Source organism: Peribacillus sp. NPDC097295 (assembly GCF_044761665.1).
Taxonomy (GTDB): domain Bacteria; phylum Bacillota; class Bacilli; order Bacillales; family DSM-1321; genus Peribacillus.
Genome location: NZ_JBIWCW010000005.1, coordinates 1 through 115,343 on the forward strand (window position 1 = coordinate 1; position 115,343 = coordinate 115,343).

Annotated in this window: 113 protein-coding genes, 2 pseudogenes and 2 riboswitches; of the genes and pseudogenes, 40 read left to right on the top strand and 75 right to left on the bottom strand. The window is 41.4% G+C overall.

What is annotated here, in order from left to right; translation table 11 throughout:
- Positions 1-292: 292 nt before the first annotated feature.
- Positions 293-1,156, bottom strand: a complete 864-nt coding sequence (locus tag ACIQXN_RS10750; protein WP_402966121.1) for a nucleotidyltransferase-like protein — start codon at positions 1,154-1,156, stop codon at positions 293-295.
- Positions 1,157-1,344: 188 nt separating this feature from the next.
- Here ACIQXN_RS10750 and ACIQXN_RS10755 point away from each other — a divergent pair, with 188 nt between their 5' ends.
- Positions 1,345-1,707: a YgzB family protein gene (locus tag ACIQXN_RS10755; protein WP_402966123.1), complete on the top strand. Its 363-nt coding sequence runs from the start codon at positions 1,345-1,347 to the stop codon at positions 1,705-1,707.
- A 56-nt stretch (positions 1,708-1,763) separates the two neighbouring features.
- Here ACIQXN_RS10755 and perR read toward each other — a convergent pair whose 3' ends face one another.
- The 5 genes from perR to ACIQXN_RS10780 all read right to left on the bottom strand — a co-directional run bounded on the left by perR (position 1,764) and on the right by ACIQXN_RS10780 (position 5,519).
- Positions 1,764-2,207, bottom strand: a complete 444-nt coding sequence (perR, locus tag ACIQXN_RS10760) for a peroxide-responsive transcriptional repressor PerR (protein ID WP_402966125.1) — start codon at positions 2,205-2,207, stop codon at positions 1,764-1,766.
- A gap of 144 nt (positions 2,208-2,351) precedes the next feature.
- The gene (locus ACIQXN_RS10765; RefSeq protein ID WP_402966127.1) at positions 2,352-3,296 is read right to left on the bottom strand and encodes a D-2-hydroxyacid dehydrogenase; all 945 of its coding nucleotides are present in this window, start codon (positions 3,294-3,296) and stop codon (positions 2,352-2,354) included.
- A gap of 146 nt (positions 3,297-3,442) precedes the next feature.
- Positions 3,443-4,552 carry an aminopeptidase gene (locus ACIQXN_RS10770; RefSeq protein ID WP_402966129.1) on the bottom strand — a complete coding sequence of 370 codons (1,110 nt, stop codon included), beginning with the start codon at positions 4,550-4,552 and terminating at the stop codon, positions 3,443-3,445.
- Positions 4,553-4,563: 11 nt separating this feature from the next.
- On the bottom strand, positions 4,564-5,034 hold the full coding sequence (gene bcp / locus ACIQXN_RS10775; protein ID WP_402966131.1) for a thioredoxin-dependent thiol peroxidase: 471 nt from the start codon (positions 5,032-5,034) through the stop codon (positions 4,564-4,566).
- Between the two features lie 62 nt (positions 5,035-5,096).
- Entirely contained in the window at positions 5,097-5,519 is a 423-nt protein-coding gene (locus ACIQXN_RS10780; RefSeq protein ID WP_402966133.1) for a potassium channel family protein, read from the bottom strand.
- A 286-nt stretch (positions 5,520-5,805) separates the two neighbouring features.
- A riboswitch (cobalamin riboswitch) is annotated at positions 5,806-5,999 on the top strand.
- A gap of 140 nt (positions 6,000-6,139) precedes the next feature.
- On the opposite strand from ACIQXN_RS10780, the gene metE reads away from it, so the two are divergent.
- Both metE and ACIQXN_RS10790 read left to right on the top strand, forming a co-directional pair.
- Positions 6,140-8,434: a 5-methyltetrahydropteroyltriglutamate--homocysteine S-methyltransferase gene (gene metE / locus ACIQXN_RS10785; RefSeq protein ID WP_402966135.1), complete on the top strand. Its 2,295-nt coding sequence runs from the start codon at positions 6,140-6,142 to the stop codon at positions 8,432-8,434.
- A 4-nt stretch (positions 8,435-8,438) separates the two neighbouring features.
- Positions 8,439-8,915 carry an acyl-CoA thioesterase gene (locus tag ACIQXN_RS10790; RefSeq protein ID WP_402966137.1) on the top strand — a complete coding sequence of 159 codons (477 nt, stop codon included), beginning with the start codon at positions 8,439-8,441 and terminating at the stop codon, positions 8,913-8,915.
- 39 nt (positions 8,916-8,954) lie between these two features.
- Here ACIQXN_RS10790 and ACIQXN_RS10795 read toward each other — a convergent pair whose 3' ends face one another.
- The 3 genes from ACIQXN_RS10795 to ACIQXN_RS10805 are packed head-to-tail and all read right to left on the bottom strand — an operon-like array spanning position 8,955 to position 11,585.
- Positions 8,955-9,740: an ABC transporter permease gene (locus tag ACIQXN_RS10795; protein WP_402966139.1), complete on the bottom strand. Its 786-nt coding sequence runs from the start codon at positions 9,738-9,740 to the stop codon at positions 8,955-8,957.
- Positions 9,741-9,744: 4 nt separating this feature from the next.
- On the bottom strand, positions 9,745-10,536 hold the full coding sequence (locus ACIQXN_RS10800; RefSeq protein ID WP_402966141.1) for an ABC transporter permease: 792 nt from the start codon (positions 10,534-10,536) through the stop codon (positions 9,745-9,747).
- Positions 10,537-10,577: 41 nt separating this feature from the next.
- The gene (locus tag ACIQXN_RS10805) at positions 10,578-11,585 is read right to left on the bottom strand and encodes an ABC transporter ATP-binding protein (RefSeq protein WP_402966143.1); all 1,008 of its coding nucleotides are present in this window, start codon (positions 11,583-11,585) and stop codon (positions 10,578-10,580) included.
- A 154-nt stretch (positions 11,586-11,739) separates the two neighbouring features.
- Between ACIQXN_RS10805 and ACIQXN_RS10810 the strand changes: the two genes are divergently transcribed.
- Positions 11,740-12,060 carry a hypothetical protein gene (locus tag ACIQXN_RS10810; protein ID WP_402966145.1) on the top strand — a complete coding sequence of 107 codons (321 nt, stop codon included), beginning with the start codon at positions 11,740-11,742 and terminating at the stop codon, positions 12,058-12,060.
- Positions 12,061-12,110: 50 nt separating this feature from the next.
- On the opposite strand, the gene chbG (ACIQXN_RS10815) is transcribed toward ACIQXN_RS10810, so the two are convergent.
- Entirely contained in the window at positions 12,111-12,857 is a 747-nt protein-coding gene (chbG, locus tag ACIQXN_RS10815) for a chitin disaccharide deacetylase (protein ID WP_402966147.1), read from the bottom strand.
- Between the two features lie 218 nt (positions 12,858-13,075).
- On the opposite strand from chbG (ACIQXN_RS10815), the gene ACIQXN_RS10820 reads away from it, so the two are divergent.
- The 4 genes from ACIQXN_RS10820 (at position 13,076) to ACIQXN_RS10835 (ending at position 21,786) form a co-directional block, all read left to right on the top strand.
- On the top strand, positions 13,076-14,365 hold the full coding sequence (locus ACIQXN_RS10820) for a glutamate-1-semialdehyde 2,1-aminomutase (protein WP_402966149.1): 1,290 nt from the start codon (positions 13,076-13,078) through the stop codon (positions 14,363-14,365).
- Positions 14,366-14,706: 341 nt separating this feature from the next.
- Entirely contained in the window at positions 14,707-19,179 is a 4,473-nt protein-coding gene (locus ACIQXN_RS10825) for a glutamate synthase-related protein (protein ID WP_402966151.1), read from the top strand.
- 292 nt (positions 19,180-19,471) lie between these two features.
- The gene (locus ACIQXN_RS10830; protein WP_402966153.1) at positions 19,472-20,563 is read left to right on the top strand and encodes an FUSC family protein; all 1,092 of its coding nucleotides are present in this window, start codon (positions 19,472-19,474) and stop codon (positions 20,561-20,563) included.
- A gap of 302 nt (positions 20,564-20,865) precedes the next feature.
- Positions 20,866-21,786 (top strand): EamA family transporter, encoded by a 921-nt coding sequence (locus ACIQXN_RS10835; protein WP_402966155.1) that lies wholly within the window; start codon positions 20,866-20,868, stop codon positions 21,784-21,786.
- 435 nt (positions 21,787-22,221) lie between these two features.
- Here the strand turns inward: ACIQXN_RS10835 and ACIQXN_RS10840 are convergent, their stop codons facing one another.
- The 3 genes from ACIQXN_RS10840 to ACIQXN_RS10850 form a co-directional block, all read right to left on the bottom strand.
- Entirely contained in the window at positions 22,222-23,967 is a 1,746-nt protein-coding gene (locus ACIQXN_RS10840; protein WP_402966157.1) for an ABC transporter ATP-binding protein, read from the bottom strand.
- A 115-nt stretch (positions 23,968-24,082) separates the two neighbouring features.
- A complete protein-coding gene (ntdP, locus tag ACIQXN_RS10845) occupies positions 24,083-24,613 on the bottom strand; it encodes a nucleoside tri-diphosphate phosphatase (protein WP_402966159.1) in 531 nt (176 codons plus the stop codon).
- 231 nt (positions 24,614-24,844) lie between these two features.
- Positions 24,845-25,099 (bottom strand): YgaB family protein, encoded by a 255-nt coding sequence (locus tag ACIQXN_RS10850; RefSeq protein WP_402966161.1) that lies wholly within the window; start codon positions 25,097-25,099, stop codon positions 24,845-24,847.
- A gap of 188 nt (positions 25,100-25,287) precedes the next feature.
- On the opposite strand from ACIQXN_RS10850, the pseudogene ACIQXN_RS10855 reads away from it, so the two are divergent.
- Positions 25,288-25,406 (top strand): annotated as a pseudogene (locus ACIQXN_RS10855) (serine hydrolase domain-containing protein); the annotation flags it as partial.
- A gap of 61 nt (positions 25,407-25,467) precedes the next feature.
- Here ACIQXN_RS10855 and ACIQXN_RS10860 read toward each other — a convergent pair.
- Both ACIQXN_RS10860 and fabL read right to left on the bottom strand, forming a co-directional pair.
- Positions 25,468-25,638: a gamma-type small acid-soluble spore protein gene (locus tag ACIQXN_RS10860; protein WP_402966163.1), complete on the bottom strand. Its 171-nt coding sequence runs from the start codon at positions 25,636-25,638 to the stop codon at positions 25,468-25,470.
- A 71-nt stretch (positions 25,639-25,709) separates the two neighbouring features.
- Positions 25,710-26,459, bottom strand: a complete 750-nt coding sequence (gene fabL / locus ACIQXN_RS10865) for an enoyl-[acyl-carrier-protein] reductase FabL (protein WP_402966165.1) — start codon at positions 26,457-26,459, stop codon at positions 25,710-25,712.
- A gap of 64 nt (positions 26,460-26,523) precedes the next feature.
- On the opposite strand from fabL, the gene ACIQXN_RS10870 reads away from it, so the two are divergent.
- Positions 26,524-26,748 (top strand): hypothetical protein, encoded by a 225-nt coding sequence (locus ACIQXN_RS10870; protein WP_402966167.1) that lies wholly within the window; start codon positions 26,524-26,526, stop codon positions 26,746-26,748.
- A gap of 112 nt (positions 26,749-26,860) precedes the next feature.
- Here the strand turns inward: ACIQXN_RS10870 and mutY are convergent, their stop codons facing one another.
- The gene (gene mutY / locus ACIQXN_RS10875; RefSeq protein ID WP_402966652.1) at positions 26,861-27,958 is read right to left on the bottom strand and encodes an A/G-specific adenine glycosylase; all 1,098 of its coding nucleotides are present in this window, start codon (positions 27,956-27,958) and stop codon (positions 26,861-26,863) included.
- A 212-nt stretch (positions 27,959-28,170) separates the two neighbouring features.
- Here mutY and ACIQXN_RS10880 point away from each other — a divergent pair, with 212 nt between their 5' ends.
- On the top strand, positions 28,171-29,148 hold the full coding sequence (locus ACIQXN_RS10880) for a metal-dependent hydrolase (protein ID WP_402966169.1): 978 nt from the start codon (positions 28,171-28,173) through the stop codon (positions 29,146-29,148).
- 58 nt (positions 29,149-29,206) lie between these two features.
- Here the strand turns inward: ACIQXN_RS10880 and ACIQXN_RS10885 are convergent, their stop codons facing one another.
- Positions 29,207-29,473: a YfhJ family protein gene (locus ACIQXN_RS10885; protein ID WP_402966171.1), complete on the bottom strand. Its 267-nt coding sequence runs from the start codon at positions 29,471-29,473 to the stop codon at positions 29,207-29,209.
- 114 nt (positions 29,474-29,587) lie between these two features.
- Here ACIQXN_RS10885 and ACIQXN_RS10890 point away from each other — a divergent pair, with 114 nt between their 5' ends.
- A complete protein-coding gene (locus tag ACIQXN_RS10890) occupies positions 29,588-29,743 on the top strand; it encodes a small, acid-soluble spore protein K (RefSeq protein ID WP_402966173.1) in 156 nt (51 codons plus the stop codon).
- 38 nt (positions 29,744-29,781) lie between these two features.
- Here ACIQXN_RS10890 and ACIQXN_RS10895 read toward each other — a convergent pair whose 3' ends face one another.
- Complete coding sequence (locus ACIQXN_RS10895) at positions 29,782-30,093, bottom strand: YfhH family protein (RefSeq protein ID WP_402966175.1); 312 nt, start codon at positions 30,091-30,093, stop codon at positions 29,782-29,784.
- Between the two features lie 74 nt (positions 30,094-30,167).
- Positions 30,168-30,965, bottom strand: coding sequence for a recombination regulator RecX (gene recX, locus ACIQXN_RS10900; protein WP_402966177.1), 798 nt, complete (start codon positions 30,963-30,965; stop codon positions 30,168-30,170).
- Positions 30,966-31,090: 125 nt separating this feature from the next.
- Here recX and ACIQXN_RS10905 point away from each other — a divergent pair, with 125 nt between their 5' ends.
- The 3 genes from ACIQXN_RS10905 to ACIQXN_RS10915 all read left to right on the top strand — a co-directional run bounded on the left by ACIQXN_RS10905 (position 31,091) and on the right by ACIQXN_RS10915 (position 32,470).
- Positions 31,091-31,999: a TIGR01777 family oxidoreductase gene (locus tag ACIQXN_RS10905; RefSeq protein WP_402966654.1), complete on the top strand. Its 909-nt coding sequence runs from the start codon at positions 31,091-31,093 to the stop codon at positions 31,997-31,999.
- 53 nt (positions 32,000-32,052) lie between these two features.
- Positions 32,053-32,175 carry a YfhE family protein gene (locus ACIQXN_RS10910; protein WP_402966179.1) on the top strand — a complete coding sequence of 41 codons (123 nt, stop codon included), beginning with the start codon at positions 32,053-32,055 and terminating at the stop codon, positions 32,173-32,175.
- A 112-nt stretch (positions 32,176-32,287) separates the two neighbouring features.
- Positions 32,288-32,470 (top strand): YfhD family protein, encoded by a 183-nt coding sequence (locus ACIQXN_RS10915; protein ID WP_402966181.1) that lies wholly within the window; start codon positions 32,288-32,290, stop codon positions 32,468-32,470.
- 270 nt (positions 32,471-32,740) lie between these two features.
- Here the strand turns inward: ACIQXN_RS10915 and ACIQXN_RS10920 are convergent, their stop codons facing one another.
- From ACIQXN_RS10920 to ACIQXN_RS10945, 6 genes are all read right to left on the bottom strand, one after another.
- Positions 32,741-32,932, bottom strand: a complete 192-nt coding sequence (locus ACIQXN_RS10920) for a hypothetical protein (RefSeq protein ID WP_402966183.1) — start codon at positions 32,930-32,932, stop codon at positions 32,741-32,743.
- Positions 32,933-33,015: 83 nt separating this feature from the next.
- Positions 33,016-34,581, bottom strand: a complete 1,566-nt coding sequence (locus tag ACIQXN_RS10925) for a fatty acid--CoA ligase (protein ID WP_402966185.1) — start codon at positions 34,579-34,581, stop codon at positions 33,016-33,018.
- Positions 34,582-34,678: 97 nt separating this feature from the next.
- Positions 34,679-35,830, bottom strand: coding sequence for a thiolase family protein (locus ACIQXN_RS10930; protein WP_402966187.1), 1,152 nt, complete (start codon positions 35,828-35,830; stop codon positions 34,679-34,681).
- A gap of 29 nt (positions 35,831-35,859) precedes the next feature.
- The gene (locus ACIQXN_RS10935) at positions 35,860-37,005 is read right to left on the bottom strand and encodes an acyl-CoA dehydrogenase family protein (RefSeq protein ID WP_402966189.1); all 1,146 of its coding nucleotides are present in this window, start codon (positions 37,003-37,005) and stop codon (positions 35,860-35,862) included.
- A 47-nt stretch (positions 37,006-37,052) separates the two neighbouring features.
- Positions 37,053-37,820: a 3-hydroxyacyl-CoA dehydrogenase gene (locus tag ACIQXN_RS10940; RefSeq protein WP_402966191.1), complete on the bottom strand. Its 768-nt coding sequence runs from the start codon at positions 37,818-37,820 to the stop codon at positions 37,053-37,055.
- Between the two features lie 37 nt (positions 37,821-37,857).
- Positions 37,858-38,238 (bottom strand): MerR family transcriptional regulator, encoded by a 381-nt coding sequence (locus ACIQXN_RS10945; protein WP_402966193.1) that lies wholly within the window; start codon positions 38,236-38,238, stop codon positions 37,858-37,860.
- Positions 38,239-38,399: 161 nt separating this feature from the next.
- Between ACIQXN_RS10945 and ACIQXN_RS10950 the strand changes: the two genes are divergently transcribed.
- The 3 genes from ACIQXN_RS10950 to ACIQXN_RS10960 all read left to right on the top strand — a co-directional run bounded on the left by ACIQXN_RS10950 (position 38,400) and on the right by ACIQXN_RS10960 (position 40,413).
- Complete coding sequence (locus ACIQXN_RS10950) at positions 38,400-38,825, top strand: universal stress protein (RefSeq protein WP_402966195.1); 426 nt, start codon at positions 38,400-38,402, stop codon at positions 38,823-38,825.
- Between the two features lie 168 nt (positions 38,826-38,993).
- On the top strand, positions 38,994-39,878 hold the full coding sequence (gene cidR, locus ACIQXN_RS10955; protein ID WP_402966197.1) for a cidABC operon transcriptional activator CidR: 885 nt from the start codon (positions 38,994-38,996) through the stop codon (positions 39,876-39,878).
- Positions 39,879-40,041: 163 nt separating this feature from the next.
- Positions 40,042-40,413 carry a hypothetical protein gene (locus ACIQXN_RS10960; protein WP_402966199.1) on the top strand — a complete coding sequence of 124 codons (372 nt, stop codon included), beginning with the start codon at positions 40,042-40,044 and terminating at the stop codon, positions 40,411-40,413.
- 67 nt (positions 40,414-40,480) lie between these two features.
- Here the strand turns inward: ACIQXN_RS10960 and ACIQXN_RS10965 are convergent, their stop codons facing one another.
- From ACIQXN_RS10965 to ACIQXN_RS10990, 6 genes are all read right to left on the bottom strand, one after another.
- Positions 40,481-41,203 (bottom strand): amino acid ABC transporter ATP-binding protein, encoded by a 723-nt coding sequence (locus ACIQXN_RS10965; RefSeq protein ID WP_402966201.1) that lies wholly within the window; start codon positions 41,201-41,203, stop codon positions 40,481-40,483.
- Entirely contained in the window at positions 41,200-41,856 is a 657-nt protein-coding gene (locus tag ACIQXN_RS10970; RefSeq protein ID WP_402966203.1) for an amino acid ABC transporter permease, read from the bottom strand. Before ACIQXN_RS10970 ends, ACIQXN_RS10965 begins: the two co-directional genes overlap by 4 nt.
- A 76-nt stretch (positions 41,857-41,932) precedes the next feature.
- On the bottom strand, positions 41,933-42,751 hold the full coding sequence (locus ACIQXN_RS10975) for a basic amino acid ABC transporter substrate-binding protein (protein ID WP_402966205.1): 819 nt from the start codon (positions 42,749-42,751) through the stop codon (positions 41,933-41,935).
- Positions 42,752-43,057: 306 nt separating this feature from the next.
- Positions 43,058-44,086, bottom strand: coding sequence for an AI-2E family transporter (locus tag ACIQXN_RS10980; protein ID WP_402966207.1), 1,029 nt, complete (start codon positions 44,084-44,086; stop codon positions 43,058-43,060).
- Between the two features lie 200 nt (positions 44,087-44,286).
- A complete protein-coding gene (locus ACIQXN_RS10985) occupies positions 44,287-44,520 on the bottom strand; it encodes an excisionase family DNA-binding protein (protein WP_402966209.1) in 234 nt (77 codons plus the stop codon).
- Between the two features lie 137 nt (positions 44,521-44,657).
- Positions 44,658-45,662, bottom strand: coding sequence for an Ig-like domain-containing protein (locus tag ACIQXN_RS10990; protein ID WP_402966211.1), 1,005 nt, complete (start codon positions 45,660-45,662; stop codon positions 44,658-44,660).
- 296 nt (positions 45,663-45,958) lie between these two features.
- Here ACIQXN_RS10990 and ACIQXN_RS10995 point away from each other — a divergent pair, with 296 nt between their 5' ends.
- A complete protein-coding gene (locus ACIQXN_RS10995; RefSeq protein WP_402966213.1) occupies positions 45,959-46,885 on the top strand; it encodes a glycine-rich domain-containing protein in 927 nt (308 codons plus the stop codon).
- 369 nt (positions 46,886-47,254) lie between these two features.
- On the opposite strand, the gene ACIQXN_RS11000 is transcribed toward ACIQXN_RS10995, so the two are convergent.
- Positions 47,255-51,976 (bottom strand): hypothetical protein, encoded by a 4,722-nt coding sequence (locus ACIQXN_RS11000; protein WP_402966215.1) that lies wholly within the window; start codon positions 51,974-51,976, stop codon positions 47,255-47,257.
- A gap of 273 nt (positions 51,977-52,249) precedes the next feature.
- Between ACIQXN_RS11000 and ACIQXN_RS11005 the strand changes: the two genes are divergently transcribed.
- The gene (locus ACIQXN_RS11005; RefSeq protein WP_402966217.1) at positions 52,250-52,705 is read left to right on the top strand and encodes a GNAT family N-acetyltransferase; all 456 of its coding nucleotides are present in this window, start codon (positions 52,250-52,252) and stop codon (positions 52,703-52,705) included.
- Between the two features lie 291 nt (positions 52,706-52,996).
- Positions 52,997-54,346, top strand: coding sequence for a hypothetical protein (locus tag ACIQXN_RS11010; RefSeq protein ID WP_402966219.1), 1,350 nt, complete (start codon positions 52,997-52,999; stop codon positions 54,344-54,346).
- Positions 54,347-55,335: 989 nt separating this feature from the next.
- Here ACIQXN_RS11010 and ACIQXN_RS11015 read toward each other — a convergent pair.
- The 4 genes from ACIQXN_RS11015 to ACIQXN_RS11030 form a co-directional block, all read right to left on the bottom strand.
- Entirely contained in the window at positions 55,336-56,124 is a 789-nt protein-coding gene (locus ACIQXN_RS11015; protein WP_402966221.1) for a DUF4097 family beta strand repeat-containing protein, read from the bottom strand.
- Complete coding sequence (locus ACIQXN_RS11020; protein ID WP_402966223.1) at positions 56,117-56,671, bottom strand: DUF1700 domain-containing protein; 555 nt, start codon at positions 56,669-56,671, stop codon at positions 56,117-56,119. The genes ACIQXN_RS11015 and ACIQXN_RS11020 overlap by 8 nt, the downstream gene beginning before the upstream one ends.
- Complete coding sequence (locus tag ACIQXN_RS11025; RefSeq protein WP_402966225.1) at positions 56,668-56,988, bottom strand: PadR family transcriptional regulator; 321 nt, start codon at positions 56,986-56,988, stop codon at positions 56,668-56,670. The genes ACIQXN_RS11020 and ACIQXN_RS11025 overlap by 4 nt, the downstream gene beginning before the upstream one ends.
- 199 nt (positions 56,989-57,187) lie before the next feature.
- Positions 57,188-58,900 (bottom strand): NPCBM/NEW2 domain-containing protein, encoded by a 1,713-nt coding sequence (locus ACIQXN_RS11030; protein ID WP_402966227.1) that lies wholly within the window; start codon positions 58,898-58,900, stop codon positions 57,188-57,190.
- 332 nt (positions 58,901-59,232) lie between these two features.
- Here ACIQXN_RS11030 and ACIQXN_RS11035 point away from each other — a divergent pair, with 332 nt between their 5' ends.
- Together ACIQXN_RS11035 and ACIQXN_RS11040 are read left to right on the top strand one after the other, a co-directional pair.
- Positions 59,233-60,294: a DUF2157 domain-containing protein gene (locus tag ACIQXN_RS11035; RefSeq protein ID WP_402966229.1), complete on the top strand. Its 1,062-nt coding sequence runs from the start codon at positions 59,233-59,235 to the stop codon at positions 60,292-60,294.
- Positions 60,284-60,832, top strand: a complete 549-nt coding sequence (locus ACIQXN_RS11040) for a GDYXXLXY domain-containing protein (RefSeq protein WP_402966231.1) — start codon at positions 60,284-60,286, stop codon at positions 60,830-60,832. The genes ACIQXN_RS11035 and ACIQXN_RS11040 overlap by 11 nt, the downstream gene beginning before the upstream one ends.
- A gap of 61 nt (positions 60,833-60,893) precedes the next feature.
- Here the strand turns inward: ACIQXN_RS11040 and ACIQXN_RS11045 are convergent, their stop codons facing one another.
- On the bottom strand, positions 60,894-61,376 hold the full coding sequence (locus ACIQXN_RS11045) for a C40 family peptidase (RefSeq protein ID WP_402966233.1): 483 nt from the start codon (positions 61,374-61,376) through the stop codon (positions 60,894-60,896).
- Between the two features lie 187 nt (positions 61,377-61,563).
- Between ACIQXN_RS11045 and ACIQXN_RS11050 the strand changes: the two genes are divergently transcribed.
- Entirely contained in the window at positions 61,564-62,001 is a 438-nt protein-coding gene (locus ACIQXN_RS11050; protein ID WP_402966235.1) for a DUF5391 family protein, read from the top strand.
- Positions 62,002-62,082: 81 nt separating this feature from the next.
- Here ACIQXN_RS11050 and ACIQXN_RS11055 read toward each other — a convergent pair whose 3' ends face one another.
- From ACIQXN_RS11055 to ACIQXN_RS11070, 4 genes are all read right to left on the bottom strand, one after another.
- Positions 62,083-62,355, bottom strand: coding sequence for a phage holin (locus tag ACIQXN_RS11055; protein ID WP_402966237.1), 273 nt, complete (start codon positions 62,353-62,355; stop codon positions 62,083-62,085).
- 194 nt (positions 62,356-62,549) lie between these two features.
- A complete protein-coding gene (locus tag ACIQXN_RS11060; RefSeq protein ID WP_402966239.1) occupies positions 62,550-63,215 on the bottom strand; it encodes an ATP-binding cassette domain-containing protein in 666 nt (221 codons plus the stop codon).
- 60 nt (positions 63,216-63,275) lie between these two features.
- Entirely contained in the window at positions 63,276-63,683 is a 408-nt protein-coding gene (locus tag ACIQXN_RS11065) for a GntR family transcriptional regulator (protein ID WP_402966241.1), read from the bottom strand.
- Between the two features lie 24 nt (positions 63,684-63,707).
- On the bottom strand, positions 63,708-64,424 hold the full coding sequence (locus ACIQXN_RS11070) for a hypothetical protein (protein ID WP_402966243.1): 717 nt from the start codon (positions 64,422-64,424) through the stop codon (positions 63,708-63,710).
- 177 nt (positions 64,425-64,601) lie between these two features.
- On the opposite strand from ACIQXN_RS11070, the gene ACIQXN_RS11075 reads away from it, so the two are divergent.
- Entirely contained in the window at positions 64,602-64,841 is a 240-nt protein-coding gene (locus ACIQXN_RS11075; RefSeq protein WP_402966245.1) for a hypothetical protein, read from the top strand.
- A 274-nt stretch (positions 64,842-65,115) separates the two neighbouring features.
- Here the strand turns inward: ACIQXN_RS11075 and ACIQXN_RS11080 are convergent, their stop codons facing one another.
- From ACIQXN_RS11080 to ACIQXN_RS11110, 7 genes and pseudogenes are all read right to left on the bottom strand, one after another.
- Positions 65,116-65,526, bottom strand: a complete 411-nt coding sequence (locus ACIQXN_RS11080; protein WP_402966247.1) for a DoxX family protein — start codon at positions 65,524-65,526, stop codon at positions 65,116-65,118.
- Positions 65,527-65,622: 96 nt separating this feature from the next.
- Positions 65,623-66,060: a MarR family winged helix-turn-helix transcriptional regulator gene (locus ACIQXN_RS11085; RefSeq protein ID WP_402966249.1), complete on the bottom strand. Its 438-nt coding sequence runs from the start codon at positions 66,058-66,060 to the stop codon at positions 65,623-65,625.
- A 163-nt stretch (positions 66,061-66,223) separates the two neighbouring features.
- Positions 66,224-66,871, bottom strand: coding sequence for a uridine kinase family protein (locus ACIQXN_RS11090; protein ID WP_402966251.1), 648 nt, complete (start codon positions 66,869-66,871; stop codon positions 66,224-66,226).
- Positions 66,872-66,885: 14 nt separating this feature from the next.
- Positions 66,886-67,154 (bottom strand): annotated as a pseudogene (locus tag ACIQXN_RS11095) (hypothetical protein); the annotation flags it as partial.
- 48 nt (positions 67,155-67,202) lie between these two features.
- Entirely contained in the window at positions 67,203-67,604 is a 402-nt protein-coding gene (locus ACIQXN_RS11100; RefSeq protein WP_402966253.1) for a DUF2332 family protein, read from the bottom strand.
- Entirely contained in the window at positions 67,571-67,708 is a 138-nt protein-coding gene (locus ACIQXN_RS11105) for a hypothetical protein (RefSeq protein WP_402966656.1), read from the bottom strand. Before ACIQXN_RS11105 ends, ACIQXN_RS11100 begins: the two co-directional genes overlap by 34 nt.
- Before the next feature lie 43 nt (positions 67,709-67,751).
- Positions 67,752-68,921 carry an LL-diaminopimelate aminotransferase gene (locus ACIQXN_RS11110; protein ID WP_402966255.1) on the bottom strand — a complete coding sequence of 390 codons (1,170 nt, stop codon included), beginning with the start codon at positions 68,919-68,921 and terminating at the stop codon, positions 67,752-67,754.
- Between the two features lie 319 nt (positions 68,922-69,240).
- Between ACIQXN_RS11110 and ACIQXN_RS11115 the strand changes: the two genes are divergently transcribed.
- A complete protein-coding gene (locus ACIQXN_RS11115; RefSeq protein WP_402966257.1) occupies positions 69,241-69,999 on the top strand; it encodes a CPBP family intramembrane glutamic endopeptidase in 759 nt (252 codons plus the stop codon).
- Positions 70,000-70,052: 53 nt separating this feature from the next.
- Here the strand turns inward: ACIQXN_RS11115 and ACIQXN_RS11120 are convergent, their stop codons facing one another.
- The 6 genes from ACIQXN_RS11120 to ACIQXN_RS11145 all read right to left on the bottom strand — a co-directional run bounded on the left by ACIQXN_RS11120 (position 70,053) and on the right by ACIQXN_RS11145 (position 77,584).
- A complete protein-coding gene (locus ACIQXN_RS11120; protein WP_402966259.1) occupies positions 70,053-71,222 on the bottom strand; it encodes an MFS transporter in 1,170 nt (389 codons plus the stop codon).
- 253 nt (positions 71,223-71,475) lie between these two features.
- On the bottom strand, positions 71,476-72,540 hold the full coding sequence (locus tag ACIQXN_RS11125; RefSeq protein WP_402966261.1) for a C45 family autoproteolytic acyltransferase/hydrolase: 1,065 nt from the start codon (positions 72,538-72,540) through the stop codon (positions 71,476-71,478).
- 716 nt (positions 72,541-73,256) lie between these two features.
- The gene (locus ACIQXN_RS11130; RefSeq protein ID WP_402966263.1) at positions 73,257-73,601 is read right to left on the bottom strand and encodes a tRNA-Val4; all 345 of its coding nucleotides are present in this window, start codon (positions 73,599-73,601) and stop codon (positions 73,257-73,259) included.
- A 20-nt stretch (positions 73,602-73,621) separates the two neighbouring features.
- A complete protein-coding gene (locus ACIQXN_RS11135) occupies positions 73,622-73,768 on the bottom strand; it encodes a hypothetical protein (RefSeq protein WP_402966265.1) in 147 nt (48 codons plus the stop codon).
- Complete coding sequence (locus tag ACIQXN_RS11140) at positions 73,761-74,192, bottom strand: T7SS effector LXG polymorphic toxin (protein WP_402966267.1); 432 nt, start codon at positions 74,190-74,192, stop codon at positions 73,761-73,763. The genes ACIQXN_RS11135 and ACIQXN_RS11140 overlap by 8 nt, the downstream gene beginning before the upstream one ends.
- A gap of 308 nt (positions 74,193-74,500) precedes the next feature.
- A complete protein-coding gene (locus tag ACIQXN_RS11145; protein ID WP_402966269.1) occupies positions 74,501-77,584 on the bottom strand; it encodes an efflux RND transporter permease subunit in 3,084 nt (1,027 codons plus the stop codon).
- 95 nt (positions 77,585-77,679) lie between these two features.
- On the opposite strand from ACIQXN_RS11145, the gene ACIQXN_RS11150 reads away from it, so the two are divergent.
- From ACIQXN_RS11150 to ACIQXN_RS11165, 4 genes are all read left to right on the top strand, one after another.
- A complete protein-coding gene (locus tag ACIQXN_RS11150; protein ID WP_402966271.1) occupies positions 77,680-78,510 on the top strand; it encodes a TetR/AcrR family transcriptional regulator in 831 nt (276 codons plus the stop codon).
- Positions 78,511-78,772: 262 nt separating this feature from the next.
- On the top strand, positions 78,773-80,182 hold the full coding sequence (locus ACIQXN_RS11155; protein ID WP_402966273.1) for a hypothetical protein: 1,410 nt from the start codon (positions 78,773-78,775) through the stop codon (positions 80,180-80,182).
- Positions 80,183-80,340: 158 nt separating this feature from the next.
- Positions 80,341-80,931, top strand: coding sequence for a TetR/AcrR family transcriptional regulator (locus ACIQXN_RS11160; protein WP_402966275.1), 591 nt, complete (start codon positions 80,341-80,343; stop codon positions 80,929-80,931).
- A gap of 151 nt (positions 80,932-81,082) precedes the next feature.
- Positions 81,083-82,303, top strand: a complete 1,221-nt coding sequence (locus tag ACIQXN_RS11165; RefSeq protein WP_402966277.1) for an MFS transporter — start codon at positions 81,083-81,085, stop codon at positions 82,301-82,303.
- Positions 82,304-82,346: 43 nt separating this feature from the next.
- On the opposite strand, the gene ACIQXN_RS11170 is transcribed toward ACIQXN_RS11165, so the two are convergent.
- Positions 82,347-82,907, bottom strand: a complete 561-nt coding sequence (locus ACIQXN_RS11170; RefSeq protein WP_402966279.1) for a thioredoxin family protein — start codon at positions 82,905-82,907, stop codon at positions 82,347-82,349.
- Positions 82,908-83,106: 199 nt separating this feature from the next.
- Between ACIQXN_RS11170 and ACIQXN_RS11175 the strand changes: the two genes are divergently transcribed.
- Both ACIQXN_RS11175 and ACIQXN_RS11180 read left to right on the top strand, forming a co-directional pair.
- Complete coding sequence (locus ACIQXN_RS11175) at positions 83,107-83,967, top strand: GRP family sugar transporter (RefSeq protein WP_402966281.1); 861 nt, start codon at positions 83,107-83,109, stop codon at positions 83,965-83,967.
- 18 nt (positions 83,968-83,985) lie between these two features.
- A complete protein-coding gene (locus ACIQXN_RS11180) occupies positions 83,986-84,771 on the top strand; it encodes a glucose-1-dehydrogenase (RefSeq protein WP_402966283.1) in 786 nt (261 codons plus the stop codon).
- Between the two features lie 233 nt (positions 84,772-85,004).
- Here the strand turns inward: ACIQXN_RS11180 and ACIQXN_RS11185 are convergent, their stop codons facing one another.
- The 8 genes from ACIQXN_RS11185 to ACIQXN_RS11220 form a co-directional block, all read right to left on the bottom strand.
- Entirely contained in the window at positions 85,005-87,599 is a 2,595-nt protein-coding gene (locus tag ACIQXN_RS11185; RefSeq protein ID WP_402966285.1) for an ABC transporter permease, read from the bottom strand.
- Entirely contained in the window at positions 87,596-88,279 is a 684-nt protein-coding gene (locus ACIQXN_RS11190; protein ID WP_402966287.1) for an ABC transporter ATP-binding protein, read from the bottom strand. The genes ACIQXN_RS11185 and ACIQXN_RS11190 overlap by 4 nt, the downstream gene beginning before the upstream one ends.
- 103 nt (positions 88,280-88,382) lie before the next feature.
- A complete protein-coding gene (locus ACIQXN_RS11195) occupies positions 88,383-89,375 on the bottom strand; it encodes a sensor histidine kinase (protein ID WP_402966289.1) in 993 nt (330 codons plus the stop codon).
- Position 89,376: 1 nt separating this feature from the next.
- Entirely contained in the window at positions 89,377-90,060 is a 684-nt protein-coding gene (locus ACIQXN_RS11200; protein ID WP_402966291.1) for a response regulator transcription factor, read from the bottom strand.
- Between the two features lie 548 nt (positions 90,061-90,608).
- A complete protein-coding gene (locus ACIQXN_RS11205) occupies positions 90,609-91,544 on the bottom strand; it encodes an SDR family NAD(P)-dependent oxidoreductase (protein ID WP_402966293.1) in 936 nt (311 codons plus the stop codon).
- Positions 91,545-91,595: 51 nt separating this feature from the next.
- Entirely contained in the window at positions 91,596-92,165 is a 570-nt protein-coding gene (locus ACIQXN_RS11210) for a TetR/AcrR family transcriptional regulator (protein WP_402966295.1), read from the bottom strand.
- Positions 92,166-92,271: 106 nt separating this feature from the next.
- Positions 92,272-93,231 (bottom strand): hypothetical protein, encoded by a 960-nt coding sequence (locus tag ACIQXN_RS11215; RefSeq protein ID WP_402966297.1) that lies wholly within the window; start codon positions 93,229-93,231, stop codon positions 92,272-92,274.
- A gap of 203 nt (positions 93,232-93,434) precedes the next feature.
- Entirely contained in the window at positions 93,435-94,499 is a 1,065-nt protein-coding gene (locus ACIQXN_RS11220) for a TolB-like translocation protein (protein ID WP_402966299.1), read from the bottom strand.
- Between the two features lie 68 nt (positions 94,500-94,567).
- On the opposite strand from ACIQXN_RS11220, the gene ACIQXN_RS11225 reads away from it, so the two are divergent.
- A complete protein-coding gene (locus ACIQXN_RS11225) occupies positions 94,568-94,699 on the top strand; it encodes a hypothetical protein (RefSeq protein WP_402966301.1) in 132 nt (43 codons plus the stop codon).
- Between the two features lie 12 nt (positions 94,700-94,711).
- Here ACIQXN_RS11225 and ACIQXN_RS11230 read toward each other — a convergent pair whose 3' ends face one another.
- Positions 94,712-96,094 carry an amino acid permease gene (locus ACIQXN_RS11230; RefSeq protein ID WP_402966303.1) on the bottom strand — a complete coding sequence of 461 codons (1,383 nt, stop codon included), beginning with the start codon at positions 96,092-96,094 and terminating at the stop codon, positions 94,712-94,714.
- Between the two features lie 469 nt (positions 96,095-96,563).
- Positions 96,564-96,643, top strand: a riboswitch (glycine riboswitch).
- A gap of 190 nt (positions 96,644-96,833) precedes the next feature.
- On the opposite strand from ACIQXN_RS11230, the gene ACIQXN_RS11235 reads away from it, so the two are divergent.
- The 3 genes from ACIQXN_RS11235 (at position 96,834) to ACIQXN_RS11245 (ending at position 100,034) form a co-directional block, all read left to right on the top strand.
- Positions 96,834-98,177, top strand: coding sequence for an amino acid permease (locus tag ACIQXN_RS11235; RefSeq protein ID WP_402966305.1), 1,344 nt, complete (start codon positions 96,834-96,836; stop codon positions 98,175-98,177).
- 178 nt (positions 98,178-98,355) lie between these two features.
- A complete protein-coding gene (locus ACIQXN_RS11240) occupies positions 98,356-98,556 on the top strand; it encodes a DUF3311 domain-containing protein (protein ID WP_402966307.1) in 201 nt (66 codons plus the stop codon).
- Complete coding sequence (locus ACIQXN_RS11245; RefSeq protein ID WP_402966309.1) at positions 98,553-100,034, top strand: sodium:solute symporter family protein; 1,482 nt, start codon at positions 98,553-98,555, stop codon at positions 100,032-100,034. The genes ACIQXN_RS11240 and ACIQXN_RS11245 overlap by 4 nt, the downstream gene beginning before the upstream one ends.
- A gap of 72 nt (positions 100,035-100,106) precedes the next feature.
- Here the strand turns inward: ACIQXN_RS11245 and chbG (ACIQXN_RS11250) are convergent, their stop codons facing one another.
- Genes chbG (ACIQXN_RS11250) through ACIQXN_RS11270 form a run of 5 tightly spaced genes read right to left on the bottom strand, consistent with a single transcriptional unit; the run spans position 100,107 to position 104,189 of the window.
- Entirely contained in the window at positions 100,107-100,814 is a 708-nt protein-coding gene (gene chbG / locus ACIQXN_RS11250; protein ID WP_402966311.1) for a chitin disaccharide deacetylase, read from the bottom strand.
- Positions 100,807-102,153: a 6-phospho-beta-glucosidase gene (locus ACIQXN_RS11255; protein WP_402966313.1), complete on the bottom strand. Its 1,347-nt coding sequence runs from the start codon at positions 102,151-102,153 to the stop codon at positions 100,807-100,809. Before ACIQXN_RS11255 ends, chbG (ACIQXN_RS11250) begins: the two co-directional genes overlap by 8 nt.
- Complete coding sequence (locus ACIQXN_RS11260; protein ID WP_402966315.1) at positions 102,150-102,497, bottom strand: PTS sugar transporter subunit IIA; 348 nt, start codon at positions 102,495-102,497, stop codon at positions 102,150-102,152. The genes ACIQXN_RS11255 and ACIQXN_RS11260 overlap by 4 nt, the downstream gene beginning before the upstream one ends.
- A 16-nt stretch (positions 102,498-102,513) precedes the next feature.
- Positions 102,514-103,875, bottom strand: a complete 1,362-nt coding sequence (locus ACIQXN_RS11265; protein WP_402966318.1) for a PTS sugar transporter subunit IIC — start codon at positions 103,873-103,875, stop codon at positions 102,514-102,516.
- 5 nt (positions 103,876-103,880) lie between these two features.
- Positions 103,881-104,189, bottom strand: a complete 309-nt coding sequence (locus ACIQXN_RS11270) for a PTS sugar transporter subunit IIB (RefSeq protein ID WP_402966320.1) — start codon at positions 104,187-104,189, stop codon at positions 103,881-103,883.
- 257 nt (positions 104,190-104,446) lie between these two features.
- Between ACIQXN_RS11270 and ACIQXN_RS11275 the strand changes: the two genes are divergently transcribed.
- Entirely contained in the window at positions 104,447-105,181 is a 735-nt protein-coding gene (locus ACIQXN_RS11275) for a GntR family transcriptional regulator (protein WP_402966322.1), read from the top strand.
- Positions 105,182-105,246: 65 nt separating this feature from the next.
- On the opposite strand, the gene ACIQXN_RS11280 is transcribed toward ACIQXN_RS11275, so the two are convergent.
- Complete coding sequence (locus ACIQXN_RS11280) at positions 105,247-105,933, bottom strand: nuclease-related domain-containing protein (protein WP_402966324.1); 687 nt, start codon at positions 105,931-105,933, stop codon at positions 105,247-105,249.
- 315 nt (positions 105,934-106,248) lie between these two features.
- Between ACIQXN_RS11280 and exaC the strand changes: the two genes are divergently transcribed.
- Both exaC and ACIQXN_RS11290 read left to right on the top strand, forming a co-directional pair.
- On the top strand, positions 106,249-107,769 hold the full coding sequence (gene exaC, locus ACIQXN_RS11285; RefSeq protein ID WP_402966326.1) for an acetaldehyde dehydrogenase ExaC: 1,521 nt from the start codon (positions 106,249-106,251) through the stop codon (positions 107,767-107,769).
- 21 nt (positions 107,770-107,790) lie between these two features.
- Positions 107,791-108,153 carry a DUF779 domain-containing protein gene (locus tag ACIQXN_RS11290; protein WP_402966328.1) on the top strand — a complete coding sequence of 121 codons (363 nt, stop codon included), beginning with the start codon at positions 107,791-107,793 and terminating at the stop codon, positions 108,151-108,153.
- 58 nt (positions 108,154-108,211) lie between these two features.
- Here the strand turns inward: ACIQXN_RS11290 and ACIQXN_RS11295 are convergent, their stop codons facing one another.
- The 3 genes from ACIQXN_RS11295 to ACIQXN_RS11305 all read right to left on the bottom strand — a co-directional run bounded on the left by ACIQXN_RS11295 (position 108,212) and on the right by ACIQXN_RS11305 (position 111,010).
- Positions 108,212-108,586, bottom strand: a complete 375-nt coding sequence (locus tag ACIQXN_RS11295; protein WP_402966330.1) for a rhodanese-like domain-containing protein — start codon at positions 108,584-108,586, stop codon at positions 108,212-108,214.
- On the bottom strand, positions 108,579-109,016 hold the full coding sequence (locus tag ACIQXN_RS11300; protein WP_402966332.1) for a MarR family winged helix-turn-helix transcriptional regulator: 438 nt from the start codon (positions 109,014-109,016) through the stop codon (positions 108,579-108,581). Before ACIQXN_RS11300 ends, ACIQXN_RS11295 begins: the two co-directional genes overlap by 8 nt.
- A gap of 530 nt (positions 109,017-109,546) precedes the next feature.
- Entirely contained in the window at positions 109,547-111,010 is a 1,464-nt protein-coding gene (locus ACIQXN_RS11305) for a protein adenylyltransferase SelO (RefSeq protein ID WP_402966334.1), read from the bottom strand.
- Between the two features lie 249 nt (positions 111,011-111,259).
- Between ACIQXN_RS11305 and ACIQXN_RS11310 the strand changes: the two genes are divergently transcribed.
- Positions 111,260-112,681 carry a glycoside hydrolase family 18 protein gene (locus ACIQXN_RS11310; RefSeq protein ID WP_402966336.1) on the top strand — a complete coding sequence of 474 codons (1,422 nt, stop codon included), beginning with the start codon at positions 111,260-111,262 and terminating at the stop codon, positions 112,679-112,681.
- Positions 112,682-112,726: 45 nt separating this feature from the next.
- Here the strand turns inward: ACIQXN_RS11310 and ACIQXN_RS11315 are convergent, their stop codons facing one another.
- Both ACIQXN_RS11315 and ACIQXN_RS11320 read right to left on the bottom strand, forming a co-directional pair.
- Positions 112,727-113,236, bottom strand: coding sequence for a YfiT family bacillithiol transferase (locus ACIQXN_RS11315; protein ID WP_402966338.1), 510 nt, complete (start codon positions 113,234-113,236; stop codon positions 112,727-112,729).
- Between the two features lie 164 nt (positions 113,237-113,400).
- Positions 113,401-115,062: a catalase gene (locus ACIQXN_RS11320; RefSeq protein WP_402966339.1), complete on the bottom strand. Its 1,662-nt coding sequence runs from the start codon at positions 115,060-115,062 to the stop codon at positions 113,401-113,403.
- Between the last annotated feature and the right edge of the window lie 281 nt (positions 115,063-115,343).

The window sequence follows — 115,343 nt, forward strand, 5'->3', positions numbered from 1 at the left end:
AATGTTTGACTTGCTCATTTTGCTTTTTTAATAGTGTGTGCTCACTCAAAATTTACGTTGGCGCTTTGTTTTGTTCAGTTTTCAAAGAGCAATTTGTTTTGTCGTTTACTCTGTAAGCGACTTTTACATCTTATCATGTTTCAGTTTGTGTTGTCAACATGTTTTTTGATGTTTTTTTATTTCGTTAAAGTTTTGTTGAAGCTGCGAAAGCTGATGTCCCGCAGCGACATGTATTAATATAACACCTATATTATTATAGGTCAATACTAAAAATGATTTTTTAAGATATTTTTTATACTTTATAAAATCGGTGATAAACCTCGTGTCCTTTTGTCTCCGTTCTAATGGTATCGACTACTTTCTTTTCTATTAAGTATTCTAAAAGAACACCTATGTCCAATGAATAATAACTTAGTTCGGGATGTTCCATCAACTCTGCAATGCTCCAAGAACCTTCCCTTGTATTCATTATTTCAATTAAATGCTGAGAGCCGACATTTGTGCGGGAGTATATAAGAAACTCGCTAGCTAGAAAAAGAAGTTCCAATCTTTTCTCCAAGGTTTCTTCACTGCTTATTAGTTCTTCATATAGCTTATATATTTCCGGCTCCATATGTTTCACTTGGTTCCATACCGTGACCTCGGGGTGAAAACCTTGTTCTATTATTTCCAAACGGGCCAGATGATGTAACGAATGAACAATGTGGTTATAGGCATCCAAGTAATGGCCATTTTCGAAAAAGTCTTTACCATCTTTATATCTACGAATTAATTTCGCGAATTCCATGCCCATCTTCAGCTTTCTTCCATAGAAGGGAAACTCATGGATTTCGGTTTTCAACTGTTCCAAGTATTCATTGCGATCGAACAAGATCTTCCCATTATAAATCCAATCCACTACTTTTCGGTTTGATCCTAGCAAAATCCATTCTTTCACTTGTTTTTCTTTCACAACGTGTAAAGCAGCCTTCTTATCTTGATAGGTGTAATGTTTTAAATAAACGGGTTCCTCTGCATCATCGACAATGACAAAAAGAATATAGTCAAACGTATCGGTTATCGGACTGTTATGCTCTCTCTTTTCTATCAATAAAATTCCTAGTGTAGACTTTAAACTTGCTCGCTCTTGATAAATCGGGCGAAGGATATCTTCCATTATAAATTCCTCCAAAACCTTTTTTCTTTTTACATTCGACAATTCTCTTCAAAAATCCTGTTTTTCAACCTAGATGAGATATCCAATTTTCCATTCATCATTCAACAGACATTTGTATCCTCTATTTCTTTTTTGTTCCAGACCTAGTTTATGTTATAGTTAAAGTTATATTTTAGGAGGGTCTGACCATGGCTAAATATTCTAGCAAAATCAATAAAATCCGTACGTTTGCTTTAAGTTTGATCTTCGTCGGCTTCATCGTGATGTATATTGGTCTATTCTTCAAATCGCATCCTATCGTCATGACGCTATTCATGGGCCTGGGACTTTTATTCATTATCGCAAGCACTGGCGTATACTTTTGGATTGGAATGCTTTCCACAAAATCGATCCAGGTTATCTGCCCGAACTGCGGTAAACCTACGAAAATATTGGGAAGGGTCGATATATGTATGCATTGTAATGAATCATTGACCCTTGATAAAAAGTTAGAGGGCGAAGAATTCGATGAAAAATATAACCGCAAAAGCCTGAACGATTCATTGAAGTGAATGTAGTTATAGGCTATTGCAACAAAAAAAGTTCCAACCAAGTGGCGGAACTTTTTTTAATGCGCTTCTTTCTTTGCACAATCTGTGCAGTCTCCGTAGATTTCCATCCGATGGTGACTTACGTTGAATCCGGTGACCTGTGCTGCAAAGTGCTCGACTTCATCCAATGCTGGATAATCGAAGTCAACGATCTTACCGCAATTTTGACAGATTACATGATAATGATTCGTTGTTACGAAATCGAATCTCGCTGACGAATCACCATAGGTTAGTTCTTTAACCAATCCCACTTCACGGAACACACGCAGGTTGTTATAAACCGTAGCCACACTCATATTTGGAAACTTACCTTCTAACGCTTTATAGATATCATCAGCGGTAGGATGGGACATGGAGTTTATCAAATATTCAAGGATTGCATGGCGTTGTGGAGTTATTCTTACACCGGTATCTTTAAGGGAATCCAACGCTTCTTTCAACTGAACTTCAGACACCGTCATCCACCTCTTTTTCTAATCAAGTATGAATTATTACATTATAATGTTTATAAATAGTGTACTCCCCATCAGTTAGGTTTGTCAATCTTTCTACATCCTTAGTTTATTCACCATTCATTTATATATTTCTTATTTTTAAAGTTGATTCTAGTATCCCTTTTTAGGGTCGATGACATTAATGAAATCATTTCCCTTTTGAAGAAATTCTTTCATGTTTTCTTCGAAAATCGCAAAGGTCCTTGGTAAATATTCACTGCTTTTACTTGATAGATGCGGTGTTACCGTTACATTATCCATGCTCCAGAAAGGATGACCTTTTTCTAATGGTTCTGGTTCGAATACATCCAAGATTGCATGAGCCAGTTCATGGTTTTCCATGGCATCCACCAGCACTTCTTCTTTTACTAGGTCCCCACGTCCGATGTTCATGAAAACGGCAGAGCACTTCATTGCCTGAAAATGTTCTTTCTTTAGTAAATCCTTCGTTTCAGGTGTACTAGGTAAAACACAAACGATGTAATCCGCTTTGGGCAACGCTTCCCCTATCTCAGTAAGTCTATATAGATGATCAATGTGTTCAACGGCTTTACCGCTTCGATTGACTCCGAGGGTCGTCATTCTAAATGCCTTGGCAAGACGTGCCACTTCCCCGCCGATAGCCCCTGTACCAAGGATGAGCATCGTTTTTCCATTCAATTCGCCCACTTCTATCTTCCGGTCCCATATTTCGGCGGCTTCATTCTCAATTAGTTGCTTTAATTTTTTTTCATACTGCAACAACATGCCCATTGTGTATTCCGCCATTGGGATTTTATGAATGCCCCTTGCATTTGTCACCAGGATTCCGCGTTTCTCAATGGATGTCATAGGCAATAATTCCAGGCCGGCGCTCATGACCATGATCCATTTCACATTCACAGCCCGTTCAATGATTTCATCCGTTAAATCTTCTCCATATGTAATAAGAACTTCAGCTTCTTGAAGTTTTTCATCGGTCCATGTTTCTTGGTAATGGAATGTAAGATTTGGGAAAGTACGGGTCATCTTCGTTTGAATGTCTTCTTTTGGAATGATTGTTGAAAGTATTAACATCACTATCTCTCCTTTTTTTTACATAAAAAAACACGGGCACTTTATGTCCCGCGCAACTTTTCATGAGGAGGTATTCCCTTAATTAATCATATTCAGGGGTCCTCTTTTTGAGTTGGACAAACGCCTCTCCCTATTAAAAAGGGCTTTTATTTTAAGTGATCAGGGTTTAAATGGCATAATTCCGACGGTACAAATAAACCGTCCTTACGTATCAGTATATCATCAAAGTAGATGTCCCCGCCTCCATATTCTGGGCGCTGGATCAAGACCATGTCCCAATGTGAAGAAGATTGGTTCCCATTATCGGCTTCTTGATAGGATTGACCCGCTGCAAGGTGAAGGCTCCCGCTAATCTTCTCGTCAAAGAGGATATCGCCCATAGGTTCCAGAATATACGGGTTGACACCCATTGCGAATTCCCCGATATAACGGGATCCTTCATCCCCATCGAGTAGCCTGTTCATTTTGTCCGATTGATTGGAAGTCGCTTTCATGATTCTCCCCTCTTGAAACGAGAGTGTGATGTCCTGAAAGACATTGCCTTGATAGGCAGAAGACGTGTTGAAGGATATCGTTCCATTGACACTATCTTTCAGAGGTGCCGTGAATACTTCTCCGTCTGGCAGGTTATGATTTCCCGCGCAAATGACGGCAGGCATATTTTTTATCGAAAAAGTGAGGTCGGTCCCCGGCGAAAGGATTCGGACTTGATCAGTCCGCTCCATCCATTCCTTCAACACTTTCATGGCCCTTTCCATCTTGCGATAATCCAGTGTGCAAACGTTTAACAAGAAATCTTCATATTGTTCAAAGCTCATGCCGGCTTTTTTTGCAGAACCGATGGTCGGAAAATTCAGCAGGACCCAGCGCCGATTATTGACGAAAAACATCGTGGACGTTTTCATGGCCGCCTCTTGAAGATGATATCTTTCCGGAGGCACAATCGCCCCTCTCCCCTCGCTACCGTCACCGGACACGATGATGAGGGCATCTACGTCTTCGTATTTCTTATAATTCCACTCCGATAAGGTATCGAGCTGCTCCTTAACATTCCCTCTAAGGAGATGACTGGTGATTTCATCATCTTCGAGTTCCGCATAAGGATAGGCACCCATTCTATAGGCTTCATCAATCAGTTCCTTCATTAGAGCTTTTGCGGCTACAGGTCCACGGATCAAGACCCTCTCTTTCGCCTGCAATCTCAATGAATGATGAATCAGCCGCTCCGCAAGTTTGGTCAGTCGCTCATCCTTCATTAGCCTGTACCTTATTTTTCTAAGTCGCGAAGAGTTTCTAACGCTTCTTCGACGTGGCCCTTCACTTTGACTTTACGCCATTCTTTCACGATCTTCCCTTCCTTATCAATCAGGAAAGTCGAACGCTCGATGCCCATGTATTCCTTACCGAAGTTCTTTTTCAATTTCCATACGCCGTATAATTCAGCAACTTCCTGCTTTTCATCCGCAAGCAACAGGAAAGGCAGCCCATGTTTTTCAATGAATTTTTCATGTCGCGCTGCCGGATCCGGGCTAATCCCGATGATGACAGCATCGAGCTCTTCGAATTGCTCATTATGGTCACGGAAATCACACGCTTCCGTTGTACAACCGGGTGTCATGTCTTTTGGGTAAAAATATAATACAACGTGTTTACCACTGAATTGTGATAGGGAAACTTGTTCTCCGTTGTTTGCTGGCAGTTGAAAATCAGGTGCTTTTTCTCCAATGTTAAGTGTCATTCTAACCCCTCCATTTCTTTCATTATGGTAAGCGTACCCAATAATCGAAAGAAACACAACTTTCATTTCTTCTTGTTCTTTTCCTTCTGCTCGAAATCGATTACGGCCCTTATCACAAAGGCGGCCGGAAGCGTGTAGCCAATGAATGCTTGGATTGTCGCGATCATCCGGCCAATCCCGATTGGCGAGATATCCCCGTATCCAACCGAGAACATTGTCATCGCACTAAAATAGAAGGATGTCTTCAGCTGCTCAGAAAAGGTCCCATCCAACCGATTGCCCATATCAAGAATCACCGAATGATTCTGAAGCTCGTATAATAAATAAATCAGTGCAAAACCAACTAATAATGTCGCATATAAATTGCCGAGCCAGAGCATATCTTCAAGAGAAAACTTCTTTGCCTCCGACTCAGAAAGAAATAAGGTCCGAATGCTCATCACCATGCAAAAGATAATCCCCACAATCAAAATATAAAAGGTCATCCCTACGCCTCATTTCAAAACAGCCCACTCCCCCTATACATACTCTTAAACGAGTCAATATATGCTCGGTTTAGGGGGGCAGACCCTATTTCCCAAACACTTCAGATCGAAAAATACGTAGATGCAGCAGGCGTTTTGACGATATGCGGTGGGGGTCAGACCCCATTTCCCGACTTTTTCCTTGTTGACCCATACAATTGGGGTATGCTAAGATGGGTTAAATTTTTATAATATTTTATATTATTAGAATTTACTATCTGTTTTTTATATGGACGAGTTTTTTTGAATTTAATATGTGGAGATAGGTTCCTAATTTTTTAGGATGAAAAGGGAAGTCCGGTGTAATTCCGGCGCGGTCCCGCCACTGTAATGGGAATGTTAGGGCTATGTTTGTTGCCACTGATCTTTATGATTGGGAAGGCTTTAGCCGCTAAGTTAGATTCCTTGAGCCAGGAGACCTGCCTATTTCGACAACACTGTTTTAACCTACGGGAGATAGGGAAGTGTTAGGGACCTTATAAGGATAAGGGGTATTTTCGTGCCCCTTTATTTTAAGCATTTCTAACTTTCTCTTTTGACGGTTAGGGGTGCTTTTTTTGTTGATATTTCATTAAAAGGAGATGGATGTGTTGAAAAGTAGTAATATAGGGTACCCACGAATCGGTGAGGATCGTGAATGGAAACGTACATTAGAGGCATATTGGGCTGGAACATTAAACGAAACGGAATTCACGTCGCAATTGGAAGCGATCCGTTTAGGCAATTTGCAGAAACAAAAGGATCAAGGCATCAATATCATCCCGGTCAACGACTTTACGTTATATGATCAAATGCTCGATATGTCCGTCATGTTCGGCCTGGTGCCTGAGCGATATTCGGCTTATAAAGGTGGCAGTGTCCCCCTTTCCGTTTATTATTCAATGGCCCGTGGGAACAAGGATGAAGTCGCTTCCGAAATGACGAAATGGTTCAATACAAATTATCACTATATCGTTCCAGAGTTAAAACAGTCTCAGCTTACGTTGACAGAAAACAAGCCGCTTGCCGCTTACCGCGAAGCCAAGGAAAAACTAGGAATCGATACGAAACCGGTTATAGTCGGACCTTACACATTCATTTCTTTGTCAAAAGGCTATGATAAAAAAGATCTTCCGGCCATCATCCTGAGCTTGTTGCCTTTATACACAAAAATTTTGCGAGAGCTGGAACAAGAAGGCGTGAAGTGGGTGCAGATCGATGAACCTTCCCTTGTTTCTTCCCTTTCCAAAGACGAAATGAAAACTGTTACATACCTGTATGAAAAATTGAATGAAGCTGCACCCAACTTGAACATCATGCTGCAAACATACTTTGATGCTGTAGAGCACTACCAAGAAGTGATCGACTTGCCCGTTCAAGGAATTGGCCTTGATTTGGTCCATGACAAAGGAAAAAATCTCAGCAATCTTCAAACAGTCGGTTTCCCGCAAGATAAAATACTTGGGGCCGGTGTGATTGACGGGAAAAATATTTGGCTTTCTGACTTGACGAAAAAAATCGAGTTGGTCGGGTCCATTACGAAACACGTAGCCGAAGATCGAATTTGGCTTCAACCTTCCTGCTCCCTGCTACATGTTCCAGTGACGGTTCGAAACGAGACAGAACTAGCTAGCGATGTGAAAGAAGCCCTTGCCTTTGCTGATGAGAAACTAGAAGAAATCACGCTTTTGGTCAGAGGGAACAACGAAGGTCTAGAATCAATCGAAGAAAAGGTGGCGGCAAACAAAGCTGCATGGCAGACCTTAAAGAATTCAAAGGCCAGAAACCATAAAGACGTGCAATCCGCTGTTGAACAGTCGAAGCTGCAAACCCATGGCCGTACCCTGCCATTTAAACAGCGCTATCAAAAACAACAGGAGTATTTCAACCTGCCTTTCCTTCCAACCACTACAATTGGAAGCTTTCCGCAGACCGCGGAAGTTAAACAGGCCCGCGGGAAATTCAAACGCGGTGAATGGACATCTGATCAATATGAAGCATTCGTGAACGAGGAGATTGGCAGATGGATTGATATCCAGGAAGAAATCGGCTTGGATGTCCTTGTGCACGGGGAGTTCGAACGAACGGATATGGTCGAGTTCTTCGGTCATAAGCTGGGTGGATTCGTCTTTCTTGAAAAAGGATGGGTTCAGTCTTATGGCTCCCGCTGTGTAAAGCCTCCCGTGATCTATGGCGATGTCCATTTCATCGATCCGATGACGGTCAAAGAAAGTGTGTATGCACAAGCCTTGACTAAAAAAACGGTGAAGGGAATGCTGACCGGTCCCGTTACGATTCTGAACTGGTCGTTCGTCCGTGACGATATTTCACGGGAAAATATCTGCTATCAATTGGCATTGGCCTTGAAACAAGAAGTAGAGGCATTGGAATCAGCAGGGATCAAAATGATCCAAGTCGATGAACCAGCCCTGCGTGAAGGCCTTCCATTGAAAAAAAGCGACCGTGATGAATACTTAAACTGGGCGGTCCATTCATTTTTGATTTCCACTTCGAGCGTCGAAGACACAACACAAATTCACACTCATATGTGCTATTGTGATTTCAACAGCTTCATGGATGTCATCTCTTCCCTGGACGCTGATGTGATTTCCATCGAAACTTCTCGAAGCCATGGGGAGCTCGCTTCCGCTTTCGAGGAAAAAACATATGAAAAAGGAATCGGTCTTGGTGTGTATGACATTCATAGCCCTCGCGTTCCTGCAGTGGAAGAAATGGTCGATATGATTGAACGCGGTATCAAGGTGCTGGATAAAGATCAATTTTGGATCAATCCTGACTGTGGCCTGAAAACAAGGGCTGTTCCTGAAACCGTTGCTTCTCTGAAAAATATGGTTGAAGCTGCAACAATAGTCCGGAATAAGCTATTGGTCCCATAGGAAAATGACTGATCCTATAACGACGATTCCTATTCAGCAGTCACGGACTTTTTTAACGGATCTTGTTTTTCCACTCGATACGAACCATCACAATACCATCTTTGGCGGTAAAGTGATGGCATACGTGGATAAGATCGCCTGTATTGCTGCGATGCGCCACTGCCGGAAACCGGTCGTGACCGCCTCAAGCGACTCCTTTGACTTTCTGGCCCCCATTAAGACGGGGGATGCGATTAACTTGGAAGCCTATGTTACCTGTGCCCATCGGACATCGATGGAGGTTTTCGTAAAAGTGGAACGGGCGAACCTATTGACTGGTGAAAAACAACTTACCGCCCGTGCCTTTTTAACGATGCTTGCTATAGACGAAGATGGAAAGCCCGTACCGGTTCCACAGGTTTATCCGGAAACAGAAGAAGAAAAACGGCAGTACGTCCAAGCACAAGTTAGATATTTCGAAAGAAAAAACAAACGCATATAAGCAAAAAATCCCCTCAACAAAATTGTTGAAGGGATTTTTTTAGTTTCCTGCTCCGCGGTACCTTTTCACACCCTGATTCCAAATGAAGATCGAGATCATGAAAAAGACGACCCCTATGACAGGTGTGGCAAATGCATAGGCATACCACTCTTCTTTTCTAAGAAAATAGGAAGCCGGATACACACCGACAAAGGCAAATGGCAACACCCATGTCAGAACGAAACGGATAACCTTGTTATAGATATCAACCGGGTAGCGGCCGTAGTTCCCGATGTTATACATCATCGGCATGATGGACGTTTTGGCATCAGACCAGAACCCGATGCTTGCAATCGCCACGAAAATGGCTGCATACGCCAATGCACCACCAATCGCAAACAACACAAAGAGAATCGGGTCGTACCAAGCAAGCTCCAAGCTTAACGAAGCACCGGAATAAAAGATGATAATCAATCCGGTCACTACTCCAAATAACGATTCAAGCTCTATCCGTTCTAAGATGACTTGAAAAAGGCTGTGAATGGGCCTGGTCAAAATCCGGTCCATCTCCCCTTTGACGATATAGCGTTCGTTGAAATCCCAGATGTTGAAAAAGGATGAAAAGAGCGCAAACGGAATCAGGAAAAAACCGTATATGAAAATGATTTCATCCCGGCTCCATCCACTCAGAAATTCCGTATGCCCGAAGACCACTAAGATGAAGACCAGATTCACGACTTGGTTCAACAAATCAGAAAGAATCTCGATGAAGAAATCAGCGCGGTATTGCAATCTCGTTTTCATATACTGACTCACATATTGTAAAAACATCGATACATAAAACATCCCATCAACCTCCTTGAATAATCAGCTGTTTTTTTGCGACTATCCATAATACCTGGATGGGGATGACGAGAATGATGACCCAGATCAATTGCTGTAAAAGAGCCATGCCGATTTCTCCCGCACCATACCCATTCGTGAAAATCATGCTAGGAACATAGCTGATTCCTTGGAATGGCAGGAATTTCATGATATCTTGTGCCCAGAGCGGATAGAAAGAAATGGGCAGCAGTAACCCCGAAAACAAATCGACAATGACCCGTTTTGCCCGTATCAGCCCAGCATTGTTATATAAAAAGAATGTAGTGATTCCCGTTAATAAGTTAATTTGTGTATTGATGATAAAGCTGAATAACAGGGAAATACCGAAAAGCCCCCATGTCGCAGGTTCGTTGGGTAAATGGATAGGAAAGATAATGGCGACGAGCAACATACCTGGAATGGAGAAGAAAAAGAAACGGAAAATCCCCTCACCAAGTCCTTGCATCGTTTTCATGCCTAAATAATTATAAGGACGTATCATCTCTATCGCGACCTTGCCATCCTTGATCTCTGTGGCAATCTCACGGTCAATATTGTTGAAATAGAAGGCGCGCGCCATCCAGGCAACCGCAACATAGGTTGTCATCTGCATGCCCGATAGCCCTTCTATTGAACTCTTCTCTCCGTATATCGCATTCCACAAGAAATAATAAGCACCGATATTGATGCTATAAATTAAAATACCGGTATAATAATCGGTACGATACGCAAGCATCATCAAAAAACGCATGCGAATCATTGCAAGATACTTTCCCATGGTCCTCTCCCTTCTTGGTAGACACATTTTTTCTGAAAGAGTCAGACCGTGCCTTCTTCATAAATATTACGAACAATTTCTTCAATGGACGTTTCGTGGATTTTGACGTCCTTGATTTTAAAACATGAAACGACAGCGGCGACAAGCTGAGAAATATGATCGCTCTCCTCTTTCAACACGGCTATGTATGTGTAATTTTTTTCGTCGTATTCCCAGTTTACGTTGAATGGCAGTGCTAGGGATTGAAGTTCTTGCAGTTCGACTGGCTCAATGAATTGGAAATGGACTTGCTTTTCCTCTGCCCAATTGTCTTTCAGGCTTTGCAATTCCCCATCATAAATGATTTGCCCTTCATCAAGCATGATCACCCGCTCGCACAAGGCTTCAATATCCCCTAGGTCGTGCGTGGTCAGAAGAATCGTCGTATTATATTTTTCATTGATTTCCTTTAGGAACTCACGGATCTTCAATTTCACTAACACATCAAGACCGATCGTTGGCTCATCCAGGAAAAGCAACGGTGGATTATGAATCAATGCCGCGGCTAATTCACACCGCATCCGCTGGCCAAGGGAAAGCTTACGCACCGGCTTATCGAGCAAGGGCCCGATATCTAACGTTTTGATTACATGTTCCATATGATCGTTATATTGTTCATCAGACACTTTATACACTTTTTTCAGCAAGCGGAAGGATTCCTGTACGGCAATATCCCACCATAGTTGCGAACGTTGCCCGAAGACGACCCCGATGGTCTGCGTGAATTTCTCCCGTTCTTTATGCGGATTCATGCCATTGACCACGATATCACCGGATGTCGGTTCCAAAATGCCCGTCAGCATTTTTATCGTTGTCGACTTGCCTGCCCCATTTTCTCCGATATACGCTACCATCTCACCCTTTTTTACAGTAAAATTGATATCGTTCACGGCAGGCACAATTTTATAATTTCTTGTAAGTAAGTCGCGGAAAGCCCCTTTTAACCCGGATCGACTTGATACCGACTTAAATTCCTTCCGCAATTGTTTAACCTGGATTGCATGGCTCATTTTGTTATTTTCCTCCAAAATTTCTTGTCCTAATCAAATAGTTTAGCCAACCTAAGCTTTTTAAACAATTAAAATGCTTGGATTTTTAGCAGGCTGTCGTTAGGCCGAATTTCGACGTTGTATGCGATACCTATATAAAGGAGACAAGTATGCTATGAATATAAAAAAGTTATTACTCACGCAAATCGAAAAAATCGTCCTGGAACTTCGTTATGATTTCTTATATGAGGACGAGTACGATCAATTATTATGCCAAATCGTCCAACGGGATTCCTCCGGATCGATCGAACACACCCCGTTAAGCTTTCATTTACATATTAATGAAGAAAAAGGAAACGGACACCTGACCTACTACCAAGCCCAAGGCGAAATCAAACGCCAAACCTTCAACATCGAAAACCCTGACACCATCCTTGACATCCTGACCTTCATAAAAGGGATTTTGGGGTCAGACCCCATTTCCCAAACAGAATAATGCATCCAAAAAGCTGTAACGACAAGGGTTACAGCTTTTTCGGATGGGGGTCAGACCCTATTTCCCAGCTCTTTATAGGAGACTAGCTGGATGTTACGAACGGCTATGGCTTTTTGGATTGCCGGGTCTGTGAGGATGGACATTTCCTTTACGCGCGGGAGGGCATAGGAGCTTCCGGTTAGGATTGCTTCGTCTATATAACCCGGATGGCACATGATTTCGACTGTCTCGGAAGATAGACTGGAATCCAGGATGTCGATTAAGTGATTCGTCGTCAAGTTGGATCCGAAGAAATCCGTTATCAATCTATCTGTCGTTTTTATCTCTGTATAACCATGAAGCGAATCCTCTAATCTCCTAACCGGCACGCCATGCTTTTTCGCTATCTTTTCAACAATGGGGGAAACTTTCTCCAGGCCGTGAACATGGTGGTGGCTGTCTATGTGAGTCGGTTTCAGTCCTAGTGATAGGAACCTTTCCATCTGACTGTTCAATTCTTTCTCTATATCCGCAGGTTCAGCAAACTTTGGCATATCCCCAATTCGATGAAATTCACCGTCCTCCCTCACCAATGATGGAACATCGCTCCGCACCGGATGGCCGCAGGTCAAAACCAAATGAACCCCCACACCTAGACCCTGAATTTCCTTAGCTAAAGCTGCAGCATGTTCAGCCCCTGGCATATTGGCCATCAAAGTTGCTGACGTCACGACACCATTCTGAAAACACTCAATGATCCCCAGATTAATTCCCTTGCAATACCCAAAATCATCCGCATTCACAATCAACTTCGTCATCCTTATCCCCCTTCCAAGATCCTTACCTACTACTATGAATATACCAGACTACGGGGGTCAGACCCTATTTCCCAAACAAAATAAAATCGAGAGAAGCTTGGTATATATGGGGTCGGGCTGACTTGTTTGGGGGTCAGACCCCATTTCCCAGGGATTTTCAGCTTGAAAAGTGCTATGATTAGGAGGGATTATGTTTGTATTTTTAGGAGGTTTTTAGATTGGATTTTACTAATTCGGAAATTATACATAAAGAGGCTTTGGAGCATATTGTTGGTGGGGTGAATAGTCCTTCCCGTTCTTATAAAGCGGTGGGCGGCGGTTCGCCGGTTGCCATGGATCATGCCAAGGGAGCTTATTTCTGGGACGTTGATGGTAACAAGTATATCGATTATCTAGCGGCATACGGCCCGATCATCACAGGTCATGCCCACCCTCATATCACGAAGGCGATCACAAAGGCTGCAGAAACGGGTGTTTTATACGGTACGCCGACTAAACATGAAGTCACCTTTGCCAAAATGTTAAAAGAGGCGATGCCTGGCCTTGATAAGGTCCGTTTCACTAATTCTGGTACCGAATCTGTCATGTCAACCATCCGCGTAGCCCGCGCTTACACGGGTCGCGACAAAATCATCAAGTTTGCCGGCTGCTATCACGGTCACTCCGACCTTGTGTTGGTTGCTGCAGGTTCTGGTCCATCCACACTTGGAACACCCGATTCCGCTGGTGTCCCTAAAAGCATCGCACAGGAAGTCATCACGGTTCCTTTCAATGATATCGAACCATTTAAAGAAGCACTGAAAAAATGGGGCAATGAAATTGCCGGTGTCCTGGTCGAACCGATCGTCGGCAACTTCGGAATCGTCGAACCGCATCCTGGATTCTTAGAAGACGTGATTTCGTTATCACACGAAGCTGGAGCTCTTGTCATTTTTGATGAAGTCATCACGGCATTCCGCTTCATGTACGGTGGGGCCCAAGATTTACTTGGCGTTCAACCTGACTTGACCGCTCTTGGAAAAATCATCGGTGGGGGCCTTCCAATCGGTGCCTACGGCGGTAAAAAAGAAATCATGGATACGGTCGCACCACTAGGACCCGCTTATCAAGCAGGAACGATGGCCGGAAATCCAGCTTCCATGCTTTCTGGGATTGCTTGCTTGGAAGTGTTGAAAGAAGAAGGCGTTTATGAAGAGCTTGATCGTTTAGGAAAAATCCTGGAGGACGGCATTCTTAAAGCCGCTCGCCAATATAACGTGCCAATTACGATCAATCGACTAAAAGGTGCTTTGACCATCTATTTCACTACAGAAACAATCGAAAACTACGAGCAGGCTGAAAATACGGACGGCGAAATGTTCGGTAAATTTTTCAAGCTGATGCTTAACCAAGGGATCAATTTGGCGCCATCTAAATATGAAGCCTGGTTCCTGACAACGGCCCATACGGACGAGGATATCGCTTATACTTTAAAAGCGGTTGAACATGCATTCAAGAACCTAATATAAGCGAGATAAAAGTATAAATATACAATAAAAATTCAACCCCAAGCTGAATATTCAGCTTGGGGTTTTCTCATTTCAGCCAAATAAAACTTTTAAACTGGCTTTCATGGCATTCCCTCACAAATCACACCCATTCACCCTATCCATTATACTGTATAAAAAATTGATTTCTGAATATTTAAATGATATGATACCAATACATTTATATCCATTTATTCTTTATTATCTCAATAAAAAACTTAAACTTTTTTAAGTTTACCAATAAGCTAGTTTCCTCATTAAAATCAAAAGTCACAGGAGGTGAACGGCAGCTAATAAGGGATATCCTTATTGACGCCAAACATATGACTCAACAATGGACACCTGCTACATTCAAAGAATTCTATAGGGAAGAACATGATGCATGCGGAATCGTGGCCTGTATCGAGAAAAAGAAAATCCCAACCAACGAAAACATTTTCGCTTGTATCGACGCTTTAGTTAAAATGAATCACCGTTGTGGCTTTATCAATGGCGAAGGCGATGGCGCCGGTATCCATATTGATATTCCGAGAGCTCTTTGGAAAAAGAAACTCGAAACGGAAAACATCGATTCCCGCATCGTCGACGAAGATGATTTCATCGTCGGTCACTTATTTTTAAGCAGAAAAACGGATGCGCGTGAATTAAAAGCCGAAGTCAAAGAAAAATTGCAAAAACATGGACTATCTTTAGTCTTTGATACGGATAAAGCCTACCGCTCTGAAGCTCTTGGCCCCATTGCCATCCAAGAAAATCCTGTATTCTGGCAAATCGCCTGTTCATCCACGACTAAAAATCAGCAGGAACTTTCCAATGTCCTTTTTGAGCTGACTTCCGATATCGAACATAGTGACTTCATCCATGTCGCTTCCTTAAGCCAGCATCATGCCATCTACAAAGTAATGGGTGCCGGAGATACACTCCCTGCTTACTATCACGATCTAGCCGACCCTCTTGCTGCCTCTACCATGACACTAGGACATAACCGTTTTTCAACCAATACTCTATCAAGTTTTTTCCGTGTGCAACCATTCAGCGTGCTAGGACACAATGGAGAGATCAATACCATTGCCAAATTGCGTGATGAAGCCAAAATGGTCGGGGTGCCCATCGCCAAAGACGGAAGCGATTCCCAGGATCTGAACAAAACGATTGAAACATTCATCTGCCGTCACGGCTACTCATTATTCGAAGCGATCGACCTTGTTTTCCCGCCCATCATCAACGAAATCAAGGAATACCCGGAGCATTTGCAAAACCTCTATACGTATCTAAGGGAGGCATGGGGGCATTTTGCACAAGGTCCAGCTGGGATCATCTCCCGTTTTGGTGATGAAGCCGTATTTTCCGTCGACTCGTTAGGGTTACGTCCGCTTTGGAATATCGAGACATCTTCTTCCTATATGTTCACTTCCGAGCCTGGGATCATCCCTTCCTCTGAATATACAGGCGACCCAAGACCGATGGGGCCAGGGGAAAAAGTCGGGTTAAAATGGAACGGGGACCGTATTGAACTATACAACTACAAAGATTTCCAAGGAAAAGTGTATGAGCGCTTCAATGATCGTTTCGTCCTTTCGAACGACCTTGTTCGCCTGCAGCCGCCTGTTTTCGAGAAGGTGGTCACGATGACACAACCACAAGCCATCCATAACGGGCAATACAAGGCCTTCGGTTGGGAAAGAGAGCATGTTCAACTAGTCGAGCAGATGGCTGAAAAAGGCGCAGAACCGATCCGTTCACTAGGCCATGATGCTCCCCTTGCCGCCCTTAACCCACAGCGGACCAATCTGGCGGATTTCATTAAGGAAAGTGTCGCCGTTGTAACCAACCCAGCTATCGACCGGGACCGGGAAACCGAGCACTTTTCAACGAGAACCATCATCGGAAGGCGTCCGGCTTTATTTGAAGCAAAAAAGGCAGGCCAAGTTACGGAACTTCTGACCCCTTTATTAATTGAAGGCCTAACCGGTTATGAATGTTCCTCCATCCTTTCACAACCAAGTTACGACCAATTCATTCAATACAACCGAGAACACAAACTGGCTCATTTCATTTCAAGCACGTTTACTGAAAAGGAAAGCATTCCTGAGGCTTTAAAAAGAATTACCGATGAAGCCGTGAAATCCGTCGATGCGGGGAAAACGCTACTCGTCCTCGATGACGCCCTCGCTCATCAAGGTGGCAACCTTTGGCTTGACCCACACCTGGTCACATCAGCTGTCGATCAGGCACTGGTCAATTCGGGTAAGCGCCGGGACTGTTCTATCCTGCTACGTTCCGCATCGCTGAGGTCATTGCATGACATCATCGTTGCCTATGGACTTGGAGCCAACTTGATCAGCCCTTATTTCATGTTCCTTTCTCTATCTTCGGAAGATCTGAAAGGGGTTATGAATCTATATAACTCGTTGACAAAAGGGCTGGAAAAGGTCATCTCCACCATCGGGATTCACGAATTACGCGGCTATGGCCGCCTGTTCTCAAGCATCGGGTTACATGAAGAAATCGCCTCTTATTTGAATGTGGCCAACTTTTTCGGTTCAAATCAATTGGACTATGATTTTGAAAAAATCAAAGAGGATAGCATCCAGCGTGCAGTGGATTATGATAATGACAAAGAGCGGATGGGTAAAACCTTTCATCTGTTCCCCCGGATTTGGAAATCCATTGGCGAAGTCGCCTCCACCGGGAACTATGACGCCTATCGTGAAAAAATCACGGAACAAGAAGAATCGAATCCGACGACGATCCGCCATCTAACCTCACTGAAGAAGTCTGACGCGCCAGTCCCTTCAGAGGATGTCAGTCTAACCATTGGTGATCAGGAGTTACCGTTCGTCATCGCCTCCATGTCATTCGGGTCGCAAAATGAAATAGCTTTCCGTGCTTACGCAGAGGCCGCCGAGCGGTTGGGCATGATCAGTATGAATGGTGAAGGAGGAGAAATCAAAGATATGCTCGGAAAATATCCGAAATCCCGTGGGCAGCAAATTGCTTCCGGACGGTTCGGTGTCAACGCCGAGCTATTGAACTCATCCAACCTATTGGAAATTAAGATTGGGCAAGGGGCAAAGCCTGGTGAAGGCGGACATCTTCCCGGCTCGAAAGTTACGGCAAAAATTGCGGAGGCACGGAATGCGACAATCGGTTCTGACTTGATCTCTCCTTCCAATAACCATGATATTTACTCAATTGAAGACTTAGCTCAAATGATCCACGAGTTGAAAACGGCAAACGACAAAGCCAAAGTGGCCGTCAAGGTGCCGGTTGTTCCAAACATCGGGACGATTGCCGTCGGTGTGGCAAAGGCTGGAGCCGATATCATCACGCTTTCGGGCTTTGATGGTGGAACAGGTGCAGCACGGATTCATGCCCTTGAACATGTCGGTCTTCCTGTCGAAATTGGCGTGAAAGCCGCCCATAACGCGCTGCTTGAGTCAGGCATCCGGCAAAACATCGAAATTTGGGCAGACGGCGGGTTAAAAAGTTCGATGGATATCCTGAAGATGATGTTGCTTGGGGCCAACCGTGTCGGTTTCGGTACCCTATCCATGATAGCCGTTGGCTGTACAACTTGCCGCGGGTGCCACCTGGATACATGTCACGTCGGGATTGCCACCCAAATCGAATCGGAAGCACAAGCTAAGGAACATGGATTACGTCGCTTCGTTCCTCGAAAATTTGATATGGCGGTTCAAGGTTTGACGAATATGTTCACGGCATTCGGCCAGGAACTAAAAAGCCTGACCGGATCACTTGGTGTGAAGAACCTTCAAGACATCGTCGGCCGCTCCGATTTGCTTGAGCAAGTGAAAGGCCAGCAATCCCTGGATTTAACCTATTTATTAAAGAATCTTGATATTACCCCATTCTCCAATAGGGAAAAAGAAGCTTATTTGAATGAAAGTTCCTTGCAGGTGGCAGTTGGAGCGGAATATCTGGATTCACATGTTGAAGAATTGCAGCAATCCCGCAGCTATAGCGGCATCACTTCAGAGCAACGGGTCCTTGGAAGCCGGGTTTCGTGTCATCGCGTTCGGAACAGGTTGGACGGCTCGTATAAAAAGTTGCCCCCTGTTCATCTTTCCTATCAGGATGGTTCCATACCGGGTAATGGCCTTGGTGCCTATAACACCGAGGGAATCACCATTAGCGTAAATGGCGGTGCCCAGGATGGAATCGGCAAAACATCGATTGGTGGAAATATCGCGATTTTCAAATCGCCGGGGAAAGATGGCAAGCTTTACAATGGCTCTGTCGGTAAAGGCTTCGGCTATGGAGCCCAGCATGGTCTCCTTATTGCCCAAGGTGATGCAGATGCAAGGGCTGGCATCCGGCTTTCGGGAGCCGACATGATTATCGGGGGCCTAGTGAAAAAGCCGATCCCGGAACAAGAAAACGGGAACATTGCCGTAACCTCGAATATCAAGGGATTTGCGTTTGAATACATGACAAACGGCCGCGGATTGGTTCTAGGTGATCCGGGTCCATGGATTTGTGCAGGCATGACCGGCGGTGTCGTCTATTTAAGGATTCAACCGGAAGTTGGCTTAACGAAAGATGTCATCCAAAGAAGAATTGCAAAAGGCGCAAAAATTTCGATTGAAGCCCTTTCCAAGAAAGGAGTTCAAGACATAAACGAGCTCCTTGGCAAATATGTGTCCCTTTTAAATGAACAAGGACAAAAGGAAGAAGCAGCCTCTCTTGGGGCCTTGCTCCATAATCCGGGCAATCACTTCCTACAAGTTGTTCCTGTTAAAGAGCAAGCGGATCCATCTGTATCTACAGAATGATGATAAAAGCTAATGTCCCCTATACAGGACATTAGCTTTTTCCATCTTCCATCACAGCCAATTCCTTATGAAAAATGCAATTTTCTACATTGTCATAAAATCTTCATTTTTTCCTATATGTAAAAAGCTTATAATTACTTTTACGGCTTTGCTCATTACTTTTTGTTTACAACATTAAAATTTAGTGTAAAGTACTAACATATAAGTTAGAATACTACTTTAAGAATACCCTGTATAAGAGAGGTCTTCTTATCAGGAACAATTACATCACTAAGAAAGGATTTACCTATATATGAAGTTTGGTGCCCGCATTCTCAAAACAGGAATAGCGATTGTTTTAGCGCTTTATATTTCGGAATTGCTTAATCTTCCTGCTCCTGTCCTTTCTGGGATTGCTGCGATTTTTGCCATACAGCCAACCATCTACCGTTCCTATCAGACGGTTCTGGAACAAATTCAAGGAAATATCATCGGTGCCTTAGTCGCCATTTCCTTCGTTTTATTATTCGGTAATGATATCTTCATTATCGGTTTGGCAGTAATGGTTGTCATTACCATAAACTTGAAATTAAAAATGGATAAGACGATCGTACTTTCTATCGTGACGGTCATAGCAATCATGGAAAGCCAACAAGGAGAATTTTTAAACTTTGCCTTTGTACGCCTTTCATCCGTTTTACTTGGAATCATTGCCTCATTTATTGTCAATCTTGTTTTTATCCCGCCGAAATATGAAGCGAAGCTATATACGCGCATAACAGATGTGACAGAGGATATTTTGAAATGGATTCGTATCAGTACTAGGCACGCTACAGAGCATACCTTACTGAAAAAAGATATTAGCCGTCTAAAAGATGATTTGCTTGATTTGGAACATGTCTATTCCATGTACAAAGAAGAACGTGAATATTTCAAGAAGAAAAGCATTGCTAAATCGAGAAAGCTTGTCGTGTATCGGCAAATGATCATCACGACGAAAAAAGCATTCGAGACCTTGAGAAGGATTCATAAATTTGAAAATGAAATCAACCATATGCCGGAAGATTTCCAGAAGACGATCCTGCATCATCTGGATTCACTCATCCGCAAGCATGAACAGCTGATCTTATTGCATATCGAAAAAATTAAATCCATCGAGGAAATTGATGATTGGGATCAAGGTTGCTTGAGTCGTAAAGACCTCCTTGCCCTCTTCTTCGAACAGCAGATCGAAGTCGATGAAATGCATGATGACCTTGGACACCTTTCCGCTCGCCTTGTACCATTGATTTCGTACATCATCGAGTATGACGAACAATTGGAGCACCTTGAAAAACTGATAGTCAGCTTCCAATCCTTCCATAAAGATGACAATGAAGTGTCAATCCAATATGAAGAAGATTAATAAAGGGACGGTTTACTAGAACCGTCTCTTTTGTTTTGTCGGTAGACTCCTGTCTATCAATCTCCTAGAATTCGTTTCATCTATGAAATCACTTCCTCTACTACATGTAAATAATCTAACTATAATGAAAATGCGCTATACCATTGACAATTATTCACAAACGAATTAAGCTAAAACAACTCAACACAATCATGTTTAAACTCAGCAATTGCTGAGAGACGGAATTTTAAAAGGATTTTCCTTTTTTCGTTCGTCACTTGCCATAGGCAGGTGGCGATTTTATTATTTTAGGGGTGAAAAACATGCAACTTTTGAAGTATTCAATCATGGTTTTAATCGGTTCCATCTCCTACGGGACGCTTTCCACAATGATGAAATTTGGATTCAAGGATGGTCACTCTTCCGGAGATCTAGTCGGCAGCCAATATTTGATTGGGTGGATGATTGTCGCCGTTTTGTTCCTATTTTCGTTTAAGTATAAAATATCGTGGAAAAATGCCGGCTTGCTTGCCATTACAGGTATGATGTCCGCTTTTGTCGGAAAAGCCTACGCTGTGGCCGTTGCGGAACTTCCAGCTTCGATAGCCGTCGTATTTTTATTTCAGTTCACCTGGATCGGCGTCCTCATCGAAAGTATCATAAACAAAAGGCGCCCAGACAGAAGTAAGGTCCTCGCCATTTGCCTGCTCTTCATCGGTACATTATTTGCAGGTGCGATCTTTGGCCAGCCTCTCTCTGCCCTTAGTTTGACCGGGGTATTATTCGGTCTTCTGTCGGCCTTGCTTTTTGCTCTTTATATGCTTTGCAACTCTAAGTTCGCAGTTCAAGAGCCTTCGATGAAACGCTTGTTTTTCATTGCGACAGGGGCCATGCTGACTGCGGTATTCACAACCAACCCAGTTACGTTGGCTACTAACCTTATTGAAACCAACCTTTGGCAGTTTGGTCTTTTGCTTGGCACGCTTGGTGTTGTGATTCCTTTCTTTTTCTTTGCCGTCAGTATGCCGAAAGTCGGTGTCGGTCTTGGGACGATCCTTTGTGCGGCAGAATTGCCTTCTGCGATGGTCGTTTCAGTCATTTTCCTCGGTGAAGGCGTCACACCGCTTCAATGGTTCGGGATGTTCTTGATCATCGTCGGGATTGCCTTACCGGAGTATTTAAAGTATGTGTTGAAAAAGACTCATACCAAGAAAAGGCCTTTGCACGAAAAAAGAGCCTCTTAAATAAAAGGATGGTTGGACCGAATATGATTTGCTCCATCCATCCTTTTTTCATGTTCTAGTATACGTACTTGATTGATAAAAAAAGGCCTGATATTTTGACATTCTTTCTCATATTGATTCCGTAAGCACTAAAAAAGAATGCGGCAGCCAATTTGGAGGAGTTTTGAAAATAAGGTTGGGTTGAAAAATGTGTACTGCTAAACACAATGGAAATAAGCAAAGATACAATGATGAGGATTTTAAACCACAAGGGCTCTTTCAGAAAATGCCTAATCATGAATTTGATTTGCTCCATGATTTGTATAGCTCCCTTCGATAACCTGTTAACACTATGTTTTTGGCCTTTTTTCAAAAGTATCCTCAGTAGAGTTATTCTTTCTGTATAAGAAAAAAAGATCATCCCGCAAAAGCGAAATGATCTCTTTTCTAATTTTCTCAGTTATCCAATTGCTGGACCTGAAAGAGTTTATAATAATTGCCTTGTTTATGCATGAGTTCTTCATGTGATCCGATTTCGGTAATTTCCCCATTGTCGATATGCACAATTCGATCGGCATGCGTGATGGTGGAAAGACGGTGCGCCACGATGACCGTGGTTCGGTCTTTCGCCAATATATCAAGGGCTTCTTGAATATAGTGTTCACTTTCCAGGTCAAGGGCGGATGTTGCTTCATCCAAGACAAGGATTGGCGGGTTTTTCAAGAATACCCTGGCAATGGCCACCCGTTGCTTTTGGCCGCCTGATAGTTTCACGCCACGCTCGCCGACTTTCGTTTCGTAGCCTTCTTTCAATCCCATTATGAAGTCATGGGCATTGGCCGCTTTAGCGGCTGCATACACTTCTTCGTCCGTGGCATCGGGTTTCCCCATCAAGATATTGGCTTTGACTGATTCACTGAATAAGATGTTGTCTTGCAACACCATCCCGATTTTATCCCGTAAGCTTCTGACTTGATAGTTTCGGATATCCGTTCCATCCAGTAAAACGGCCCCATCCGTTACATCATAAAAGCGGGAGATCAGACTGACGATGGAAGATTTTCCACCACCGCTCATTCCGACGAGGGCAATCGTTTCACCCGGCAACACATCGAGATTGATATGTTTTAAAACAGGCGACTCCTTCTCGTCATAAGCAAACGATACATCCTTGAACGTGATACGTCCGTCCACTTTCTTCAGTTCTTTTGAATCCGGTGCATCGTCAATATCATATTTCTCATCCACGAACTCAAATACTCGGTCCATGGAAGCCAAGGTTTGGGTCATCGTCGTCGAAGAGTTCACGACGCGGCGCAATGGGTTGTATAGCCTGTCTATGAAGCCGACGAAGGCAACCATCGTCCCTAGTGTCAGCTGCCCCTGTATGACTTGATAGCCGGCAAAGCCAATCACTAGTAACGGTGCAATATCCGTAATCGTATTCACGACGGCAAACGATTTGGCATTCCAGCTTGTATGCTTGAGTGCCTTATCCAGGAAGTTTTTATTTTGCTTTGCAAACAGCTCCTGCTCACGGTCTTCTATCGCAAAGCTTTTAATGACGGACATGCCAGAGACACGCTCATGAAGATGGCTCTGCACATCGGCCAGCGCTTGTGACCGTACTCTCGTATAAACCCTAAGCTTGCCGAAGAAATGCTTAATTGAAAACGCATAAAAAGGCAGCATGAGAATAGAGACGATCGTCAGCTTCACATCCATCGTAAACATGATCACAATGACAATCGCGATGGTCGCAATATCTAGCCATAGGTTCATCAACCCAGTGATCACGAAATTCTTCGTTTGCTCCACATCGGTGATCATCCTAGAGATGACCTCGCCCACCCTTGTATTGGAATAATATTTAAAGCTCAATTTTTGTACATGAGTGAATAAATCATTACGAATATCATATAAGATTTTTGTTCCGGTCCACTGGGCAAAATATTGCCGGTAGTATTCAATCGGAGGTCTAATCGCCACGAAAATGAATACCATGATGCCCATCACCCATAAAAGGTGTTCATTCTTCTCTGCAGTAGTCAGATTGCCATTGATGATGTCATCCACAACATATTTACTTAACAAAGGAATCAACAATGGAATCCCAAACTTTAACAGGCCAATGAAGACCGTCCCGATAATCTGCCATTTATATGGCTTAACGAATTGCATATATCTCTTAATGCTGCCCACGGGGATCCTCCATTTTCCTCAAGTTTCTCTTTTACTATACCCTACCCATACCAGTAAACTCTCCATGCCCTCTACAAAAGAAAAAGCCTGCATTGTTAGCAGCAGGCCATCTCACTTATCGATACGTTAAATAACGTTCATACCAACTATCAATGAATTCCGCTGAGAATGGTCCTTTTCTCTGGCGTATCATATAAATCAAATAGTCTACATTTTGCTTTAAAATCTTATCGATAGCTTCAGGATAATTCATCTCTTTTGAATGTCTCTCATATTCATCCTCATCCAGCAAATTAAACGTCATATCTGGGAATACTTTGATGTCCAAGTCATAATCAATGTATTTCAATGCTTCCGGATCGTATGTGAACGGAGAACTGATATTACAGTAGTAATACACCCCGTCCTCTCTCAACATGCCAATTACATTAAACCAATACTTCGAATGAAAGTAGCAAATCGCCGGTTCCCTTGTTATCCATGTCCTACCATCCGATTCCGTCACGATCGTCCGGTCATTGGCAGCTATCACCAAGTTTTGAGTTCCTTTCAATACTGTGGTTTCTTCCCAGATACGATGGATATGTCCATTATGTTTATAGCTTTGGATTTGGATTTTTCCTCCTTCGGCAGGAACAATCCCCATTTATCTCTCCCTACTTTCTATAGACACCTTATCAACGTTCTGTGCCCTATTCCGTTACAACCGTGTGCATTTAAAATTATATACATTTTTCCATTTACCCTATATTCCTATATTATAGCGATTTATTCGTAAATTTAAAACAAAAGTGGCTAATCTCCAGTAAAAATGTGTAAAAAGATCAAAAAAAACGACCTTTTTCTTCATTCTTACGTGAAAATTAGCCAAATGATTTTATTGCACAGCGGCCTGTTCCTGCTGATAATAGCGAATGACATCCTCTGTCTGCCGCTCGAACGTTTCATGAATCTTCGTTAATTCTTTTTTTCTATCTTGAATTTCCTCTTGAATGGACTTTGCCTTAACTTCTTCCTGATTCGCAAGGAATTGTTTCTCTATATCTTGGCATCTTTCGATTTCGGATTGGACATATAAAAGTTGTTCCATCGTTTTCAACTGAGCGTTAATAAGCCGGTTAAATTCTTCCATATTTGCACCATCCTAAATCTGTATTTTTCCCATAGTATGTATATTCTATTAGTATCCACTATTTCCTTTTACATTTAATTTAAAACTTACCACTTTAGATAAATATACAATCTTACCTTTTTTATATAATATCCTTTCACGTGGACTTGGAGAGTTTTTAGAAGGATCAGAGCATTATTCGGTTGAGGCTCGGCTTTCAAAGCATGATGGTCGCCTATCCTTATTAGAAATTGGAATGATCATCATGACAAATACCGATACGGGTGTACATCAATTGGAAGGGATAATTGGTGAAATATATCGTTCTTTTACATCAAAAAATAAAAGACACCCTTCAAAGAAGGATGCCTTATCGTGTTTGGAGTTAATTACCCTTGGCTTTTTTTGCTTTGGGATTTTTGGTTTTGTTGTTTCACGTCTTGTACATTAGTTTCACTTGCAAACTCAGTACCGTATTGGCCTTGGCCTTGTTGAGATTGCGCGTTTTGTTTTTTAACTTGTTGGATGTCAGTACCTGATTGTGTTTTGTTCTTAGCCATTGATATCACCTCCACGATAATAAGATATCCATCATTACCGTGTGCTATCCGGCTAATTTTTACCAATTTTTCTAAACAAGCAGGGAAATGCCGCCATCGACGATGATCGTTTGTCCTCGGATCATGCTTGATTCGTCTGCTATCAAGAAGAGGATCGTGTTCACCATATCTTCGATTTCGACCATCCTTCCTGCGGGTGTTTGTTCGGCCGCTTCCGCAAGCATTTGTTCACGGTTCGGGAAAGATTTTAATGCATCCGTATCGATGACACCGCCTGAAACGGCATTGACGCATATATTCCTTGAAGCCAATTCGACTGCCAAATATCTAGTCAGCGCTTCAAGTGCGGCTTTGGATACTCCGACCGCAGTATAGTTTTTCAAGTAACGGATCGACCCAAGTGAGCTGATGCTGACAATTTTCCCACCGCCGTTTCTTTCCATTAACTTTGCCGCTTCTTGGGCGCAGAAAAGAAGGGCTTTCGTATTGATATCCATGGTCCAGTTCCAATGAGTCTCTTCAAGGTCCATTAAAGGACGTTGTACCCCTGATGCAGCGTTATTGATGAAGACATCCAAACGTCCATAATAAGCATCAATTTCCGCGAACATGCTTTTCACTTTCGCGACATCCCCCACATTGGCCTTAACGACAAGCGCTTTACGCCCCATCGCTTCGATTTCAGCCGCCACTTCTAATGCTTTGGACTTGCTCCGGGCATAATTAATAACAAGGTCGTACCCTTCCTCTGCAAGCCTTAATGCCGTGCTTCTTCCTAGACCCTTACTGCTTCCTGTAACGAGCGCTACTTTTTGTTCCATATGTTTATTCCTACCTTTCTGAGTGAACATTATAGTATACCTAATAAAAAAGGAGTGTGTTCTTATGTATGTTGGACGTGATATGACAGAGTTGTCCATGATGAAGAAAACGGATTGGGAAGATAGCGAACTTGCCTATTTTCATCACTCCCTTCAACAAATGGTACCTTATTTGAACGAAGAAGGACAGAGCATCCATAAAGAAATCGTACAAGAAATTGAAAGTAGAGGCGGCCTGAAAAGACAGGAAGCCGATTACACTCATGGAACCGAGACAACCTACGATTGACTTGAATTTAAAGAAAAATGCCGAAAGCAGAGCTTTTCGGCATCTTTTTTGATGAGTCCATTCTAAAATATATACGTTAAGCAGATTTTTCTCTTTTTAAGGTAAAATTGAATTAGCCCCTATCGTTATAGGCTTTCATCATCTTTTGGTGAGAGACTGGAAACGCGAATTCCTCCATCTCCTCTTTACTCACCCACTTAAGTTGATTTTCCACTAAGAGGTCATCACTGATTGGTTCCTTCACCACTCCGGTATACGTATCCATCTTCCATACCAGATGGGAAAAGACATGTTCAATTTTAATGAGCGAATCGATCAGTTCCGGTTTGCTACCGTAAGTCTCAAGAAAACGCGACTCAAAAAATTCCCGTTTATGCTGAAGGGTCGTGTGGATCTCGAAGTTCGGGTATTCCCACAGATTTGCAAGCAAGCCTTCTGAAGCTCGCTTGTGAATGAGGAATTCACCTTTTTCATTTGTCAATATCGCCGCAACGATCGGCACATCACGCGATTTCTTCTTTTGGATTTTCACTGGGAGCTCGGTTTGTACCCCCGCCTCAAATGCTAGGCAATGGCTTTGCACAGGGCATAGCAGACAGGCTGGCTTCCCTGGAGTGCATATGAGTGCTCCCAATTCCATAAGGGCCTGATTGAACTCAGATGTATGACCATGGTCAATCAGCTTGCGGACGGCGACCTCGAAGGTCTTCCTTGTCTTCGGCTTAGCGATGTCTTCATAAATCATCAAGATCCGAGACAGCACACGCATGACGTTGCCATCTACGGCCGGTTCCGGCTTCCCATAGGCAATGCTCAAAATCGCTCCGGCTGTGTATGGCCCGACACCTTTCAATTTCGAAATTTCCTCGGGGCTATCGGGAACGATGCCATTATAGGTTGCCTTTACTTCCTGGACGGCACTGTGCAGGTTGCGGACCCTCGAGTAATAACCAAGACCTTCCCATGCTTTTAAAACTTTTTCCTCATCGGCCACGGCAAAGTCTTCAAGGGTCGGGAACCAGTCCACGAACCGATTGAAATACGGAATTACGGTATCGACCCTTGTTTGCTGCAACATGATTTCAGAAACCCACACCCTGTATGGGTCCTTATTTTCGCGCCATGGCAATTCTCTTTGTTCTTCAAGGAACCAGTCGACCAAATTCCTTTGAAACGCTTCGATATTTATTTTTTCTATGGTTGGGATCATTATTTCTTTCACAGTTTAGTTCCTCCAAAGATGTTACACTCTTATTAAAAAGGGGAATACACAATAATGGGCATTCTTTTTTTTAACAGCACTTATTCGTTTTATTTTAATGGGAAAGATAAATAAGTCAAAATATATTCATTTGATAGATAATATATAAGTACGGTATGATGAAAGAAGATTTTTCTAAATTGTGGCAGGGAGGTTTAACTTTGGATACAGGTACTCACTTTGTCATGGGAATTGCACTTGGAGGACTTGCCACATTAGATCCTGTCATTGCGCAAGATCCCATTACGTTCAGTGCAGTCATGGCTGGTACGGTTTTGGGATCACAAGCTCCTGACATCGACACCGTTTTAAAATTAAAAAATAACGCTGTTTATATACGGAATCACCGGGGCATCACGCATTCGATACCTGCCGTGTTCCTTTGGCCCCTACTTATCAGTGGCACTCTTTTTCTTATTATTCCTGAAGCTAATTACCTTCATTTATGGCTCTGGACATTTCTGGCTGTATTCCTTCATGTTTTCGTCGATATCTTTAACGCTTATGGGACACAGGCTTTACGACCGATTTCCTCAAATTGGGTCGCACTTGGAGTCATCAATACGTTCGATCCGTTCATCTTCGGGATTCATGTTGGCGGCCTGATATTATGGGGATATGGTTTCTCCCCAGGCTACCTGTTCTTGACGATGTATGCCATACTCGTCCTCTATTATCTCGCCCGTTTCAGGGAACGAGCCTTCGTGAAGAGAGCAGTCAGGCAACAGATTCCAGGAGCGAGAAAAATCCTCTTATCACCAACGATGAGTTATCACCGTTGGCGAATAGCCGTGATAGCCGAAAAGCATTATTATGTCGCCCGTGCCGATCGTGGCTATGTGACCATTCTTGATACCTTTAATCGGATTCCGCTTCCGGAGAGCGAAATTCTTGAAGCCGCCAAGCATGATATCAATTTGGCAGCCTTTCTCTCTTTCTCCCCTGTTTATAGATGGGAAATTGAGCACAATGAGGACTATTACGAAGTCCGTTTCATTGATTTAAGATACCGTAGCAACGGATATTATCCTTTTGTCGCCGTGGTTCATCTGGACGATGACTTGAATATCTTGAATTCATTTACCGGATGGATTTTCAGTGAAGCGAAACTCAAGAAGAAATTGAATATTATTTTGTAGGATTAAAATAAGAAAGGCTGATTCCACGGAAGAAACCCCCGATGGAATCAGCTTTTTTTTAATGAAGGTGATTCTGTTGATCCAATAAATGTTTATATTTAGGATTCTTTGCAATGAATTCGTGGAAACGTTCTCCGTAATTGTCGATCCAGGTCCTGACAACACGTGATGTCATCTCTTCGCCTGCATACTCATGTCCCGCTTTCGCATAGGTCGTCTCGAAATCTTCCCATAATAACTCAACCCAAGTCAAAGCCTGCTCATACGTAATGTGATCATTTTTCTCGAGCAAAATCTTGGTTAATCTTTCATGGTAATCATTCATATAAACCACCCCGTTGCCAATATTTTTACAGACTGAATTTTACTGTTCCTTACCCATACTAGTAAAGAACAGAAACAATTTTTTTACTTATTCTAATGCTTGGAGGAGAAAAACTTGAGAAATAAACAAAAAGGTTTCCCTAACCAAAACAATAATAAATTCCAAGGCGAACCCCGCGCAAAAGCGAGATATGCATCAAAACGAGCGGATGGCAGCATTAATACCCATCCACAAGAACGTATGAAAGCTTCTAACGAAAGAACGGAATAAATGATTGACAAAGGAATCGGTGCGTTGACGATTCCTTTTTATTTCAACATCGATATGGGCAGCGCTTCTTCTTTCCCATCTCCACCCAAACGGTATCCCCAGGCAAAAACGCCATTCATATAGTCAATCTTGAAATAGACACCTGGATCCCCATCGATTTGATAAATTTCACCTTTTTTGAAATCATCCGGATTCAACAGATACGCTTTAGCCATGGTTACTTTACGTTCCAATACGGAATATTCATTCACCATTCCCAGTTGCTCGGCTTTTCTCGCCTTTTCCGTCAGTGTTGCAATTTCTTGTTGCAGTTCATAATCCGACATGGTGCTATATCTTACCTCGCTCATATGTAAGCTCCTTATATGAAATAATAGATATTTCTATTTTAAACAAAGTTATGCGTTTTGGCTATGAATGAACTTTAATCCATCTCTGAATCATTTAAATAACGGTCAATCAACTCGATGGGAAAACCTTTACGATATAAGGATTGCTTCATCTTTTGAGTGTATTCGAAGCCTTCATAATTCCGATAACGGCGTTGAAGTTTTTCGGCATGATGTGAAAGCGAGGTCCATTGCTCATCCTCATCTTTTTCCACGGCCACATCTTCCAATGCCTCGTTAATGATGTCCCGGGAGAATCCTTTACGTGCTAATGTTTGTTCCACTTTCTGCCGTAATGCCCGTTCCGAGATGTTCTTTTCCTTCTTTATTGATTTGCCGGCAAGCCTTCTTGCATGCTCGACTTGGATTTCGTGAGGATACTCCATCAAAGCCTGCTCAATCAGCTTATCTTGTATCCCTTTTTCCTTCAGTTCCTGCTTTAGCGTTATCGGACCTTTATTGCCACCGTTCACATGAGTCCGGACATATGCTTTGGCAAAATCAAGATCGTCTAAATAGTGAAAGCTGTATAGCTTATGTATCGCTTCTTTTATAATCGGCTCTTCGAAATCCTTCTTTTTTAAGTACAGGCGCACTTCCGATTCCGAACGCATGCGGTAAGATAAATAATTGAGGGCATCGGTAAACGCCTTTTGAATTTCGTCATGAAACTGCACTTCGGCAAGAAGCAAATCTTCGAGTACCGTCCCTTTTTTCAACTGAAATTTCAGGAGGACCTCTTCGTCCACACTGAACGCATATTTTTCATCGACAAATATGTTGTAGCGGTCTGTCCGTTTCTTTTGGGTCGTTATTTTTGTTATGTTCGGCATACTTTACACCCCCTTCTCTACTTTACCCGTTTCCGTAGACCTTTTCTAGACAAGCACGTCCAAAAATGAAAAAACAACCTGAGCATGTTACAGTGAAGGAAAGACGGAAAAAGGATGTGGTTTTCATGAAAATAGCCATTGCCGGTGGAAGCGGATTTGTCGGAAATGCTCTTATCGATGAATTATTAAAAGAAAATCATGAATTATATATATTGACAAGGCACCCAGATCAACATAAAAAGCAGAAGCATATTCATTACGTGGGCTGGCTGAGTGCAGGAGCAAGCCCAGAACGGCAGTTGGAGGACCTTGATGTATTTATTAACCTCGCTGGAGAGTCCCTAAACAGCGGTCGTTGGTCGCAGGAACGGAAACGCAGGATCGTTGAAAGCCGGGTCGAGTCATCCAAAGAGATGAACCGTATCCTCTCCAAGCTTCCGAAAAAATTATCGTGCCTCATCAATGCAAGTGCAGTGGGCTATTATGGCATATCCGATCAAGAAACCTTTACGGAAGCATCGGATTCCATCGGGGATGACTTTCTCGCCCGTACGGTCAAGCTATGGGAAAAAGAAGCGATGAAGTCCAATTCATACAGCGAACGGGTCGTCCTTACGAGATTCGGTGTCATCCTTGGAGAAAAAGAGGGGGCCCTCCCGATGATGACCCTTCCCTACAAGCTTTTCGGAGGCGGAAAGTTAGGCAAAGGAAGTCAGTGGCTTTCCTGGATTCATATTCAGGATGTTGCCCGTGCGATCACTTTTTGCATGAAGAACCAAACCGTGCAAGGTCCCGTCAACTTCACTGCACCGAACCCTGTTCAAATGGAGACGTTCGGTAAAACGATTGGCACCGTCATGCACCGGCCACACTGGTTCCCTGTACCTCCCTTCCTTTTAAAAGCTATTCTTGGCGAAATGAGCGTACTTGTCCTAGAAGGTCAAAAGGTCCTGCCAAACAAACTCATCCAAGAGGAATTCTCGTTTTCTTTCCCCACTCTTAAAATGGCTCTAGAAGATATTTTACATGTATGATTAAGTGTTTTTAGGAAAAAATAGGATTATCACGTGAATTGGAGATGATCTAAATGGCAAAGAAAACGGATAAAGAAAAAAGTACCTTAACGAGCATGCAAGCGGTCACTTACTCACGTGAATTCAGGCAGGCAGATCGCGCCGGCGGTTTTACGGAAAAGAAATCACGCCGTTAAGTTTGGAGCATTTTTCCGTACATGACGATCGACCATTGCGTACAAAATAAGCAGGAAATGATTTAACATCATTTCCTGCTTATTTATATTTCATCATCTAGGGGGCGCTAACATGGGACGAAATAACATTCACCATAATCGGGACAAAAACACACAAAAACTGCCACAGGTACCTAAAAACCTCAAAAGTGACGGACTTGATGTCGAATTTTCTACCGAACTGGCCGACCAAGATGATATGGAGGCTCAAGCACGGGCCAATGCCGCCGATCGTCGGGCACACAATCGTAAATAATAGTATGTTTAGAGGAGGCTGATTTGTTATCAGCCTCCTTTTATACACACCATCTTATCCACAAGCCTGTGGACATTGTGGATATTTTCTGAATACATAGATAAATTATAGGTAATATGGCTCGTCTTATTCACATCTAAATAATGTAAATTATGGATAACTCTGTGGATTTTGTGGATAAGAAACTGAGTTCCTTGATTCGTATGTATCTTGCATGTGGAAAACATGCAAAAGGAGACTCCAATTTGGGTTGGAGTCTCCTTTTACTTTTTATTCATTCACTAATTCAATCAATGAATCGATCATGACCCATTGTTGCCTTAAACGGTATTCAGTGGATTTTTCATAAATTAATTTACTGGCTGCAGCCTGATCACTATCAGCATGCACTAAACTGCGTCCTTCGAGAATGGAATGTTCATCGACCACTGCATGCCATGCAATTCGAAATGACTTACTCAATTTGTTCCCCCCATTAACGTTCCCTCATGTTGTCCTTAGTTTTATCGGCTATTGGCTTTTTCTTTTTAGGGGCATTTATAAATTTATTGTTCCTCCAGGACGTTTTCTTCTAACTGTTTACGCAGCATGAACTTTTGGATTTTACCGCTGGCGTTTCGCGGTAACTCGTCACAGAAGATATATCGTCTTGGACGCTTATAGTTCGCCAGTGTCAGGCTACTCTTGCACCAATCCTCTAAATCGCTCTCAGTCAGCAAAGGGTCTTTCGCAACGACAAAGGCCGTTACCGTTTCTCCCCATTTATCATCAGGTTGACCGAGAACCGCACAGTCGAGGACCCCAGCATGTTCATATAGGGTATCTTCCACTTCGCGTGGGTAGACATTTTCACCGCCTGAAATGATCATATCATCCACGCGATCCTTGACCCATAAAAAACCGTCTTCATCAAGGAAGCCAATATCCCCGGAATGGTACCAACCTTTATGAAGGGCCTTTTCCGTTTCTCCCTCTCTTTGGAAGTATCCTTGCATGATACATGGTCCTTTCACAAGGATTTCCCCTGTTTCCCCAGGGGCCATCGTATCTTCAGGGTCCGCTGGGCCTTCTTCACTTGGACGGGCTATGATGATTTCATGGCCACGGCATGCCTGTCCTGCTGAACCGGATTTTCTGATTTGGTCGTCTTCCAACAGCAAGGTGATGGCAGGACCCATTTCGGTCATCCCATAAGCCTGGATGAATTGGATGCCCAGCTTTTCCTGACACTCGCGAACGAGCGCTGGCGCCATTGGGGCTGCACCGTACAACCCGAGGTTCAGACTTTTAATATTATAGTTCTCCAGATTCTCCTGAAGGAGCATGTTCCACATCGTCGGTGCCGCAAATAGCTTGGAGATTCCTTCCGATTCAATCAGCTCCAATGCCTGCTTAGGAATGAACTGGTGCATGATCACATTCTTAGCGCCCACCTGCACACGTGGTAAAAATGAACAGTGCAATTCAGCACAATGAAACATGGGGGCGGTAATCAAACCGATGTCCCGACTTTCATATTTCATGGCCTCTGTTAAAATCGCTGACTGCTCGACCATGTCCTTATGAAGATGGACGACCCCCTTAGGCCTTCCTGTCGTCCCGCTCGTATACATGATGGCATAGACATCATTTTCATCAATGTCGACTTCTACCGGCATGGAAGGTGTATGGATCAGTTTTTCCCTGTAACTTGTGGCATAGCTAGGTACTTTCTTATCGATAAACCAAAAAGCGATGCTCGGGAAACGCTTTTCAATTGCCGCCACGCTCGTTTCTAGCGCAGACTCGAACAGGAGGACCTTCGGCTTTGCCTCATTGAGGATATAGGCCAGCTCCTCCGCCATCAATCGAAAGTTAATCGGATTAAAGACCGCCCCGATCTTGGTGCAGGCAAAAAATGCCGTGGCCAGTTCTTCATTATTATAAAGGTAGGTCGAGACCCGGTCCCCTTTTTGGACACCTTCCGCTTGGAGCGCCGCTGCCAACCTATTAACCTGGTCATTCCACTGGATGTATGTATATCGGATATTTCTTCTCACGTCGTAGATAGCTTCTTTGATGGGGAATTTTTGAACCGTCTGATCGAATATCGTATTAATCGTAACTGACATCTCTTTTCCTCCTCAAGTAACCTGCCATCATCAAGAGCTTGCTTGATGATGGACAGCTTCTTCTTTACCAGCCCTTACCTTCACGTGAAATTACCGATTAATCCAACCTTTCGATGATTGTTGCATTGGCCATTCCATGTCCTTCACACATGGTTTGCAGTCCATATCGGCCGCCTGTCCTTTCTAATTCATGCATCATGGAAACCATCAATCGAGCACCGCTTCCGCCAAGGGGATGTCCCAGGGCAATCGCGCCTCCGTTTGGATTCAACTTCTCCGGGTCAGCCCCCGTTTCCTTCAACCATGCTAACGGAACGGGTGCGAACGCTTCATTGACTTCAAAGATATCGATGTCTTCAAGGGAGAGACCTGATTTCTCCAACGCTTTTTCGGTTGCCGGGATCGGTCCCGTGAGCATCAAGGTCGGATCCGAGCCGATAACCACCCGTGTATGCACTTTAAAGCGTGGCTTCAGACCAAGTTCTTCCGCCTTACTCCGCTCCATTAACAACAAAGCGGCAGCGCCGTCGCTGATTTGACTCGAATTCCCGGCATGGATCAGCCCATCTTCTTTAAAAACTGGTTTCAATCCAGAAAGGACCTCAACCGTCGTCCCCTCCCTTGGCCCTTGATCCGCTGTCACGTCAATCAAGTTTCCTTCTTTATCCGTCCCTGTAACGGGAATGATTTCCCGGTCAAAATAACCTTCCTTTTGAGCGCGCAAGGCCCTTTCATGGCTTTCTACAGAGAATGCATCACATTCCACGCGTGAAATTCCCCACTTTTCGGCAATTCGTTCAGCTGAAAGGCCTTGATTGATCACCTCATACCTGTCCAAATACTTTTGGCTGGTTGTCGCTCCTTGATAGTTGAAGCCCATCGGAACACGGGACATATTTTCCACACCACCCGCCACGACCACATCCATATCCCCTGACAAGATGGCTTGGGAAGCGAAGTGAACAGCCTGCTGGCTCGATCCACATTGACGGTCGATGGTCGTTCCAGGCACTTCAATCGGATAACCGGCAATCAAGGCTGCGATGCGGGCAATATCTCCAGCCTGCTCCCCTGCTTGAGTTACACAGCCTAAAATGACATCTTCAACGATGGCTGGGTCAATTCCTGCTTTTTCTACCAGTTTCCTTAACACCTCACCGGCTAATTCATCTGGGCGGAAATCTTTCAAGACACCATTTCTTCTGCCAACCGGAGTACGAATCCCTTCAATGATAACCACTTCACGCATGTAACCGCTTCCCTTCTATTCCTGTTTTTTTATAGGCCAAGGTTCTTGGCTATGATTTTCTTCATGATTTCATTCGTTCCGGCATAAATGCTAGCTACAGGTATATCACGATATCGTCTAGCAATCTTATATTCTTCCATATAGCCATAGCCACCATGAAGCTGCATGCATTCTGTGGAGATTTTCCTGGCCGTTTCCGTCAATCTCCATTTAGCCATCGACACTTCTGTGACGACATTTTCCCCAGCCATATGGTTCGCAATCAATTGATCAAGGAAAGCGCGTCCCATTTTGATTTCCGTTGCCATTTCGGCAATTTTAAACTGGGTATTCTGAAACTGACTCACTGATTTCCCGAACGCTTCACGGCTTTTCACGTACTCGATCGTGTCCGCCAGCATGTCCTCTGATGCCGCTTGAGCACAGATTGCGACCACAAGGCGTTCCTGTTGCAGCTTCTCCATTAAGTATGTAAATCCCTTTCCCTCTTCACCAAGCAGGTTTTCCTTTGGCACCCGACAATCTTCAAAAATGAGCTCTGCCGTATCCTGACAGTGCAAACCAAGCTTTTTCAGCTTTCTTCCCCGGGAAAATCCAGGTGCATCTCGTTCCACTACGACTAATGAGACGCCTTTATGCTTGGGAACGGCATTTGGATTGGTTTTACATGCCACGATAATCAAATCGGCTTGGATACCATTCGTAATGAATGTCTTTTGTCCATTAATGACGTAATGATCTCCATCCAGGATCGCCGTGGTTTTAATATTGGCCAAATCCGAACCCGTTCCCGGTTCTGTCATGGCGATGGCGGTAATCCTTTCTCCAGTCGTACATCCAGGGAGAAAGCGTCGTTTTTGTTCCTCTGTTCCATAAGCTGAAATGTAGGGTACCGTAATATCGCTATGAAGCCCGAAACCGATCAGGCCGGAACCCACTCTTTCCAGTTCTTCATTGATGATGACCGAAAAGCCCCAATCCACTCCTGAACCACCAAACTCTTCATCTAGATCGGGACATAAAAAGCCTTGCTCGCCCATCTTCTCCCAGAATGAACGGGGAATAATTCGATTTTCTTCCCATTGTTCATAATTCGGAACCGCTTCTTTCTCTAAAAACTTGCGTAATGATTTACGAAAAATCTCATGATCTTCTGTTAAGTAGGAATGCTTCATCTGTTCTCTCTCCTCTTTCTTTTCTCTATTCTCATTTTATGTTGTCATCACCTAGGGGACATCCTGATTGCCCCGTCCAGTCGGATCGTCTCCCCGTTCAGCATCGGGTTGGTAATGATGCTTTCCGTGAGCTTTGCGTATTCATTCGGATACCCGAGCCTTGAAGGAAACGGTACCGTTTTCCCTAGGGAAGTCCTCGCTTCTTCAGGTAGAGAGTCGAACATCGGCGTATGAAACAAACCGGGTGCAATCGATACGACTCGAATTCCATAAGAAGCAAGGTCCCTTGCAATCGGTAACGTCATGCCGACGATGCCACCTTTTGAGGCACTATAGGCAGCCTGGCCGATTTGCCCTTCAAATGCAGCAACCGATGCCGTATTGATGATTACGCCGCGTTCTCCCTCTTCGTTCACGTGGTTATGGACCATTCTTTCAGCAGCAAGGCGAATAACATTGAATGTACCGATCAAATTGACCGTCACCACTTTTGAGAACGCTTCCAAATCATGTGTGCCTTTTCGACTGACGACCTTCTGACCAATGGCAATTCCCGCACAGTTGACGACCGCGTTAATCGATCCGAATTTTTCAATTCCTTGATCCAGTGCCGCCTGGACACTATCTTCTAGCGTTACATCCGTTTTAATAAACAGAACGGCATCCCCGAATTCCCCGACCAGCTTGGCGCCTTTTTCTTCGGAGAGGTCAAGGATGATTGCTTTCCCACCTTTATGAATGATGTTTCGAACTGTCGCCTCACCCAGCCCTGAAGCTCCGCCTGTCACTACTGCAACCGTTTCTTGAATATTCAAATCCTCCACCTCTTTCGTTTTCGTTTTTGAAGCTGCCTTACGATTTAACCTTCAAGCTGTGAAGGGTTTCCGTAAAATCATGGATCATATATTCAAAATCCCGCTTCAATTCATCAAGCTCCTTCATGCGTTCATTTATTTCGCTTAATTTCTGTCCAGCTTTTTCTATCGTCTTTTCCAGTTGCTTGACACCTGATCTGTCCTGTTCAAAGAGCACGACAATATCCTTTATTTCTTCCAAGGAAAATCCATACTTCTTGCCACGCATGATGATTTTAAGTTGTGCATATTCTTTCTTACCGTAAATTCTGTTTCCCGTTTCGGTCCGGTTGGGCCTAAGCATACCTAATTCTTCATAGTACCGGAGCGTTCTCGTAGTCAAATCAAACTCTTTTGCTAATTCGGAAATCGTGTACATTCTATAACCACACTTTACAAAGGGATTATTTACCTTTATCTTACCATTGACGTTAACGTAAACTTCAACAAATATTCACAAAATTTAATAAAATAAAAAGAAACATGTCTTTTTACCTGTTATACTAAAGGTATATTCTTGAAATGAAGGGAAGGATCAACATGATCTGCTCGAAAATATTAGTTGCCTATGACGAATCTGATTTAGCACGTAAATCATTAGAAAAAGCGATTGAATTAGCCAAACTGGAACCAGCCATTGAAATTCATGTGCTGCACGCCGTAACACTACCTATTCATCCAAGCATATATGGCAATGCTTTTCAGGATATCGAGGAATCGATGATGAGGTATGGAAAAGAAGTCATTTCAAAAGCGGATGCACTTTTATCGGAAATCCCGAATGCAACCCAGACTTTCGTAGTAGAGGGTTCGGCCATCCACACCTTATTGGAACATGCCGAGTCCCATAACTGCGACCTTATCATCATGGGAAGCCGCGGCTTAAGTGGATTTAAGGAATTCCTTGGAAGTGTCAGTCACTATATCGTACAGAACTCTCCAGTGCCTGTCCTGTTAGTTAAATAATCACGTCTTTTGACACTTTTTTGAAAAGCTGGGCTCCTTTGAGACCAGCTTTTCTGTTGGGTTGACGATATATGGGGGGAAACAGGGAATCGAAGCGATTCTTATTTTACAAACCCTTCTGTATACAGGTAAAATGAAAGTACTTTATAGAAATAAGCAGGTGAAGCGATGGATATTAAGCATTTACAATACTTTATAGAAGTAACCAATTTTAACAGTTTCACCAAGGCAGCCGATCACTTGTTCATTACTCAGCCGACCATCAGTAAAATGATCAAAAACCTGGAGACCGAACTTGGGGTAGAACTATTCGATCGTTCCCGCAAACAATTGGCTCTGACCGATGCCGGTCGAGTTGTATTGGAACAGGCAAAATTAATTGATAAAGCCTTTCATAATTTAGAAACTGAAATGGATAATTTATTAGGCCTGAAAAAGGGACATATACGTATCGGCTTACCGCCGATTATCAATGCCTCTTTCTTCCCCCGAATTCTTAGCCGTTTTCATGAAGATTATCCCAATATCACCTTTCAACTAGTCGAAGATGGTTCAAAAAAAATTGAAGAATCCGTTCAAAATGACCAACTGGATATAGGCGTCATCGTCCTGCCGACTAACACCGTTCTATTTCACCATTTTGCCTTTTTAGAAGAAGACATCAAATTGATCGTTCATCCCTCACACCCACTTGCTTCCGAGGATGAAATCAGTTTAAGTGAACTTCAAAATGAGTCCTTTATTCTTTTCAACAAAGATTATGTCCTGCGTGACCTCATCATTTCATCTTGTAAAGAGTCCGGATTCTCACCGCACATTGTAACGGAAAGCTCACGATGGGACTTTATAGAAGAAATGGTCTACTGCAAGCTTGGCATCGCCCTTTTACCAGAAAGCCTATGCCGAACGGATAGCCGCGTGAAGGCCATCAAGGTTAAAAATCCATCCCTCCGGTGGAACTTGGCTTTCATTTGGAGCAAGGATCAATACCTTTCCTACGCCGCAAAGGAATGGTTGAAATATACTAAAGAAGCGTTAGCTAAAAAAGAGTAAATCGTTTTTTAACTAGTAAATAATGTAAGCACTATCATAGATGTAGGTTATCTTCATGATAACATCTAACCATTTTACTTTATTTACATACCGAGTTAGACTTGGTAATGAGTAAAAAGCACTGCAATGCTGATATATTCATATTTTCAGAAAGGAGATATTCATGATCACTTTATCTAGTGTCGATGAGTTACAAGCAACGGAAGAAGCGTTAGAAAAAATTAAATATTCATACCCCGAATTATTTAAAAAACTGCTTCATGTCGTTGCCTTAACACGAGCTTTCCAATTTAAATATCAATATATGGGCACATTAATCATGGATGAAAACCCAAACGAATACACCCCTGAATTCGTTATGCCCTCCGTTATCACTTTATATAAAGTGGAAATTCAAAAGTTAAAGGATGATCCGAATATCGAGGTTCTTCGACAAACCTTCTCCCAAAATGAAAATATAGGATTTGCGAAAATCAGTATGCTGGTGCTCGGTAAAAGCCCTGAATCGCTTTTAGGAGCTTCATACATTAAATAATCCCCCTGATATGTCCAAAAGAAAAACCTCCCGAGTATTCGGAAGGTTTTTTCTTTTGGCATAAATATTATAGGACTTTACTTAAAAATGCTTTAGTCCTTTCCTGCTGTGGGTCATCAAAAAGTACACTTGGAACGTTTTCTTCTATGATCAGCCCTTCGTCCATGAATATCACGCGGTCCCCGACTTCTTTGGCAAAACCCATTTCATGAGTCACGACAACCATCGTCATGCCTTCTTTCGCCAGTTGCTTCATGACTTCCAGCACTTCACCGACCATTTCCGGGTCAAGTGCCGATGTCGGTTCATCAAACAACATGATCTTTGGACCCATTGCCAAGGACCTTGCAATGGCAACACGCTGTTTTTGCCCTCCTGACAAAGAATCTGGATAGGCATTCGCCTTATCGGAAAGACCTACTTTCTTTAGAAGTTCCAGGCCAGTCTCTGCTGCCTGTTCCTTGGAAACTTTCCGTACCTTCATGGGCGCAAGCATGATATTCTCAAGAACCGTTTTATGCGGGAATAAGTTGAAATGCTGAAAGACCATGCCGACTTCCGTCCGGATTTTATTGATATCAACCTTCTTATCTGTCGTATCAAGCCCCTCAATATAAATGTGGCCACCCGTTATCGTCTCAAGCTGATTGATGCACCTGAGAAAAGTGGATTTACCGGATCCAGATGGCCCGATGACCACCACGACTTCCTGTGGGGCAACGGTTGCACTGATATTCTTCAACACCACATGATCACCAAATGACTTGTTTAGATTCTCCACCTTGATCATTCTGTTTTCAACCTACTTTCGAGTCTATTTAATACGAAACTAAGAATAAGGGTCAGGCAAAGATAGATGAAGGCACATGCCAAGTATGGCTCCCATACTTTAAAATACTGACTGCCCATCGCTTTTCCCCAATACATCAATTCCGGGGCGGCAATGACACATACCAAGGATGAATCTTTCAATAGGACGATGAACTCGTTACCTAGTGGAGGAATCATGCGTTTGAATGCTTGCGGAAGAATGACAGATATCATGGATTGCGTGTGGGTCAATCCTAGAGAACGGGCTCCTTCCATTTGTCCTTTATCAATGGATTGAATTCCTGCCCTGAATATCTCAGCGATATACGCCGCTGCATTCAAAGACAATGCAATGACACCTGCTGCAACGGCATTCGTTTCCCCGGTAAAGAAAGGAACGACCCCAAAGTGGATTAAAAAGATCTGGACCAGTAATGGTGTCCCCCGAAATACCGTAACATAGCAGTAAAAGGGAAAGGCGATCAGTTTATTCCTTACAATCTTCCCTAATCCAATCAGCAATCCGAGAAAGGTCCCGATAAGGATCGAGGAAACGGATAAACCAATCGTAAGCAACGTCCCCTTCAATAAGAAAGGAGCATATTCAAAAATTATATCCCAACGAAAACTCATTCTATGTACCTCCTAAAGTCCAAAAAAACTGCGTAACTTCACACGTAAAGTTACGCAATTTTCCCCATACCCTATTTTATTGTTGTGCTTTTATCGTTTCGATATCTGGATCCGTTCCAAACTGTTTCTTATAGATTTCCGCGTACTTCCCATTATCGAGAATGGCATTGAGCGCTTTATCGAAATCGGCCTTTAGCTCACTGCCTTTCGGGAATAATATTCCATAAAATTCCTCTTCGAAGCTACTGCTATCTTCCACGACTTTCAACTTTTGATCAGGATTGTTTTTCACATACTCTTCGACAACCGTGTTATCCGCTACGACAGCGTCTGCCCCGCCTTTAAGCAATTCCTGAATGGCCAAGTTATTATTCTCGAATTTTTTGATGTCTTTATGATTCTTCCCAATAAGCGCTTCTACCGCCTCTTGTCCCGTTGTACCTGTTTGGACAGCAATCTTCTTCCCTTTCAAATCTTTGCCCGATTCCACATCACTTTTTTCAGGAACCAAGATCTTGTTAGTGGAAAGGAAATAAGGCACCGAAAAATCGTACGATTGTTTTCTCTCGTCATTCATTGTAATCGCCGATACGGCTAAATCCGCTCTTTTTGATTCGATTTCCACAAAAATCGGATCCCAGCCAACATGCTCCAGTTTAACTTTATACCCAGCTTCCTTCGCGACCGCATTGATAAAATCGACGTCGAATCCAACGATTTTATCCCCTTCGAGATATTCAAAAGGAGCATATGCTGCATCTGTCACTACTCTAAGTGTTTTTTCCTTCGACCCCTCATCACTAGTAGTGGTAACTTCCTTATCCTTGCCGCATCCCGTCAAAACCAAAAGCAAAGAAGATAGTGCGACCAACATGAATATTGATACTTTTTTCAACATAATCCCCTCTTTTCTCTCGTAAACTCCTACTTTATAAGAGTCAAACAATTTAGATTTTAATAATTATTCAGTATTTTTACTTAAAAATAGTATACGTTTTTTTGGGTTTTTATGCAATAAAAAGTAAATATTAACTTTAGTAGAATATGAGTTTCATGCAGACAGTAACAATACCCATGATTTAAATAGACATTAAACATATGAACAACTGGTCCAGCTCCATTTACCCTTAAAAACAGAAACTATATTGGAAACAGATTAAACCAAATAAGCAGCGACCCTTAAAAAGGATCGCTGCTCGATTTATGGCTTATCTAAGGGTATTTCGGTTTCTTCATCGATATCCAACATGTCCAATAAGAAGATAAAGATTGGTATGCCGATGATCAATCCCCATATTCCAAGGAAGTGCTCGGAAAACAGGAGGACGATAAAGGTGAAAAAAGTAGGCAGGTTCGTTTTTGCCGACATGAATTTCGGATTTAAAATATAGCTTTCAAGCGCATGAATCACGACGACCATGATCAACACAGCAATGACCTTTGGCAAGCCACCGATACTATAGGCAACCATGCTTAGAGGAATCAGGGAAATGATGACTCCAGCAACCGGAATTAAGCCAAGGAAGAAAATCATGATTCCCAAACCGATCAATTGTGGGAAACCAAGGATCCATAAGAAAGCTACCGACAAGATTGCATTCGTGATGGCAATTAGGAATTGAACTTCAATGACTTTTCCGAATGAGTTAATGAACTTCACGCCAAAATGACCAATATTTATAAAGAAGGATTTAAACTTACCCCGTTTAAATTTAGAAGTAAAATGAATGATTTTATCTTTTTCCAACAAGAAAAACAAGCTAAGCAGTATAGAAATGAAGATTTGAAAGGCCAGTTTACCAAAATCAGATATGTAAAGATAGAGCGTATTCATCTGCTTTTGAAGATCGATTGGTGATTCAAGCTCATTCAATAAACTGATGCCATATTGGATGACCCGGCTATCGGGTGGATGTTGAAAGAAGAAGACAATCTGTGTAACTAATTCAGTAAACTGAAGTGTAATAACAGGCAAATATTTGTAAAGGACGATAGCTAAACAAGCAATGACGACTACATATATGAAGCTTATGACTACTTTGGAATTGATGGGCATCACTTTTTTCAGGTGAATCATGAGGAACTGCTCAAGCCTTCCCATCAAGAAAGTAAAAACAAATGTGAATAAAACGATATTGACCATACTTCCGATGCTTACGAGAAATAAAAACAGCACAAGTAAAGTAATGAATCTTGAAAATCCTTCGCTCTGTAAATACTCTTTTACCACTTACCTATCTCCTATCTACCATTTAGCCGTAATCTAACTTTATATTTATTATTTTACACGGAATTAAGGAAATCTACTACAATTAGCTTCCAAAAAATATTAATTAGCAAGGACTTACCCTGAAACACTAAAAAACACCTGCTTTTTTAAGCAGATGCTTCTTCGTCAAAGGCGTGTTTCTCTTCCTTGTCATAAAAGGTTCAATCTTCATCCTTAATATCTTTATCTTCCGGAATGGGCTCATTCGCCAATTCTTCCACTAGCATTTTATATTTCTCAAGCTGCTCGAAGTGTGTTTTGAACTGATCCTTGTAGACCAATATTACCCCTTCACCGTCATCCACAACTCGTATTTTCCCTTGTAATATTAAATTTTCCACATATGGGATGGATACTGATAAATAATCAGCCGTTTCCTCTACTGTCAAATACACTGATATCGTCACTCCTACTTATATCTTTATAGAGTTATTATAGCAGTAGTTTCTTCTTTCTGCTTTTCCGTCGCTGCCCGATTATTCGTTGTCTTTGAATGGAAAGGACCTTTCCCGGATTGAGAAAGGCCCTCATTTTATTTCACGGTCACGTTGACCGTCTTGCTATTCCCGGCTTTATCGGTTGATACAACCGATAACTTTGTCTTTTTCTTTTGCTTTTTCATGCTCACTTTATACTTGCCGTTTTTATCGGCTGTTGTTTTTCCAAGAACCTTGGATCCCGCTTTCACCTGTACTTTTGCTTTTGCCTCGGTTTTTCCAGAAACCGATTTACTTGAACTCGTTACTTTGCCGACTGTAAGTGTCTTAGGTGCCGTCACGTCTTTTACCGTCGTTTTGACTGGAGTGGATTGAATTTTTTTACCTCCATCTGACCATGTAGACCAAACAGATACTTTCGTTCCAGCTTTTTGTTTAGCGATTTTGACGGAATATTTACCGCTCGATGTTATCTTCGTGCCCTTTTTGTTGATGATCGTATTGTTTACCTTAACGAAAACCGTCGTACCTTTTTCCGCTTCCCCGGTTACCTTCGTATCCTTATCGCCGACTTTTTTAATGGTCGGTCCTGTCATGGTCGCCGCTACTGCATATTCTTCCTGGCTTTTCAAAGTACCCGTGTCTTTCGCTTTGATATAATACGTTCCGGGATAAACGGAGTATATTTTTGCATCCATATTTTCTATACGATCGGAACTCTCCATATTTACTGCTTTATTTTTCGAATTATACAAAGAAAAATTCAGTGGACTATTAAACTCAGTTAAGCCGAAAACAACTAAGAAACCATAATGCTTCACTTTAATTTTATAATAATCCACATCTTTGGCTTTATTGAAAATACCGAGACCAAATTGCTCCATACCTATTGAATTTGATTTTTTAGTCGTATTATTCGGTTCTTTTTCAATGACATATTCATTTGCCATCCGTTTGTATGATTGTTTATGTACACTCTCAAAAGAATTTTTAAGTCCTGATCCCTTTTCCACTGAACCCGTTGCAGCTCCAACAGCGCCTAAATTAACCGTAATTAGTCCGAATACCATTGCCAGAATCAAGATAAATGACTTTTTCATAATTCTCTCCTTTTTTATTAAAAGATTTTTCCCATTTCACCTTTCCCCGAATAAATAAATATAAGAAGTTTACCTCACCTCTTTACCCGCACTTATAAAGAAAATAAACCCTCTTTTACCAAAATATACTAATTATTATCTTTTTCGTAAAGGTACTAAAGAATGATATATCCTCCTTATTACCTGGTATGTCGGTTCAATGGAAAATATAAGTTGGTAACCTCTTATAAATCCATGTGATTACGTGTAAAATAATGGTAATGTAGTAGTTCTATAGAGTAGGAGGAGTGAACAAAATGACCTTCATTTATGTCATGCTTGCAGCCATTCTCACTATCCTTGTGGTTATCCTGGTAAAACGGAGAAGTGAACCCGTTCGGATGGAACGGTATCAGCAGGAGTTTCGCGGAAAGTATGAAGAGACACTTAACGTCCAGCAGACGGAAATCGTCTCGGAAGTATTAATCGAAAAGCTTAATCAGGCTATGGATACCGAGTATATGGAAAGGGTCAATACAGATTTCCGGATGCAACATCCTCGTTATTCACAGAATCAAGTCAACGAGCTATGGCGAGAATTAAAACGGTATTTCATCATGACTGCCGTGTTCGGGAAAATTGAAATGTTTCATGCCACCATCGATGAACTTTGGCATATCATGCTGCATGATAAAGCGAAATATGATGCGTTTTGCCATAACTTCCTCGGCCAAATGATCCAACACCACCCTCACTCGATGCCTGCCTTTAAGCCTGTAGAACGTACCCAGTTCGATTTTTACTATGTACAGCTGTTTACGGTTGATTCCGCCTCGATTCAAAAATGGGGGAAGTTCTTCAAACATGATAAGGCGACTGCCTTACTCCATGATTTTAAAACACTCGAAATAGATCAATTGAAGAAGAAATACATGCGGAAGCCGACGAGTACGGAGGCGGAAAAGACCTTCGAAATGTTCACGGCCTTCATGAAAGAAGAACATACAAGATTGATTGTCGATTGGGAGAAACGGTACCATCAGACGGACTATGCTGCTCCTGCTTACTTCATCTATGCAAGTTCCGATAATCACGATGTAGACTTCAAGTATTTATTCGGTGATGATTTCACCAAATCGCACAATGATACACATCATCCTAATGGCCATGGCAGCGATCATGGCAGTTACGATAGTGGATCCGATTCCTCCAGTTGCTCTTCTTGCAGCTCATGCTCATCCTGATTCAAAGTCCTTCGGGGCTTTTTTTTCGTTGCGACCAGTCATGAAAAAAAACTAATAGGTTGCCCTATTAGTTCAGTTTGTTCGACAAAAGGGCATCGCCCTTTTTTAAAAAATTCCCTTAGATTAATCATCCAACCTATACTCTTTTGCCCGCGAAACACTTCGAATATATAGATTTTACTTGATGATAACGCAAAGTTGATTGGAACGGAAGGTACGAGACTCCTGCGGGAAATGCACTTCAGCGAAGCCGAGGAGGCTCCCCGACCGCCCGCGGAAAGCGAGTTCCTGAAGTGGAAATCTACTTCTAATTGTCAAACACATTTTTCATCGAGTATGTCTACAGTCTAAAACTAATAGGTTGCCCCATCAGTTCCAACGGTTGAACCAATTTTTGATTCGTTGTTTATTCTTTTCGAGCACTTCCTTCGATGTTCGATTGTCTTTTTGTTTTTTCCATTCAAAGAAAGAGGCGATGGTGATGAGTAGCCCTCCGCCGATGATTAAGTATAACCACCATGGCATTTGTCCCCACATCGAATTCGTATTCATATAGATGTTGAACAAAATGGTTACCGTCCCTGCCAAGAAATACGATTTGTATTTCATCGTGAATCCAAGGAGTATGGCCGCTAAAGAAATCGTTCCGATAATGAGCGCATCGTTTAGGGTGTTACTTGCCATTGCGTCGCCTATCAAGACGATGAATAGGGCAAAGACAATACCCATCTCGATATACTGTGTGACCTTCCCTTTATTAAAGACTTTCCGTAACAAAATGGTACTGATGATAAAGAGTGGCAGTATCTCTGCCTCTACCTCCAGGACATCCGGAATCGAAAGTTTATCGATGATGACCCAATATGGATACAGACTGAGCGCAATGGAAGCTGCCCCATACAATTTCCTTTCCTGCAAACCATACGTCATGCCCCGCAACAGGATGAAATAAACCGGAATTAAAACAGAACCGAAACATTCTAGAATAATAGATTGTTGTTCACTTTGATGTATATCTAAATTCATCGCTAAAAGGAACAGGAAACCGTATATCCGGTAAAAATCTATTCGTGTGATCATGACGCCTTTTTCCACGATTCCACTGAAGTATTTTCTGCTTACCCATACTAGTACGGCCGTACATCCGACAAGGACCAAGGTTCCAATGAAACGGTCTAACGAGCTTGCATAGGCTGTGATGATCAAGTACGGATACAATCCAAGAATCCCCGTCAGCAATGCGTAGATTTCCCTCTCCTTCACAGAAATCGTAAAGCTTCTCATCAAGATGAAATAGCCAATCAATAAGCAAGACACGAGAACCCTAAGCAGCCAATACGTCGCCTCATTCGTAAATACTTCCACATTCATGGCCAGCAAAAATAACAACCCATAAATTCGGTAGACATCCACCTTGATTCCCGCTTCGACCTTCATTAGCAATCCCTTATACTGGTACCTGCTTAAAAGGACCATCACTAGCACACATGCGAAAAGAACTAATTCACCCGTTAAAAGTGAAACCGTATGAATGTAATCCACGATGCTCTGGAACGGATACAGACTGAGGATCATTGCAAGAGCAGAATAGATCTTCCTTTCTTTCCGATTACTTGTAAGGCTTCGAATCAGGATGAAATACCCTGGGATCAATAGCGCTACAAGGACTTGTAAAAGTGGATAAGATGGTCCGCTCGCCTGCACTTCCCCATTCATGGCCAATAAGAACAATACCCCATAAATCCGGAATGCATCGATTGCCGTCCCCGTTTCATCCTTCTTAAACAACCCTTTGAAATAGTGCCTACTCAGTAACAGCATCACGACCATACCGAAGAAAAGAACAATCAAACCTGTCAGGAGCGGAAGCGAGTGGACATAGTCCCATATGTTGAAAAATGGATACAAACCGATGACCGCCGCTATACCTGAATAGAGGCCCCTTTCCAATCTGCCTATCGTAAAGTTTCTCATCAAGAAAAAGTAAACCGGAAGCAATACTGATATGAAGATGTTCAATATCTCAAATTCTGATCCACCCCAAAAGACTTTCCAGTTCATATCAAGTAAAAATACCAATCCGAATATCCTGTAAAAATCAATCTCATGCCCTTTTCCCACTTGCTTGACCAAGCTAGTAAAATAGCGTTTACTCATCAACGCCATGACAACAACGCAGGCAAACAAGACGAGCATTTCTGGAATCATCGATAAAGTGTCCGCATACAACCCATACAAGATGAAAAACATACCGAGTGGCACAACCACAAAGTTTTGCCAGTTCCTCTTCATGAGCAGGTACCAAGCAAAGAGTAGCTGTACTGTCACCAATCCGACCCAAATGATTTCCCGATTGAGTGGGAAACCATATAAAGATATTTCCAAAATCGAAACAGCAGCCGTGATATGAAGAAATGAAATCAGATAAAACTCGATGATATCTTTCCATCGTTTTTGTGAGGCCACCCATAAAACCGTAATGACTCCCGCCGTGATCATCAAACAAATCGAATAAACGAATGTTGTTTGCTCGATATTCGTAAAGAACATACGGACTTGAAGGAACAGAACGGTAAATCCAAGGTACGTAAAGACGAACCTTTCCCATTTCACATGGGTACGCAGTGCACTCAAGTAGATGAGTGATTGTGTGATATACAGGAATGGTGAACGATCAGTACTCATGATGAAGATAAATCCTAGCGGTATGGCAATTAGGTTAGCCAAGTGGCTCGAATAAAGGAAATACCGCCTTCCATTTTGTGAATACCTCCCAATCACTTCTCCAATAAGGAAAAAGATGAATGGGCCAAATAACATAAAAGCAATCCGATATGATGTCTCGCTAAAATTGAAAACTTCATACAGTGACCCATATAATGCAGCACTCGTTATCATGACCGGAAGCCAATAGAGAGATCTACGGTGTAAATAGACGGACCATCCATTTATAGCTGTCGCAACCGCCAATAAACCCGTGACTTCCAAAGGACTCGACATACCATATCCCACCAAAAGGAATGACAAGAAGGACAGGATCTGGCCACTATAGAAAAAGACGGGAAAGAACATGCCGAATGACTTCTTCAAAGCGTACCCCGCTCCTATAGAGATCAAGGCGACCATCATTACATGCATACTGATCGTTACATTAAGATGAAACCAATCGCTTCTTTCCATTAAGTACGGATAAAAGGCAACAAGCCCCAAAGAGAAAGCAATCGGAAAGCCATATACACTAGCTTCCTTAATCGGCTGCGCATCGTCTTTAAGATAGGTAAGGAAGAAAAGGACGGATAAAACCACAAGACCGGTGCCTACTTCTAGCCAGGCCATCTCACTAAATTTACTCGTCAATATTCCCGCCAGAATAAAGGAAGAAATAAGCAAGACACTCTGCTTAAACAAACTGTACCTTGCGTGTCGATTATATACATACAGACCAAGATACAAGATGACCTGAAGGATGAACATCACATTCAGAACAGTAGAAAAAGAGAGTGAAAAGGCAAGACAAAGATAAAAACACGCCAAATTAAAGACAGCATAGGCCGGATATGTGAAGTACTGGTTTTTCGTATGAAGGGCAACGTAAACAAGTTGGGCACTTAAGATCATCAGAGCGAAAAAAATCTGGGCGTAGTTTTCCTGAAACGCCATCGCATTTATATATAGGAAAACGATCCCGCATTCGATCAAGCTTGTTACCTTAAAATTCTTGGCTAGTCCAGCCTCCTTCTTTTTGTCCATATACGCGGAAAGCGCCATGAAGATCAGCGGGATACTCGCATAAGCAATGACCGTAAAGTCGCTTAATACAGAGTTAAAGACAAAATGGATATATCCATAAGTGAAGATGAAATTAAACGCAAGCTCATGATATTTCTTATGGAATTTCACCGCCAGTATCAAAAACAAGGTAGAGATGATCATCAGTGTAATCGAATAAACCAAGTTACTTGAAAATAACGTGAACACGACAAAACTTTCCACGAAGATCTTAAACTGGATGAATCGAAAAACATATGGCTTGAACAGGGCCAAGACTTCGCGATTCTTTAGTTGCTCGACGTTCCACACCAATAATAAATTGAATGTGCTGACCGCCAATAACATCCACTCGATTGTCGGAGTCAAATAGGCAAACCCGAAATAACAGGTGATCGCAAACGTAAGTATGGAAATGAATATGAATATTTTCGACTTAAAGTACGCCGCAATTCTGTAATAGATCCCTAAGCAAAGGACACCGCCTAGAAAGCCAAGCAGGCCTCTTCCCCCACCATCCAGCGATAAATACTCTCCGAAAATCTGATAATAGGAAGCTGATAAAATCGTAATTGGAATAAATAAACTAGCCAATGTCAGAAAAGCAAAAGAAGTTTGTTCGATTTTCAGCTTGGACGCGATATAGGCCATGCCTGTGAATACGACAGACACCATCCCGATGAAGATAACCTTCCATACCGCATTCAAGTTCCCCCATGAACTGGTTGCCAGAATCAACCCACCAAACAGGAGCAGTATGACCCCGGTAAGGAGAACGACGGAAATATTCCTTTCCCGTATTTGCTCCGGCGTCTTTTTCGGTTTTTCCGGTCGAACCACCTTTTCTTTGGGAAGCGTCCGTGGTTTTGTCATTGGTGCGCTTGCCCTAACTAGTTCTAATCTACCTGGGGCAATAGGTTCCTTTATAGGGCTCTCACCTTTGTTTCCTACAGCCGGTTCCTGGGCTTTCGAAAGGTTTTTCATACCCATTTGTTCGGTAAGATCCTCTTTTATGATAGGTGTTTGTGGGAATGGTTTCTCTTCCTTTCCCTCCCCTTTGACGATAGGTTGAACGGGTGTTTCCTTATTCTCAAGCTCCTGACTTTTTAAAGACGATTCTCTTTCAAGTTCAGCTTGCTTTCTTGCATGATTCCGACGTTTTTCCTGATACCGTTCAAGTTGAACATGCCGGTCATATGTCCTGCTGATCCGGAGATATTCCGATTTAGGAATGAGCCGCTTTTCCCATAAAGCTTCAAGCTCTTCTTGGAAAATCTGCTGTCTTCTTTCTACACCCATTTCCTCATTTGAAGAATCGACCATCCAGAAACCCCTTCCTTCGCAATAGCTTATTTCCTATATTATGTATTCATCACTTCCGATAATAACAAAATTTACCTTATTATAGAATAGCAAAAGTGGAAAACTATGGTATAATTAAATAGTCTGAAAAGTTAATATACTTTAGACACTATTTGTTAAAGGAGGCGTTCATTATGATAAACATAAGAAATTTTATCATTTTTACTTGTAAGGGGATTACGACTAATTAACAAAGTTTTTTAGCGTTTCCCCGAATTAGGAAAGGGGAAAATTATGAATACAGAGAATGTGAAAATTGTAGAATTAAATGCAAAAAACTGGTATGACTGCTGTGAATTAGAGGTATCAACAGAACAAAAAGAATATATAGAGCCGAATGCAATATCAATAGCACAATCTAAGTTTGAGCATACATTAAAACCATATGTTATATATTTTGAAGAAAAAGTAGTTGGCTTTTTAATGTACAATTCTATTCCTGAGGAACTTGATGGCTATTGGGTATATAGGATAATGGTAGACAAGGAATACCAAGGCAAGGGCATTGGTAAAGAGGCAACGAGGTTAATGATGAAAGAGATGGCTAAATTGCCGAATGCAAAAAAAATAGTGGTAGGTTATCACCCAGAGAATTTAGGAGCCCATTCCTTATACTCAAGCCTCGGGTTTATGGACCAAGGCGATCGGTTCGGGAAGGAAATGGCAGTCATTAAACATATAAACGATTGATAAGCTAGCGACTTTCTGGTCCTCTTTTATCTATAAAACCTTCAACTAACCGGTGCTATAGAACAAGTAAAATGAGCTTGGGATACATTTCCCAGCTCATTTTTTTGTGCGTAATTATATCACCTTTACCATAGCCTTCCCTTTTGTAACTAAAAAGAGGCAAACCGGATATTTCCCCTACTCCTCGCTCATGATTTTTTTTACCGGCATGCTACTTTTTCCTTTTCGAAGTTTATATAGACAGTGAACCCAAAATAAACTTTTGATGAGCCAAAAAGGAGCCGATGACTGATGATTTATGAAGAAACGTATCGCTATTTATTACGCCATGTGAACTCGACTGAATTCGACACATGCTTATATTCCGTTTTGCATATGGATTGGGATGGCGTAATTCAGAGCCCGATTCACCAGATGGCCAAAGGAATTGGAACGACTGAAAAGTACCTAAGGAAAATCATCAAGAAATTTACATCATCACCGAAGGACGGCGTTCGTCGAATCCTCATTCCAGCTGAACAGGAAATGGGGAAGTATCAATTTAACTTGGGACCAACAGGTAGCTTCACCAATAGAAAAGATCGCTATTGCAAGAAATACCGTTTCTTCTATACCGATGCCTTTCGCAATCTCCCCATGGCTGCCAAGAGACTAGTGCTCATGGCCGCTTTCAAGATGTCTGTGAATAAATACGAAGACATCTTTCTGAATTATGAGGATATCATTCAGTTGGGAGGCACCCTCGCAAAAAGAAACCAGATTCTTGAAACGATGAACATCATTAACCAAGCATTGGGTGACATCATGACTTTTACCGTGGCCTCCTCCACTTTCACCCGCAAGGAGATTCTTTTCGTTTCCTTCCAAACAGGGACGCTACAGGATTACCTGGAGAACCGCACAGAAAGATTGATGCTGAGAAAGACCCTCTATGAAGCGGGATTTCCTAATCATATAGAAGATAAAGTCTGTGTCGAGCTCGAGCGGGTCGGAAAGTACATCTTCCGTTCCTTCCAACAGGCAACAAAGGCTCCCATCAAAGACGATCTCTTGAAATTGGCTCGCTTCATATATCGCTCTTCCCTACAAAAATTGGGCAGTGCCTTGAACAGCAACAAACATTTATTAGCTGAGCCGAAAGAGGCTTCCGCTTATTTCAGTACGATTGTTTATAATGAAGTCCTCAAACAAATGGCGACATATGCCCACCAAGCTGCCTGCATAAAAGGCCTGATAGAGCGTGAGCATTTCCATCGTGAAATTTCTGGGAAATCTTTGGAGCGACATGTGGATTACAGTGAGGTGCAAGAGCATATCGAACCCATCCGAGCGAAGCATGCCCTCGCAATGGACATCCATAAAACGCTGAATAAATGGTGCGAAGACTGGGTGATTTCCCGGGTGAAATCCGTAACCGGAACGAATGAGAATGAATTGGCCAAAAAACGTGTTTTAACAGATGGTCAAACTATATCCGATTATCTCGGCTACTTGAAAAAACATACATATGAACAACTAGAGCAACATATGGCGGTATATCAGCATGTCCTTCATGGCGACCACGTCTTGAACGTGTTACGCCAGAAAAAAGAAGCCATGCACTCTTATTTCGCAATCCAAAAAGACCGTATAAAAAAATAAAGGCAAAAAACATAGATAGGCGAACACTGGCTTTCGGGCGAGTGTTTTTTGTCATGCAGTCACCCCACACACGCTCCATCCCGCAAATGCAGTCCTTCTTCAGAGGCTATAAACCTTCCTCTAATTATCTTTTCCCATGATGTAAAAAGCCTTTATCCATCTGTGGATAACCCACTACCTGCTGTAAATATCCCATACCTGTCTGTGAATAAAAAAAGGTGTCTCTTCATTTTCCCGTCGGATAACGGGAAAACCAGTCATACCAACAGTTCTGTCAAAAAAGTTATGCAAGGGTCTAAAGAAAGGGTCTCAATCACTTTTCTTAATAAAGATCTGAAAATCGTTATGAATAAGGGGATGAATCGGGAACCCACTCCCAGTGCAGGATGCAAGCTTTCGCGACATGATATACAACTTAGGGACACCGTCTGGTTCAGGACATTCATCCAAATGTCTTCATCACTCTCCACCATTTCCAACCCTTAGATGGGTAGCAAGTAGCAATAATCAGATAAATTAGATATTTTAGCATATTCCAACCCTAGGAGGTGTGAACGATTTCTATTTTTATTCTAAAAATCGGACAAAATTCCTTCTGTTTTGGGTACTAGTAGGAAGAAGTAGATTCACCAATTCTATTTTTGAAGGGAGCTGACAGATAGAGTAGCCAATTAGAAAAAAAGGATACCAGTGAATCGAAATAACAACAAGATATAAAAAAACCTTACCATGGTTCACGATTTGCTAATCCTATAACAACTGCCCTTATCATGTTGCTAACACGAAAGACATCCAACTGATCAGATGAAATGGACTCAAGCTTCTCTCATGAACAGGTATATCCATCCCCAAGGATACAACAACCAGTTCAACTAGCACATCATGACGCTTTTCAGTTGGATCATTTACAGAAACAAGCGCCCCCCACCTAGCAGGAATGCTGCCAGATGGAGGACGCTTGTTTTATCGCGTATTTTACATCATTTCGTTTATTTAGTCACTTCGATTTTCCCGTTATCCGTTTCCAGATCAATCAGGTTCTCTCCCTTACCGATTACGGTATTCCCCTCATATTTATCGAGTATATTGATATCCCCATTATCCACGGATACTTTAAAGGTCGTATTGGTCGGTTCCTTATCGGTTTTAATCGTAATCTTTCCATTGTCACTTTCTAACTGAATGTTCCGATCTAAGTCCTTTGTAACAAGCGATATTTTCCCATTATTTGAAGAGCCCTTGAGGTTCCCTTCCACATCATTAAAATCCAACCTGCCATTTGCACTTTTTGCGTCAACGTTTTCTGCTACAATCTTATTTAGCTCCATACGTCCATTATCCGTCTTCAATTTCAGATCCTTTATGTTCAGTTCAGACATTTTCAATTTTCCATTATCATTATCGACGACAAAGGAATCATATGATTTTTGCGGGATATATACGTATAGATGAGCAGATTGAAAATTAAAGCCGATACTGAACGTATGGGGTTCCTTTACTGTAATGGTAAGCTTCTTCCCTTCCACTTCGGCAGTAAAATCCAACTTAGAAACATCCATTCCTTTTGTGACAAGCTCAACTTTTGTCTCTGTATCTGATGTCGGAAGAACTTCTACCGTTGCATTGTCCGAGCGTATCTCGACATCTTTCACATTATCTGTATTCACTGTTTTCTCTGTTTTAATTTCTTCCTGATTGGTTTGAGAAAAAGTAAAGAAACTGCCAATGCCACCAACTATTAAAAGAAGCAATGCAAGTATTGATAATTTTTTACCCATGCTTTAAACCACCCTTCACAAGAGAAACATTAAATTTCATGTAACGAACAAACCCTTTAAATAAAGCCTTTGTCGCGACATACATCCCCATCGCAATGAATATTCCAATCCCACAAAGACCAATTGAAGCGAACAAATCAAATAGTCTAAATTCCCCTATAAATAGGTTAATAAGGATACCGAATGGTGCAAGGATGAAAGCAACAGACATCACCCAGCCGGAGAATACAAGTCCCAGCAATGCAATGAGAGGGCCAAGGACAATCACAAGATTAAAGAATCCCAGCCCGATCACCGCCCAGACTGCCCGAATGATGTTTCCGGCAGATGTCGTTTGTTCGACCTGTTGAAGATGATAGGATGCCAGTAGCTCCTTGGCAATTTGTCTTGGATTTCCAAGGGATGCTGATATCTCTTGCTCCGATTTACCTTTGTCTATCCCAATGGCAAAATACTCTTCATAATCCTGCAGGATATCCTGTCGTTCCTCTAATGAAAGCCTTTTTAAAGAAGCTTCCAACTGCTTTAGAAATTGTTCTTTATTCATTGACCTACACCTTCCTCGATTAATTGATTGACTCCATCAGAAAATTCATTCCACTCTGTCAGCAATTCGTGAAGGTATTCCCGGCCTTTGTCGGTCAGCTTGTAATATTTACGCGGCGGACCTTCTGTTGATTCTTGCAAGTATGTCGTAAAATACTCTTCCTTCGTCAATCTTCGTAATAGGGGATAAACCGACCCTTCCGATATTTCGATTTGATCCGAAATCTTCTGGACCAGCTCATAGCCATATCGGTCTTGCTTATCGAGCAACACGAGCACACAAAGTTCCAATACGCCCTTCTTAAATTGTACATTCAATGCACCATCACTCCTTTCTGCAATAACTCGCCCCGGTACTATTTATTAAACAGTACTCAACAGCGAACAATACATCTTATTCAATAATTTACCATATGCTACTGTTTATTGCAAGGTACTAAAATAAAAATTTTTAACAACCATTGAAAGGTCCAGATAGATACCTGGACCTTTCTACGCCTCATATATTGTTCTTATTCTATTTTGATTCTGCTTTGTAGCTTACCTTTTTCTTGTCACTTTCCAACATTCCTGAACTTATTTTCGTTACATAGATGTTGCCCTTTTTCTTACCAAGTTGTTTTACATTTACTGTAATAGAAGTTTTCGTTACTTTCTTTGAAGTGGCCAATAATGATCCCCTCGCACTATAAACCTTTATATAATCCCCTTTCTTTAAAGAGGTAACCTTTACTTCATCTTGTCTTTTAGCATGATTCAACACTTTTACTTGGGAAGCTTTTAACTTTGTAGTAACGCTCATTTTTGTAAAGACTGCATTCGCGAGCGTAACATTATGTGTCCCTTTTGCTCCGCTCTCTTGTTTAACCAGGATCTTCACATTTTTCGTTTTACTTGGAAATCGAACAGTAACATTTGCGATTCCCTTACTTTTCGATAATGCTTTAGAGTAAAGGAGCTTATTATCACCATAAATATAAATACTGGATTTCCCGTAATTGCCTAAAATATATTTAGAATCCAATGATATTTTCGCCTTGAAGGCATTAAAGCCCATATCTTGAATATCGTAGACCGCGTATCCTTCACCACCGCCTGATGTAGATAAAGCAATCCCTGATGTTACTATATTTCCATTCACATCTTGGAAAGAACTACTGCTAAACGTATCTTTATAAAAATAATAACTAGAATCAATGGCACCTACTGTATTCACAGATACAGTTTTATTAACTTTCTTAATCGGATCCGTCGTCTTTTTAACGATTGGATCTATAAAAACGACACCTTGTTCCCCTCTTGCCCCTTGAATCTGCTGTGTAACTAACTTAATATTTTTCGTATCTTTAGGAATATTTACTTTTACAGTCTGAACAGCCGTTTTAGCCGTAAGTTGTTTTTCGTATATAAGGATATCATCAGCATATATACCGACAGCTGTCTTTCCGAAATCACCTACAGTCCATTTTGAGTCCAATGTAATTTTTGTTTCTAATATGTTAAACCCCAATTGGTCAATATTAAATGAGGCATATCCTCTACCTCCACCTCGATTATATAGACCTATTCCATAAGGGATTATATTGCCTTTTATATCTTGATAGGCTTGAGTGCTACTCCAGTTTCCAGAAGAAAAATAATAAGAATCTTCCTGACTACCAATAGTTATTAAAGAAGTAGTACTCTTAGAAGCTTTCAAAAAGTCACCACTTGTTGACAATTTCCCATTGGCTATAACAAGCCTCTGTTCTCCTTTAGCTCCTTGAATCTGTTTACCTACAAATTGTAGCTCTTTTGTATTTTCCGGCAGCTTAAGGTTTATAGGCAAAACCTTATCTTTAGGCATCTGTTTTTCATATAACAGAATATCATCAGCATATATTCCAATCGCCATTTTCCCGAAGTCGCCTGTAAGCCATTTAGAATCTAGAGTCAATGTTGCTTGAAAACTTTTATATCCCATGCCATCAATATTATATGTAGCATGCGATGCTGCGCCGCCATTATTATATAGCCCTATTCCATTCCCCACTATATTTCCAAAAGCATCTGCAAAATTTGAAGTGAATCCCCATTTGTTTTTTTCAAAGTAATAACTAGTGTTTGAAGGGTCTAAATCTGTTAGAAGTATTTCTGAATTTGCCATTACTGATTTTGAAAAGCCAACTGATCCTAAGAAAACACTAAAAATTAACAGTATGAATACCTTGTTCTTTAAAAAATTCCCCATTTTCAAATCATCCTTTGTAGTTTATATGATTAATTATGAATTCACTTACTGCCTCCAATTATCTTTTCGTAATTCTTTTTACCCCCATTCCTATATCTCTGATTGGTTATTACATATATATTATATAAGATAAATCGATAAGTCTACGCCTTTAATCCTATATTAATTCTATATAATGTTAAAAATAATAAAAATTGGGAAACGCAAACCATTACTATTCTCACTAAAAAATAAAGGTGATATTTTCAAAGGACAAGTGGTAATTAACAAATATTGAAAACTAATATCGAATACGATATATATAATAGAAAGGTGTGGAAGGAGGAATAGACTTGATCAAAAAAGTGATCACAAAAAAACAATATGAATTTCTTGAACATGAACTTACCTATCTTCAAAGGGGCGGAACCATTTCCGAGGAAGAAAAGAAAAGAATGCTAGCCTCCTATGATGTGAGGGCCGGTTTAAGTTTCATCACGATTCTATTAGCGATTGGGGCTCTTCTGTTAGGTCTAGGAATCTTGACATTTGTCGCCAGCAACTGGATGTATATAAGTAAAGGCTTTAAATTTCTATTGATCATCGTCTGTTTGATTGGCGTGAACTTTGCAGGGGTGAAATGGGGGACCCGCTTTCCAAAGACCTCCCGGAGTTTGCATTATGCCGGGATTCTCATATTCGGGGCAGGTATATTTTTAATCGAGCAGATGTTTAATATCAGCATTAACTTTAACAGTTCCTTTTTATTATGGGCAATTGGGGCCGTCTGTATCGGTTATTATTTAAAGGATATCGCAATCCTTCTGTTCACTTCTTTCTTACTTTTAATTTACCTGAATGGCAGCATCTTTCTGGATGAAACGTCTTATCCACTGGCCATTTTAATCTTTTTACCTGTTTTATATTATCTGGTAAGGCAATTCAATTATCCTAGATTTCTATCCTTTATCATGAACGGCTTAGCGATCAATACCATCATCCTTTTCCTCATGGAAATCGTGCCTAAGCTCGTGGAGGATAACAGCGAGACAATCATTCTCTCGATTCTTTTCATCTTGGGAATCGTGCTCACTTACATTCGTGTTCCGCTTAAGTTGCAGAAAATCACTGCCATCCAAGGACATATCCTTCACGGGATTACAGCTATTTTTTTAACTTACGAGTATGCCATATGGTTCCCTTTAGCTTATTTTGTTTTTCTGCTTTACCTGATACAAAAGGGAAGCTTGACCAGTATCGTCATCATATGCGCTCTGATATTCAGATACTATACCGATTCCTTTGAGTTTCTGCCAAAATCACTACTATTCATCGTCGGCGGTCTCTTGCTCCTTGTTTTTGGTTTCTTCTTTGAAAAACAACGTAAAAAAGGAGGAGAATCCATTGAACCATAATACTATTTTTCGCCCGCTGATCGTGTTTGCCATACCCGTTTTGATTCTTGTAGCCTTGGCGATCCCTCCTTTCTGGACGACTATGTTTGGTGAGGAGATCAAAATCAAGACCGCTCCAATCGACCCCACGGATTTGTTCAGGGGGAGCTATGTAGCATTAGGGTATGAGATCGAGTCCGTTGCTCTCGACCAACTCGATGAAACGGTGATGACAGACTTCAAAAGCAAGTATGCCGGAGATTATAAAAACGTATATGTAACTTTACAACAGGGTGATGACGGTCAATATAACGTCGATTATGTATCGAAGGAAAAACCGGAGAAAGCCTTGTATCTCAAAGGAAAATTACAAATTCCCTATGATTTAGAAAGTGCTTCATCCATTCACATTAAATATGGCTTGGATAATTTCTACGCCCCTAAAGAAAAGGCAATGGAATTGGAAAAATCCGTAAGCGCTAAACCAGCTTGGGCGATAGTGAAAGTGAAAAATGGCAATGCGGTATTGAAGGAAATCATCGTCCCTAAAGATAAATAAAAAGTAAGCATAGGGAGCATCGGATAAGACGCTCCCTATGCTTATTGTAGTTTTTCTGACTTTACTTGATGAGCCTTTTAGCCCCGACATAGCGATCTTCCCAATACTTGTCGCTCATTTTAACGACCTTCACACCTTTTGTGGTGGTTCCGACAAATGTCCCGTTCCCATTATAAATGCCGACAAAGGAAACCTTGCCTTTCTTGCTACCTGTAGCATAAAACACTAAATCACCTGTTTTTAAGTTCTTTTGCTTTACGGCTTTCCCTTTTTTATACTGCTCCGCACTTGTTCTAGGTATTTTCATTTTTGTTGCCGCCTGTTTATATACATATTGAGTGAGTCCACTTGCATCGAATCCTTTTGGTGTCGTTCCGCCATATTTATAAGGGCTTCCCACTTGTCTCTCAGCCACAGCAGCCACTTCATCGCCGTAATTAATCGACGCCGACGCATTGGCCGGACTAAACACAAACGCGACCAACAATGCCGCGAGTGCAAGTACGGCAATAAGCCATTTTGAAACAGTTAATCTAAGACTCATCTTTTTTCTCCCCCAATCTGTAAATGAAACACAATTTTAAATATATGTAGTACATTCGCTTTCATTACTTCTTTCCCCTTTTTTCTAAAAAGCTATATCCTACGATTGTTCACAGAAAAAGCATGTTAACAAAATGGTAATTTATGTATAATAGTAAATGAATGATGTAACGATGGGGGGAGTTTTTATGAAGAATAAAAATAAAATAATAGGAATGACCTTATTTTCCGCCTTGCTTTTCTGTATGGTAATCGTGATGTGTTCCCTGTCACCTTTATCGGAAACGGGTCCAAACGCCAATCAATTCAACTCTATCGGGATGTGGCTTTCCATTGCGATGATTTTCGTGTTTTATATCATTCCAGTGCTTCTGTATGGTATCGGCCTGGAGTGGATGAAATACGTCATGGGTGTATTCTGCTCGTTTGGATTACTGGCATTGTTACCCATGATTGGCATCGTACTATTTTTTGGTGCAATGAATGGTTTCACTCTATCACTCATCGGTGTCATCATCGTTAGTGGATTGAATGTGCTCGTCAATACGTTTTGGTTCTTCATGACATTCTCTAACACGACCAAGACTACATTGAATCGAGGTATGGATGAGACTACCCAGCATTAAACAAAAAACCAGATGACACCGTTACATAAATAAACGGTGCCCTCTGGTTTATCCTACTTCCATAGGTATCTCTTTGTCCTATTATTTTGGATCCTGATATTGCTTTGCCTCTTCGCTGTCACCCAAACCTTGAGTGGTATGGTCGATCACGCCACCGATTCCAAAAAAGGTAAGCGCAATGAAGTTAATAATCCCCATAGCTCCGCTCAACGCATCTTCCGTGATGGTAAAGCCAATCGGATGTATGAAGTTATTGATAAACGCAGCAACCATCTGCACTAACATCAAAACCCCTGGCAATAAAACAGTGAAAATAAACGTAGGATTTTTAAGGCGCACTTTCCAGTTAATCATGATTCCCTGCCCCCTATTTTTCTATGATGATGTCCACGATACAACATGTAATGGTGCGGACATGCTATATAGTATGCGGCATGTCCATTTTTGGTTAAGCATTTTCAGAGATTTTTTTCTTGAAATGAAAAATAGAAGCTCTATCCAAAGACAGAACTTCTATTCATGGACTTATAGAAGTTCATGATTGTGACTTATTTCAACAAGTAGGTGACCGCTTCCTCCAGTTCCACGAATTCATCGGTATGCCACTGGATGTTTTCCCTTTGAAAAAAAGCCTCTGTTTCAAGTGGTGAATGTGAAGTAACCGATCGCGCCCCTTTCCTTTCCATTTCCCCCGGTATAGGGAAAGCCGGCAGGTCCTCTGTTAGCCAAAACTGTTTATATTGCTGCCCCAATTGATCCTTATCGTAATGCCCGATCAATTTACCATGATTTATAAAGACCAGATAATCAGCAAGTTTACGGATATCTTCCATTTGGTGGGTCGAAATCAAGATTGTTTTTTCTTCCCTTTCCATCCACTTAATCAAAAAGTCCATATACCTCTTTTTAGAGAGAATGTCCATGGAAGCCGTTGGTTCATCCAAGATTAATAGCTTGGCATTTTTCGCTAAAGTAAGGGCAGCGAGTAGCTTTTGCTGATTTCCCTGCGACATTTTCCCATATTTTTTATTCAGGGAAACCTCAAAAGTTCCTATCATCTCCTCAAACAATTCCTGATCCCAAGTTGGATACCATCTAGAAAATAGCTGCAATAATTCATTTCCTGTAAAAGAATCATAGGCAACCAAAGTCTGTGGCTGATAAGCAATTTGTTTTTTCCAGGCTTCGTCTTCCTGATTCGTATTTGAACCCAATCGGTCCCAGCATAAAATCCTCGATTTTCTTTTTGACAGACTGAATTTCAAGCGACCAAGTCATGGTTTTCCCTCCCCTTTTTCCGCTTTAAGATCTTCCATTAAATCCGTAAAAATTGCCTCGATTTCCTTGAATGAATAGTTTTGTTGGAGTGCAGCTTCAATGCTGTTTTTCATCGCTTGCTGGACGGATTTCACTTTCACGTCGTGAATAAGGCTTTCTTCTACATCTGCAACAAATGTTCCTTTTCCTTGGATCGTCGTGATGAACCCTTCCGTTTCTAGATCCTGATATGCTCTGCGGGTAGTGATCGCACTGATTTCCAGGTCCTTCGAAAGCATCCTGATAGACGGTAAGGGTGAACCCGAAGTCAGCTGTCCGCTTGCTATCAACGCTTGGATTTGAGCAGTGATTTGATGATAAATTGGCACTCGTGATTCTTTTGATAAACGAACTGGCAGCTCCACTCTATTTCTCCTCCCTGACTATCATCATTTTAAATAATCTATTTGAATCATTTTCTTTTTCATATAATACTTCGAGAAATAATAGCTCCCAACCGTCACTCCTACCGAAATAAGTATCGACCAGATTGGGAAATTCTTCGCGGCTATCGTCGTCCAGCCTACTATTCCCGCATCCGTCTTCGTGTTCAACCATACGAGCACGAATGTTACTCCAGCATAAAACGCTACACTACAAATAAATAACTTGATTGGAGGAAATCGGTCTCCTACATCACTTAACGCAAAGGTAAAAGAAGCGGTAACTCCAAAAGCAAGCCAGATGATTGAAAAAGCAACATACTCCAAAACATCCATGGATTTAAGGAGACTTGGAGAATAGAGAAAAAAGAACAAGATTTGAAAAGGCAGGCTAGGAAACAACATTTGAACAAACCGGCTTTTAATCAATACGTCCTTTTCGATAGGCAACATATTTAACATCATAAAAAATGGGGAACCCCAGACATCTCCCTCTACCTTTTGAAGCTGTAAATCTTTTGACCGTACAAGAAAGGCTACACAACCAAATATCAATAAAAAAACAATATCGTTTAAAAGCGATGGTGGCTGAGTCTCCGCTTCCAAAACCCATGAAAATGAAACAAACATCACAATCATGGCAAAGAATAAACAAAGTGTGCCAAACCAAGATTTCCTCCATTCGAGTTTCGCTATCCAAAGAGCTTCTTTCCAAGTATTCATTATCAAATCTCCTCTCTAATTGTTATGGTGTTTATATCTATATACACACTATATGTTAAAAACACCCAATAATCAACCATATATTTACTTTTTTTATTAAAAGATTGATACACTGAATAAAAGCATTTTTTGGAACTTTTTTAGAATAAAGGTCGTATATAAAAGAGGAGGTGAACCATGAAAAAGTATCTGCTATTCATTTTGAGTTTCTTATTTTTATTCGTCTTTCTAAATATTTCAGCTGGTTTATTACTGACGGCTACATATACACCTGAATCGATCAATGCACGGGAATTGAACCAAACTTTATCCCAGGAAGTGACCTTTGGTGACCGTTCCCAAATCCCCACTTTATTGATTGCGACAATGGCTGCAACTTTAGCTTATTTAGTCCCAAAGAAATGGGCAAAGAAATAAAGACAAGAAAAGACCGTTCACGTGTATGAACGGTCTTTTCTTCGATTAGGTTATAACACATACGTTTGAAATTAAAACGGTTTAAAGCCGTTTTACTGGTAACATACATTTTGCATACGCTATTAGAATCATATCGCAACGATATAAATCGCTTCAAAATTTAAGAATTCATAAACCGATAAGTTGAAGTATGTTAACGAGGTGTCTGGGTACAACTTTCTAATTTTCATAGGAGTTTAAGAATATGTTCTCTACTCTGTTTGAATACGATGCTTTACCAAAAATTGATATCATAGAGAGCATCTAGTGATATAGATCCTGCACCTGACAAAGCTATTCCTAATGCAACAGCAATTAATACCAAATTATATTCAATTCCGCCTTTATCAGAAAATAAACCATTTTTTCCATGAACGGTTTTAATAGCTATAATCATCGGAATAATGATAAGTAGGGCAGCTAAAGGGGTAAGGAGTCCCAATAAGAAAAGGATTCCTCCAAGCAATTCACCTACACCAGCTAATATAGCCATTGGTTTGCCTGGTTTTATACCAATTTGTTCGAAAAATGCGCCTGTTCCTGCAGGTCCGCCACCACCAAACCATCCAAATGCTTTCTGTGTTCCATGTGCAGCAAAATATAGACCAACAATTACTCGTATAATTAAGAGACCGAGTCCTTCCAATATAAACACCTCCAGAAATTCAACATTTAGTTGCTATAGCAACTAAATGTTGATGATTTATATCATAAAGGAGTTCGTTTATCTTTGCAACCCATTTTACTTGGCATTCGACTCTATATTTTTTTGGATTTTCAAAAGAACCTTATTCGCTATTTGTAATTCTTCACTAGTAATTCCAGAACACACAATACGATTGAATTCTTCCGTAATGGGATACACTTGTTCACCTAATTTTATGCCTTTTTCAGTGAGGTACACGTTATACGATCGACTATCACTTTCATTAACATGTCTGGTAATCAATTCTTTTTTTTCAAGATTATCTAACATACGGGTGATATTTGTTTTATCTTTAAGCAGACTCTTTGCAATTTCATTTTGACTCCGTCCATCTTTTCCCCAAAGAAGTAACAAAATTAAGTTCTGTTCAGGCGCAATATTTAAGGGTGCTAACTTAGCTTTGATATAGCGTGTTAATGTTAAATCGGTTTGGTGAATCATTATACTCATGTAATCTTTAATTGAAATTTTCATATAGCAACATCCTTATCATGTTTCGTATTATATTAAACTAAAGTTTCCTAGATATTTTTCTCTATGATGCATAAATACCCTTACTTTAAAGTGTACCTTATGGCCGCTCTTTTATGAGGGTCTCAACAGAAAATTACGATAAAAGAGGTGTATGTTAACTGAATTAAAATTCAAATGTATTTTTTTCTAGACATATTGCTTCATCAGAAGTTTTGAAAATAATATCAAAACGCTGGCTGTACGGATGCATAAAGACTTCGTACTGAATCCGACGTTCTTCATGGGATTGGCTTAAATAATTTATATCGGTTCCCCTTTCAATGATGTCACGGCTCGATCTTCTCATTAATTCCGTTTCACCATCTGTATAGAAGTAAATTTTCAAATTAAATAAATCAGGATTAATAAATGCGACACTCATTCCTTCTATAATCGTTACTTTGTTTTTAGAAGAAATCAACTCACTTTTCATATAATGCGTATCTATCGTATATAAATCTAAACCATCTCTAACCATCTGGACATCTCTTTCTAAAGAAGGCAAATGATGCGCTGATGGATGGCAAGCCGTCACTTTATAACGATGATTTTCGTTTTGATATGTATAGTCAATAATTGCATGCTTTCGTATGTTAGAACTAACAATATATGGATCTGTATTGATATAATTCACTTCATTTTGATTTAGTAGGTTTACGAGCCTATTGGCAAACGTTGTTTTTCCAGCAGCACCATGTCCTGAAATGCCAATTACAATCTGCTCATCAGTCAAACTGACCCAATTTATGATTTTTTGTAATAACTTATCCATAACTCTCTCCCTTTTTACTTATATACCGTCCTTATTTCAACGAAATTGATAGCCAAATCAGAGTCATAGTGAAATACACTAAAGGATTTTAAGACGTTATTCGTTTCTTCTTCGGTAATGCCGATATAACGCACGGTAACGGAAGGATGAGAATAATGCAAGATTCGTTGCAACATCGCCATATCCTTTGTGCCTTATAAAACCAGTATCCAAACGTTTTCCGCAAGGTATGATTGCCGAAATGTTCCACGTCAGCAAACTCTGGAGCCTTGTTTAGCTGCCTGAGGAACCCGTGAGACTTTTCTAATTTATTGTGCTTAACAAATTGATTTTATTGAATATCCCACTCAAACCATCTTCCATGGCCATCAGTGTCTCCAACAGTTTCATTAAATTCCCAACCATCAATAAAATAATCAAGGTGCAGCTTTCTATCCCATATATTATTATATATCTGAAAGATATCTCTTTGACTTCCAATACTTTTGATTTTCTCTAAAATTTTATACCTTATATCCTCTGACTTTTGATTGGCAACATGCATATGGAAAATATAAATAACCGAATCTTCAGGAAGTGTTTCGACAAGTCCTGTAAGTAAAGTTACCCTATCTCCTTCTATGAGTTCGACTGGGTTTTCTTTGAAGCACCTAAAAGCACTCTCAAATAACTCCAATCTTTCTTGGTGTTCTGGCCAAATTAATGATTTAAGCCATAAATAGTCTTCTGACATTTTCTTAGGTCATTTATATGCAGATCAACTCCCACTTTTGGTGCTACGGGAGGACTTTTAGAAAGAAATGGGGGAGGATTTTCTCCTTTAAATTCCGATATTATTTGAACACTAGAATCTTCATCTCCATAAGTAACGTCAGTTCCATCATTTTGACACTAAAAACGCCCCTATCCGTTCGGCCGCTTCAATCAATCTATCTTCCGGCTGAACCAGGGCCATTCGAACATATCCTTCACCCTGCTTTCCAAACGCATCTCCTGGGACGACGGTAACCCCGGCTTTTTCAATTAGCTCGTAGGCAAAGTCACGTGACTTCCACCCAGCCGGAATCCGGGCCCAAATGAACATCGTTGCTGCGGTTTTTGGCACGTGCCATCCGCCTTTTTCCAGTCCTGAAATCAATGCGTCGCGACGGGACTCATACACTTTAACCTGGTCAGACAGCAGCGAGAGGTTGGATGTTAGCGCCATTTCAGCTGCTTTTTGAATCGGATAAAAGACCCCATAGTCGATATGGGACTTCAATGTCCCGAGAATGTCCAAGGCATCCGGATTTCCTACCGCATATCCGATTCGGCAGCCGGCCATATTGAACGTTTTTGAAAGCGAATTGAATTCGATCCCGATCTCCTTCGCACCCGGAATCGATAGGAAACTAATTTGGGGATGATCATCGAAAATCAGTTCTGAATAGGCAAAATCATGGACCACCAGAATTTCGTTTCTTTTTGCAAAGGAGACAACCTCGGTAAAAAAGGATGCATCTGCAAGGGCGGTAACTGGATTTCCTGGATAACTGAGAATCATCATTTTCGTCTTGGCCAAGATATCTACCGGAATTTCACTCAGCTGAGGAAGGAAATGGTTTTCTTCTGTAAGTGGCATCGGATACATCACACCGCCCGCAAGTTTTACACTTGCTTCATATATTGGGTAACCTGGATCTGGCACCAGCACATAGTCACCTGGATCAATCATCGCAGTCGCTAAGTGTGCAAGACCATCCTGTGATCCCATCAGCTGAAGAACTTCCCTTTCCGGTTCTAATTCCACCCCATAACGTTGCCGGTAAAATGAACAAACGGCATCATGGAATTCCGGTATTCCCTTCAATGTATACCCGTAGGCAGCGGGATCTTTTGCATATGTCACCAGTGTATCTCTTACAAAGTCAGGCGGAGGCAAATCCGGGCTTCCGACACTCAAATCAATGACATCCCTGCCCTCCTTCATCGCTTTTTGTTTCCGGCTCGCCAGCTCCGAGAAAATACCCGTTTCGAATTTTCCGACTTTTATGGATGGATTGATATTCATAGTCATTCCCCTTCATTCACGTTTTTTTTATCTAGTAGGATAGCAAACACCAATTCATCAGGCTTTCTAAGAAAAGAACAGTGTTCGAATAATCGTGCTATATGTATCTAATATTTCATTTCCAGCTATCCGTGTGTTCATCTATATTTTACAAATATCGTACCACTCATTTACATTAATTAGTAGATTTGTTATATCATAAAACCGCTAAATATTTACACTATTTTACATTTACTATAAGATGAAACTAGAAATATTTCATATAAGCAGGAATATATAACAATAGAATTAGTACGCAAGTCGGAAAGGAGGATTTGTAATGTTACTTGTTCTTGCCCTTCTATTTTTTACAGGAATTGCTTCAATTTCCTATCAACAAGTAGTTTTCACATCTTTAGTATTTATCGGGTTAGCGGTTTTGTTATTGATCAATAAAGAAAAACGATTTCTTACATCGCTGCTGTTATCGTTTCTAGTTGGTTTTCTGATGTTCATGGTTTCTAACCATCTCATTGAAATGATTGATATTTCAAAGGAAATGCAGATCATTCTTAATCGTCTTTTTCTTATTTTCATCATTATAGCGCTAGTCTTCAACCACCGAATCTTTAAAAAGAAAGTTTCTTGGTTTAATGAAAAACCTGATTGGAATAACCCCATCGTCTTCCCGTTTCATACACTTAATATATTTTGGTTTTGGCTGATTGGTATCATCGTCAATGGATTGGTCTATTTGTTTTTTATTGTTCAAAAAGATTTAGAGGATATTCAATCGCTATTATTGTTCTGTTTATTTTTTTCACTGATTAATGCAGTTGTTGAGGAAGTGATTTGGAGAGGAATTATGCTATCGGCTCTTAAGGAATTCACGTCCACAGGCTATGCCATGATCGTTACGAGTGTCGGTTTCGGACTTCTCCATCTAGCCATCGGTTTTTCTATCTCTTTCAGTTTATTGATTTCAGTTGCAGGAGTCATTTATGCAGTAATCACGCTTAAAACAAACAGCATTTATCCAAGTATCGTGTTTCATCTGGTCATCAATATTGGTATGGTATACAGCGGATTTATCCTCTAATTTCGAAAATGAAAAAGCTCAGACCTCAGAAAGGCCTGAACTTTTGGATGACTTTACATAGTTGCTTCAACCGGTTGTTTCCGAGCATGGAAAACCTGATAAAGGCCCAATGCAAATATCGATAAAATCGCTCCGGCAATGAAGGGTAAACCAATGGAGATGGAGAACAACCAGCCACCTATAGGAGGACCCGCAATCCTGCCGAAAGAATCGAAGGAAGAAAGCACCCCCGTAACACCACCATGCCCAGATGTTGAATTTTTTGTCACCAGGGCTGAAATGGCGGGACGGATGACACCGTTACCCAATCCGAAAATCGTCAGGAAAACCGCCGATGTCCAGAAATCCTTCGAGAACAGGATGAGCACAAATCCAATCGCCGATACGACAATCCCGATGCGAATGACGTTCCCTTCCCCAAATTTCTTGGTCATCGGTCCGATCAATCCACCTTGAACAATCGCACTACCGAATCCCATGATCATAAAGATATAACCTAATTGAACAAGACTGATATTGGCCTTTTGGGCTGCAAAATACGCAAACGTCGTCTCTAATCCTGCCATGGAAAGTGTAATGATCAATTGGAGGATGAACATGACGCTCATGGGTCCTTTAAAGGATTTCCACATAGACGCTTTTTTTTCCGTACGATGCGATCTGTTTTCTTCAGTGAGTGATTCTTTCAGTAATGCCATGACTAAAAGCAGCGTAATGATGGAAGAAATCCCGGCAATGTAAAATGGCATATTCAAACTCGTTTCTGAGAATATGCCCCCGATGGCAGGACCGAAGATGAATCCAAGACCTGTAGCGGCCCCAATGATTCCCATCCCTTTTCCCCGTTCCTCGGGCGTCGTAATATCGGCTACATATGCCATGGCAGTCGGCATATTGGCTGAAGATAAAGCACCCCCGACGATCCTGGCAATGAATAGGACGAGTAAAGAATCCGCCGAAGCCATGATGAAAAACGAAACAGCCAAGCCAGCGATCCCGATCATCATAACCGGCTTACGGCCAATCCGGTCAGATACGCGACCCCACATTGGCGCAAAAATCAATTGCATGAACGAATAGACAGCCATTAACAGGCCAAGCTCTGTCGGACTGCCCCCAACCTTTTCAGCCAGGAAAGGCATGACGGGAATAATGATCCCAAAACCGACCATGACCAAAAACATCACTAAAAAAAGAACAGGTAATACCTTTTTTGTTTCCATGCTTTCACCTTCTATTCCCTATTTCGCAGATCTTTTTTCATTTACTATTTGTAAACAAACAAGTTAAAAACAGTTTATCATACAACCTTTTCCAAATCAGCACTAACCCATTTCTATGCTCGTTTGGGTATTCTAAGAATAATAGCTACTGCCCTTTCCCTATTATCCCCTGTAATGTAAAAATTCACACGAAATTACATTCGCTAAAAAAAATGAAGCCCAATCCTTCGATTGAGCCTCCATCATCTCTTCCTTACTCACGGAACCAATTTGCCCCTTCATCCATATGTACAAATGGGATGGTTGTATCAATGACTCCCATAATTCTTTCCTTCTCAATATCTTCTCCCGCTAGCCATTTTGCAAAATCCAAAATCGTAGGCTCTTGATTGCCGCCAAGCGCAATCCAGGCTTTCATTTCACCCGGCAAATAGGCGGACGTATGAATCGTCCCTGCCCAGCTGCTATACAATTCAGAAAAAACGCCCTGATTGGTGTCGTTAAACAACCGAAATGCTTCGTATGCATCTGAAATGCTCTCTTGTTGTTGGTGGATAGTGTCCAGTCGACGTTTAGAATCGACAAGATGGTGACGATTTTCATGCTTCAGGATCTCAAAGTGGTTGGTACAGGCTGTCGCAGTCCGTACTTCCACACTTCTTGGGGACGTTTCGATGATATAGGTCTTCCCGCTTCCATCATAGACGACGTACGTAAATGAATGACGATGTGGAATTTCCTTCAACATCGCTACAGCTTCCTCGACATTCGCGCAAGACTCCAAAATCAGTCTGCCAATCATGCAACAAATGAACCCATCTCCCGGATTTTTCCGGTTCATGAAGTTGTACCCGATCGTTAGCCCTTTTTCATTCATCCCGTCCATCCGTCCAGTACCCCGTTGGCTCGGTCCAATACTGGCATAGCCTTGATCGGTTGGCTGAAATAGGACATAGCGACCTTCATAGGTCTTCGGATGGTAATCATAATTACGAACCAAATAAGAATCTCCGGTCATGATTGAACAGCCTGATCGAACATAATCCAATCTATAACCCCCGAACTCCTGAAGGACACGTTCCATCGGCCATTTTAATGCTTCTTGAAACCCGAGTATTTCTTCCCATACACCGGGCGCGAATGAGGTGATCGCTTGTTTGACCTCTCCCTCTTCAACCGTAAACCGTGGCTGCCTTACTTTCCACTGATCTTCACGATTTTTAACAGTAAGGGAGTCCTTAATTATCTCGCCCTGCATGTATCCAAAATCATAATGCTTACCCCTGAATTGTATGATTTCACTGTATAGGTGTTTCACGAATTATCCCTCTTTTATCCTAGTGATATATCCATTAAGGATACTCGATGTATTGTTGAAAATAAAGGAACTAATTCTTTTTATTTTGAAAGCGCTCACCATTAGGTAGAATATGGGTTTATACCTATTTTATAAGTGTGGCTAGCTTTCCTATTTTTCATTACGTTGCTCTCTCTTTGATTACATAAAAAAGCACCATCACTAGGATGGTACTTCGTTCGGAACAATGGTCACTTAGCCTTCCACAATCTTCTTCGATGATAGATAACGAGAATATAAATCTAAAGACTTATCTATGATCATAAGCCCCATTAATATAACAAGTGCCATATCTAACACGCTTTTTAAGAAACCTTCCTGTACTTGGTCTTGAATAAAAAAGAAATAAGCTAAAATTAATAGAGTTAAATAACCATCAAAATTATATCCCTTTTACTTCATATATATAACGTGTCTTAAATAGTAAAAATTAAATGCCTTAATGTATGGCTGAGTATAATTGTTAACTTCCAAGCTCGCCTTAATAAAAGAAGGATACCTAGAGCTACATATTTATTAATAATATACTTTTCCTGATTCCCATCTAATAGATTAAAATCAAATTTTCACTGAAAATCAACAATATAATATAAAAGGATACCAATTAATATAGGGTACCTTCTATATTATATGAATATTCCTAACCTGTTTCAGTACTTAAAAAATTCACGTAAAAATTAATTATCGGTTTCTCTATATCTTTCTGGAATTTTCTCTCTCCATATTAACAAGAGTTCTTTAAATTGTTCCGTCTCCATTTGATTTTCATTTGGCTTTTCAAAAATATAAAAGTGATGAAGAACTGTCGTATCTTTTCTTATTAAGACACTAGTTGCATTCCCCTCTATTTCAAACTCATCGTATTCACCTTCTATTACTCTCTGAACAACATCAATATACTCATCAACTTCTGATTCAAAAGTGATATCTTCAATAAAGTCTGAGAAAAGATTAATTTCTTGTGATAGGATTATTCTTAGATACCCCAACGGGTTCCTTTTAAATTCATACGTATATTTCACAGTAGATTAACTCCCAATATTTAATTTTTATATAAAGGAAATGCAGTGGCTATTGAGCCATCACTTTTTAAAAACAACCCTATATCAATTCCTGAAGAAGTTCTGCCAACGTATCTATTTCCTTCTCTTGTTTTATTTTCAAAAGCCTCACTTATAGCTTTATTCACCTTTACTCTGTCCCAATCTTTTGGAAAAAAAGTCGAATATGCAATCTAAGATTGCTTTTAAATCCGTTTTCTGAGCGCGGACCATTTCTTTAGCATTATGATTAGCCGTTACCAACTCTTCTTCTAGAAAAGGGACTGTAACAATACTTTCATTGAGGTCGGCATCGATAATATCTCCTGGAATGCTGTTAAAAAAAGCAATATGACGGTCAATCAATCCCAACCAGGCCTCTACTACATCCACCTGAGCTCTGTAAAAACCTTTAATGGCAGCCGCACCTTGGCCCTGGAACTCCTCATCCAGGTTCACGATGCCATTAAATTCTTTCTTTAAATCCGTGAGTTGTTCTTTCAGGTCCTTATATTGACCCACTCGAATTTCCATGGCATTGACCAGTGTTTGAGATTCATATATCTTTGTCATCCTTAAAGGTCCCTTCCAATACTCATATCTTTTTTTGTTTTTACTACCCCTTGATAAATTCTTTTTAAATGTAAAATTTTGGTGCTTTTTTTGCATTGTAGAAGAATATGTAGTTTCTCTCAAGAAATAAGAAGGGTTCACAAAACAATTAATCCTAAATACCTAGGTGTATTTAACTGAAAAGCATAATAAAATTTAAAAATGCATTTTCTCAACTCTTACCTTTTAAGGAGACAATCTATTTATTACCAAGGGAAATATCCACAAAAAAAGCCCCGCAAGATGATCATCATCCTGCAGGGCTACTATTAGTTTTCGTCTATTTCATTACGTTTTTTCTTGAATAGTTTTGATAATACTTCGTAAACGATTGGAACGATGAGCAATGTTAATAATGTTGAACTTGCTAACCCACCAATTACAGTAATACCAAGGCCTTTTGATATTAAACCTCCGCCGCCTGAGCCGAATGCTAATGGCATTAATGCTCCAATGGTTGCAATGGCCGTCATCAGGATTGGACGGAGTCGAGTTGCGCCAGCTTCTAGAATGGCTTCGCGCATATTCATACCATCACGTTCCATATGAATAATCCGGTCTACCAGTACGATGGCATTGGTTACAACGATACCAATTAACATGAGAAGTCCCATCATGACTGATACCGAGATCGTTTCACCAGCGATTAATAAGCCAACAAATGAACCAATGACCGTAAACGGTAAGGAGAACAGGATAGCAAATGGTGCGACACCCTCACGGAATGTGACAACAAGGATGAAGTACACGATTGCGATTGCCGCGATCATGGCTAAACCAAGTTGGGTAAATGTTTCTGACATATCCGCGGCTACACCAGCTACATCGACTGTCACGCCTTTTGGTAAGTCTAATTTATCAATGGCTTTATCTACATTAGAAGTAGTCTTTGAAATATCTTTATCTGTGATTGTTCCTGAAACAGTAGCGTAGTATTCACCTTTACTACGGGCCAATGTATTCAATGTGGTTCCTTTTTTAACCGTGACCAAATCAGATAGTTTCATCGTCGTGCCTGTTGCTGTCGGTACTTTTTGGGCCAACATATCATCAATTGATTTTGGCTGTTCGTCTTGATCTTGCTGAACGATGACTTCTACTGCCTCACCGTCTTTTTCGATGGTTGTTAATACTTCTTGTTTAGTAGAAGGGCTTAACATCCCGACGATTTGAGCTGTTGTTAATCCATACTTCAATAATTCATCTTGTTCTACTTTGAATGTATATTCAACATAGGCATCCTCTGTACTAGAAGAAACGTCCTTTAAGCCGTCTTTTTTCTTCATAACGCCTTCTACTATTTTAACAGCGTCATTTAATTTACCTAAATCTTCACTGTAGAACGTGTAGCTGACTTCATCACTCGCCACAGACATAGACGAGAAGTTCTGGCTCTTCCATTCGCCTGATTGACCAATATTGAAGACATATTCTTCAATCTCTTCCCGTACTTCCGGGAAGTTTTCCATGTCCGGGTCAAAGATCAGGTACATGAGGGCACCGCTTCCGCCGCCGCCCATCATGGCAGCCATGGAATCGCCATCCTCTGTTACGGATAACTGAACAATATCAACCTCGTCACGTTTTAGTAACTTTTCTTCCACCACTTCAAGGTTCGCTAATGTTTCGTCCTTAAGCTCCCCTGGTTCTGGTGTGTAGGTTAAGTACATCACTTTTTCTTCTTCGCTACCTAAGAAACTAAAACCGATTAATGGCGTTAAGGCCAAACTGCCGGCTAATAGAACCACAGATATGATTGAAGTGATCACTTTATGATTCAATGTCCATCTAAGAACACGTTTATATCCATTAGCTAATTTGCCAACCTCTTTATGATTGCTTTCGGTCTTCTCACCATATAACTTTTTCTTAAACAGGAAGTGAGATAATGCCGGAACAATTGTGATGGCGACGACTAACGAAGCCAAAAGGGCAAATGTCATGGTTAATGCGAACGGCGTGAACAGTTCGCCTACCATACCGCCAACGAAGATAAGCGGAGCGAATACCGCAACCGTTACTAAAGTTGATGACAGGATTGGTTTGAACATTTCGATTGTCGCTTCGCGCACCAATGCACGACCCGTTAACTTTTCATCTTTTAAATGCATGCGTCGGTAAATATTTTCAACAACGACGATCGAGTCATCAATTACACGTCCGATGGCAACCGTAATCGCACCCAGTGTCATGATATTTAATGTGATTCCCAAGCCATTTAAGATTAGGAAGGCCATAAAGATCGAAACAGGAATTGAAATGATTGAAATGATCGTCGATTTAATGTCCCTTAGGAATAAAAGGATGATTAATATCGCAATTAAACCACCGAATAGCGCTTTTTCTATCATCGTCGAAACGGATTCCTCAATGGGTTCCCCTTGGTCAAGACTGACATCGACAACAAGACCATCGATTTTTTTCTCTTCCTCTTTAATTAGTTCTTTCACATCGTTAACCACGTCAACTGTGTTTGCTTCCTGCCCTTTGACAATTTGAATGGCAATTGCATTTTCACCGTTCGTACGTGATACCGATTCTTCTTTCCCTACTAGCTCCACTTTAGCAATATCGCTAAGTTTCACAAATGGTGCTGGATTGCTAGCTGATGGTGTTACAGGAATAAGCATTCCCTTCAATTCTTTAACTGTCATGAACTTACCGTCTACTGAAACGGCCTGTTCTCCTTCTTCAAATTCGTAAAGGCCTAATGAAACAGCTAAATCACTTGCCTGAATCATTTCCTTTACCTTATCTTCCGTAAGGTCCAGTTTAGCCATTTTCGCTTCGTCATACGTTAATTCCACTTCTTCTATATGCTGGCCAGTGGTAGTGGCCGAAGCAACTCCATCGATTTTCTCGATTTTCGGAAGTAAACTATCTTCAACGGTTGACGTTAATTCAACGATATCTTCTTTTGTACTGCTTACACTCAATGCCACAACAGGCATCATGTTTAAGCTGATGGCTGTAATTGTCGGCTCTTCTGCGTTATCCGGTAACTTTACTCCGTCAACTGCCGATTCTAGAGCACGCTTCGCCTCATCCATATCAATCCCATATTCGTATTCCACTTGAAGATTGGCCATGTTGGAATATGAATTGGAATAAACGGCTTTCACGTCCTCAAGCCCCTCAACCGCTTCCTCTAATGGTATCGAGACCTCATCCATCACTTTCTCTGGAGTCGCTCCAGGATATACACCCATCACCGTTAAATAGGGAATTGTAATATCTGGGATTGTCTCCGTTTTCATTTGTGTACCAGAATAAATACCAGATACCGTAATAATAATTGTTAGTAACCACACTGCTAGCTTATTCCTTAGAACAAAATTGACTAAACCTCTCACCTTTACACCTACCCTTAATTGACTTATCAAACATATTTACTTATACTAATGACTAATTAGTCATTTGTCAACAATATGACCTAGGAGCGAATGAAATGATTAAAAAGGAATTAATAATGGAAACGGCCATTGAACTCTTTGCTAAACAAGGGTTTAACGCAACATCCGTCCAACAGATCACCGATCATTGCGGCATTTCAAAGGGTGCCTTTTATTTATCGTTCAAATCGAAAGATGAGTTGATTATAGCATTGGTCGATTATTTTATGATGCAACTCATCTCGGATATTGACCATGTAGTCAAAAATACAGCAGACGAAGACCTTTTATACGAATTCTACTACACCTCGTTTAAATCTTATTTGAACCATTCAGACTTCGCTAAAATAATTTTTAAAGAACAAGCACAATCATTAAATGAAGAGCTTATAAAAAAAATCCAATACTATGAAAGAATTAATGAAAAGAATATTCTTTCGTTGGTTGAACGGCTGTATGGGAACGATATCATTCAAACGAAATATGATTTAACCTATTGTATAAAAGGGTTTTTGCAACAATATTCTGTTTTATTTTTATTCTATAATATACCTTTGGATTTAGTCCGTCTCTCACAATCCCTTGTAGAAAAAACAAATATACTGGCAAGACATACGACCATTGCATTCATTTCTCAAGAATTGACGGAAATAATCAGTCCTTTCACGTGCGAAGAAATGACAAAGGAACAGCTACTCGATCTTATGAATAATAAAATTGAGGAAATCGATGAGTCCATAGAAAAAGAATCCTTACTCCTCCTCAAGGAGCAATTGATTGAACAAACTTACGGACTGGCCATCATAAAAGGATTACTGGAGAACCTTCACGCTCATCCACATTGCAAGTACCTAGCCTATTTACTGCGTCAGTATTATAATTTTTAACCTTAAAGAAGGTGGGAACGCTTTGAATGAAGCTTTCTGCCTTTTTTCTATGCACTTACTCTTTATATTCATTCTTAGATCCAATTATTAACACCCTCTATTTATTTTATCATGTGTTTCTAATTTTCTTTCATTTGAATGTTCTCCATTCTTGTCTTTTTTTCAACAATTGCTTGGACAGCTAACCAACAAGTCCGATTTATGACTTTTTTAAAACAACTCACAAATTGGGCTCCCCTTCATAATCTGTATGAGGAAGATTATGAGGGAGATGGATTATGGCATGGGATTGACGGCTCTCCATTGGATTTATGTATTATTCATCGTGTTGATTATCGGATTTATGGTAAAGCGTCGGGATACCACCCTCATTTGCATCGTTGGCATCTTCATTTTGGCACTCGTCTCTACAGGCAGTTTAGCTTCCTCCATCAGCGGTGTGTTCAATAGTTTCACGTATGCCATTACAGAATTAATGTCGACCATTTTAATTATCTCCATCATTGTTGCCATGAGTACTGTCTTGACGAGATCCGGTATCAATGATGTCATGATTGCCCCTTTTGCTAGATTCATTAAAAACCCCACACTCGCTTTTTGGGTGATTGGAATCGTAATGATGGGCATCTCCTGGTTTTTCTGGCCATCTCCTGCGGTCGCTTTGCTTGGGGCCGTGCTGCTTCCGGTCGCATTACGGGCAGGATTGCCGGCACTTGGCGTGGCGATGGCGATGAATTTATTCGGTCACGGCATTGCGCTTTCGGGCGATTTCGTCATTCAGGCAGCACCAAAACTGACGGCTGATGCGGCTTCAATTCCGGTCGGCGACGTCATTTCAGCCAGCATCCCGCTCGTCATTACCATGGGCGTCGTGACCACTGTTTCAGCGTTCATCTTTTTAAAGCGGGATATGCGGCTTGGACGGATCCTGCCTACAGAAAAAGAGGAAAGCGACCAAGACAAGGATGAGATGAATGAAGATTTACTGACGATGGGACAAAAGAAGTTTTTTGCCTTATTCATCCCATTGACCTTTTTACTGGATGTCGTCACTCTTTGGCTTCTGAAATTACAAGGCGGCGAGGCGACAGCATTGGTTGGCGGGACTGCGGTTTTTATCTTGCTGATTTTGTCTCTCGTTGCACATGGCCATGAGGGTCTTGAAAAATCAACAAGCTACTTGATTCAAGGTTTTCAGTTTGGTTTCAAGGTTTTCGGACCGGTCATACCGATTGCCGCTTTCTTTTATCTGGGCGATTCAGGTTTCATTAAAATCATCGGGGATTACTTACCAAAAGCATCGCTTGGCATCGTCAATGACCTTGGCGCCGCACTCGCCGCCTCCGTGCCATTGACGAAAGAGATAGCCGCGGTCACGTTGACAGGCATCGGTGCAATCACTGGCCTGGATGGTTCCGGGTTTTCAGGCATTTCCCTGGCCGGATCGGTCGCGAACCTATTCGGAACCGCGATTGGAAGTGGCACGGCCACCTTGACTGCACTCGGGCAAATCACGGCCATCTGGGTGGGCGGCGGAACCTTGATTCCATGGGCACTCATCCCAGCGGCAGCCATCTGTAACGTCAGTCCCTTCGAACTGGCCCGCCGAAACTTGCTTCCGGTATGCATCGGTTTGTTCGTGACGACGATTGTGGCGATGTTTATGATTTGATTTCGAAAAAAATTGTGTCAGTGAGCACCGGATTTGTACAGGTGGACGCTGGCATTTTTTATTTAGTAGAATAAAAAACAACATTTACAATTATAGGTAATTAGGTTATTCTAATTGTAGACCGAACGTTCAGTTTATATTTTGGAGGCTTATTAAACATGAAACAACAAACTACCCCCTCTCCCACTAAGCTTAAAATAGCTAAAGAAGCAGAAAAATTGTTTGCCCAAAAAGGATACGCCGCTACATCGATGGAAGACATCACAAACGTCTCCGAAAGCAGTAAAGGCAGCATTTATTATCATTTCAAAAGCAAGGAAAAACTTTTCTTGTACATCGTTGAGAATAACGCCAACGAATGGAAGCGTGCCTGGAACATCAAGCAACAGAACTACAGCACGAGTGTGGAGAAGTTATATGCATTGGCTGACCATTATCTTGAAGACTTGCAGAGTCCTTTAATCAGAGCTGCTGAAGAATTTGGCGGGAGCGAAACGGCTGACCCAGAGATTTTTGCACAGATTTTAGAAATTTATCGAAGTCAGTATTATGACACGTATGAAGCCGTAATAGATCAGGGGATAAAAGAAGGCGCCTTCATCGAAGATAATCCCAAAGACCTTATGTACATTCTCTTTGGCATGCACGCCGGATTAAGTGCCACCTATTACGAGATGGAATTTCCAGAGATCAGGAGACTGTATCTTAAAAGCGTCGATGTCTTTTTAAAAGGCATTTCAAAACAGTAGATGAGCAAACATCCCTTTCATGCTTAGCTATTCAAGCTGAAAGGATGTTTCTCCGCTCTCTATGCTTTTTTCCTTTACCTCGTTTAGAACCATTTTTTTTGCGAATTTGTAAACCGAACGGTCAGATTATTAAAGAAGGAGCTGGGTACGAATGAATAAATTATTGAAGAATAAGGTGTTCTGGATCATGTTAAGTTCGGATATGCTCGATCAAATCAGCATATGGATTCGAAATATGGCCGTTTTGTTTTACATCATTGAAAAAACGACTCAAGATCCCGTCGCAATTTCACTGATTACCGTCATCGAATATGCTCCCATCTTCTTGTTTTCGTTTATAGGCGGAACTTTTGCAGACCGTTGGGATCCGAAGAAAACCATCATAAATGGCGGGCTGCTGAGCATGGCGTCCATCCTGGTCATCCTTCTTTTCATCTCATACGGGATGTGGGAAGCCGTTTTCTTTGCCACATTCGTATCAGCAATCGTTTCCCAGTTTTCACAGCCTTCTTCCGCCAAGGTCTTCAAACGACACATAGCAGAGGATCAAGTCGGTTCGGCAATCGGCATCATACAGAGTCTAGGTTCCCTATTCTTGATTCTAGGACCTATAATCGGGACGGCTGTTTACTCGAAATTCGGCATTTCCGCTTCACTTTCCTTATTGGTTGTCACATTCGGGATTTCCACTGCCATCACGCTGTTTTTACCGAAAACGGCAAAGCAAGAGAAGCAGGTTCACTCGACGGTCCTTATTGAAATTAAACAAGGCTTTCACTACGTACTTCACAACCATAATTTAAAAAGGATAGCCATGATTTTCTGCTTCTTAGGACTCGGATCGGGCTTGGTGCAACCGCTAGAGGTTTTCCTGATCACTGACAGGCTGCAATTGCCGAGGGAAACTCTGCAATGGTTAACCTCCACTGCGGGTGCCGGCATGCTGATAGGAGGAATCATCGCAGCCACTCTCGTTAATAAGCTAAATGTGAAAGCGACGTTTGTTGGTACATTCGTCTTGTTGGCTCTCTCTACCGTTATCGAAGTGATGTCCACTTCCTTTCTTTTAACGGCTACGATGAGATTCATCACAGCCTTCATGCTAGCGTTCATGCAAATCCTCTTAAGCACCATGATGATTAAACTTGTGGAAGAAAGATTCATCGGCAGGACAAATGGCTTCATCACGCCCTTCTTCATTCTATTTCTCTTAATCGGGACGGCAGTTTCTGGTCTGTTGCTGAAAATGACTTCGCTCTTTATCGTTTTCGGTTTATCCGCCCTCATCATCGCCCTTGCCGTCATTCCTGTATTCGGGATGTTGGTCGCTCCACGCACTGAAAAAAAAGAAAAAGTAGCACATACCTTGTAAGATAAAAAACCATCCCCGCTAGAAAAACAGGGATGGTTTTGTTTTATGCCTTGGCCAATGTATCCTTGATGCTAACGTACACTTCATGCCAAAGCTCTTCATTTTCTGAAAATGATTGTCCAATTTTCTTAAACAGTTCTTTTTGTGCCGCCTCAAAGCTATTGTCTTCCTTGGCAGGCAATTCCTTGCGCATTTCCATGACGAACTCCTGTACCTTAGGTGCTCTTGGACCCCAAACCGCTTTTTCTTTTCCTTCCTCGTCGATAAAGATAAAGATAGGAATCGAACGCGCCGTTCCGTTCGTCAAATATTGATCCATCAGTTCAAGGTTTTGATCTCGTAAAACCATGCGCGTGTCAATATTCGTTGCTTGTGCGATGTTCAGCAGAATCGGAATATTCATCATCGCGTCGCCACACCAGTCCTCTGTAATGACAATCGCTCTCAGCTCTTTCCCTTTTACTTCTTCGAAAAATGCCCGATCTTCCTCGGAAACGGAAAACCGCTCGTAAACGGATTGCAAGCCTTCCTTGTTCACTTTCATCGTCTCTATAAATTCCTTTGCAGGAATCCCGTTTTCAAACCATTCATGTAATGTCGTCATTTGCCCACTCCTCTCTAATTTAATTAAAAGTACCATAAACAGGTTTATATTTCAGCCAATTGATTCAGGAAGAATACACTAGTCTTTTGAAATAATATATCAAAAAAATGTTTTCATTTTGAAATGAGGGGGAATTTATTAAGAGCTAACTAAATAACTGGATACATATTTAAAATAAAAAATGTTTCTAACTTAGGAGATGGATTTTGTGGAAGGTTTTCTTTATGCGCTAATCCCTGCATTGACATGGGGAAGCTTGGTGCTTGTTTCCGAAAAACTGGGAGGCAATCCTTATAATCAAACGCTTGGCATCACCATCGGCTCTTTATTATTTGCGATTGTCATGTCGTTCATCAATCCACCTGAATGGAGCACCCTCATCTGGATTGTCGGTATCATTTCAGGGATTGGTTGGGCATTCGGACAACTCTTTCAATTCAACAGTGTCAAGGAAATGGGTGTATCTAAAACCGTTCCCATTTCAACCGGCCTACAGATTTTAGGGAATACGGTTTTTGCGGTTGTCGTCTTTAAAGAGTGGAATACTACTTCAACGATCATGCTCGGGGTAATTGCCATCATTTTCTTGATTGCCGGCGTATTGCTGACAAGCAACGGAGACAGTAAAGGTAAAAATGAAGGAAGCATGAAAAAAGGAATCATCTACCTGATTATCTCGACTGCCGGTTATGTCACCTATGTCATCGTCGTCAGATGGTTTGACATAGATGGTTGGTCGGCCATCCTGCCACAAGCCATCGGGATGTTTATCGCCGCCTTTCTACTATCCATCAAGCAAAAACCGTTCAACAAATATGCTGGACGTAATATCTTAACCGGAATCATGTGGGCAACCGGGAATATCGGTCTCCTTCTCGCTAACCCGAAAGTGGGTGTCGCGATCGCCTTTTCATTCTCACAAATGGGCATTGTCATCTCCACTTTAGGAGGAATCTTCCTTCTTGGAGAGAAAAAATCAAAAAAACAAATGATGTATGTCATCGTCGGTTGTATCTTGGTCATCGCAGGCGGCGTCATGATTGGCTTTACAAAAGAATAAAAAAGGGAGAGAACATACATGTATAAAGATTTAGAAAACAAAGTAGTAGTAATTACCGGAGCTGCAACAGGATTAGGGAAAGCAATGGCCGAACGTTTCGGAAAGGAAAAAGCGAATGTCGTCTTAAATTATCATTCAGAAGACAGCGACTATAAGGAAATCATCCAAACCATTGAAGCAGCTGGTGGAAAAGCCGCAGCCATTAGAGGCGATGTTACAAAAGAAGAAGATGTGAAGAAATTGCTGGAATATGCCGTGGAGAAATTCGGCACCATTGACGTCATGATCAACAACGCCGGCATTGAAAACGAAGTGCCTAGTGAAAAACTGACGCTAGAAGATTGGCAAAAAGTCATCGACGTAAACTTGACGGGCATGTTTTTAGCCAGTCGCGACGCAATCAGCTATATGTTAGAACATAATATCAAAGGTAATGTCATCAATATGTCTTCCGTCCATGACAGAATTCCTTGGCCTCATTTCGTTCACTATGCAGCAAGTAAAGGTGGCGTCAAGATGATGACCGAAACGCTCGCACTTGAATATGCACCAAAAGGAATCCGCGTGAATAACATTTCTCCTGGAGCGATCGATACACCGATCAACGCTGAAAAATTCAATGATCCAAAAGCGACACAAGAAGTCATCGACCTCATTCCGATGGGATATATCGGAAAACCAGAACAAATCGCTGCATGTGCTGTTTGGCTGGCTTCCGAAGAATCAAGCTATGTGACCGGCATGACGCTATATGCAGATGGCGGCATGACCAAATATCCTGGATTCCAAGCTGGGAAAGGTTGATTATAAGAATTACCGACACGGTGTTTAACGCCGTGTTTTTATTTTGGATCAGAAATAGAATAGAAATTAATCAATAGACCACTCAAAGAATTTTTCCTCCATAGTAGTTGGGCAAGCTGAAGTGACATAATCCAATTTTTGTTCAAGTGAGATTGGTTTCGTCGTCTAACGGTACCTTACTATAACAAAATAACCTAGTAGCATGGTTAACATCTTGAATCCTGAATATAAACTTATATACTTTCTCGTTTTAAAGCATCTATAATGTTTTCCTTTTTCACTTTTGAACTCGCATATAACATCGTTGTGCTAACCATGATAAATACTGCCACGATTACATATATAAAACTAATCCAAGGTAGTGTGAACTTTAGATTGAAGCTATTGATAAGTGCAATGTAAATCAAATACATTACACCGATACTGATTGGTAGCCCATAGAGTAATGATTTTATTCCATAAAATATACTTTCGTAATGAATCATTTTATTGAAACCTTTGGGCGTCATCCCAACTGATTTCAGCATCGCGAATTCTCGTTTACGAAGTGAGATACTGGTCGAAATGGTGTTGAATATATTGGCTATCGATATCAAGGTAATTAATAAGATGAATCCATATCCAAATACGGATATCAGGAGAACCATCTGTTCAGATTCCTGCGTATTTTTTAACACATTATAAATGTAAATATCACTTATTTTCATGTCCTCAATTGCCTGTTGTGTGGCCATGGGATCCATTGACTTTAGATTTATCCACAATTCAACATCTTCTCTACTTTTCAATTGATCCATGACTTGTTCAGAGATAATTAAATTCAACTCGCCTACATCAGTTTGTTCGACTCCCATAGGAAGTTGATCCGTTAAGGCAGCTATCTTAATCTTCTTTACGGGTGTCTCTTTACCAGTGTCCCCATCTACTTCATCTAGGTCAAGGCTCTGACCAACTTTTGCATGAATGACCTTTGATTCTACAAATTTATGTTCTGCTTCATCTTTATAAGAAATCTTATCAACCACAATGCCTGACAGATGTGCTGGGTCATTGAGTTGTTTGTAATCTGCACCCACACTTTTCGCATAATCTTGTAGGTCTTTATCATCTAAGACGTGAAAATCAATGGAATATTGGAACTGCCCTTCTTTTATCAAACTTGGTTCATCTTTCACCAAGTTATGTAATCCATTCCCGATTACATCCTCATCAATCCAAGAATACAATTGAAAGTTTTTCATTACATTCCATTCCGTTACATCATCAAGTTTAGCAATGGAGTTGATAACCTGATCATCTAAAGAATCATTAGAGGTTTTAGTCACTTTAATATCATAATTCACGTCCTCTGAGAGTCCATATACTTTCTGTATATTCTCTGTAAAATAAGATACGCTCAAGAAAAGAACGATACTAATGACAATTGAAAAGACCGTTGCTTGGTATCTACGTTTATTTCTCTTTAAATTCTTCAGACCAATTTCTGCTTCAAAGCCGAAAAGTTTGCTAACCAACTTCGATGTTTTCACTGCTTTATTGGTTAGTTTAACTTCGTTCGTTTGTCGTATCGCATCAATTGCAGATATTCTAGATGCTCTTCTTGCTGGTAAATAGGTTGAAAAGAAGATCGTTAGGATCGACACGACACAGGCAATCAATAGAGATCCTGGTGTAATAGTTACCGTCAACTCCTCAGTTAAGCCAAAATTGACCTGATGAATCATCGGATTAATAAACAAGAACATAATAGCGATTGCTACCAGTCCAAAAATGATTCCAATTGGTATACTGATTAAGCCAATAACCATCCCTTCAAAAAATACCGAATTTCTCTTCTGTCTTGCTGTAGCGCCCACGCTTGAGAGCATACCTAAATAACGAGACCGTTCGGAGACAGAAATGGCAAATGCATTATATATAAGCGATACTGATCCAACAATAATGATACCCATAATGACAATCGACAATGACAGAATGGTGATACTTAATTTATCGTTAATCGTAACACCATAGAAACGCAATAAATTATGATTAAATTCAATGGACTCAGATTTAATGTTATTTTGCTTAGCTAAATCCTGTGCTTGCGTAAACAAGGACCTCTTAACTTTGTTTAATACAACTGTGGCATTAACAATATCATTTGCACCCAATGTACTTTCATCTACATAACTGATGACGGTATATCCCGGTGCCCATGATGGCTCCCATGTCGGTCTTTTTATGAAGCCTACAACTTTATAACGTTTAGCTTCTGTATGTTCTATTGTTTCAGCAAGCAGACCTTTATCAGTTTTCAGTTCGTCCATCTGACTTAGTACCTGTGCATCTTTAGCCTCGGTACTCATTCTATCGCCAACATCGAGTGTTAACGTGTCTCCGATCTTGTATGCTATTTTGGTATTTGTTGCAATGTCCTCCGAAATAACAATTTCGTTGTCTGCATGTGGAAGTTGCCCTGAACTTAGTTCAATTGGAAACTGTTTTAAACCTTGTTCATTATATTCCTTAATATATAAATAGGGTTTATTCACAGTATCTCCGTTTTTTAACTTGGCGTACCCTCGTTCTCTTGATACGCCAAGTGTTTGAGTGTCCTCCTCTGCTTCAATCGCTTTAAGTTGAGATTTATTCACATCTTTATAAAGGACATGCCATCCTCCATCAGTTGTTATCGCTTGCCTTTGCATTAAATCCATAAACGAAACCACAAGTGTAGAAACAGCTGTCACCATCATTACAGAGATAATGACACCGATAATGGTCACTAGTGTTCGGCGCTTATTCTCCTTCAAATGTCTTACTGTTAATTTGTTAACAATATTCACGGACGAATCACCTCATCTTTGGCAATCCTTCCATCTTCAATGGTAATAATTCTATCGGCTTGAAGCGCAATCCGCTCATCATGTGTAATGATGATCAGTGTTTGATTGAAGGTTTTATTAAACATTCTTAATAAATCAATGATTTCGCTACCATTTTTGCTATCCAAATTACCTGTTGGTTCGTCTGCTAGCATAATCGTAGGATTACTAATCAGTGCTCTTCCGATCGACACACGTTGTTGTTGTCCACCCGACAGTTGATTCGGTAAATGCTTTAAGCGATTAGCTAGATTTAAGGTCTTCACGATATCAGCAAATTGCTTCTCATCCACCTTACGTTCATCAAGTAGTAGGGAAAGCTTAATATTCTCTTCCACCGTTAAGACCGGAATAAGATTATAAAATTGATAGATTAAGCCAATTTGTCTGCGTCTAAAGATTGCTAGTTGCGTCTCATTTAGATTATAAATATCTGTGTTGTCCACGAACACTTTGCCAGTTGTCGGTCGATCCACACCACCAAGCATATGCAGGATCGTTGATTTCCCTGAACCTGAAGGACCAATAATAGCAATGAATTCACCTTTGTTTACTGTAAAAGATACATCTTCGAGCGCTTTTACCGCATTTTCACCTTTACCATACGTTTTAGACAGATTTTCAATTTTTAATATTTCCATTGTAAGACCTCCATTTGTGATATTTGAGATCAGTATATCTGTCAATCATGACTTTAAAGTGACTGTTACATGACTATATAGTCACATAACTTCATGCAATGATTTATTTATGGAACTTAATATGAAACTGTGTACCCATTCCTTTCTCGCTCTTGATTTGGATATCTCCATTCTGACTTGTAATAATACTGTGAGATAAGGCTAGACCGATACCGACACTATCTTCAGTAGCATTCTTTCCTTTGTAGAATCGTTGAAAAACATAGGCTAATTCTTCTCTCGGAATCCCTTTTCCGTTGTCAGCAATGATTACTTCGGTATACAGTGCATTTTCTGCAAAAGATATAGAGATCACGCCTCCTACAGGTGTGTGCTCCACACAATTTTTCAGAATGTTGATGACAGCTTCAGCGGTCCAATTAAGGTCGCCAAGAAAAGATACGCCGTCATCTCCCTTAACCGAGACTCTTTGTTCCTTAATGTCTATTGGAATCAGGACAGGCTCAAGTGATTTTTGAAGCAATGTTCTGACTGAAATAGAATCTTTTTTGAATTGAACCGTTCCTGCATCGATTTTGGAGAATTTTAATAACGAAGATACAAGCCATCCTATCCTCTCGAGTTGTATCCGTATATTGCGTGTGAATTCCGTTCTTTTCTCAGGAGGAAGTCCGGGTTCACTTAATAAATCTGCCATGACTGTCATGGAGGTTAGGGGAGTCTTAAGCTGATGTGATATATCGGAGATTGCATTTGTAAGCTGGACTTTATCTTGTTGTAAAAGGGCACTATGTTCAGACAACATGATTGTCACTTTATAGATATCGTTCTTTAGAATACTCAGCTCACCTTCCTGGTTATCACGAACGTCTAACGTGTAATTCCCATTACTGATTTGGCGTAAATAGCTAGAGAGATTCTCAATCTCCGTGTATCTCCTCTTCGTAAATACCAAGCTGCATGTAACAAGTAATGCTGATGTCATACAAGTGAGCACTGCGACAGGGAGTGACATCATTGCCGAGATCACAATTGCCACGAGACTGATCGAACACATCGTAACGAATAACCACAGAAACTCTCTATTACGAAGCATGTTAATCACCTACCTTATAGCCTAGACCGCGCACAGTTTTAATAATAGTCGGATTTTGAGGGTTGTCCTCTAACTTTTCTCTTAATCTTTTAATATAGACAGTCAATGTATTATCATTCACAAAATCACCTGCCACATCCCAAATCCGTTCTAATAACTGATTTCTTGAGAGAATTTGCCCAATATGGTTCGCAAAAATAAGCAATAACCGGTACTCTAAGGCAGTCAATGAAATCTCATCGCCGTTCTTATAAACTTTCCCTTCTAGCGTGTTGATCCGTATATTTTCGATTTCAATGATTGATTTGGTCTGGGTCTGTTTATGATATCTTCTTAAGACGGATTTAATCCGCGAGAGAAGCTCACGGATACGAAAAGGTTTGGTTATATAATCATCTCCGCCCATATCAAGTCCCATCACGACATTCACCTCATCATCTATCGCTGTTAGAAAAATAACAGGAATATCACTCCGCTCCTTCACCATCTTACATAATTCGTATCCATTACCATCGGGCAGAGATATATCGAATAAACATAACGTAAATTGATCTAATTGATCAGCTATTACCTGTTTAGCAGTTGCCGTATCATAACAAAGAACCGTAGAAAAGAGATCCTGTTGCAATGAATATTCAAGTCCTGAAGCAATGGTGCGATCGTCTTCCACCAGTAATATTTTCATTTGAAGATCATCCTCACTTATTGATACTTTAAACCTTACCTTAATACCAAAAAACCAGCAAATCCCATTGGAGAATATTTATTATAAGCTATCTTTAACAGTTAGCTGGAATCCATGAAAGCCTGTCCCGTTATTATCGACACAGCAAGACCATCTACAGAGAAAACCTAGAAGCAGAGGTCATACGAAATTCCAAAAAAATATTCCATTTAAAGCAAGTTAAACAAGAACTAGATGAATATATCGAACACTCTACTAACAAACTTAAGCAAAAAATAAAAGGCCTAAATCCGATATAATATCAGACACAGACCTAACAAGCAGCCTAACAGAATAACCGTGTCTACCTTTAAGGAATCAAATATTAAAATTCATTAGCGCGAAACCAAATCCTAAATAAGTAAAGTTAAGAAATGAAGTTTCCTATAAAAACTTCTCCGTTACGTCCTAATATAGGGTATCGGCTTCATACAGCTTCATTATGCAGAAAAGTAATGATAGCCTGGTTTGCCATCATGAAAAAACACGGCGTTTAACGCCGTGTTTTTTCATGCCTGCTTCTTCATGTACTCCATCGTCTTCATCAGGCCTTCCCGATAGCACGTATGAGGAATCGGTCCAATCAGCTTTTCATATTTTTCGCCGTTCAATACGACCGGTTCTTCATTCAAATAATACATCTCGACCGCTTCACGCATCTGGGGGTTGAATATCCCAAGAAATTGAATCATCTTTTTTGAAACGGTGGATACTCCTTTTTGATAATCCGTTATGTCTCGAATCGTCTTGATGATCTCTTCTCCTGAAATCACTTCCTGTGCGGGTATATTCCAATTCTGTCCGTAGGCTTCTTCGTTAAGGGACAATTCAACGATGGCCTTTGCTCCGTCCGGGGTGTAAATGAATTCCCTGGCAATGCTTTGGTCGCCCACGTAACTTGCCTTCTTATTTTTGATGACATTTACCAGCGTATAATTTAGTAACGAACTTTCCGCATTGGGTCCATAAAAGTCAGGGAAGTGGGCAATTAGTGCAGGAACCTTGGAAGTTTTGATCAGCTCTTCTACCTGAAGACGAAGCTTCCCTTTCTTCGTGTGTGGATTTTTAGGGGTCCTCTCATTCACGGTTGTCCCCGTGCTGCGTCCATAAGCATAAATATTATCCACAAACGCAACTTTTGCTGAATGCTTTTTTGCCGTCTCGATAATATTGGACATCATCACCAGCAATTTCATTTCCCATTCTGAATAGGGAATGTTGGCCGCCTGAAAAATGACATCGACACCTTGAGCTGCCTCTTCTAAATCCTCCACCTTAAATAGGTCTCCCGCATAAATGGTCACATTCGGATCGTTTCCAAAAAGCTTTTCCAGCTTATCACGTGTGCGTGCGAACGCCGTCACAGAAATCCCCCTGCTTGATAATTCCTTGACGACTGAATACCCCATTCCACCTGAAGCGCCTACTACCAATGCTTTTTCCATACTCGACATCCCCCTTTTAATTAACCACTGGTCAATATATCGTAAAAAAAATCATTCAATCGATTTGATTAAAAATTTCACGTGTAATTCGGCCAGACCTTTTACTTCCTCGTACGTAGTGACATGCCGGCAATAATGTGTGACAAAACCATGCAATGATAGAAAAATGCTGTAAATATTCTGGATGGATACTTTATTGTCACATAAACTAAAAATTATGTGGGCGAATTTTTCATAGGTTTTGTGTGGACCTTGATTGATGAAGTTCTGGACTTCTTCATCCTTGATTAAAAACATGATTTCATAATGATTTTGGTGTGTAAGCCCAAATTCAATGAAACCTAAAAGAATGTTCTCCAGTTTCTCTCTACTGGGGATGTCTTGGTGCATTACATCATCCAGCTTTTGATCAAGCATGGAGAAATGTTCTTCCACTAATGCGTAAAACAACTCCGCTTTATTCTTGAAATGGTAGTAAAGGGCACCATGGCTGTACTCCAGTTCTTTCGCAATCTGCCTCATGGAAACATGCTGATACCCTTTTGCCACAAAGAGATTCCGTGCAGCATCCATAATCATGGCCCGTGTCAGTTCTTGTTTTACAGATTTTCTAGGTGACATGTCTTCCTCCTTATTGACCACTGGTTAATTATAATATATGCGAACTTCCTTTTATTGTCAATAACCAAAAAAAATAGAGAGCCATGATTTAAGCTCTCCCTCCCTTTCAATGCCCTTTTGGGAAGACCGTGGCGATCCGATCAAATAGTAGATTAGATTCCGATTTAATGTCCATCTCACTAAAGACTTCTTGATAATGCTCGACCCATTCCAGAGAACCAGTAGGAATATGGGTACCATCATCTAGAAAATTCACGAGGACAAGCCAGGTTGGAATTCCCATCTTCTCATTCAGTATATATAAATAAGCCAAACGATTGGCCAACTGGTAATAGCGATTTTGCCATACGTCTATATGGGCCCGGGATCCCATCGCTTCCATCGTTTCCCTCATTGTGCTCTCTATCAAAAATCTACTATCCAGGTCCTTTGCCCGCATCGAGGATTTCATTTCTTTGACATGGGCTTTCGCTTCCACCAGCACGAACCCTTTTTGGCCATCTCTCCCTACTACCGCGGCATACCCATCCCATTGCGGTCCCATCCTTGGCCAGTACTTCTCCAACTCGATTCTTCTTCCCTTCCTCACCTGTTCAAGCTCCAGAAATTCATTTCTGTACTCTTGATAGCCCATTTCCCGTAGTGGGGATTTCCACTGTATGGACCGTTCTTTATCAAGAAAAGTCAATAAGGAAGGCGAACTCATCAAAATGAGGTTGTTCAACTCCTCTGGCCTATTATTCACATATTCCTGGAGCCAATATTGACTTCCTTTTTCCGCCTGGCCCATCTCAAGTACTTGCCTCCTCTTATTCTCCTCTACGAAACGCTTTAGGAAACTCTCTAACTGATCATCCTCCAGATAGAATAAATCAATATAAGAAAAAGGCTCTTCCACATGATAAGAATCCCGTTTGAACAGATTCTGATGCCCAAACCTATCATTTTGCTTCGAGTACTCCCATTCTATCCAATCTAACAATTGAAAAAATCTCATATCCGGCTGGCTTTCCCACAATTGCTTCACCAAGGTATTAATGCTAAAAATCCGCTCCACTTTCCTCAATCCATCACCTTCTTTGCGATATTTATGTATGGTTTCTCTACAGACTTACAGACCGACCGAAACTTTGTTCATATTTTTATTATAAAGTAACAATTCAATTGAAGTAAGAATACGGAAGATTAAATGGAGGAATTTACTATTTAAAGAATAATTGAAAATCTGCCCCATTGTTTGAATACAACAGGACAGATTCTTAAGAAAGACTAGTACTTTATCAAATAAAGTTTCGTCCCTTTTACATAATAAAATTCACCTTTTTTTGCATCAATTTTGACTGACCGATAATTAATGCTATCATCCATTGTCTTTATCTTTTTTAATTTCTTCCCTTTTAGATCATATAGATTATACGTGTAATTTTCACCAACCCAAGTACCAGCGACCATCCTTTTTTTCTTAACATCCACGTCTTGAATGTCAACATACACGTTTAGCGTTTGTACATTACCCGTCGCATATTCTATGAAATATCGTGCCCCGCTTGAGTAGTCTTGCACGGATAATCCATTATTGGAAACTGAATAATTACGGCCATCACAACCACTATTGCCATACAACTTTGCTTTTAGTTTAGTAAGTTTCTTATTCTTCTTTCCATTAAGGTCCATTTTATATAGAGCATTATTATCAATATAATAAATAGATGTTCCATTCACCCAGAAATCATCGACACCTTTCTTGAGTGTCTGTTTCTTCTTCCCGTCCAGCGTTGCTTTCACCATTGTATAGTTACCCAGTGCCTCATTTACTACTTTGGCATAGTATATGTGTTTACCGGAAATGGAAAATGTATCAATGGTATTACTACTCACCTTATCGGATGTAATTTTACTTTGTTGCCCTTTACTGTTTCGTTTATAAATTTCTAATATATCCGCGCCACCGCCGCCGCAACCACCATAGTACGCAGCAGAAAATGAAAATTTCGCTAGATAGAGGTCTTTTCCGACACTTTGCACTTCTTGAATAGGTAAGGTATTCAAACTCCAAGGATCATCATTCTTTTTTGCTAAACGGCCCTTCACAAAAAATACATTCATATCCTCTATCTTCATTGGAGGATTCGTTGCTTCTTTAATCGTATACAGTTTTTCTTTTAAAACAATTTTACTTTTACCGTTCGGTACTCCCTGATAAACACCAGCTGAAACGTTATCAGTTCCACTTACCGGAAAGTATGTAGAATTCGACGCTGCCAATGTAGCAGTAGGTGTAACAAAGGAAATAACAATCAACGCACTAATAACAAACATGACCAATCTTTTCATTTAGTTCTTCCTCTTTCCTTTTTACAGAATTTAATAGTTCATCCTCACTATATCAGGTTTTAGGCATATTGACTCATCAATCTAAGGTAGCTTCTTGCTTTATCGGTCTGATTGGGCTTTTTATCGGTCAAAATGCGGAATATATCGGTCAATTTCCCAACTATATCGGTCAAACAAAAAAAGCTATGCACGAAGCATAACTTTTTTCTCTATTAAACATCTTCTTCCGCCTTAACGTCTAAAGGTACCCGCTTATCCATTTTCAATAAGTAGTAGCAGGCTACAACACTCACTAGGAACACAACCCCTACAATCAAGGAAATACGTGTACTTGGGTTAAACCACATCCCGACCAATACCAGCAGTAAGAATGCAATCGTCGCATAGTTGCTGTAAGGGGCAAAAGGCATTTTGAAGGGATGGTTTTGCATTTCATCAGCCCGTACCTTCCTGAACCTAAGCTCACTAATAAGAATCACGAACCATGGAATCATCCCGGGCAACACACTGGCACTGTACACATACAGGAAGATTTCCGGCGGAGCCAGGTAGTTCAGGACAACGCCAATCGCTAACCCTAATAGGACAGCGATCGTACAATATGCCGGCACTCCGCTTTTCGATACTTTGGCGAAGATTTTTGGGGCTTGTCCGTTCAATGCAAGGGTATAAAGCATGCGCCCTGCACTGAAAATTCCACTATTACATCCTGACATCGCCGCTGTGATCACGACAAAATTGATAATTCCTGCTGCTGCCGTAATACCGACTTTAGCAAAGGTTGAAACGAACGGGCTTCCAAGTTCATCCAGTTGATTCCATGGAAATACCGTGACGATGACAAATATGGCACCAATATAGAAGATTAATATCCGCCAAATGATCGTTTGGATCGCTTTTGTGATGGTCCTTTTCGGATCCTTCGCTTCACCTGCAGTGATCCCGATAAGTTCAACGCCTTGGTAAGAAGCCACGACTAGGGAAAGGGCAAAGAAGAAACCTTTCCATCCCCCTGTGAAGAATCCGCCGTTAGCCCATAGATTGGACAGGCCAATCGCATCTCCACCATTTCCAATTCCGAAAAAGATAAGACCTAAGCCGGCAATGATCATCAAGATGATCGTGACGATCTTGATCAAGGCAAACCAAAACTCAAATTCACCGAAAGATTTGACAGAAATGAGGTTGGCCGCCCCAAGGATGACCATGGCCACAACTCCTGGTATCCAAGCAGGCAATTCAGGGAACCAATAATTCATATACAACCCAACGGCAATGATTTCCGACATGCCGACCAACACCCATAGGAACCAGTTGCTCCAAGCAGTTATAAACCCTGCTAATGGATGAATATAATCGCTCGCAAATGTTGCAAATGAACCAGTAGTAGGCTCTAAATACAGCATTTCCCCCATCGAACGCATGATGAAAAAGATAAAAATGCCGGCAATAGCATACGCCAGCATGACGGAAGGACCGGTCCATTTAATTGTGCTGGCAGACCCCATAAACAACCCAACACCAATTGTACCGCCCAAAGCAATCATCTGAATATGACGTGCCTCCAGCCCTCTCGTTAATTCTTTATTTGACATAGGTAACTCCTCCAGATGTATAAGCTTGTAGTGATTATTCTCTTACCGATTTTTTAAATATTAGTAAACTAGTAGAATTACAATAACTCTTAGTACTATACCCCACTACATAATTTCTTATCTTATAATAATAAATATTCTGTCAAAGTACAAATGTATTTTTAGGAAAAACAGTACACCCATTTAATTAAGGAAAGCAGACATGCTTGGTGTAAGCTTCAATTCTTTAGAACGTAGCATCATCTCAATTTCCTCATCAGCTTGTTCTCTTACCATCGGTTCTGGTTCATTTATCATTTCACTTACAATATATCCCTTTGACCTCAACCTAAATCAGTGATAGAATTCCATTATTATTTTAAAAGAACAATAAATGTATACCTGAAAGGAAGTTCAACTTCCACAGGAGACCATTTATCGACAACCGCATACTAAGCAAGCGATGAATGCTATGGATCACACTATAGCAGGAGCAGCTTCTGGAGAGACTGTACAAACGTGCAGCGCCGAAGGATTCACAATCTCAGGCAAAAGGACAGAAGAGTAACGAATATTTGTTATTCTTTAACCTTTCGAGATTGGTAGCTTCCAATCTCTTTTTTTATTGTCTTTTTTTCAATCATCATCAAAAAACGAAGGAAATCGCTACTCAACTGTACGGATTCATTGCCCGTGATCGATTGGAATCAACGGACTATGTACTTCACATCTTAAAAATTTAACAACGGGGGCGCAGAAATTGGCTAAACAAGAATTGAAAAGGGATTTGAAAAATCGGCATGTACAGCTCATCGCTATAGGTGGAACCATTGGCACCGGGTTATTTTTGGGATCCGGAAAAGCCATACAGTTGGCGGGTCCATCCATTATCTTTTCCTATTTACTAATCGGGATTTCCTTATTTTTCGTCATGAGGGCTTTAGGCGAATTACTATTGTCCAATGCAGGGTATACATCATTCACCGAATTCGCAACTGAATATATCGGTCCTTGGGCTGGATATGTGACCGGCTGGACCTATTGGTTCTGTTGGATCATGACGGCCATGGCCGATATCATTGCTGTCGGTGTCTACATGCAGTATTGGTTCGATATTCCGCAATGGATTCCAGCACTTTCCTGCTTGGTAATCCTATTGGGATTGAACCTGTTGACCGTAAAGCTATTTGGGGAATTGGAATTCTGGTTCTCCCTCATTAAAGTCATCACGATCGTCGCCTTGATCATTGTCGGAATCGTCCTACTCGTCATAGGTTTCCAAACCGAGACTGGTACCGTCTCCCTCAATAATCTTTGGAGTCATGGGGGCATGTTCCCGAACGGCGTATCCGGCTTCTTGCTTTCCTTACAGTTGGTCGTCTTCTCCTTTGTCGGAGTCGAGTTAATCGGAGTGACAGCAGCCGAAACAGCGAATCCGAAAAAGAACATTCCGTCGGCCATCAATAAAATCCCCTTCCGGATTTTGCTTTTCTATGTTGGCGCAATCGTCGTCATCCTTTGCGTCAATCCATGGACACAGCTGGATGCGGCGAGCAGTCCTTTCGTCGAAGTCTTTGCCTTGATCGGGATTCCGATTGCCGCAGGAATTATCAACTTCGTCGTGTTGACGTCAGCCGCTTCAGCCGGTAATAGCGGATTGTTTTCAACAAGCCGCATGCTTTACGCGTTAAGCAACAATAACGAAGCTCCTGCTCCACTTAAAAAATTAAATAAACATGCTGTTCCAAGTAACGCATTGGTTACATCCACCATCGTCGTTTCAATCGGTGCATTGCTAAGCAAAGTCATACCGGAACAAGCCTTCACCATCGTGACGACAATCAGCGCCATCTGCTTCATTTGGGTATGGAGTATCATCTTGATATCCCATATCAGGTATACGAAAAAACGACCGGACTTGAGGGCTAAGTCCACTTTCAGGGCTCCCTTAACGCCTTTCATCAATTATGTGATTTTAGGATTGTTTGCCTTCATCTTAATCGTCATGCTATTTGCTGAAGCGACCCGGTCCTCATTATTGCTGACACCGATTTGGTTCCTTCTTTTAGTTGTCCTATATAACTTTAGAAAAAATAAAAGCTGATTCTATTGAACAAGGAAGGGATCTCCCTTCCTTGTCTCAATTTTCACTTCCATTAAATGAAAGTTTTTAATGAAGCATGTAAAAAAATATGCTGCCATACTATTAAATTTTCTATACTTATAGTGTAATGTACTAGATATGAATAGTGGATGAGATTTAGAACGGAGGGGTTTGCTTCATGAAGAAATTATATATCCTTACTCTAGTTCCTTTTATCGGAATATTGGGGTTTCTTCCTTTTGTTAATAAAATAGAACCATATGTATTGGGTATGCCTTTTTATATGTTCTGGATGGCGATGTGGGTTGTGCTTACTTCGGTCACTTTGGCTATCATGTATAAACTGGACCCTAGAAATCGGGAAGGTGAAGAAGAATGAACATCGCTCTTATCATCATTTTAGCATTTTTACTTTTATCGATTTTCCTCGGGATACGCTCGACAAAAGGAAAAGACATGAACCTGGAACAATGGACAGTTGGCGGCCGTGGTTTTGGTAGCATCTTCGTCTTTCTATTGATGGCAGGGGAAATTTATACAACCTTCTCCTTTCTTGGAGGGAGCGGCTGGGCTTATGGAAAGGGTGCACCCGCTTTATACGTCTTGATCTACATCACCTTGTCTTATGTCCTATCCTATTGGCTCCTTCCGGCAATCTGGAAATACGCCAAGGACAACCGACTCATGTCACAATCCGATTTTTTCGCAAGTAAATACAGAAGTCCAGCCTTAGGGATACTTGCTGCTCTGGTCGGTGTGGTATCGATGATTCCAGTCATCGTTGTACAGCTCAAAGGCTTAGGAATCATTGTTTCAGAAGCTTCATACGGTGCCATTTCCATGTCAACCGCTGTTTGGCTTGGAGCAATCAGCCTGACCATATATGTGATGATTTCAGGCATTCGAGGTTCAGCCTGGACAGCCGTCATCAAGGACATCATGATGATTGTCATCATCGCGTTCCTGGGCATCTACCTTCCAATCCATTACTTTGGCAATCTTCAAACGATGTTCGAAACCATCAATAGCGCCAAACCTGGTTTTCTAACATTGCCTGATCAAGGTCTTAGCGTTTCATGGTTCATTTCGACCGTGATTTTGCTTGTATTCGGATTTTACATGTGGCCACAAGTATTCAGTTCCGTCTATACGGCGAAGAGCGGAAAAACATTCCGTAAAAATGCCATTATCAGTCCGCTGTATACGCTCATGTTACTATTTGTCTTTTTCGTAGGATTTGCCGCCATCTTGAAAGTTCCTGGACTAGAAGGCGCGGATGCGGATCTTTCCTTATTGCGCCTTGCGATACAAACCTTTGATCCGTGGTTTATCGGGGTCATCGGGGCAGCCGGAATGTTGACCGCATTAGTACCGGGGTCGATGTTGTTGATGAGCGTCTCTACGCTCCTTGCCAAAAACGTCTATCAGGAACTTCAACCAAGCACTTCCGACCGGAATGTGGTACGTTTGGCCAAGTTACTCGTTCCCGTTATCGCGCTCATTTCCGTCTACTTCACTTTAAACGGAGGAGAAACGATGTCAGCCCTGATACTGATGGGATACAGTTTCATTACGCAGCTATTTCCGTCCCTGCTATTTAGCCTGAAAAAGAAGAACTCGATCAATAAATATGGCGCCATCGCCGGTATCATCAGTGGTCTTGCCATCGTCATCACTATCACGATCAGCCAATCGACAATCGGCACCCTGTTCCCGTCCCTGCCACAAGTGGCAAAGGATCTGAATGTCGGAATCATTGCCTTGGCCGTTAATTTTATCGTGACGATCCTTGTCAGTCTCGCATGCAGGAAACTGACCGTTAGAAATATAGAACCCGCAACGGTTAAAGAGATATAAAAAGCAATCGGTTCTCAGTCAATAGACTAAGAACCGATTGCTTTTTTTGTCTTTAATGGGCTTAGGCTTCTTTTACCGAAGAACGAACCCTTCCGGTAAGGTAGCTTTCATCAAGATGGCCGTTTCCTTAAGTCTGTCCTTATTGTAGGAAGAATGCTTGAGCAAATCTTCATCCAAGTAGGCTGGGTGAGTCATGACCTCTACACTTTTACCATCATTAATCCGCTCATTAAGGGTTTGAAAGTAATCGATGGCCGCCTTTTCTCCATAAAAATCGTCAAGGAATGTATCGGTCACCGTCTCGATGTCCTGAAAATGAGATCCCGCTTTTCGGACTGGTAGCCGGTAATGGGCAGATAGCTTTTTTACGACCGGCCAAAAAGCTGGGATCGCATGGACATGATGATGACTGTCAAAGTGAGTTGGAACCATTCCTAAGGCTAGGAATTTTTCAATCTGGGCAGACCATTCTCTTTCAAGTTCTTCCAATGAAATGTCGTCTGGGTTCCCTTGTATCTCCGCTTGTTTCTTAAAATTCCCGTCTCCGTCCACAAGGCTGGGCACATCACGTAGCAACGGTCGCCCCCATGTCAGAACGAGATGAATGCCAACCTTTAGCGTGCGATGATCCTTGGCAATTCTGATGGCATGCTCGGTCGCTTTTGCATTCATCATCAGCGTAGCCGAATTGACTATCCCATTTTTGTGGCTATTCAATATTCCATAATTCACAGCCCGAGAAAATCCGAAATCATCAGCATTGACTAGGACCTCAATCATGAAAGCTTCCTTGCAATTCCTTGTTCTCGAAAAATTGTGGCAAGAATTCTTTATGCGCCTCAAGCATTTCATCCAAAATCAATTTCGCCACCCGGTCACTTGGAACAAGCGGGTTGATCGTCATCGCCAGCAAAGCCGTGTCATAACTACCTGTGACGGCTGCCTCGATGGCCACCCTCTCAAACGACTTAATTTGCTGGACGAGTCCGCGGACAGCTACTGGCAACTCACCAACCGCGATTGGCTTCGGTCCATCCTTCGTAATCACACAGCTCACTTCAACCGCGGAATCGTAAGGCATGCCTTCTATTGAGCCATAATTCATGGTATTGACCGCCTGTATATCCCGTCTATCCGTATACATGGAATGAATCAGCCGTACGGCTGCGTCGCTATAGTAAGCACCGCCCCGTTCTTCAAGTTGCGGAGGCTTGATATCTAAATCTACATCCTTATACAACTCAAATAATTCCGTCTCCAGTTTTTGGACGACCTCTGCCCGTGTTTCCCCTTTTTCGGCATCCTTCAGTTCCTGGGCCAGGATATCACCCGTTTTGTAATAATAATTATGATAAGGACAAGGGAACAAATTCAATGCACGAATGAATTCCTGCTCCCATCCCATTGCATGGATATTCTTCATGGTCACGGCTTTATCCGGATCTGAAATCATATCAATAATTTGATCTTTCACGCTTATTCCATCCACGAACACATCCAAACCATATACCATGTGGTTCAATCCGGCGAAATCAATCCGTACCCGATCAGGCTCCACCTTCATCAAATCGGCGACTCCACGCTCCATACCGATCGGCACATTGCAAAGACCGACGATTTTGTTGATGTTGCTATGACGAAGAACCGCTTCGGTTACCATACCGGCAGGATTCGTGAAATTGATCAACCAAGCATTCGGACAAATTTCTTCGATCTCGCGGGCAATTTCCAGGATGACAGGAATCGTTCGAAAGGCTTTGAACAATCCGCCTGGTCCATTTGTTTCTTGGCCGATGACCCCATGCTTCAACGGAATTTTCTCATCAAGTGCACGAGCAGCCAGCTGTCCGACCCGTAATTGAGTCGTGACATAGTCCGCTCCTTCCAGAGCCTTTTTGCGATCCAGGGTTAAGTGAATATCGATCGGCACTCCTGCTTTTTCAACCATCCTTCTTGCCAGACCACCAACGATTTCGAGTTTTTCCTTACCTGCTTCTATATCAACCAGCCATATCTCACGTACCGGAAGTTCCTCGTAATATTTAATAAACCCTTCTATTAGTTCCGGCGTATAACTGGAACCACCGCCTATTGTAACGATTTTCAACCCCTTACTCATTCCAACGTCTCCTCCTTTATCGTGTTTGCACCAAGAAACTCTTCTCTCATCTCAATCATTTCCACGGCAAGATCTTTCAACGTCATGGCGGTCATCAAGTGATCCTGAGCATGTATGAGGATGATCGGGATGTCTAATTTCTCTCCGCCCGCTTCCGCATGGATCAATTGGGTCTGGAATTTATGAGCCTGTAATAACTCCGCTTCCGCTTCCGTTATTTTCTGCCTAGCCGCATCGAAGTCTTTCTTCTTTGCTTCTTGCAAGGCTTCCATGGCGAAGCTCCTTGCGTTCCCGCTGTGTAGAACCAGTTGAAAGGATAATTGATATAATTCTTCTTTTTCCATACATACCACTACCTTCTTAGAAATTTACCGTTTCTGAATCGTCCTTCGTAAGCTCTGTTTTAGCTTTTGAATTTCTCGAATCAATCTTCACTTGGGCATACACGAAAGGTAAATAGATCACGGTCGAAATGACTAAATTGATCCCTGCCAAAATAGCTCCAGAAGCATGGCCACCTGTCGCTAAAAAGCCTCCGACGATTGGTGGGGTCACCCACGGAATTTTGGCGACGATTGGAAAGACCAGTCCGCTGCTGACCGCTAGATATGAAATGACGGTTGTAATGATAGGCCCTAGAACGAATGGAACTAGCCAGATAGGATTCAATACGATCGGCAGACCAAACAGAATCGGTTCGTTGATCTGAAAAAGTCCCGGTGCCCCACCAAGTCCAATCATCTGTTTATACCGTTTTCGACCGGCTATGATCATGGCAATGATTAGACCCATCGTTCCACCCGATCCTCCTAGATACACGAAAGCATCAAGGAACGAGCCGGCCAACACGCCATATTGATCCATATCTGTTATGCCTTTTGCATACAAATCGATATTCTTTATGCCTGAGCTTTCAAAAAGCGGTGTCGTGATTCCACCCAGGATGTTCGGTCCGTGCAATCCCACCATCCATAAAATATGAACGAAAAAGACAAGAAGGATAGCGAATGGCAGTGAATCCACGGCCCCTTGCATCGGAGATACAATTACTTTACTTAACCAATCATTCACAATTTGACCGTTCGTCATGATACGGAAAAGTAAGCCGAATACCCCAATTATGAAGATCGTAGCCATGCCCGGAATCAGCTTGGCAAATGAACGACCGACTGCAGGTGGTACTCCCTCAGGCATATTGATCACCAAGAAGTTAAGTCTCGAAAGCCTGACGAAAATCTCGGTCGCTATTAAAGAAACGGCAATACCAGTAAAGAGAGCGGTTGCATTAAAATAATTAGTGCTGATGAAACCAGCGGCTTCACCTGATACGACTTTGTTATCGACCGTTAATGAGACCAACCCCATCTGTGGAAGCAATAGGAAGAAACAGGCCGCGGAAATGAGCATCGCCTCGAATCCATCATCTCCATAAGACTTGGCAAGTTTATAAGAAATACCAAAAACAGCAAAAATGGTAAGGAATGCAAAGGTACCGAATGAGATGTCATTGCCAAGCGTGGTCCAGGTTGGACCGAAAATCGCTTCCATCATTCTTCCATATGGCTTGATGATTTGCCCTAGATTATTCAATAAAACGGCGAACGATCCGATAATTGTAATCGCTATCATTCCAATCAACGTGTCACGAATGGCAAGCAAGTGTCGGTTATTCCCCAACTTAACTGCTGCCGGCATAATGTACTTATCAATGAAAGTCATCATAATCCTTATTCTCCTTTTATCAAAGTAACAGCTTGTTTGAGCACTTCTTCTCCATTGCACAAACCATAGAACATCGGATTAATTGTATCCACCGGTATGCCTTTAGCCATGCCCGCTTGCTTCATCTTAGAAAGTAGGAACCTAACCTGTGGCCCTAACAAAATAACGTCTGCCTTATCCATTTCTTTGTCCACCTCAGTGGAAGCCACTGCCCAAATTCGACAATCCAATCCTTGTTCCTTTGCACTTTTCTCCATTTTAGTTACTAGTAAACTCGTAGACATTCCAGCAGAACAACATAATAAGATATTCATAACATTCTCCCCTTCTCAATTCAAAATATTCTGTATTTATAGTAAATAGGTGCCACTTTTACTTTAGTTCACCATTTACGAAGGTATCTCCTCCCTTTTGATAATAAACATTGTTCCTTACCTATATATTCCATTGTAGAGTCATTTATATCTAATTTCAATACAAATTTTAAATTTGTCATTACAAATATTTATTTGTTATTTATCGTTATAACAAGATATAATCTAGAAGTAGCAAAAAATGTCTAGGAGGAAGCATGTTGAAAACGAAGAACAAAGTGACAGCCCTTCATTCTGCTGTAAAAGAATCCATCGTTCACATGATAAAGAATGGGGATTATCAGCCCAATACTAAATTGCCGACCGAAGCAGAATTCTGCAACTCGTATGACGTGAGCAGGACAACAGTCCGGACTGCCCTCCAGCAACTTACCATGGAAGGTTACGTATACCGCATTCAAGGAAAAGGAACCTTCGTTTCAGAAAATAAAGTACGCCAAACACTTACCAGCACAGTTGAAAACTTCTCCGATCAGGTCATGATGCAGGGCAAAAACCCTTCCACCAAGGTCTTCAGTTTAACGGTCATTGAAGCGGACGCATCACTTGCCAAACGGTTCAACCTACAGATTGGCGATCCCGTTAATAAACTGGTTCGAGTGCGTTATGTAGATGACGTCCCACTTCAATATGAAGTCGCCTACCTACCTTGGCATAGAACACCAGGCCTTGATATGAAAGCCTGTGAAACATCCCTATTCCGACTGCTTAAACACCAGTTCAATATCAAGATCCTAAAGACAATCGAACATTTGGAGCTGGCCCTCGCCGACGAGTACATTGCCGAAAAACTTGATATCACAAATGATTCTCCCTGCTTCTCCCTTGAAACGCATACGTACGAAACTGACCAGAGCGTCATCGAATACTCCAAAACCTACTTCAGGGGTGACCGCGCCAACTTCGTGATCGAAAGGAATTATGAGGATTGAAGCAAAAAAAAACTGCGCATCACCAGATGGGCAGTTTTTTTGTTCCTAAACTATATGTCTATTGATTACCTCTGTCTTTTCTTAACCTCTGCTATGTGGGCCACTTTCACATCGTGGGCAACATTGCTGTATTCTTTAAGTTGCTTATAAATCGAAAGGATTTGGCTCCCTGATAAGACTCGAGTTCCTTCATTATATATCACATGTCTTAATCTTTTTCTTTTAATCACCTTACTATCAGTGGAGGTCAGCACGATTTTCTTCAATTCACATCGCTCACTAAATACGATTATCGATTTGAAGAACCCTCCATCCAACTCTTTCAGTTGCCTTTTTAAAGCATTGATGTGCGTTCGATTCTGCTTTATCGGATTATAAAAGACCTGCTTTTTTCCGTTAGGTAACGTTTGCGTCCAGTTCTTATACTCCTCATTTCCGAAAATCCAGCCACTATAATTCTTCGACTCGATTGAATAAATGCCCGATTCATGTAGTAAAACAATATCGATCTCAGTTGTGCCGCCCCCTCTTGCCTTTGGCAAATACACATTGACCAAGACTTTATGAAACCCCTTCAGCTGATCAATTTCATTTACCGTTAAATATTCCCCATTTAACCCTTTATCCCTCTTTACCTTCCAATAGGAAAACTGGGTTTCTTTTTTATACGTGCTTTTTTCATATTTAGCTTTATCTACTAACATTTTAGAAATTATGACTAGTACAAATAAAAATACGATCCACGCTATCACCTTATAATCCCCCCCATTTATATTTCGTCAAAAAATGATTGTTCTTTTAATGTAAAATTATGTTTATAGTAATTTTTAGAAAACACTAGAATTACCCTTCCAGATTATGAAAGGAAGTAGTACTAAAATAATACATTTTTTTACATATTTTCTATTATCATTCTATAAAAATAGTACAAACTACTTGTATTTTTGTCGGAAAAAGGCGATTATAAGAGATAGAAAGCAGACCGAGATGATTTCTCTACCGCTTCATATGTAATCGTATTCATGGGGGGGAGCTTTCTAAATCAATTAAAGGGGAGAAATACAACTATGATTTATGCTAATCCTAATACAGAGGGTTCTGTCGTTCAATTCAAAGAAAAATACGATAACTTTATTGGTGGAGAATGGGTTGCACCCGTTAAAGGCCAATATTTTGAAAATAAATCACCAGTAACTGGCGAAGTGTTCACAAAAGCTGCTCGCTCTTCTGAAGAAGATATTGAACTAGCTTTAGATGCTGCACATGCTGCAAAAGCTGCTTGGGGAAAAACTACTGCTGCTGAACGTGCACGCATTCTAAATAAAATCGCTGACCGTCTAGAAGAAAACTTAGAAATGATCGCTGTTGCTGAAACATGGGACAACGGTAAAGCAGTACGTGAAACATTGAATGCTGATATTCCTTTGGCAATCGATCACTTCCGTTACTTTGCAGGAGCTATTCGTTCTCAAGAAGGACGCACAACTCAATTGGATAATGATACAGTGGCATACCACTTCCAAGAGCCACTTGGTGTTGTTGGACAAATCATCCCTTGGAATTTCCCAATTCTAATGGCTGTTTGGAAAATCGCTCCAGCTCTAGCTGCAGGTAACTGTATCGTCATGAAACCAGCTGAACAAACTCCAGCTTCCATCATGGTATTGGTTGAATTGATTCAAGATATCCTTCCTGCTGGTGTTCTTAACATCGTTAATGGTTTCGGTATCGAAGTTGGTAAACCACTTGCTACGAACCCACGTATTGCGAAAATCGCATTCACTGGTTCTACTGCAGTTGGCCGTCAAATCATGCAATATGCAACGGAAAACATCATTCCGGTAACACTTGAACTTGGTGGTAAATCACCAAACGTATTCTTTGAAGATGTTATGGATAAAGACGATTCTTACCTAGACAAAGCAATCGAAGGTATGGTTATGTTCGCATTGAACTCAGGTGAAATCTGTACGTGTCCTTCTCGTGCATTAATCCAAGAATCAATCTATGATAAATTCATGGAACGTGCTCTAGAACGCGTTAAACAAATTAAAGTCGGTAACCCACTTGATACAGAAGTAATGATGGGTGCTCAGGCTTCTAACCAACAAAAAGAAAAAATCCTTTCTTACATCCAACTTGGACAAGAAGAAGGCGCTGAGTTACTTATCGGTGGATCTGAAAACAAACTTGATGGAGACCTTAAAAATGGTAACTACATCGAGCCAACTGTATTCAAAGGAAACAACAAAATGCGTATCTTCCAAGAAGAAATCTTTGGACCAGTGCTTGCTGTTACTACATTCAAAGACTTCGACGAAGCTATGGAAATCGCAAACGACACTCTTTACGGCTTAGGTGCTGGCGTATGGTCACGTAGCGGAGATATCGCTTACCGTGCTGGACGTGGAATTGAAGCTGGTCGCGTTTGGACTAACACATACCACCAATACCCTGCAGGAGCAGCATTCGGTGGATTCAAATTGTCAGGTATCGGCCGTGAAAACCACGCAATGATGCTTGATCACTATCAACAAACAAAATGTCTATTAGTAAGCTACGCTAAAGACGCTCAAGGATTCTTCTAAATCGAAAGGATACGATCAAACATGGTAGAACGTGTTATTGCAACGAACGAAGCACTTACTTTAATAGAAACCATTAAAAAAGTACATGGATCTATCATGTTTTATCAATCCGGCGGCTGTTGTGATGGATCTTCTCCAATGTGCTATAGAGCAGGGGATTTCAAACTAGGGGATTCAGACATCCACCTCGGAACAATTGGCGATATACCCTTCTACATGCATAAAAGCCAATACGACTATTGGAAGCACACGCAACTTACAATCGACGTTCTAGAAGGACGAGGCCCAGATTTCTCACTCGATAGTGTTGAAGACCAACACTTCATCACACGTTCGCGGGTTTTTACAGATGAAGAATACCAAGAAGTGAAACAAGTTTTATAATAGTAAAAGAGCTGTCCCAAGTCTTAATCGACTATGGGGCAGCTCTTTTTTTCATATTTTAACAACCGCACCCTTTATCAGCTTCAAGCAGGGAAATGGTTGGGAAGTTCAGTGTCTTCCATGCTGCAATCCCACCACTTAATTCTTTGACTGAAAATCCATTTTCTAAAAGAACAAGAGCCGCTTTGGAGGCTGTATTACACCATACATCCCAACAATAAACGATTAACTCTTTATCCTCTGGTAATTCCGACAAATGGTTTACTAACTCAGATTGTGGAATCATTACGGCATCTTCGATCTTTTCCTCTGGCTTCCCATTTCTAACATCCAACAAGACATAATGATTAGGATTCATGCTTTTGGCTTTTACGTAATCCATAGGACTGAATGTTGCTTCCACGCGGTTTTTGAAAAAGTCGATTTTACTCATCTTCATTCTTCCTCCATGTATGATAAATTTTTAATAAAGAATGCTTAAACTGCTCTTTTTCTTCACCGCTTAAGGGAGACAGAATCTTGTCTTGGGATTGACCTAATAGTTCCCAGCACTTACCCAATATTTCCATTCCTTCTGTGGAAAGGTTAAGACAATAGGTCCTTTTATCTTGGGGACTCTTCACTCTTGTGATGTATTTTAAAGTCTCTAACTGTTCAGCACGTTCGGCCATGGTCGTGCGGTCGATTTTTAGTTCTTTGGCAATTTGAATTTGGGACATATTTGGTTTTTCGTACACTTTTACTAATAGACCATATTGTCTCGAATCCATTTTAAACGCCTTTAATTCATTGCCAAAATCATCTTCTAATAATTGAAGAATCTTTCCGACTAGAAATCCGTAGGAATCCAATAGCTTCTGCAAAATATCACTCCTGAAATATAATCACCCTTACTGATTATCAGTTTAACTGATTATTTTTCCTGTGTAAAGGTAAATATGGATAAAAAGTAAAAAAATAGGGATGTATCAAAAGGGTGAAGATTTCCGTTCCAGGCCTTTCGCTTTCCGCGGGCGGGCGGTGAGCCCCCACATCGCTTGCGCTCTTGTGGTGTCTCACCTGACCCTCACCTCCCGCAGGAGTCTTCACGCCTTCCACTGCAATCTTTCTTTTCACATAGAGTGGGGAAGTAAGAAAAAATACCGTAAACAGTACCCGGTGTTCCCCGAGTTTGTTAACAGCCCTTTACTTTATACGTGAAGAATAGAAAACGAACGGAACAAAAAAAGAAGCTTGTAGCCTCGGCACATCATTAATTGAAAATAGCTGGCTTAAGCCAGCTACTTTCATGGAAACATGATAAAAATAGAAAAACAGGTGGAGAAAAACGATTCTTTTTTCTCCACCTGTTTTATTTTAGGGACTTATGAGTCAGCCCTCTTACATTTTTCCATTACGTACCGCAAAAAGTCTGGTAAGGACCGCATGATTCAGGGACTGTTGAGTATTCTTCCTGTTCGCTCCTATATGCGTAAGGGTGTGAGAGAACGTCGAGTAATCGTTCCATCACAGTATAGTCACCTTTTTCCACCGCAGCCTTCAGTGCCTCTTCCACCCGATGATTACGTGGGATCACAGCAGGATTACTATTTTGCATCAGCTTTTTCGAAGAGTCTTTCGATTCCTCCTGCCTGTCTAATCGCTCTTGCCAACGTTTATGCCATTGTTCGAACTCGGGAGTCCCGAACAAGACCGCATCCCCTTTTGTTTCAAACGTTAGGGAGCGGAAGGTATTCGTAAAGTCAGCACGGTGCTTCTTCATCATTTCGAGGAGTCCTTCGATTAGAGCTTCATCCTCTGGCTCTTCGTTAAAGATTCCTAATTTCGCCCTCATGCCCTTGAACCAATAGGCGTGATATAGTTTATTGAATTCCGAAATCTCCCCTTGCGCCAGTTGGATGGCCTGCTCTTGATCATCATGCAGCAGTGGTAATAGGCTTTCCGCCAGTCGCGCAAGGTTCCAAGCAGCAATGTACGGCTGATTGCCATAGGCGTAGCGGCCTTGGACATCAATGGAGCTGAATACCGTTTCTCGGTCATAAACATCCATGAATGCACATGGACCATAATCGATGCTCTCTCCGCTGATGGTCATGTTATCGGTGTTCATCACCCCATGAATAAAACCAACGAGTTGCCATTTAGAGATAAGTTCGGCTTGTCGCTTGATGACTTCCCTTAGCATCGATCGGGTTCGATTCTCATCACCCTCCACCTCTGGAAAATGACGCTTGATCGTATAATCAACCAAGGCCTGTAGTTCTTCGATTGTCCGCCACTTTGCTACATATTGAAAGGTTCCGACGCGTAGATGGCTAGCCGCCACACGAGTTAAAACCGCACCAGGCAGCACATTTTCCCGATATACCGGCTCACCCGTTTTCACAACGGCTAGGCTTCGGGAAGTGGGAATTCCAAGCCCGTGCATGGCTTCGCTGATGATGTATTCACGCAACATCGGACCAAGCGCCGCCCGCCCATCGCCTCCACGCGAATATGGTGTTCTACCCGGTCCCTTCAGCTGAATGTCCACTCTCTCACCTTCTGGCGTAATCTGCTCTCCCAACAGAACGGCTCGACCATCCCCAAGCATGGTGAAATGACCGAATTGATGTCCGGCGTAAGCTTGGGAAAGAGGTAAAGCACCTTCAGGAATCTCGTTACCGGCAAGCACCTCCAAGCCATCTTCGCTTTCTAGTGCCTCCACATCCAAACCTAAAGTTCCAGCCAACTTATCATTGAGTACGATCAACTCCGGAGCCTTTACAGGACTCGGGTTTGTAAAGGTGAAAAGAGAGTTCGGAAGGCTCGCATAGCTATTTTCGAAATTCCATCCTGTTTCATTATTTTTTGTCATAGAATCCCCTTTTCTTCATTTGATTTTTGTACTAGATTTCCCTCTTATATAAAACAAAAACATAAGCATTGTATGTAATTCTGATGATTTACAAGCACGGTTTTAAAGTTTGCTTCTGCCCATATAGTATACCGTTTCCTAACCGGGATGACTCCTTTTAAGCAATGGCAGAAAAATTGTTTGGGTAAATACACATTTAATGGAAAGGTACATAGAATGCATTATCGAAATACTTAGGGAGGAATTCTGTTGATTATCTATATAGTAAGCGGTGGTGATTCGCTTTGGAAAATTGCGAACCGCTATGGAGTAACGATGGAGTCAATCGCTCAATTGAATTCATTAACCGACCCAAGCCAATTAACGCTTGGCCAGTCATTAGTCATTCCTCACATTGGTTCGTCCCATATCATAGAATCAGGAGAAACGTTATGGTCGATCGCACAGCAATATGGTCTGACCATACAAGAACTATTGCAAGCCAATCAGCTAACCGATCCCAATGTACTTTATCAAGGAAGCGTCTTATATATTCCACCTATTACCCACCTGGTACAGCCTGGGGAAACACTTTGGGACATCTCGATTAGGTATGGCACAACCGTACAAGCCATCATGAGTGTCAATCAGTTGGAGGACCCAAACAGCATTTATGCGGGAATGAACCTGATCATTCCTAGGTCGAAACGTTCAATCGAAGTGAATGCCTATACGTACCAATCAAGTGACGCAGCTGTCCAATCCATTCAAGATATCGGTCACCTGCTTACTTACTTTAGCCCTTTTGCCTATAAGATCAAAGAAGATGGCACATTAGAAGGAATGAATGATGAGGATATGGTGGATGCTGCCATATCGAAAAATGTCGTCCCCATGATGTCGATCACCAACTTTACCTCAACGGAAGCTGGTTCCAACTTAGCCCAAGTGGTTTTATCCAGTTCCTCATTAAGGGAAAAGGTCATCAAGAATGTGCTTGACGTCATGGATGACAAAGGCTACACCGCATTAAATATCGATTTTGAAAATGTAATGCCCGAAAACCGTGAAGATTATAACAAATTTCTCCAATTGGCCGTTGACCGCCTTCACGCAAGAGGCTTTTTGGTCTCCACTGCCCTTGCGCCCAAAGCGAGCGAAGAGCAAGCCGGTGTCTTATACGAAGCTCATGATTATGAAGCCCACGGGCGGATTGCCGATTTCGTCGTGCTCATGACGTATGAATGGGGATATCGGATGGGCCCCCCACAAGCCATCTCTCCCCTCGATCAGATCAGAAAAGTTGTAGAATATGCCCTGACGGTGATACCGGCTGAAAAAATCTTTTTAGGATTTCAAATATATGCCCGGGATTGGCTCCTTCCACACGTACAAGGTCAGGAAGCCGAGACATTCAGCCCCCAAGAAGCCGTAAGAAGGGCCGTAAAGCATGGATCGCCCATCCAATATGATCCCATTGCCCAATCACCCTTTTTTCGCTATACAGACGGAAAAGGGAAAACCCATGAAGTATGGTTTGAGGATGCACGAAGCGCCCAAGCCAAGTTCGAACTGGCAAAGCAATATAAGCTCCGCGGCATCAGTTACTGGGCACTAGGTTTCCCATATCCTCAAAACTGGGCCTTATTACAGGACAATTTTTCGATTAAGAAATTGAAGACGTATAGCTGATTCTCTCCTAAAAAAGGCTTATCGATTTCGATAAGCCTTTTTTTATCATTTTGATAATGCGATTCTGATATGAGCTAAGTGATGATTTTCATGCCAAGCTAATTTTGCAATTTTCGTCACAACTTTTATCTCACCATTCTCCTGGTGAGTGAAGGTTCGATTTAATTGCTCTTCAGTTAAACTAGATCCTAATGATACAATGCGCTCATTTATACCTTCTAGCATTTTAATGGAACTTTCTACAGGAAGTTCGGTATCCGGTTGAATTGCCCACTTTTCTTGGTCAAAGGCTGGTACTATTGGATTCTCATCTGTTAGGGCCAGCTTCAAACGTTGGTACATATTCAACTGAGAATCAGCAATGTGATGAACAAGTTGACGAACTGTCCAGCTTCCATCACGATATGTTTTATTTAATTCTTCATCACTTAATGAATCAACCGTTTCTCTTAAATGAACCGTGTACGTACCAATCTCCTTAAGCCATTCTTGAATATTTTCCGCTGTTACTTTTTCAGGAACTTGTAACTTTCCAATTGGAAATCTCACATCCATTTTCCTTCCCCTTTTCCATTCGTTTTATAAGTACATAAATGACTTCATACCCTCTTTATTTTAACATAAATTACCTATTTTAGTGTATCCGAGTAGCACAAGAAAAGAGCTGCCCGATAACCAGTTTTCACTGACGTTCCGGACAGCTCTCATTCTACTCTCTATTAATAAGGATCAGCTTCGTGGCTTTTCTTCACAGCGTCTTTTGTTGCTTCATTCGCTGCAAGTGAACCTTCTCCATATTTCGACTTACCAGATTCACGGCCTGGAATCTTGCCTTCTTCTTGCTTTTCTTCGATTTCTTTCATCTTCATTTCAATGCCTTCCTTCACACGGCGACCGTAGTCTTCATCGGCTTGTGTAAAGTGCTCAACCATGGCGTCTTGAATGCGTTTGTCACATACTGCAAGCGCGCTGGATAGGTTGTTGATTAATTCATCACGTTCCCAATCCTCAAAGCTGCGATATGTTTCGCCTGCTTGACCATAATTGTTTGGACGGTCAATCGGCTCACTCATTGCCGCCGCATTATAAGTTGGACGGTGTTGCGGACGCTCTTCTTTGCTAGCTTCCTTATACCCGCCAATCGTGGATGGCTCATAGTTGATGGATGGATTTTCTCCATTTTCCTTCGGATCACGAATATCCATTTGACCGCGATGCTGGTTCGTGCGGACAGGCACTTTTGGAGCATTCACAGGTAATTTCAGATAGTTCGCACCTACGCGATAGCGTTGTGTATCAGAATATGAGAAGGTACGGCCTTGTAGCATTTTGTCATCGGAGAAATCCATTCCGTCGACAAGAACTCCCGTACCGAAAGCAGCCTGTTCGATTTCCGCATGGTAGTCCACCGGATTTCGATCAAGGACCATACGACCGACCGGTAACCATGGGAATTTATCTTCCGGCCAAAGCTTTGTATCATCTAGTGGGTCAAAATCAAGTTCTGGATGGTAATCATCCTCCATGATTTGTACATAGAGTTCCCATTCAGGATACTCTCCACGTTCGATCGATTCATATAAATCTTGTGTCGCATGGGCAACGGTCTTAGCTTGAATCGAATCAGCTTCATCTTGTGTTAAGTTGCGAATGCCTTGCTTAGGCTCCCAGTGATATTTCACAAGGACAGCTTCGCCTTTGTCATTCACCCATTTATACGTATTTACCCCAGAACCCTGCATATGGCGGTATGTAGCAGGAATGCCCCATGGAGAGAATAGGAATGTAATCATATGTGTCGCTTCAGGTGAACGGGAAACGAAATCGAACATCTGCTCAGGATTAGCCACATTCGAAGCAGGATCCACTTTAAAGGCATGAATCATATCAGGGAATTTCATCGCGTCACGGATAAAGAAAATTTTCAGGTTGTTACCAACCAAGTCCCAGTTACCATCTTCCGTATACATTTTTACCGCAAACCCGCGTGGATCACGCGCTGTTTCAGGCGAGTCCTTCGACCCTGCCACGGTAGAAAAGCGGACCATAAGCGGTGTTTTCTTCCCGGCACCCGAGAATACCTTTGCACGTGTATACTTTTCCGGAGGCTCGTCTCCGACTTTTCCATAAGCCTCAAAATATCCAAAAGCTCCGGCACCACGAGCATGAACTACACGTTCCGGAACTTCCTCCCGGTCAAAGTGAGAGATTTTTTCAATGAAATGATAATTCTCAAGTGTAGCCGGACCGCGATTACCAACTGTTCGAATATTCTGATTATCCGTCACAGGGTGACCTTGACGTGTGGTCAACGTATCGCGTTTCACATCTTTTTCTTGATCCTGTCCTTTTGGAGCATTCATATCTTTGTTCTCTGCCAAAATGAAAACCTCCTCAAAATTAGTGGCCCTTACTTCACTAGTATTCCAGTTCAGAAGGAAAACTATCACTTAAAATAAATATTAAATGATAATTATTATAATCAGTATAAATCCATTATAAATTATGTATTTAAAGAATGCACGTAATATGAATTACATATTTTTTTATCAATAAACATCAGATATTCTCAATATACTATTACTAGATAACCGCTCACCTCTCTATTAGGGAAAGTCCCTTTGGATATCTCAAGAGTCGTTTACTAACTAATTAGACAATA

Excerpts from the sequence above, each read along its gene's own strand:
- ACIQXN_RS10750 (WP_402966121.1), bottom strand. The coding sequence starts at position 1,156 with ATGGAAGATATCCTTCGCCCGATTTATCAAGAGCGAGCAAGTTTAAAG.
- ACIQXN_RS10755 (WP_402966123.1), top strand. The coding sequence starts at position 1,345 with ATGGCTAAATATTCTAGCAAAATCAATAAAATCCGTACGTTTGCTTTA.
- perR (WP_402966125.1), bottom strand. The coding sequence starts at position 2,207 with ATGACGGTGTCTGAAGTTCAGTTGAAAGAAGCGTTGGATTCCCTTAAA.
- ACIQXN_RS10765 (WP_402966127.1), bottom strand. The coding sequence starts at position 3,296 with ATGTTAATACTTTCAACAATCATTCCAAAAGAAGACATTCAAACGAAG.
- ACIQXN_RS10770 (WP_402966129.1), bottom strand. The coding sequence starts at position 4,552 with ATGAAGGATGAGCGACTGACCAAACTTGCGGAGCGGCTGATTCATCAT.
- bcp (WP_402966131.1), bottom strand. The coding sequence starts at position 5,034 with ATGACACTTAACATTGGAGAAAAAGCACCTGATTTTCAACTGCCAGCA.
- ACIQXN_RS10780 (WP_402966133.1), bottom strand. The coding sequence starts at position 5,519 with ATGACCTTTTATATTTTGATTGTGGGGATTATCTTTTGCATGGTGATG.
- metE (WP_402966135.1), top strand. The coding sequence starts at position 6,140 with ATGGATGTGTTGAAAAGTAGTAATATAGGGTACCCACGAATCGGTGAG.
- ACIQXN_RS10790 (WP_402966137.1), top strand. The coding sequence starts at position 8,439 with ATGACTGATCCTATAACGACGATTCCTATTCAGCAGTCACGGACTTTT.
- ACIQXN_RS10795 (WP_402966139.1), bottom strand. The coding sequence starts at position 9,740 with ATGTTTTATGTATCGATGTTTTTACAATATGTGAGTCAGTATATGAAA.
- ACIQXN_RS10800 (WP_402966141.1), bottom strand. The coding sequence starts at position 10,536 with ATGGGAAAGTATCTTGCAATGATTCGCATGCGTTTTTTGATGATGCTT.
- ACIQXN_RS10805 (WP_402966143.1), bottom strand. The coding sequence starts at position 11,585 with ATGAGCCATGCAATCCAGGTTAAACAATTGCGGAAGGAATTTAAGTCG.
- ACIQXN_RS10810 (WP_402966145.1), top strand. The coding sequence starts at position 11,740 with ATGAATATAAAAAAGTTATTACTCACGCAAATCGAAAAAATCGTCCTG.
- chbG (WP_402966147.1), bottom strand. The coding sequence starts at position 12,857 with ATGACGAAGTTGATTGTGAATGCGGATGATTTTGGGTATTGCAAGGGA.
- ACIQXN_RS10825 (WP_402966151.1), top strand. The coding sequence starts at position 14,707 with ATGACTCAACAATGGACACCTGCTACATTCAAAGAATTCTATAGGGAA.
- ACIQXN_RS10830 (WP_402966153.1), top strand. The coding sequence starts at position 19,472 with ATGAAGTTTGGTGCCCGCATTCTCAAAACAGGAATAGCGATTGTTTTA.
- ACIQXN_RS10835 (WP_402966155.1), top strand. The coding sequence starts at position 20,866 with ATGCAACTTTTGAAGTATTCAATCATGGTTTTAATCGGTTCCATCTCC.
- ntdP (WP_402966159.1), bottom strand. The coding sequence starts at position 24,613 with ATGGGGATTGTTCCTGCCGAAGGAGGAAAAATCCAAATCCAAAGCTAT.
- ACIQXN_RS10850 (WP_402966161.1), bottom strand. The coding sequence starts at position 25,099 with ATGGAAGAATTTAACCGGCTTATTAACGCTCAGTTGAAAACGATGGAA.
- ACIQXN_RS10860 (WP_402966163.1), bottom strand. The coding sequence starts at position 25,638 with ATGGCTAAGAACAAAACACAATCAGGTACTGACATCCAACAAGTTAAA.
- fabL (WP_402966165.1), bottom strand. The coding sequence starts at position 26,459 with ATGGAACAAAAAGTAGCGCTCGTTACAGGAAGCAGTAAGGGTCTAGGA.
- ACIQXN_RS10870 (WP_402966167.1), top strand. The coding sequence starts at position 26,524 with ATGTATGTTGGACGTGATATGACAGAGTTGTCCATGATGAAGAAAACG.
- mutY (WP_402966652.1), bottom strand. The coding sequence starts at position 27,958 with ATGATCCCAACCATAGAAAAAATAAATATCGAAGCGTTTCAAAGGAAT.
- ACIQXN_RS10885 (WP_402966171.1), bottom strand. The coding sequence starts at position 29,473 with ATGAATGATTACCATGAAAGATTAACCAAGATTTTGCTCGAGAAAAAT.
- ACIQXN_RS10895 (WP_402966175.1), bottom strand. The coding sequence starts at position 30,093 with ATGAGCGAGGTAAGATATAGCACCATGTCGGATTATGAACTGCAACAA.
- recX (WP_402966177.1), bottom strand. The coding sequence starts at position 30,965 with ATGCCGAACATAACAAAAATAACGACCCAAAAGAAACGGACAGACCGC.
- ACIQXN_RS10905 (WP_402966654.1), top strand. The coding sequence starts at position 31,091 with ATGAAAATAGCCATTGCCGGTGGAAGCGGATTTGTCGGAAATGCTCTT.
- ACIQXN_RS10910 (WP_402966179.1), top strand. The coding sequence starts at position 32,053 with ATGGCAAAGAAAACGGATAAAGAAAAAAGTACCTTAACGAGCATGCAA.
- ACIQXN_RS10915 (WP_402966181.1), top strand. The coding sequence starts at position 32,288 with ATGGGACGAAATAACATTCACCATAATCGGGACAAAAACACACAAAAA.
- ACIQXN_RS10925 (WP_402966185.1), bottom strand. The coding sequence starts at position 34,581 with ATGTCAGTTACGATTAATACGATATTCGATCAGACGGTTCAAAAATTC.
- ACIQXN_RS10930 (WP_402966187.1), bottom strand. The coding sequence starts at position 35,830 with ATGCGTGAAGTGGTTATCATTGAAGGGATTCGTACTCCGGTTGGCAGA.
- ACIQXN_RS10935 (WP_402966189.1), bottom strand. The coding sequence starts at position 37,005 with ATGAAGCATTCCTACTTAACAGAAGATCATGAGATTTTTCGTAAATCA.
- ACIQXN_RS10945 (WP_402966193.1), bottom strand. The coding sequence starts at position 38,238 with ATGTACACGATTTCCGAATTAGCAAAAGAGTTTGATTTGACTACGAGA.
- ACIQXN_RS10950 (WP_402966195.1), top strand. The coding sequence starts at position 38,400 with ATGATCTGCTCGAAAATATTAGTTGCCTATGACGAATCTGATTTAGCA.
- cidR (WP_402966197.1), top strand. The coding sequence starts at position 38,994 with ATGGATATTAAGCATTTACAATACTTTATAGAAGTAACCAATTTTAAC.
- ACIQXN_RS10960 (WP_402966199.1), top strand. The coding sequence starts at position 40,042 with ATGATCACTTTATCTAGTGTCGATGAGTTACAAGCAACGGAAGAAGCG.
- ACIQXN_RS10965 (WP_402966201.1), bottom strand. The coding sequence starts at position 41,203 with ATGATCAAGGTGGAGAATCTAAACAAGTCATTTGGTGATCATGTGGTG.
- ACIQXN_RS10970 (WP_402966203.1), bottom strand. The coding sequence starts at position 41,856 with ATGAGTTTTCGTTGGGATATAATTTTTGAATATGCTCCTTTCTTATTG.
- ACIQXN_RS10990 (WP_402966211.1), bottom strand. The coding sequence starts at position 45,662 with ATGAAAAAGTCATTTATCTTGATTCTGGCAATGGTATTCGGACTAATT.
- ACIQXN_RS10995 (WP_402966213.1), top strand. The coding sequence starts at position 45,959 with ATGACCTTCATTTATGTCATGCTTGCAGCCATTCTCACTATCCTTGTG.
- ACIQXN_RS11000 (WP_402966215.1), bottom strand. The coding sequence starts at position 51,976 with ATGGTCGATTCTTCAAATGAGGAAATGGGTGTAGAAAGAAGACAGCAG.
- ACIQXN_RS11005 (WP_402966217.1), top strand. The coding sequence starts at position 52,250 with ATGAATACAGAGAATGTGAAAATTGTAGAATTAAATGCAAAAAACTGG.
- ACIQXN_RS11010 (WP_402966219.1), top strand. The coding sequence starts at position 52,997 with ATGATTTATGAAGAAACGTATCGCTATTTATTACGCCATGTGAACTCG.
- ACIQXN_RS11015 (WP_402966221.1), bottom strand. The coding sequence starts at position 56,124 with ATGGGTAAAAAATTATCAATACTTGCATTGCTTCTTTTAATAGTTGGT.
- ACIQXN_RS11020 (WP_402966223.1), bottom strand. The coding sequence starts at position 56,671 with ATGAATAAAGAACAATTTCTAAAGCAGTTGGAAGCTTCTTTAAAAAGG.
- ACIQXN_RS11030 (WP_402966227.1), bottom strand. The coding sequence starts at position 58,900 with ATGGGGAATTTTTTAAAGAACAAGGTATTCATACTGTTAATTTTTAGT.
- ACIQXN_RS11045 (WP_402966233.1), bottom strand. The coding sequence starts at position 61,376 with ATGAGTCTTAGATTAACTGTTTCAAAATGGCTTATTGCCGTACTTGCA.
- ACIQXN_RS11050 (WP_402966235.1), top strand. The coding sequence starts at position 61,564 with ATGAAGAATAAAAATAAAATAATAGGAATGACCTTATTTTCCGCCTTG.
- ACIQXN_RS11055 (WP_402966237.1), bottom strand. The coding sequence starts at position 62,355 with ATGATTAACTGGAAAGTGCGCCTTAAAAATCCTACGTTTATTTTCACT.
- ACIQXN_RS11070 (WP_402966243.1), bottom strand. The coding sequence starts at position 64,424 with ATGAATACTTGGAAAGAAGCTCTTTGGATAGCGAAACTCGAATGGAGG.
- ACIQXN_RS11075 (WP_402966245.1), top strand. The coding sequence starts at position 64,602 with ATGAAAAAGTATCTGCTATTCATTTTGAGTTTCTTATTTTTATTCGTC.
- ACIQXN_RS11085 (WP_402966249.1), bottom strand. The coding sequence starts at position 66,060 with ATGAAAATTTCAATTAAAGATTACATGAGTATAATGATTCACCAAACC.
- ACIQXN_RS11090 (WP_402966251.1), bottom strand. The coding sequence starts at position 66,871 with ATGGATAAGTTATTACAAAAAATCATAAATTGGGTCAGTTTGACTGAT.
- ACIQXN_RS11100 (WP_402966253.1), bottom strand. The coding sequence starts at position 67,604 with ATGTCAGAAGACTATTTATGGCTTAAATCATTAATTTGGCCAGAACAC.
- ACIQXN_RS11110 (WP_402966255.1), bottom strand. The coding sequence starts at position 68,921 with ATGAATATCAATCCATCCATAAAAGTCGGAAAATTCGAAACGGGTATT.
- ACIQXN_RS11115 (WP_402966257.1), top strand. The coding sequence starts at position 69,241 with ATGTTACTTGTTCTTGCCCTTCTATTTTTTACAGGAATTGCTTCAATT.
- ACIQXN_RS11120 (WP_402966259.1), bottom strand. The coding sequence starts at position 71,222 with ATGGAAACAAAAAAGGTATTACCTGTTCTTTTTTTAGTGATGTTTTTG.
- ACIQXN_RS11140 (WP_402966267.1), bottom strand. The coding sequence starts at position 74,192 with ATGACAAAGATATATGAATCTCAAACACTGGTCAATGCCATGGAAATT.
- ACIQXN_RS11150 (WP_402966271.1), top strand. The coding sequence starts at position 77,680 with ATGATTAAAAAGGAATTAATAATGGAAACGGCCATTGAACTCTTTGCT.
- ACIQXN_RS11155 (WP_402966273.1), top strand. The coding sequence starts at position 78,773 with ATGAGGGAGATGGATTATGGCATGGGATTGACGGCTCTCCATTGGATT.
- ACIQXN_RS11160 (WP_402966275.1), top strand. The coding sequence starts at position 80,341 with ATGAAACAACAAACTACCCCCTCTCCCACTAAGCTTAAAATAGCTAAA.
- ACIQXN_RS11165 (WP_402966277.1), top strand. The coding sequence starts at position 81,083 with ATGAATAAATTATTGAAGAATAAGGTGTTCTGGATCATGTTAAGTTCG.
- ACIQXN_RS11170 (WP_402966279.1), bottom strand. The coding sequence starts at position 82,907 with ATGACGACATTACATGAATGGTTTGAAAACGGGATTCCTGCAAAGGAA.
- ACIQXN_RS11175 (WP_402966281.1), top strand. The coding sequence starts at position 83,107 with ATGGATTTTGTGGAAGGTTTTCTTTATGCGCTAATCCCTGCATTGACA.
- ACIQXN_RS11180 (WP_402966283.1), top strand. The coding sequence starts at position 83,986 with ATGTATAAAGATTTAGAAAACAAAGTAGTAGTAATTACCGGAGCTGCA.
- ACIQXN_RS11190 (WP_402966287.1), bottom strand. The coding sequence starts at position 88,279 with ATGGAAATATTAAAAATTGAAAATCTGTCTAAAACGTATGGTAAAGGT.
- ACIQXN_RS11195 (WP_402966289.1), bottom strand. The coding sequence starts at position 89,375 with ATGCTTCGTAATAGAGAGTTTCTGTGGTTATTCGTTACGATGTGTTCG.
- ACIQXN_RS11200 (WP_402966291.1), bottom strand. The coding sequence starts at position 90,060 with ATGAAAATATTACTGGTGGAAGACGATCGCACCATTGCTTCAGGACTT.
- ACIQXN_RS11205 (WP_402966293.1), bottom strand. The coding sequence starts at position 91,544 with ATGGAAAAAGCATTGGTAGTAGGCGCTTCAGGTGGAATGGGGTATTCA.
- ACIQXN_RS11210 (WP_402966295.1), bottom strand. The coding sequence starts at position 92,165 with ATGTCACCTAGAAAATCTGTAAAACAAGAACTGACACGGGCCATGATT.
- ACIQXN_RS11220 (WP_402966299.1), bottom strand. The coding sequence starts at position 94,499 with ATGAAAAGATTGGTCATGTTTGTTATTAGTGCGTTGATTGTTATTTCC.
- ACIQXN_RS11230 (WP_402966303.1), bottom strand. The coding sequence starts at position 96,094 with ATGTCAAATAAAGAATTAACGAGAGGGCTGGAGGCACGTCATATTCAG.
- ACIQXN_RS11240 (WP_402966307.1), top strand. The coding sequence starts at position 98,356 with ATGAAGAAATTATATATCCTTACTCTAGTTCCTTTTATCGGAATATTG.
- ACIQXN_RS11245 (WP_402966309.1), top strand. The coding sequence starts at position 98,553 with ATGAACATCGCTCTTATCATCATTTTAGCATTTTTACTTTTATCGATT.
- chbG (WP_402966311.1), bottom strand. The coding sequence starts at position 100,814 with ATGATTGAGGTCCTAGTCAATGCTGATGATTTCGGATTTTCTCGGGCT.
- ACIQXN_RS11255 (WP_402966313.1), bottom strand. The coding sequence starts at position 102,153 with ATGAGTAAGGGGTTGAAAATCGTTACAATAGGCGGTGGTTCCAGTTAT.
- ACIQXN_RS11260 (WP_402966315.1), bottom strand. The coding sequence starts at position 102,497 with ATGGAAAAAGAAGAATTATATCAATTATCCTTTCAACTGGTTCTACAC.
- ACIQXN_RS11265 (WP_402966318.1), bottom strand. The coding sequence starts at position 103,875 with ATGATGACTTTCATTGATAAGTACATTATGCCGGCAGCAGTTAAGTTG.
- ACIQXN_RS11270 (WP_402966320.1), bottom strand. The coding sequence starts at position 104,189 with ATGAATATCTTATTATGTTGTTCTGCTGGAATGTCTACGAGTTTACTA.
- ACIQXN_RS11275 (WP_402966322.1), top strand. The coding sequence starts at position 104,447 with ATGTTGAAAACGAAGAACAAAGTGACAGCCCTTCATTCTGCTGTAAAA.
- exaC (WP_402966326.1), top strand. The coding sequence starts at position 106,249 with ATGATTTATGCTAATCCTAATACAGAGGGTTCTGTCGTTCAATTCAAA.
- ACIQXN_RS11290 (WP_402966328.1), top strand. The coding sequence starts at position 107,791 with ATGGTAGAACGTGTTATTGCAACGAACGAAGCACTTACTTTAATAGAA.
- ACIQXN_RS11295 (WP_402966330.1), bottom strand. The coding sequence starts at position 108,586 with ATGAGTAAAATCGACTTTTTCAAAAACCGCGTGGAAGCAACATTCAGT.
- ACIQXN_RS11305 (WP_402966334.1), bottom strand. The coding sequence starts at position 111,010 with ATGACAAAAAATAATGAAACAGGATGGAATTTCGAAAATAGCTATGCG.
- ACIQXN_RS11315 (WP_402966338.1), bottom strand. The coding sequence starts at position 113,236 with ATGGATGTGAGATTTCCAATTGGAAAGTTACAAGTTCCTGAAAAAGTA.